We start from the raw sequence: 111,406 nt of genomic DNA, 5'->3' as shown, positions 1-111,406 counted from the left end.
GGACAGCTCGCGGAACACGTCGATGAGGGCCACCCCGAACGTCCGCAGCACGTTGACGGGGTTCGCGAAGTACGTGCGGTAGCCGGCGCCGACGGAGTCGTGGCGCGGGCCGCGGACCTTGCGCGGCACCAGGACCGGGATGGAGCTCATCGTGAGGCTCACGTGCTCGGCGTCACCGGAGAACAGGTTGCCGTGGCTGGCGCCGTCGCCCGCGAGCAGGCCCTGCCCGTTGGTGTGGCGGCGCTCGATCTCGGCCGCGTCGCTCGGGTGCGCGCACGCCATCACGTGGTCGCGGTCCTTCTCGTACCAGCGGAACCCGAGGATGTCGTGGTTGGAGCCGTGCAGAATTCCGCACACGCTGGCGCCGGTCTGCGAGCTCCAGTCGGTGTGCCAGCGCGTGAGTGAATGCGTGCCCTCGGACAGCCACGCGGCGAACGTCGGCATGTCCCCGTCCCGCACGGCGCGGCGCACGGTGTCGTAGCCCAGCCCGTCGATCTGCAGGAACACGACGCCGGGCGGCTCCTCGGCCAGGTCTTCACCGGGCGCGTGCTTGCGCCGCCGGCGGGCGGCCCGGCGGAAGAAGATCTCGTCCTCGTCCACGGCGAGCGCGCTCGAGATCAGCGCGCCGACGGCCGACATCACCACCGTGATGATCACCGCCGTCCCGAACCCGGACAGCTCGACGCCCGGCACGGCCTGCAGGATCGCCAACGTCGCCGCGCCCAGCAGCAGGTACGTGCCCACGCCGAGCGTGAAGTACGCGATCGGCCACGCGACCCGCACGACCCACGGCCACACCACGGACGTGAGCAGCCCGAGAATCAGCGCGCACACGGTGGGCTGCCACCACGACTGCATGCTGAACCCGTCGAGCCACATGTCGAGCAGCCGCAACGCGCCCGTCACCGCGGCCCACACCAGCACCACGCGGGCGACGACCCGGCCGCCGCCCAGCAGGCGCCCCTTCGACGGAGCGGGTGTCGTCACTGATGTCCTCCAGTCCGTTCGGCCGCCCTCGCGCGCAGCTTGCTGATCACCGTCAACAACACGGTCACCAGCAGCACGAGCACCGTGGCCAGCAGCGTCGCGATCAACGGCGAATCGAAGATGCCGCCGCTCACGATGCCGAGCAGAGAATAGGCAACGGCCCACAACACGCAGGCCACGAGCCCCGCCGGCAGCAGCTTGCGCCACGGGTATCCCAGCGTCCCGGCGGCCAGCAACACCGGGATGCGCCCGGCCGGCACCAGCCTCCCGATCACCACCAGCTGCCAGCCCCGGCGCGCGAACTGCTCCCGGCCCTTCGCCAGCCGCTCGGCCTGCTGGCGCTTCTCCACCCAGCGCAGCAGGGGCTCGCTCCCGAGCCGGGGCACGGCGAACGTCAACACGTCCCCGAGGTACGCCCCCGCGATCGCCAGCACGATGACCAGCGGGAGCGACAGGTGATCCGTCGTCGTCGCGACGGCCGCCGCCGCCCCCACGAGCGCTCCCGTCGGCACGATCGGGATGACCGACCCCAGCAGCACCCCGCCGAACAGCGCCGGGTAGCCGATCGCCGACGGGTCCGACCAGTTCACGCCCGTTCCTCGGGGGCGGGCAAGGTCACTTCGGCACCGGGCCGCGTGATCAGGACGTCCGTCGGCAAGCCCGCTTCCACCACGTGCTCGGCGAAGATTTCCGGCGGTTCCACGAGGAGCTTCTTCATCTGCTTCGTCAGGTGGATCCCGGGGACGGCCAACGTCCCCCAGTGGACTGGAACGACCGCCGCGGCTTTGAGTAGTCCGGCGGCGACGGCGGCCCGCTCGGGCGTGAGGTGCCCGGGGCCGAGGTTGGGGCCCCAGCCCCACACGGGGAGGAGAGCGACGTCTACGGGGCCGAGCTGCTTCATGCCTTCGAAGAGGTCGGTGTCTCCAGCCGAGTAGACCCTGGTGCCGTCAGCTTCGAGGAGGTGGCCGAGCGCCGGGCTCTGCGGTCCGTGAGTGAGCCGCGGTCCCCAGCGGTGGCCGGAGTGGACGGCCTCCGTCGCGGTGATGCGGAGGTCGCCGTCCTGGACGGCTTCTCCGGGGGCGATTTCTTCGACGTTGCGGACGCCGTGTTTCTCGAGCCACGCGCCCGCACCCCTCGGGACGACGATCCGGGCCTCGCTGAGCAACCTGAGTGAGGGGAGATGCAGGTGGTCGCCGTGCAGGTGAGAGATGAGGACGGTGTCCACTTCCGCCCAGGCCGACGAATCGGGCAGCGGAACCACTCGCGTCAACGGCCCGACACGTTTGGTGAGCACCGGGTCCGTCAGCACCACCCGTCCACCGATCTCCACTCGCGTCGTCGCGTGGCCGAGGAAGTGCAGGTTCAAGCCTCTCACGCTTCGAGTATCACCTGATGAGGGCGAAAACGCCCGGAGGAGTGGTGGGTTGCACCCTGATCGGGTTGATCTCTGCCTGGGTGGGGTCCTCGCCGCAGCTCGGCCACCACACAGCTCGCCGGGCTCACCGGCTCAACCACCTACCCAACGGCCGCCTCAACACTGTTACGCAGCTCAACCACCCACCACACGCATCGGCGAACCGGCCAATCATCTACGCAATGGTCACCTTTCCACCGTCACGCGGCTCAGCCATCTACTGGGCTCATCGGCGAACCGGCCAACCATCTACCCAATGGTCACCGATCGGCAGACACGACTCCCAACCCAACCGCCCAACAAAGCCGTCGATATCCCCGGCTAACCTTCCCCCGGCCGGCCCCCGGCGAAGCACCTTCTTCTACGGGACTTGCTTTGTGTCAAGGTACTCTTTCCAGCCTTGACACAAAGCAAGTCCCGTAGAACCATTGAGCGCAGCGGGGGCTAGCCATGCTCATGTCTTTTAATCTTTTGTCTTTCTCTTTAAAGATCAAAAGATTGGTTGCGATTAACTCCCCGAAGTTCAATTGTCACGACGGCTCGGGGTAGCTTGTCAAGGCGGGAAAGAGTACCTTGACAAGCTACCCCGAGCCGTGTTGGTTCACCTTCGTCGGGGGCCGGCCGGGGAAGGGTCGGGGGGGTTGGTTGAGAGGGTCTTGGGTTGGGTAGACCCGCTGTCTCCCGTGTGGGTGGGTTTGGGTGGCCGACAGTGGGTGGTTGAGTGGTAGGTGGTTGGTCTTGGTGGGTTATCTGGCGGCGGGGAGGATGGAAGAGATGCGCAGTGCGCCCGTGCCCAGTCCTGTCGGGCCCGTCGAGAAGGTTGGGGTGGCAGGGGCGGCTTCTGCTGGAATGCCTGGGCGGCGGCGGATTTCCTCCTCTGTGTACCTGGCGCAGCCCTCGTGCCAGTTCAAGATGCCTGCCATCCAGTCCTTCAGTTCGTCCGTGTAGGCCGTCAGTGCGGCGCGGACGTCGTCGTCGAGGGAGAAGTCCGAGAACAAGCCCGGTAATCCCACGTTGACGGCGTGTTCGAATTCCTTCATGCGGGCCGTCATCAGGTCGTTGACGATTTCGAATGCCGTCTGCTCATCCACATCGAGGAAGTTGCGGACCACCAGTACTGAGTTGTGAAGCTCGCCCTCGTACTGAATTTCCTTCTTGTACGAGAAGACATCATTAAGCAGGCAGGCATAATCCATGGCGGAGTGCTCGATGGCCTGGATCGTCCGGGTTCGGTAGATCTCCGGTGGAACCAGCCGGCCGTGAGAGATCCGGGACAGGCTCATGGTCAGGTCCGAGCCGAAGGTCTTCCGGCGCATCTCGACGTAGTCAATCGGATCGGGAATGCGGTTCTCGGCCTGGTTTGCCAGTTCCCAAAGCCAGCTTTCGCACATGTCGACCACCGACTTGCGGAACGCGCGGCGCGACTCCGGGCTCATCGGGCCCGCTGTCCGCAGCCATAGGTCGGCGAGGCCGGTCTCCAGCGGGCTCTCCGGAGTGGGCATGGGTTCGTCCGCAAGCGGCATGAAGAGTTTGAAGCGCTCCGTCGCCGCCTTTGCGCCGCCGAGGTTCCGGGGAGCGCCGAAGACCACGGGGTAGTAGTCGTCGCCATAAGTGCCCCAGGCCAGCCAGGCGCTGGTGAGGTCGAGTTGCTCGGGGGAGGCGTCCGGGTGGATGCCGGCGGAGCACAGGGGGAGGTCCATGGCGCGCATCTTGTGGTCGTCCCAGACGACGCCGTCGAGGAAGCCCATGGAGGTGCACCAGGTGGCGAGGTGGTCGCGGGCGGTGGCGAGGTGGGGGCTGAGGCGGAGCTCGAACGGCAGGTAGATCTCGGGCCGGACGTAGGGGCCGACGGTCTCGTGCGGCTGGTGGGAGAAGGAGCGCAGGCGCTGGGGAGCGGTCGCCACCAGGGAAGAGAAGATGCGGGCGGCCGAGGTGCCCAGGCCGGTGGGGCCGCCCAGCAACTCGGGGCCGCCGCGGGAGTCGAGGGCGCCTTCGTTCATGTAGCGGCTGGAGCGCAGGTGCCATTCGTGGCCGCCGGACTGCCAGTCCTGGAGGCCCTTGACGTAGGCGAAGGTCTCGGCGCGGCCGGACGGATCGACGGCGTGCTCGTCGAAGAGAGCCGGGACCTCGGTGAGGGCGGTGTGTTCGAACTGGTGCAGCCGGGAAGTCAGGAGGTCGTTGACGGCGTCGGCGGCTTCCTGGGTGGTGCAGCCGAGGAACTTCTCGAACACCAGCACGCCGTTGGAGAGCTCGCCTTCGTCTTCGACCTCGCGCTGGTACGAGAACAGGTCGTTGCGGAGGTGGACGGCGTCGGCGAAGCAGTCGCGCAGGACTTCCATGGGACGGGAGGCGGCGATGGCGTCGGGGACCTCCGCGTGCACCGAGTGCTCGATGAGGTTCGCGGACCAGGGCGCGCCGCCGACCTTGCGGCGCATTTCGATGTACTCGATGGGGTTGGAGACGCGGCCCTCGTTGATGTTGGCCAGTTCCCACAACGACTCGTCCAGCAGGTTGCGCGTGCTTTCGACGAAGCGGCGTCGCCAGCCCTCCGAGCGGTGCGGCACGGTGCGGTTCCACAGGTCCTCGAGACCGCGCTCGACGGGGTTCTCCGCGGTCGCCGTGATGGCGCCCGTGACCGGCATGAACAGGGCGATCCGGTCGAGGTAGGCGCGGGCGCTGTCGATGTCGCCGGTGCGCTTGAACAGCTCCAGGAAGTGGTCGTCGAAGTAGAAGACCCACACGTACCAGTCGGTGATGAGGTCGAGCTCCGTGGCGCCGGCGTCCGGGTGGGTGTAGGCGCAGAGCAGCGCGTAGTCGTGGGAATCGAAGTCGTGCTCGTCCCAGATCACGGTGCCGTGCTGGGGGACATCGATCATGTCCATCGTGTACGCCCACGCCTTGCTGTGCTCCCGCGCACCGTCCAGGTGCGGGTTCAGCCGGGCCGGGTAGGGCATGTAGAACTCGGGCAGAGCGAACGGCTGCACAGCGCGGTCCTGGCCTTCCCAGTGGTGGTCACCGACCCAGAGAATCAACCAAACGCGCCCGGGGCCCCGGAAGGTCCGCACGGGCGTTCCACCCGATCGCCCGCACCGTGTCGCCCGGGCGGCCCAGCCCGGATCACCTGTGGGTCGTTTCCCGCGCCGCGGCGTCATTCTTCGGTGAAGATCACGGGGACATCCGGAAGTACGGCAGGCTGTCCGGCGTTCACCTGAATGCCCGGACTTTGAGGAGCGACGAATGAGCGACGAGACCCGCGTGGTCCGCAACGACGAGAAGCACCGCTACGAGGTGTACGCGGACGGCCAGCTGGCCGGCTTCACGCAGTACCTCGTGCGCGGCGACCAGACGGTGTTCACCCACACCGAGATCGACAAGGCCTTCGGCGGCCGCGGCCTCGGCACCACGCTGGCCACGTACGCGCTCGACGACGTCGTGGCCAACGGTGGCGTGATCGTGCCGGTTTGCCCGTTCATCGCGGCGTTCCTGCGCAAGCACGCCGGCTACGAAGAGCACGTCCAGTGGCCGGAAGGCACTTCCGCCGCGAAGTGAGCCCTTTGTGGACTCAGCCGAGCCGCTCGGCGAGGACGCCCGCGCGGGCGAGTTGCACCGCGCGGGCCCGTGAAGCGGCGAAACGAAGCAGGCCCGGCGGCGCGTGCAGCCGCAGCGTGTCGGTGACGCGCGTGCCGCCGCCGTCGGGCTCGAGGTCGAACCGGTAACCCATCCGCACGCCGCCGGGCGACATGACGTCGCCGTGCACCGCCGTCGAGCCGGTGGTGCGGAGCGTGACGACGATCGGGTTGTCGTGCCGCAGGAATCCGAAGAAGCGGAACCGCTCCACCGCGGTGTACCGCGTCAGCCCCTCTTCCCTCGCGACATCGCGCACCTGGACCACCAGCGGCGACAAACCGACGTAGTTCGCCGGCTCCGCGAGGTGGGCGACGACGTCCGCGGGCGGTGCGGCCACGGTGAACGCGTGGCTCAGCTCGGTGTCGGGCACGCGCCGACCTTAACCGGAAGCCCCGCTCCGCGATTGCCTCGTGGCACCCGGCGGGTAACCCATCCCAGTGAACGGTGCGGTCGCACGGCTGTTCGGCCTAGCGCACCTGCGCCGAACGGGTGCGGACAGTCCGATTTGCCCGGATGAATTGGTTATTAACCAACCTTCGTCGGTGGTGCGTTGGTTGCCTGGCAACAAAAGTGTGGGGAGTCCCACCGTGGTCGCGCGAGCCGTTCGCGCAGGATCCGTCCAGCTCAACTGGAGGAAGATTCGATGACTTCCCGGAAAACGTTCGTCGCCGGTTTCACCGTGTTCTCGGCGGCGGCGCTCACCGCCGGCCTTTGCGTGAACGCCGCTTCGGCCAGCCCGCTCGCCTTCGCGCAGATGCAGGCCCAGGCCATCACCCAGGCGACGCAGGTCGTCGACAGCCTCGGACTGTCGGGTGGTGGCATCTACCTCGACAACGGCAAGGCCATCGTCAACGTCACCGACGCGGCCGCCCAGCAGAAGGCCGAGGCCGCCGGCTTCGCCACGAAGCTGGTGAAGCACAGCTTCGCCGCGCTGACCAACGCGAAGAACTCGCTCGACGCCGTGAAGAACGTGCCGCAGACCGCGTGGGGCATCGACACCAAGAACAATCAGGTCGTCGTGAAGATCTACGACGCCGCCTCGAAGACCACCGTCGACAAGGTCACCGCGGCCGCCGCGAAGCTGGGCGACTCCGCCCGCATCGAGCACCGCGCCGGCAAGCTGTCGACCTACATCGCCGACGGCGACTCGATCAACAACGGCCAGTTCACCTGCTCGCTGGGCTTCAACGTCACCCGGGGCGGCGAGCCGATGATGCTCACCGCGGGCCACTGCACCAACGAGGGCGGCACCTGGTCGGGCGGCGACGTCTCCGGGGCCCGCGTGGTGGAGAGCGACTGCCCCGGTGCGGACTCCGGTCTGCTGACCCGCCCGAACGGCTCGGGTGACGGCGCCATCAACACCGGCCAGACCATCAGCAGCGCCGGCACGCCGACCGTCGGCGAGCAGATCCAGAAGCAGGGCCAGACCACCGGCGGCGGCAGCGGCGAGGTCACCTCGGTCGACGAGTCCGTGAACTTCGACGTGGGCGTGCTCAACCACGAGTTCGGCACCACCGCGCACACCGACCACGGTGACTCGGGCGGCCCGGCGTACGACGGCTCGAAGGGCCTCGGCACGCTGTCCGGCGGCGACACCGTGACCAGCTACTTCTACCCGCTCACCCTCGAGCTGCAGTCCTACGGGCTCGAGCTCGCCTGACCCCTGCGCCACGGAAGGCCCCTCCACTCATCAGGTGGAGGGGCCTTCTTCGTGCGTACGCTGATCGTCATGGAGCCGAATTCGAGCCTGGCCAGGCGGTTCTGGGTCGCGCTGGAGCCGCTGCACGCCGTCGTCTACTTCGCGCCCGAGCCCGCTGCGGCGGCGAAGGAAGTGGGCCTGCGCGGCTGGTGGATGGGCTATTTCGCGGGCCGCGCGGCGCCGCTGGGCCCGATCGGACCGGGACCGGTCACGTCGATGTTCTACGGCTTCGCACCGGGGATGGTCGCGCGCGCCCTGCCCGACGCGTGGACGTTCGCGAAGCCGGAAGACGTGCTGCAGAGCCGGATTCTCGCCGTGGAAGCCGCTTTGACGCGGTTGCTGCCGCCGGACGCCGAACTCACCGAGCTGGCCGAGCTGCTCGAACGCGCCGTCGCCGGCTGCCGGTTCGACGGCCGTCCGCTCGCCGCCGCGTGGGCGTCGGCCGAACGCCCCGACCGGCCGCCGGCCCGCCTCTGGCTCGCCACCTGCGCCCTGCGGGAACACCGCGGCGACGGCCACGTGCTCGCCGGCGTCTCCGCCGGGCTGTCCGGCCTCGACGCGAGCCTCACCCACATCGCCGCCGGCGCCACGACCCGAGAGCTCGTCCAACGCGCCCGCGGCTGGACCGACGAGGAGTGGGACGACTCGACGGCGCGCCTGCTCTCCCGTGGCCTGCTCGACTCCGCGGGCCGGCTCACGGCGAGCGGCGCCGCCGTCCGCCGCGACGTCGAGGAGATGACCGACCGCCTGGCCACCGACCCGCTCGACGCCCTCGGCCCGGACGCCGTGGACCGCGTGCTGGAGCTGGCCGAACCCCTCAGCCGCGCGGTCGTCGACGCGGGCGGCCTGCCGATCCCGAACCCCATGGGCGCGGTCCGCCCGTAAGACACGGAAAACCCGCGGCTCGGTTCTCGAGTCGCGGGCCGTGCGGTGTCCGCCGGCGGTCACGTGGACCGTGCCGTCGAGGTGACGACCTGGCCATGTCGATTGTTTCCTACCTCGACGAAGCGGGTCTGCCGACCGATCTGGTCAAGCAGACGCCCGGCGCGAAAACGCCGACCACGGCAGTGCTCGTCACCCAGAGTGGTGATGGCAAGTACGTGGGCTGGATGAACGAAACGCAGGTCGGACTGTCCACAGCGGATCTGCACAGCTGCGCGAGCCGCGAGGCCCTGGCGAGCGTCGTCGCTCTGCTGGTGACCTTTGAGCCTGCCGTCGAGGTCGTGAAGTGGTCGTTGGCCACTGCGGGACCCAGCAACCGATGACATGCCCGGTTCTCGCGAAAGATTCTCGGCAGCGCTGATACACCAGCTATTGAACATGGGTCGCGACTTCACGGTCGGCGGGCGCGTTCAGCGCGTAAGTGCTCGATGGCCACCGTTACCTCGAAGCCAAAGAACGACACGGCCACGCGATCCTCACCGCTGGTAGTTTCGCCTGAGTGAAGGCTGCGTTCGTCGGGAAGCCCGGCCCGGTCGAGGAGATCCGCTTCGGCGAGCTCCCCGATCCTGTGCCGGCGCTCGGGGAGGTGCTGGTCGACGTCGTCGCGGGCAGTGTGAACCCCGTGGACACGTTCGTGCGCAACGGGATGTGGCCGGTGCCCGGGCCGTGGCCGCTCGTGCTGGGGCGCGATTTCGTCGGTCGCGTCGTGGATTCGGCGAACGGCTTCGCGGCCGGGGAAACGGTGTGGGGCAACAGCCTCGGGCACGGGGGCCGGCAGGGCGCGGTGGCCGAGCGCGTGGCCGTGGCGGCGGATCGGCTGTACCGCCTGCCCGCCGGGGTGGATCCGTTCGACGCCGTCGCCGTGGTGCACCCGGCGGCCACGGCGTACCTGGCGTTGTTCACGCACGGCGGGTTGCGCGCGGGGCAGACCGTGCTGGTCGTCGGGGGTGGTGGCAACGTCGGGACCGCGTTGATCGAGCTCGCCGCGGCGGCGGGTGCGCGCGTGGTGGCCACGGCGTCGGCCGCGGATCTGGACCACTGCGTGACCCGCGGGGCCGACGTGGCGCTGGACTACCGCAGGACCGACCTGCCCGACGGCATCGACCTCTACGTGGACACCTCCGGCACCAACGACCTCGAAACCGCGGTGGCGCACCTGGCTTTCCGCGGCCGGATCGTGCTGCTCGCGGGGCCGCGCAGCCGCCCGGTGCTGCCCGCCGGTGAGCTGTACCTGAACGACCAGTCCGTGGTCGGGTTCGTCATCTCCCGCGCGAGCGCCGCCGAGCTGGCCGACGCGGCGGCGGCTCTGAACGAGCGGTTTGCCGCCGGTGGCCTGCGGCCGCGCGCCGTGGAGCGGGTGCCGTTCGCCGAAGCCGCCGACGCGCACGGCCGGATGGAGCGTGGTGAGCTGCACGGGCGCCGGATCGTGCTCGTCGTCCGAAATGACGGAGATCCTGTCGATTCCTGAGCACCTCGTTCGACGCACGGGTGGAAGCGGAAACCCGACGAACGGAGAGCCCATGCTGCTCGAAGGCAAGAACGCAGTGGTCTACGGCGGTGGCGGAGCGATCGGCGGCGCCATCGCGCGCGCGTTCGCGGAGGAGGGCGCACGCGTCTTCCTGGCCGGCCGCACGCGCGCGAAGCTCGAGAAGGTGGCCGACGAGATCCGCGCGACGGGCGGGCGCGCCGACGTCGAGGAGCTCGACGCCCTGGACGGGCAGGCCGTCGACAAGCACGCCGACGCCGTGGTCGCCGCGGCAGGCAGCCTCGACATCTCGGTCAACGTCATCACCCACGGCGACGTGCAGGGCACCCCGTTGCTGGAGATGTCCCTGGCCGACTACGAACAGCCCGTGGTCACCGCCGTGCGCACCACGTTTCTCACCATGCGCGCGGCCGGCCGCCACATGAAGCGCCAGGGCGGCGGCGTCGTGCTCGTTTTCGGCGGCGACGGGGACCCGGTGCGCACGCACCCGGTCGGCGGTCTGCAGGTGGCGTTCGCCGCGCTCGAGGCGATGCGCCGCCAGCTCGCCGCTGAGCTGGGCGGCTACGGCGTCCGCACCGTCACTCTGAGGTCCGGCGGCGTGCCCGAATCGCTGCCCGCGGATTTCGCGCACGCCGACCTGGTCACGGACGAGATCGCGAAGACCACGATGCTCGGCCGGCCCGCGACGCTCGCGGACGTCGGCGCGGTCGCCGCGTTCGTGGCCTCCGATCGCGCCCGCACCATGACCGCCGCGACGGCCAACATCAGCTGCGGCGCGCTGGTGGACTAGCTCTTGCCGCGCGCCGAGATCTGCTGCACGGCCCAGGCGTTGCCGTCCGGGTCGGAGAAGTGGAAGAAGCCGATGTTGTCGAGGTCCTCGGGCCGGCCCGTGGCCGGGTCGGGCCCGAGGAGCTGGATCTCGCTGACGTCGACGCCGCCCGCGAGCAGCGTCTCGCGGGCGCGCGGCAGATCGGCGACCACGAGCTGCAGGCCCTTGAGCGAGCCGGGCGGCATCGGTGGCACCACACCCTCGCCGACGACGATCGAGCACCCGGAGCCCTGGGGAGTCAGCTGCACGACGCGGGCGCCGGGCCCCACCACGGTGTCGTGGTCGAGGTGGAAACCGCACTGCTCGGCGTAGAACGCCTTGGCGCGGTCCACATCGGACACGGGAACGATGACGACCTCGAGTGTCCAGTCCATCCCCGATGTCTAACCGGGCAAACCAGGCGGGTCAAGGTCGGGCGGTTCAACCACGCCGGCCAGAAAGTCAGCTGCCGAGGAACCGCGACAACGCTTCCCGCGCCTTCGCGTCCCGCGAAGCCAGCGCCTGCAGCTCCTCGGCGAGCACCGTCACCCATTCCTCGACGTCGGTGTCCCGGCGGCTGATCACGACCCCGCGCACCACCTGGCGAATCTCACCCGTGACCCCGCCCGACCGCCCGGCCGTGAGCACGAGCAGCTGGTGCGGCGTCGACACGCGCACCTCCACCGGCTGCCCGAGGCGCCCGGCCACGCGGTCAGCGAAGCTGCGCCGCCGGTCGATCTCGACCATGCCCGGGGGGAGGGCGTCGCCGAGGGTCTCGGACAGCACGCGCGTGTAGGACTCGACGTCGGCGCGATCGGCGCGCAGCGCGGCCACCAGGAGGTGGAACTCGCCGGCCGGGCCGAGCTCTAACCCGGCCATCAGTCGGTGAGGGGCAGCACGAGCTGCGGCTTGGTGATGCGGTGGTCGGGGCGCAGTGGCTTCACGGCGGTGCCGATGGCGAAGAACTCCGTCGTGTGCCCGCCCCATCGATGCGGCAGTGACAGGAGTTGCACCCCCACGATGCCTTCGGCGTGCAGCTGCTCGGCCTCGGCCTGCATGCGTGACATCGCGAGCTCACGGGCGTCGTAGAGGGCCTCGGTGTACTGCGGGATCTCCACGTTCTGCCCGATGTTGCTCATCGCCTGGCGGAACCGCTGGTGCGCGATGTGGTAGACGCAGGTGCCCATCACCATGCCCAGCGGTGCGTACCCGGCCTGCACGAGCGTCCAGAAGTCCTGGCCGGACAGGTCGGACGTGAACGGCTTGCCGGTGTTGTTGCGCCACTGGCCGGGTTCGTCGGCCTTCACCGCGGTGCCGACGGCGATGAACTCCGCCAGGTCGCTGCCGAACTCCTTGAACTCGATCTCCAGGCGCACGGCCACGATCCCGTCGGCGCCCAGCAGGTCGGCCTCGGTCTCCATGCGCGTCATCGCGAGCTCGCGCGCGTGGTACATCGCGGCCGACAGCCGATCCATCTCCTGGTTCTTGCTCCAGCGCCCCATCTGGAACCCGACGTGGTAGATGCTCGACCCGAGCACCAGGCCCAGCGGGCGGAAGCCGGCCTCGCGCACGAGCAGGAACTCGTTCACGCTCAGGTCGGACGTGAACAGGCTCGTCGCCTGGCCCGGCCGCATCTCGGCGAGCCGGCGCATCGCATCCTCGGGGATGTGCTGCGCGGCGGGGTCCGTGGTCGTCACAGGGCCTCCTTCAAACTCGGTTCAGCGGCAGGATGGTGAGCGCGGACGTAGGCGCGGCGCTGCCGCTGTGGAAACGCGCGATGGCGGTGCCGAACACGCTCGCCACCCCGGCCACGGCCACCTCGCCCAGCTGCCACGTGTCGAGCGACATCCGCGAGACGATCGCCCCGTCGGCGCCGGTGGTCTGCACGGTCTTGCGGAACTGGCTGCGCGCGTCGGCCCGCACCTCGGTGACGAGCCGGGTGTGGGCGTCGACCTCGACGTTCCCGGCCCACATCGTGGTCTGGTACTGCATGTTGTAGTCGAACGTGGTGTGCGCGGAGATGCCGATCGCGACGGCCGCGGGCACCCAGCCGGCCTGCATCAGCTTGCCGACATCCTGGCCCGGCAGCTCGGTGGTGAAGACGCGGCCCGGCCGTTGCGACGTCTCGGCGCGCACCGCGGAGCCGAGGGCCACGAACTCCTGCATGGTCTCGTCGAGCCGCGTGACGGACGTGGTGATGCCGAGGACGCCGTCCGCACCGATCGCCTCGGCCTCCAGCCGCAGCCGGTCCAGCGCGATGCGGTAGCCCTGCCGCAGCGCGTCGGCGTAGATGGCGGCCTGCTGGTTCGGCGTGATGCCGAAGCCGGAGGTCCAGCCGAGGCGCTCCACGACGCACCCCATGACCTCCCCCACGGGGGTGAATCCGGCGAACTCCGAGCCGACCGCGCCGGGGACGCTCAGCAGTGAGGTGCGCAGGCCGGACGAAGCGAACCGGTCGACGCGAGCCCGCGCGACCGGCGGCAGTCCACGGCCATCCCAGTCGGGCACTCGGACCTCCTCGCGGGCCTCGGCGCGGCCCTCAGCGTCCATCGTGGCACGCGGGGGAGGCTAAGTCGGAACGAGAAGGCGGGGTTGTCCGGAACGTCCTTCAGTGTGTGGCGAGCTCCACGCGGTTGCGGCCCGCCTGCTTCGCCCGGTAAAGGGCGGTGTCGGTGGCGACCAGCACGTCGTCGACGCCCGTGAGGTGCTCGGCCGGGTAGAGCGCGCAGCCGATCGACACGGTGAGGTCGCTGATGACCGTGTCGCGCTCGGGCAAGGGCACGACGACCTTCGGAATGCGCCGGCGGATGCGGTCGGCGAGCTGCCCGAGTTGCTCCATCGTCGGGACGTTGGGCAGCACGATCGCGAACTCCTCGCCACCCCAGCGGCCGCAGATGTCCTGGTCGCGCACCTCGCTGCGCAGCGCGATGGCGATCTCGCGCAGCACGACGTCGCCCGTCGGGTGGCCGTAGGTGTCGTTGATGGCCTTGAAGTGGTCGAGGTCGAGCAGCAGCACGCCGACGGTGCCGTTGCCCGTGCGGGCGCGCTCGAGGTACTGCTCAGCCAGCGTGCGCCACCAGCGCTTGGTGGCCAGGCCCGTGGTCACGTCGGTGCGCGCGTCGCGCTGGAACTGCGCGAGCAACAGGCCGCGGTGCAGCGCCACCAGCGCCACGACCACGCCGGTGAGCACCAGCGGGTTGGCCAGCAGGAGCAGCGCGGCGGTGACCAGGCCGAGGCCGATCGCGCCGGCCTCCAGCAGCTGGTCGCCGAAGCCGGAGAACAGGTCCGACAGCGTCCGCGGCGGGCTGGAGAGCGCGATGGCGACCATCACCAGCGCCGTGTTGATGGCCCAGCGCAGGGCGGCCGCGAAGATGACGACGACCAGGTCGGTGAGGCCGGGGAGGAACCCCGCGGCCGGCACGCCGGGGTAGTGGTGCATGCCCAGCGCGAGCACGGCGACCGCCGCCTGGGTGCCGCACAGCACCGACGCGGCGGAGAAGATCCAGCGGTGGGGGAGCACCGGCCGTTCCCGCGGCCAGACACGCCACCACGCCACCGCGTACGTGAACACGACCATCGCCGTCGCGAGCACGGCCGGCAGCGCCACCACGGCCGCGATGCTCCATACGGCCTTGGTGTCGACGTACGCGACCGTGGGCGCGCGGTTGTACTCGCGCTGGCGCTCGATGTGGCGCGTGGCCTCGATGGCGGCGGCCGCGCACACGGCCAGCACGCCGAAGCGAATCAAGTCCTGCTGGTGCACCGGCACCAGCCACGCGGTGCTCACCGACGCCAGGATCGCCAGGAAGTTGACGAGGAGCACATAAGTGCGGACGTGCGAGGGCAACCGCCAAAGGCGCCAGCCCGTGAACCATCCGGCAGACCGGTTTGCTCGTCCGCGCACTCTTCACCTCACCCGGTTGGCTTCTACCGTAAACGACGGGGCGCGCCGTGTGCCGCCCGTGGTCCGGACTATGGGACCTGGCCGGGGAATTTCGCCCGGACAGCCCAGCGCCCGGCCCGCGCAGAGGGGAGGTGACCACTGAGCGTAGTGGTGGCCCGCCGGGATTCCTTGGCGTACCTGGGAATCCGCGGTCTCCGGCCACTGAAGCCACTGACGTGCGACAACCACGATCGGTGACCGGCGAGCTCCGCGAACCCGCCGGTCGGTGCGGCCCTGGCGAGGAGGTGACGACGGTGTGCGACAACAACTGGGCGGCTTCGGCTTGAGTGGTCTGGACCGTTGAGCTCGACCTGAGGTCGAGGGTTGCAAGCGTTTCGGTGCGATCTGTGGGAGGAGGTGTCCACGGTGCAGGACAACAACTGGTGAGTGTCCGAACTGTTGGCGAACCGCGATGCGGAAAGGAGGTCCGGCGGTGCGGGACAACAACTGGTGACGGCCGAAGTCCGCTGAACAGCCGAGGCGAAAGGGGGTAGAGCCGTGCGTGACAACAACTGGTGACCGGCGAATGGGGCGAAGCACTGGCGGGGAAGGAGGTTTCGACGATGCGTGACAACAACTGGACCCGCTGAGGTCCGCGGTTCTGAGGTCAGACCAACGAACACGACGAGCGGAGAGGAGACGCCGGTGCGCGACAACAACTGGACCCGCTGAGGCAAGTGGTCAACGTCCGTGACGAGTGGAAGGGAGAAGCCCGTGCGCGACAACAACTGGACTCGCTGAACCAAGCCGGTCACCCCGACGAGCCCGAGAGGAGACGCCCGTGCGTGACAACAACTGGCCCCGCTGACCCCCCGCCCGACGACAGCAATGGCCCCGACCGACCGAGAGGAGCGCCAGGTGCGCGACAACAACTGGACCTGCTGACCCGAAGCCCGCGAACACCCGACGAGGGGGTGAAAGGCATGCGTGACAACAACTGGACGTGAGTCCTGCCCGCGAGAGAGCCCGACTGTGCACGAGAACCACGAGCACCACGAGAACCACGAGGAGGTGGGCCGGTCACCGGACGTGAGCCGTGTGGTTCAGGACGCGGCAGGTGGCGTGGCCTCGTCGAGGGGACTTCGACGAGGCCACGCCGCGCGCAGCCAGGCCGCGGCGGCGAGGGCGGCGACGGTCGCGCCGGCGACGGCCGCGACGGCCACCACGGTCGTGGGCGCGAGCACCTGGGTGAGCGCGCCGGCGGCCGCGATCGCGACGCCCTGCGACGCCCGCAGGGCCGCGATCGCGACGCCGATCACCTGGCCGCGCTGTTCGGGCGGGGCGGCGAGGCTGTACTGCACCTGAGTGATCAAGTCGTGCGCGGAGAACATCCCGGACAACGTCCACAAAACCACCAGCACGACGAGCCCGGGCGTCCAGCCCGTCGGCAGCAGCACCAGGCTGGTCGCCACGGCGAGCGGCCCGAGCAGCCGCGCCTGGCGTACGCGTGGCACCCGGCTGAGCAGCACCGCGCCGAGCAGCGAACCGACGGGGTTGGCGATGAGCAGCCACGCCAGCACCGCCGTACCGCCGAGCTGCGCGGAGATCGGCACGGCCAGGCCTTCGGGCACCACGTAGAACCCGCTGCAGCACGCGATCGCCAGCAACGACCGCAACCGCCGGTCCCGCCCGACCAGCCGGCAGCCCGCGACGAGCGAAGCCCACTGGGAAGGCGCCGGACCCCGCTCGACGACGTTCACCGGGTGCGGCCGCAGGCCCCACCGCAGCGCGAGTGCCGACACGGCGAAGGTCACCGCGTCCACGGCCAGCGCGCCCGTCACGCCGAGCCACGCGACCACCGCCGCGCCCGCGCCGAAGCCGATCACGAGCGCCGCCTGGTACGTCGAGGACAACATCGCCTGGCCGACGGGCAACCGGTCGGGGCCGAGGATGTCCGGCAGCACGGCCTGCCGCGCGGACTGGAACGGCCCGGCCGCCAGCTGCACCACCACCAGCAGCGCCGCCGCGACCGGCCACGGCAGCCCCGGGATCGCCATCACGGCCACGAGCACGGCCCGCAGCACGTCGGCCACCACGAGCACCGTGCGGCGCGGGAACCGGTCGGCCAGCCCGCCGAGCGCGCCGCCGAGGAGATCGGGCAGGTAAGTCAGCGCGTACGTGAGCGCCGCCCAGCCCGCGGATTCGGTACGGTCGAACACGAGGACCGTGAGCGCGACCCGAGCCAGTTGATCACCGGCGACCGACAGCACGTGCGCGAGCCACAGGGCCCGGAATTCGGTCACGCCGAACACGTTTCGGAATGTCGGGGCGCCGGCGCTCATATGATCAGAGTGTCCCGGTTCGGCCACGCGGAGCAACCCCCGCACCCTCCGGTGGGTCGTAGGGACACCCGGGCGAGCGCCGTGAAAAACTTGGCGATCGCCGTCCGTGAACGTCGCACTGAGGGGTTTTTCGTTGACCGAGGAGAGCCGGCAGATCGCCGGTCGCTACCAGCTCGTCGAGCTCATCGGCAGCGGCGCCATGGGCATGGTCTGGCGCGGCGAGGACAAGATCCTCGGCCGCGTCGTCGCGGTGAAAGAACTCCTCATGCCGATGAACCAGGGCGAGGAGAAAGTCGCCGAGGCGAAGAACCGCGCCATGCGCGAGGCCCGCATCGCCGCGCGCCTGCAGCACCCCAACGCCATCTCCGTGTTCAACGTGGTCGAGTACGAAGACCGCCCGTGGCTGATCATGGAGTACCTGCCTTCGCGCAGCCTCTCGGCGAAGCTGCACGACGACGGCCCGCTGACCGTCGAAGAGGTCATCCCCATCGCCGTGCAGCTGGCCGGTGTGCTGGCCGCCGCGCACCGCGCCGGCATCGTGCACCGCGACGTCAAGCCCGGCAACGTGCTCCTCGGCGAAGACGGCACCGTCAAGGTCACCGACTTCGGTATCTCCCGCGCGGTCGGCGACGTCACGCTGACGGCCACGGGCGAAATCTCCGGTACGCCCGCGTTTCTCGCGCCCGAGGTCGCCCGCGGCGAGGAAGCGATGTTCGCCTCCGACGTCTTCGCCCTCGGCGCCACGCTCTACATGGCGGTGGAGGGCGCGCCACCGTTCGGCACGGCGGACAACGCGATCGCGTTGCTGTACCGCGTGTCCAGCGGTTCGATCAACCCACCGAAGCAGGCGGGGAAGCTGGAGCCGTTGCTGCTGAAGCTGCTGGAGCTCAAGCCCGAGGACCGGCCGTCGATGGCCGAGGTGCTCACCGAGCTGCGGGAGCTCGACGGCGGGGTCACGCCCGTCGCGTCGGTGCCGATCCCGCTGACGGTGCCCGCGCCGCTCCCGGCCGCTCCGGCTCCGGCCGCCGCCCCGACGACTCCCGCCCCGGCACCTGTCGACCGAAGACAGCGCTCGATGGTCCTCGCCGGCGTCGGCGCCGTGCTCGTGGTGCTCGTCGTCGTGGCGATCGTGCTGGTGAACCGCAACAACGGCACGCCCCCGACGGCCGGTGGCGCGTCTCCGGTGGTCAACTCGTCGTCCGCGAACGCCCCGGCGCCGCCGCCGTCGACCACGAACCCGCCGACGACACCGCCGCCTCCGAGCACCCCGTCGGCGCCCAGCAGCCCGCCGTCGTCACCCACCAGCAGTTCGGTCAGCTCGCCGCAGGACATGGAAGCGGCGCTGACGCGCTACTTCTCGCTCATCCCGGGCGACCTGCAACAGGGCTTCGGCCTGCTCACGGACAACTTCAAGGCGAGCAAGCACCAGACTTTCGCCACGTACCAGAACTTCTGGGACGACTACAAGTCCGCGCGCGCGAGCAACGTGAAGTCGATCGGCACTGACATGCTCAGCGCCGACATCACCTACGTGTCCGCCGGTGGGGCCAGTCAGACCAACCACCACACGTACCACATGGTCAACGACAACGGCGTCTGGAAGATCGACTCCGAAAGCTGAGTCCTCACTCCAGCAGCAGTTCGATGGCCCCGGCAACGTCGGTGACGACGTGGTCCGGGGCCTTTTCGTCCCCGCTCCACGCGCGCCCCCGGTCGACCCACACCGTGTGCAGCCCCGCGGCCCGGCCGCCGGCGACGTCGGTCTCCTCGCCGTCGCCGACCATCCAGCCGTCGCGCAACGGCGCCTCGCAGCGTTCCGCCGCGATCTCGAACAGCCGCCGGTCCGGCTTGGCGACGCCTTCGTGCTCCGAGATCGCCCACCCGTCCACGAGCCCCGCGACCCCCGTGCACAGCAGGGTGGCGAGCTGCTGTTCGGCGTTGCCGTTGGTCACCACGCCGATCCGCCAGCCCGCCGCGCGCAACCGCGGCAGGCCGGTCAGCACGCCCGGCGCGGCGGGGATCAGCGCCGGGTGCCGCTGCTGGTACGACTCGAGCAGCTCCGCGGCGGTGTCGCGCAGGGCGAACCGGTCGCGCACGGCTTTGAAGAAGACGTCGCGCGGGGCGAGGCCGTCCTCGTCGGCGGACGCGAGCCACGTGGCGTCGCCGGGCGTCAGGCGGTGTTCCGCGCAGAACTCCCAAGCCCAGCGCCGGAACCCCTCCGCCCGGTCGACGAGGGTGTTGTCGAGGTCGAACAGCACGAGCCGCACCGAATGACCCTAAGCAGACACCGCGGGCACCCGCACGCTGATCCGGCCCGAACGACCCGAGCGGCGCAGGCCGACCGTCGGGTCAGCGCGCGAGCAGCTCCAGCGAGACCTCCCACAGCAGCGTCGCCGCTTCCGGGTCGAGCGCGTGGGCCGCGACGCCGTCGCGGGACGGCGGGACGTGGGGCTCGGCTTCGTTGTTGTCCTCGAAGTAGCGGCCGCCGACGCCGGCCAACAGGGGAGACGCGGCGAGCAGCACCGAGGTCGACGCGCCCTGCTCGGTGGTCTTCCACGGGTAGGTCTTGGCGATCTCGTTGAACTCGGCGTCGTCGGCCTGGTGGCGCTGCAGGTTGGTGCGGATGCCGCCCGGCATGAGGGCGTTGGCGGTGATGCCGTCGGCGGCCCAGCGCCGGGTGGCCTCGACGGCGAAGAGGACGTTCGCGGACTTCGATTGGCCGTAGGCCGACCACGGGTCGTACTCGCGGCGTTCGAAGTGGATGTCGTCGAAAACGACGCCCGAGCGCAGGTGGGCACTGGAGCTCACGGCCACGATGCGCGCGCCGCCGGCTCGGGCGAGGGCGTCGTGCAGGCCGAGCGCGAGGCCGAAGTGGCCGAGGTGGTTGGTGGCGAACTGGTGCTCCCAGCCTTCCGGTGTGCGGTTGAGCGGCTCGGCCATCACGCCGGCGTTGTTCACGAGGATGTGCAGCGGGCCCTGCCAGTCGCTCGCGAGCTTGGCGACGGAGTCGCGGTCGGCCAGTTCGAGGTGCTTGACGTCGACGGCGGCGTTGCCCGTGGCCGCCGTGATCGCCTCGACGGTGCGGTGGCCGGCCTCGGTGTTGCGGACGGCCAGCGTGACCTCGGCCCCGGCCTGCGCGAGCGCGCGGGCCGTCTCGACGCCGATGCCGGACGCGCCCCCGGTGACGATCGCGCGGCGGCCGGTGAGGTCGACGCCCGCGCTGACGTCGGCGGCGGTGGACTCCCTGGTGAACGGGGTGGTGATGCGCATGGCGTTCCTGTTCCGGACTCGATACGGAGGAGCCTCCGGTTGAGTCCGACATTAACCGGAGGATCCTCCGTTCGCAAGTATGCTTGAGTTGACGAGACGGAAGGGGTGAGAGGTGACGAAGCCACTGTGACCAAACCACTACGTGCGGACGCGCGGCGCAACCGCGACCTCCTGCTCGCGTCCGCGGTGCGACAGTTCTCCGAGAAGGGCCTCGACGCCACGCTCGACGCGATCGCCAAGGACGCCGGCGTCGGCATCGGCACGCTGTACCGCCACTTCCCGACGCGTGAGGCCCTGATCGAGGCCGCGTACCGCAACGAGCTGGACCAGCTGTGCGACGCCGGCCCCGCGCTGCTGCAGGAGCTGCCGCCCTTCGAGGCGCTGCGCACATGGATGGACCGCTTCGTGGACTACATGACCACGAAGATCGGCATGTCCGACGCCCTGCGCGCCGTGATCGCCTCCGGCGGCAACCCGTACGCCCACAGCCGCGACCGCCTGAACTCCACCATCGAGCAGCTGGTCGCCCCGCTGATCGCCGCCGGCACCCTCCGCGGCGACGTCCTCGTGGACGACGTCCTCATCGGCCTCAGCGGCATCGCGCTGGCGGCCGGCGAGCCGGCGCAACGCGAGCAAGCCGGGCGGCTGCTCGACCTGCTGCTGGACGGTCTGCGCTTCCGCGGCTGATCTTCTGCGCTTGACCTTGACATCGTGACAAGGTCTTCACTGGGTCGCAGGAGGTGGTTCCGATCAACACGCCACACACGACCCCACATTTGCGCGAAGCACTCGGCGCCGGAAATTCGTCGACGCGGCTGCAGGCGGCGCTGGCGGCCGGCACGGACGCCGATTCCGGGCTGCTCGAGCCGCTCGTGGCGCGGTGCGCGGTGGAGCCCGACTTCTTCGTGCGCGACATGCTCACCTGGGCGTTGACGCGGCTGCCGGCTGAGCTGACCGTGCCCCGGCTCGTCGCGGAGCTGCGGTCCGGGCGCGCCCAGGCGCGCAGCCAGGCGTTGCACACGCTGTCCAAGATCGGCGACGCGAGTGTCTGGCCCGAAATCACGCGGTCGTTGCTGCGCGACGCCGACGACGAGGTCGCGCGGAGTGCCTGGCGGGCGGCCGTCGTGCTCGTGCCCGAGGCGGAGAAGCTCGCGCTGGCCGAGGAACTGTCGGCGCAGCTCGGCCGCGGGGACCGGCACGTGAAGCTGAGCCTGAGCCGGGCGCTGGTGGCGCTCGGGGACGGGATCGAACCGCTGCTGCGAAAGGTGCTGGTGAGTGCCGAACCCGTGGTCCGTGCGCATGCCCGCGCCACGGAACGGCTGCTGCGTGACCCGGAGGCGGCCTTCGGCCCGGCCGTCGACGAGGCCAAGCGGATGGCCGCGCTCGGGCCGGAACGGGCGGCGGAGGTGGCCGGTGCTGATCGGTGAGGTGGCGCGCCGCTCGGGGGTGAGTGCCCGGATGCTCCGGCACTACGACACCCTCGGGCTGGTGCGCCCCACCGGCCGCACCGTCGGCGGCTACCGCGAGTACTCCGCCGAGGACATCCGGCGGATCTTCCACGTGGAAAGCCTGCGGTCGCTGGGGTTGTCGCTGCGCGAGATCGGCCGCGCGCTGGAGGATCCGGCGTTCGCACCGTCCACTTTGGTCGGTGAGCTGATCCGGCGGACCGAAGACCGGCTGACACGCGAGCAGGAGCTGCTGGAGCGGCTGCGCCGGGTCGACGCGTCGGCGCCGCCGGGCTGGCAGGACGTGCTGCGCCTGGTGGAGCTGCTGCACGGGCTCGACTCGCCGGACGCCGCACGCCGGCAGCAGGCCGCGCTGGCCCCGGTCGAGGAGGTGCCGGCGGAGCTGCTGGCCGAGGCGGTGCTCGCCGAACCCGACCAGAACGTCGCGGGCGCCCTCCGGTGGGCCCTCGCCCGCGCGGGCGGCGACGGCTTGGCAAGCCTGGCGGCGGGCCTGCGCTCCGCCGACGTCGACGTCCGGCGGCGCGCGGTCCGGGCCATCGCTTCGCTGCCGGGGGAGGACGCGTCGGCAGCGCTGCTCGGCGCGCTCGACGACCCGGACCCGACGGTCCGGACTCGGGCGGCTCTGGCGTCGGGCGGCCGGGGTTTTCCCGCGGCCGTGCCCACGCTCGTCGCGATGGTGGTGGACGGGCCGAACGACGTCGAAGCGGCCGAAGTCCTGGGCGCGCTGTCGCTGGACGCCTCCTGCGCCGGCCCGATCAAGGCCGCCCTGGCCGACGAGCTCGCCGCCCACACCTCGGACTCGGCCGTACGGATCCGGCTGACGCAAGCCCTCGCCGAACTGCCCGCGGCCGACGACCTCCTGCAGCAGCTGACCCAGGACGACGACCCGGCCGTCGCTCTCGTGGCCTCGGCTCTCACGCGAACGCAGCGGCCCGACGGCTGAGCACGCCGCTCAACGACTCGCCGGCAGGCATGCTCGCCGGATCCTCAACCGGTGGAAGAGGTGAGAGGCTGCCGGGCACGCCCGACACCGCCTACTGCGCCATTCGGGTGACAAGGGGGCCGGTTTTGTCGGTGATCGATGCGAACATATGTTCGTGTCGACCGAAGGCCCCATCCTCCACGCCGATCTGGACGCGTTCTACGCGTCGGTCGAGCAGCGCGATGATCCGCGCCTGCGCGGCCGGCCCGTGATCGTCGGGGGCGGGGTGGTGCTGGCGGCGAGTTACGAGGCGAAGAGGCTGGGCGTGCGGACCGCCATGGGTGGTGCGCAGGCTCTGCGGCTGTGCCCGCACGCGGTGGTGGTGCCGCCGCGGATGGCGGCGTACAGCGCGGCGAGCAAGGCCGTGTTCGAGGTCTTCCGGGACACCACGCCGGTCGTGGAGGGGCTGTCGATCGACGAGGCGTTCCTGGACGTGGGCGGGCTGCGGCGCATCGCGGGCAGCCCGTCGGAGATCGCGCGGCGGCTGCGGGCCGAGGTGCTCGCGCGCGTCGGCCTGCCGATCACGGTGGGGGTGGCGCGCACGAAGTTCCTCGCGAAGGTGGCCAGCGCGGTGGCGAAGCCGGACGGGTTGCTGGTCGTGCCGCCCGAGGGGGAGCTGGAGTTCCTGCACCCGTTGCCGGTGGAGCGGCTGTGGGGCGTGGGGAAGGTGACGTCGGAAAAGCTGCGCTCACGCGGGATCCGCACCGTGCGGCAGGTGGCGGAGCTGCCGGAGGTGGACCTGGTGTCGATTCTCGGCCGGGGAGCCGGGCACCACCTCCACGCGCTGTCGCGTGGTCTGGACCCACGTCCGGTGCAGGTCGGCCGGCGCCGCCGGTCCATGGGGTCGCAGCGCGCGCTGGGGCGTCGGCGGCGGTCGATGGCGGAGCTGGACGAGCTGCTCGTGTCCATTGTGGACCGGCTGGCCCGGCGGCTGCGGTCGGCGTCGCGGCTCACGCGAACGGTCGTGCTGCGCATGCGGTTCGCCGACTTCACGCGGGCCACGCGGTCGCGCACGCTGGTCGAGGCCACCGACCACACCGAGACGTTGCTGGCCGCGGCGCGGAAGTTGTTGGTGGAGGCCCAATCGATGGTCTACGACCGCGGGCTCACGCTGCTGGGGATCTCGTTCTCGAACCTGACGCCGCACGGGTCGGTGCAGTTGGTGCTGCCGTTCGAGATCGAGGACGGGGTGGCCGTCGACTCGGCCGTCGACGGGATCCGCGACCGGTTCGGCAGCGCGGCGATCACGCGCGGGTCGTTGCTCGGACACGACCCCGGGATGTCGGTGCCGCTGCTGCCGGACTGATCTCCACCGGGATTTGCCGGCATCAGGTGAAAAACTCACTGTGGATCAGCGGCGGGTGCGCTGAATGGCCCTGTAACGAACGAAGGGCTTCGGGCGACGGAGGGGCAGCTACGTTTTCCCGAGTCTTCCCGAAAATGCCAGAGCGGTACCCCTCGGACGAAATAGTGAGAAAGCATGGACAAGCAAAGACGCCGGCGCGGTATCACCATTCTCTCGGTGGTGGCGGCCTCCGCCGCGGTGCTGTTCGTGGCGCCCGGTGCGGCGCTCGCCGCCCCGCCCAGCAGCGCGATCGACGTGAGCCCCACGAGCCTGCAGCGCGGTGAGACCTTCACGGTCACCGAGACGCTGTACAACCCGCAGGACTTCACCGTCACCGGCGCCAAGGCCGCGCTGTACGGCAAGGAGACACCGATCACCGACGTCGCTGACGTGGTGTCCTGCGATGTCCCGTGCGGCGTGCTCGGGAGCAGCCTCCGCGCGACCGTCGGCGACCTCGCGCCGAGCCAGAGCGCCACGGTCACCTTCACCCTCAAGGTCAAGGACACCGCCCCGGCCGGCTCGGTCACCCTGCAGGACCAGTTCGTGGGCGACAACTTCGCCTTCGAAACCCTCGACGGCCCGGCCATCACCATCACCCCGGCCACCGACTCCGCCGACGTCGCCGTGTCGCTGACCGCCGCTCCCGCGGGCGTCCTCAGCTCGGAGATCACCTACACGATCACCGCGAAGAACAGCGGCCCCGCCACCGCCACGGGCGTCAAGCTCCAGGCCACGCTGCCCAGCGGCCTGCAGTACTCGAAGTCCTCCAGCTGCACGGCTTCCGGCCGCACGGTCACCTGCAACGTCGCGTCCCTCGCCTCGGGCTCCTCGGCCAAGGCGAGCTTCACGGCCCGCGCCGGCCTCCTGACCATCGGCACGCTCACCACCACGGCCCAGCGTCAGGCGAGCTCCCCGACGGACCCCAACCCCGCCAACGACAAGGCGTCGCGCTCCTGCCACGCCGTCACCAGCCTGCTCATCAGCTGCTGACCTCTCCCCGCGAAACCGGCCCGGCACCCTTCCCCCTGGGGTGCCGGGCCGCTTCACGTCGCGCGGGTTAATGCGCCGGTGGACTTTTTTCCGCACTCACCCGATCGGGTCGACAAAACATTTTCGACGCGGTCTGTCCACCCTGTCGGGATAACAATTCATCTCCGGCCCTATTTCGCTCGTCACACGTGCCCGAATGAGTTCTTTCCGCGGTTCAGGCGCGGTCGTGGAGAGTGACCTGGTAGCCGTCGGGATCGGCGAAGGTGAAGGTCCGGCCGAAGGGACCGTCGATCGGCGCGGAGACGATGGTGTGGCCGTCGGCGACGAGCGCATCGTGAATGGCCTGGACGTCAGTGGCGTGCAGCCAGATCGCGGCACCGATACCCGGCTGGGCGACGGACGCGAGATCGGTGCCGGGAACGACGTCGCGGAGCGCGAACGCGATCGGCTTCGTCTCGAAGACGACGGCGTGCGGAGGTCCGGCCGGCGAGCGGACGAGGCCGAGGTACTGCTCGTAGAACGCCTGCGACGCGTTGAGGTCGCGCGCTTGGAGTGAGATGAAGTCGGGGCCGGTGACGGGCATGACGAAGCTCCTCGATTCGTGTCAGTCTTCTGACACGGGGCAATCTATGTCAGAATGCTGACATGAGTCAAGAGGGCGTCGACCTGGACAAGTCACTGGGCTACCTGCTGAAGGAGGCGTCGAGCGCCCTGCGCGCAGCCATGGAGGAGGTGCTGCGGCCGCTCGGCATGACCGTGACGCACTACTCCTGCCTCGAACTGCTGGCCCAACGACCGGGCTTGTCGAACTCCGAGCTCGCGCGGGGCGCGTTCGTGACCCGGCAGTCGATGAACGTGCTGCTCCAGACCCTGGAACGGGAGGGGCAGGTGACCAGGCCCGCGGAGGCACCGGTCGGGAAGGTTCTTCCCACGCGGCTCACGCCGCGCGGCCGGCGGCTGCTGGAGAAGGCGACCGTGGCGGTCCGGTCCGTCGAGGTCAGAATGCTGACCGGCCTGACCGGGACCGAGCAGGAAGGCGCGTTCCGGATCCTGCGGAGCATGATCCATTCCCTGCACGAGGGCAGCTGAACCTCGAGCGGTCACGCAGAACGACGTGGTGCCGCGACGGAACCTCCGCCGCGGCACCATGCTGTCAGAAACCCATGCGCTGTCAGAAACCCATGCGTTGTCGGAAACCCGCGCGCAGTCAGAAGCCCATGCGGCAGCCCGACAGCACGATCTCCTGGCCGAGCAGCGTCACGACTCGCACGGCGTACTGCGCGAGCTGACCGTTCGGTCCGGTGACCGTCTCGTTGAGGTGCACCGTCGCCACCCCGGGGATGCCGATGGTGACCGGGCCGGTGCCGATCGGCTGGCCGTTCAGCGTGCCCACGCGGGAGGACCCGTGCAGGCCGGTCTCATCGGCGACGCAGGACGTCTGGATGTCCTTCAGCGAGATCACGCCACCGAGCAGCGAAGCGCCCGAGACGAGCGCGCCCGCGTCGGTGCGGCCGGTGGCCGCGTCGAGGGTGCAGTCGGCGTGGAGGGCCTGGACGGAGGCCAGCCCGAGCACGTTCAGCGAAGCCGTGGTGTGGTTGCTGTTCGGCGGGCAACCGGCGAGCGGCGTCTTGCTGACGTTGATCAGGCCGCTCGCGCTGAGCGACCACGCCTCGGCCCGCACGTACGACACGATCTTGACCACGGCGGTGGCCGCGTCGCCGTCGTCGTCGGTCACGGTGACCAGCACGTTGTGCGCGCCGACGCCGGTGAAGGCGTGCGAAGCGGTGCAGGTGCCCGAACCCGGCGTCTCGGCAACGGCGCCGGTGGCCACCGGCGTTCCGTCACCGAAGTCGACCGTGCAGGTGTGCGTGTCGTGCGTGCCGATGTCGGTGAACGGCGCGGTGACGCCGATGGCCGCGCCCCGCAGCACGAGCTGTCCGTCGGGCGGCGACGAGATGCTCACGTGCGGCGCGACGTTCGTCAGCGTCAGCGTGGTCGTCTTCAGCACGGCCGGGTGCAGGCTGTCGTCGGCCGAGAGCGTGAGCGTCCACACGCCGTCGTCGTCACAGGTCACCGTCGTCGACAACGCGGCGGGATCGGCGAAGGCACAGGAAGTCCCACTGTCCACACCGGACTGCGGAGTCGCGCTCCAGTGCGTGGCAAGCGAAGGACCGTCCGGATCGGACACCGAACCGGCCAGTGAAACCGCCGTGCCCTCTTGACCCGCGTACGGGCCACCGGCCACCACCACCGGCGGATCGTTCACGATGATCCGCACGATCGCCGTCGCCGCGCCACCGTCGTCGTCGGTCACGCGTACCAGCACGTTGTACGTGCCCGAAACCGTGTACGCATGCGAAGCCGTGCAGGTGCCCGAGCCCGGGGTCTCCGAGACCGAACCCGTCACGAGCGGCGAACCGTCGGCGTAGTCGACGGTGCAGGTGTGCGTGTCGTGCTTGCCGACGTCGGTGAACGGCGCGGTCACCGCCACCGCGGCCCCGTGGTTGAACACCGCGTCGGTGGCCGGCGCGGTGACGCTCACGTGCGGGGCCACGTTCGACACGGTCAGGTTCGCCGTGCGCGAGACGGGCGGGTTCACGCCGTCGTCGGCGGTCAGGGTGAGGGTCCACACGCCGTCGTCGTCACATGTCACGGTGGTGCTCAGCGCAGCCGCGTCGCCGATCGAGCACGTCGCGCCAGCGTCGACGCCCGAGCCCGGCGCGATGCTCCAGTGCCGTGTGCCGGCCGGACCGTCGGGGTCGGTGACCGTGCCGGCCAGCGAAATCGCCGCGCCTTCCTGACCCGCGTACGGGCCACCCGCCGAGACCACCGGCGGCGCGTTCACGATCACGTGCGTGCAGTCGGCCACGGTGCCCGGGCCGCCGCCGTCGGTGCCGTGCGCCGTCACGCACAGCTGGTGGCGCCCCGGCGCGAGGGGGCCGGTGGCCACGGAATACGTGACGGACGCCGGGCCTGTGCGCGGCAGCCCGGGGTTCACGTTCGTCACCGGCGTCGCGCCGCCGCCGTCGACCGACAGCGTCAGCGCGCTGAGCTGCGAGTCGATCACGCCCGGGAGCACGTTGGGCAGGTTGGCGGGGTCGGGTACGGCGGTGCAGGTGCCGCCGGTGAGGTCGGCGATGGCCTGCAGGCTCGCCGGGTACGAGGTCCCGGCGCAGCTCGCGCCGGCACCGACGGCGAACGTGTAGTACGTGACGCTCGCGGGCACCGAGCTCAGCGGCGGCCGCACGTCACCGGCCGCGATGCCGTCGGAGAGGAAGACCACGATCTTGCGGTTCTCGCTCTGCGCGTTGGTCACGGCTTTCGCGGCGTTGATCCCGGCGACGTAGTCCGTGCCGCTCGGGAAGTTCTTCGCGGTGAACTTGCCGACGCCGCCGATCACGGCCGAGTCGAGGACCTCGTTGATGTCGCGGGTGCCGTTGCCGTTGTCGTCGGCGGTCGGGGTGGTCAGCGGCTGGTCGCCGGCCGCGGGACGCACGTCGGCCGCGGCGCCGCCGGTGCCGAACACGGCCGCGCCGACGCTGCCGATCACGGTGTTGGGGGCCGCCGCGTCGTTGTTGAGCGCCTTGGCCGCCGCGATCTCGCAGCCCAGCACGGTGGTGTTCGCGCAGCCGGAGCCGGTGCTGCCGGACACGTCGAGCACGTAGGTGAGCCCGGTGTCCTTCACCGCCGCGCCGGTGCCCACCGACGCGGTGCCGGTGACGGTCGCGGGACCTTGGGGGATCACGGTGTCCTCGGCCGGCCCGGTCACGGTGACCGCGATGCTCGTCCCGCCCGGCAGGTTCCCGGTCACGGCCGCGGCCGGTATCGCACCCATGGCAAGAGCCGTCACGGCCAGCGTTGCGGCGCCGGCCCACATTCTCGGTCTCAAGGCTTCACTTCCCTTTCGTCGATCGGGATCAACGGTGGGAAAGCCGCCGCCGCACCTGCGGAGTTACTCGGCCGATGCGGTGAGTGACGCAGGGTGGCCGTCACCGGTTCCGCGCGAAACCAGTTCCCGGAGCCGGTCGAGGTCCTTTCGCGCCGACGGTTTTCCAGGCCGGTCGTGTGCCGAACGCAGATCCGCCAGGTGTGAAAGCCCGGAAACCACGACCTCCAACGGCGGGCCGCTCGCCGTGAGTTCGGAAAGCCGTTCCGGCGGCGCCGTTTTCGCGGGTTCGACGAGGAACGGCAGAACGAGCTTGTGGTGGTGGTAGGTGTACGCGGCGCCGTGGGCGCGGCACAGGGCGAGGAACAATTCCGCGTTGCGGCTCAGCTGCGGGCCGGGTGCACTCTCGGCTTCCCGCAGGAACCGCGTGAGCAGTGATTCCTCGTCGCCGATCGCCCGCAGTCGCACCTGGTCTTCGGGGGTCACGTACGGGTACTTCTCCACCACCACGTTCTGGTAGAAGGGATCCCGCGTAGTCGCCAGTCCCAGCAGGACGTCGAGCTCGTTGATCGCGGAGAAATCGCCGGCGTTCGCCCCGCGGTATTCGGCGTTGCCCACTCGGTACGTTTTGAAGTACGGCCGGACGTTGAAGAAGAACTGCTCCACGTCCAGCGTCTTCGACAGCGTCCGGTTGAACTGCAGCACGTCGTCCAAAGCCGCCCGAGCCGTTTCCAGTAAATACGCGGAAAGCGGACTCGACACCCCGATCGGAACAATCCGCCGAACGGCCTCGGCCGCGCGTTGGTACGCGAAAACGGCGAGCCCGTTGTTGGTCAGGAAAACAGCCTCGTCCTCGAGAGAAGTGAAGGTCTGGAACTGCCCGCCACTGGCCGGGTTGTACATCGCCTGGTGCGCGAAAACGAACCGCGGCGCCACACCCAGCGAGGACCCGAGCAACGATGCCAGCGACCAGGCGGACGACAGCTCCTCGGCACCCGGCGCAACCGATTCGTGCCTCCGGCAGGCAGCGAGGTGGTAGCCCACCATGCCGAGAAGCTGGTACTTCTCCCGCTCTACCACGGGTAGCGCGCCCTCGTCGAGGATGCGGCCGATCAGGTGGTGGCCTTCGGTGACGATGGCGCGCTGGAGCTCGTCCAGCTCGGGACGGCCGCCGAGCACCTCGCGCCGCTCGGCGAAGTACGCCTCTTCCAGCGCGGTGTTGTACTCGACGAACTCGTTCCTGATCCACCGGTCGAACCGGGCCACGGAAGTCGGCACCGCTCCGACGATATCCGCGCCGCTACAGCCGGTCGAGCCCGCCGAGCATGCGGTCGAGCACCTGCGTGCGGGACTCCGGGTCGTACGCGCCGACCGGCGGGTGGGCGTAGAGCAGCTCCTCGCCGACCAGTTCGTCGACGAGCTCGCGCGCGGTGCCGATCGAAAGGTTCAGATACGCCGACAGCTCGGCGACCGACACCGTGGACACGCACAGCTCGCACGCGCTGCCGTAGGGCTCCCGCAGCAGGCGGCTCAGCCGTCGGCCCAGCTCGGTGGTCGAGACCAGTGTCTCCAGCGCCAGCTCGTGGCTGACCGGCGCTGGCGTGCGGGTGCGCGCGTACGGCCGCACGAGCGGCAGGTCACCGGCACCCTCGGCGGGGTCGGACACGCGGTGGCGGCCCGGTGTCCCGTCCGGCTCGGTCATGCCGCCACCTCCTCGCGCTCTGGTGGCAGTACAGCACTGTGATCACCGCCGTGCCAACTCCGCGCGGCAAATTCTGTCCGAAGTGGACCTGACGCGGACCTGAAAACGACGGCGGCCGGGGCGCGGCGCGAACGCCCCGCCCCGGCCGGCCGGATGGGAATGATCAGGCCGCTTCGGCCTTGGCGCGCGCCTTGTGGCGCCCGCGCAGGTCGAGCTCGATCTGCTCGAGCGTGCGCCCCTTGGTCTCGGGGACCAGCCACTTGGTGAGGCCGAACAGCACGACGTTGATCCCGGCGAAGAGGAACATCGAACCGCCGAGCCCCAGCGCGCCCGGATCGGAGATGATCGGGAAGATCGCGCTGATGATGCCGGTCGCGGCCCACAGCACCACGCTGCTGATGCCCATGCCCGCCGCGCGGACCTTGAGCGGGAACACCTCGGCCATCATCACCCACACGACCGCGCCCCAGCCGAGCTCGTAGCCCACCAGGTAGAGCACCATCGCGACGAGCATCAGGATGCCCTTGGTGGTCACGTCGTCCACCTCGATCACGATGAACCCGGCCGCGACGAGCGTGATGACCATGAGCACGTTGCCGATCAGCAGCAGCGGCTTGCGGCCCCAGCGGTCGACGACGAACACCACCCACGCGGTGAACAGGAACTTCGTGACACCCAGCAGCACACCGGACAGCAGCGCCGCCTGCGTGGCGAAGCCGAGGCCGATCAGCATGGTCGGGAAGTACGCGTTGACCGCGTTCACGCCGCTGAACTGCTGGCCGACGGCGAGCAGCAGAGCCACGATCAGCATCGGGCGCACCATCGGCGCCCACAGGTCGCGGAAGCGCGTCTTGGCCGATTCCGTGTCGAGGCGGATGACCTCGCGGATGGTGCTGATCTCCTTGTCGACGTTCACCGAGTTGCCGTGCGAGCTCTTGAGCACCGAGCGCGCCTGCTCCTCGTGACCGTTGGCGACCAGCCACCGCGGCGTCTCGGGCAGGAAGATCAAGCCCACCAGCAGGATCACGGCCGGCACGACGGCACCGGCGAACATCAGCCGCCAGTTGCCGGACGGGCCGAGGCCGTAGCTCACGAGGAACGCGATCAGGATGCCGAGCACAATGAAGATCTGGTTGAGCGCGCCCATGGCACCGCGCTGGCGGGCCGGGGCCAGCTCGGACAGGTAGGTCGGCACCGTGGACGAGGAAAGCCCGATGCCGACACCGATCACGAGCCGCGAGACGATCAGCAGCGCGAAGCTCGGCGAGACGCTCGCCGCGATCGTGCCGATGATGACGATGACCGCGGCCACCATGATCGTGCGCCGCCGGCCCAGCTTCTCGTTCATCCGCGAGGAGAAGACGGCACCGATGATCGCGCCGACCGACAGGCTGGCGGTGATCACGCCCTTGTCCCACCCGGTCAGGTTCCAGGTCTTGCCGATGAACGGCAGCACACCCGAAATGACACCGAGGTCGTAACCGAACAGGATGCCGCCGAGGGCACCGAAGAAGTACAACGTGGTCCTGTTGATGGGCCGCCGCGCCGCGGCTGTCTGTGTCATAACCGAGCCGTCTCTTTCCGGTGCTGGCCGGCCGGTGCGGTTCGCCGGTGGGGACCAGCGCCGTCGGCCGAACATGGTGGGTCTCGAATAGCCGGTTTTTCCCTGGCAGGGCGCCGGACGCGTTCCGGCGAACTTCGCCGTACACCGTCACACGCAGCCCATCCGGGGGCAATACACCGGCTGATAACTATTCAGTCACGTGACTGGCATTCACATATGTGGACAAGGTAAGAGCGAAAGTGCGCAGGTCAGGCGCAGTGGTACAGACAATCCGGATTTCCGGGGTTGTCTCGGAACCGCGTGCATACGCCGTTCGTCGTACGGTGTCGTCTGGTCACCTGGGGAAGACGAGGTACGCGCATGGGTGCGGGGTTCGAAGTCGTTCCGGCGACGGTGAGCGAGGCGGCGGGGCACGCCCACCGCGCGGCCGCGGCGGTGCGTCCGGTGGATCTGGCCGGCGCGCTCGGCGGGATCGCGACCGGACTGCCGGGTGGCACGAGCGTGACCGCGGCGGCGCGGCTGAGCGAGGTCTGGCACGAGGCCGTGCCGCAGTGGGCGACCGACACCGAGGCCTACGGCGGGCAGCTCGACGACGCCGCGCGCGGCTACCGCGGCACCGAGCAGCAGGCCACGAACGACGTGAACGGGGCGGGCCGGTGATCACCTGGGGCGACGTGCGGAGCTGGAACGCCGGGGCGGTCGGCACGGTGGCCGACCTGCTGAACCAACGCTGCGAGCAGCTCCTGGCCGCCGACGGCGACGTCGAAGGCATGTCGCGCCTCGACGGCTGGACCGGAGACGCCGCAACGGCCGCGCAGGCCCGCGGCACTGCGTTGACCACTCGCCTCGAACAGCTCGTCGCCGAGGCTTCGGCCGTGCGGCGCGGCGCGCACGAGACGCAGCTGGCCGTGGAACGCATCTCCGCCGACGTCCGCGACACCGACGAGTTGGCCGCGCACAACGGGTTCGCCATCGACGACGGCGGCTGGGTCACGACCGTGCCGGGCCCGGGCGCGGCGCCCGACGAGCGCATTCGCGTCGAGCTGTCCGACCGGATCGAGCAGATCCTGCGCCAGGCCACCGACGTCGACGCCGATTTCGCCGGCATCCTCACGCGCGCGGCGAACGGCGAGATCACCGACCAGGGCGCCACCACGCTCGCGCAGGCGGCCGACGCCGGCACCGCGCAAAGCGGCTTGTCGACGATCGGCCCGCCGCAGGGTGGCACGCCCGGTGACAACCGCGCGTGGTGGGACAGCCTGTCGACCACCGCGCAGGGCACGATCCTGCGCGACAACCCGGACCTCGTGCGCAACCTCGACGGCGTCCCCGTGAAGGACCGCGACGCCGCCAACCGGCTTGTCCTGCAACGGGAAACGACCCGGCTGCGCAACGATCCGAGTGACGACGCGAAGGCGAAGCTGCGCGGGCTCACCGACATCGACAACCGGCTCAAGGGCACCGGTCCCGGCAAACCGCAGGCGTACCTGGTGCAGCTGGACACGAGCGGCGACGGCAAGGCCGTGGTCGCCGCGGGAAACCCCGACACGGCAACGGATGTCGCCACGTACGTGCCCGGCACCGGCAGTGAGCTCTCGAAGATCGGCGGTGACCTCGGGCGCTCGGACAAGATGTGGCAGTCGGCGACGATGGCGGGCTCACCCTCGCCGTCCGTGATCACCTGGGTCGGCTACGACGCGCCGGACGAGCTGTGGGACGCCGCCGGCGAAAGCTATGCCGATCACGGAAAAGCCGACCTCTCGAAGTTCGAGGAAGGCCTGCGCGCCTCGCACGACGGCGCGCCTTCGCACAACACCGTGCTCGGCCACAGCTACGGCACCACCGTGGTCGGCCACGCCGCGCGCGACGGTGGCCTCGACGCCGACGAGCTCGTGTTCGTCGCGAGCCCCGGCGTCGGCGTCGACCATGCGAACCAGCTGCACCTCGACGGCGTGCCGCAGGACCAGGTGGCGCAGCACGTGCACTCCACCGTCGCCGAGCACGACATGATCAAGATCACCAACGTCGGCGTCGCCGGCCACGACCCCCTCGGGCCAAGCCCGACCGGCTCGGACTTCGGCGGCCAGGTCTTCGACTCCGCGCCGGGCACCAAGGGCCCGTGGTACGAGGGCGGGCTTTCCGGGGCGGCGCACAGCCAGTACTGGGAGGACAACAACCCCTCGCTGCGCAGCTTCGGCCGCATCATCGCGGGGAAGCCGGGGTGAGCGCTCGCCGCGCGCTCGCCGCGCTGACCGTCCTGCTGACCTGTGTCGCCTGCTCCCCCGGAGGTGGGGCCATGGAAACCACGATGACCGAGAAACAAGCCCACGACCGGGTCGAGGACTACGTGCGCGCCGCGTTCGAGGCGCTGCCGCCCGCGGCGTCGCGCACCTTGTTCTCGCAGAACCGGTCCGAGTGCACCGACCCGACCGACGACGGCCCACCCGGGCGCTTCGAGATCTCGGTGACCTACGAGATCACCGGGGTGCAGGTGGCGGCGTTCGGCCAGTACTTCGACGCCGTGGTCACCTGGTGGCGGGCGCACGGCTTCACCGTCGTCATCGACCGGCGGCCGACGGACCAGTACGTGTTCGCGCGCAACGCTTCCGACAGCTTCGACATGTCGATCCAGGCCAATGAGCTCGGCAAGCTGTACCTCGGGGCGACCTCGCCGTGCGTGTGGCCGAACGGGGTACCGGAAGCTGCGGGGGAGCCCGCGGAAACCGCGGTGGCCGCGGCGCCGGAGCCTGAGCCGGCGCCGAAACCGCAGCCGCGTCCTCGTCGTGCGGCGGTGGACGACGAGGACTTCGGCGAGACGAACTGGTCGGACGGCGGAACGGCCTTCTGACTCAGGCCGACCGCACGGCCGAGTAGCCGCCGTCGACGCTGAGCGTGGTGCCGTGGATGTTCAGCGCGTCGTCGCTCGCCAGGAACAGCACGGCGCTCGCGATCTCCTCCGGCTGGCTCGCCCGCCGCGACGGGAGGGTCGCCAGCATCGGCCGCACGTGCTCCAGTGCTTCGGCCGAACCCGCGATGCGCTCGGTGAAGGTGGGTCCGGGCGCGACGGTGTTCACGCGCACGCCCGACGGTCCGTACTCCGCGGCCCACGACTTCGTCAGCGAGTGCACGGCGGCCTTGGTGGTGCTGTAGAGGGCGGAGCCGGCCATGCCGTCGAGGCCGTTGATGGAGCCGAGGTTCACGATCGCGCCGCTGCCGCGCGCGGCCATGCCCGGCGCGAGCAGGCCGGTGAGCAGCATCGGCGCCTTGATGTTCACGGCGAGCGCGGCGTCGATCAGCTCTTCGGCCACGTCGGCGGTGGGCGAGGGGAAGATCAGCAGGGCGGCGTTGTTGACGAGGATGTCGAGCGCGCCACCCGCTGCCTGTTCGGCGGCTTGGGCGAGCTCGCGCACGGCCGCGCCGGTGGTGAGGTCGGCACGCACGAACGTGGCGCGGCCGCCTGCCTCGGCGATCCCGGCGGTCACCTTCTCGCCGCGTTCGGCGTCGCGGCCGCTCACCAGCACGTGGGCGCCCTCGGCGGCGAACGCGCGCGCGATGGCGACGCCGATTCCGCCCGTCGAACCGGTGACGAGCGCGGTGCGGCCTTCGAAACGTGAGGTCACGGTGGAGCTTCCTTTCGTGGAATGGACTGGCGGGTTCAACCGTGCCCGCGCTAAATTGGACCGGCAAGTCCAGACTGCGAAGGGGTGGCCGTGACCCAGACGCTCACCAGCAAGGGCGCCGCGACGCGGCAGCGCATCGTCGAGGGCGCCGCTGCCGAGATCCGCGAGCGCGGGGTGTTCGACACCACGCTCGACGACGTCCGCGCGCGCACCGGCACGAGCAAAAGCCAGCTGTTCCACTACTTTCCCGACGGCAAGGAGCAGCTGCTGCTGGCCGTCGCGGAGTTCGAGGCCGAGCAGGTGCTGGGTTCGCAGCAGCCCTACCTCGGCGCGCTGCACACGTGGGACGCGTGGCAGTCGTGGCGCGACACCGTGGTGGCGCACTACACCGAGCAGGGCCGGCACTGCCCGATCAACGTCGTGATGTCGCAGCTCGGCCGCAACACCCCGGGCGCACAGGCGGTGTCGACGCAGCTCATGGAGCGCTGGCTCGCCGAGCTCGCGGCCGGCATCCGGCACCTGCAGGCGACCGGCGAGGTCGGACCGTCGGTCGATCCCGCGCGAGCGGCGTCGGCTTTGCTGGCCGGGCTTCAGGGCGGGGTGATGATGCTGCTGTCCACGGGGTCGTCCGCGCACCTGGAGAACGCGCTGGACGTGGCGATCGAGAACCTGCGGCGCAGCTAGTTCGGATCGGGATACCGCGAAATGTCCGCGGTATCCTGCAGCTGTGGAAACAGCCGCGGATCCCGAGGTCGTGCGGGCGTTGCGCGCACTGGCCAACCCCGTGCGGCTGCAGCTGCTCACGTGGCTGCGGGACCCCGCGCAGCACTTCCCGCTCGACGGCGGGGTGCTCGACGTCGGCGTGTGCGTGAGCCACATCCAGGCGAAGGCGGGTCTGGCGCAGTCGACGGTGTCGGCCTACCTCGCGGAGCTGGAGCGCGCGGGCCTGGTGCGGTCCACGCGAGTGGGGAAGTGGACCCATTACCGGCGCGACGAGGAGCGGATCGCCTCGCTGGTTTCGGTGCTGGGTCGGACGTTGTAGGTCCAGGTGTTCTCAGCCCCGGCTCCTTGGTTGCGCGTCATATCGTAATTCTGCGATACTTCGATACGTGACGCGAGCAGATGCTGTGGACGGGCTGGGCAAGTTCGGGATCTGGACGTTCGACTTCGAACACCAGCCCGCCGCTTTGATCCGGGATTCGGTGCAGGAACTGGAAGAACACGGCTGGCGCGCGATCTGGGTGCCGGAACTGCTGGGCCGCGAAGCCTTGACGCACGCGGGTTTCCTGCTCGCCGCGACCCAGCGCGTGCACGTCGTCAACGGCATCGCCCAGATCTGGTCCCGCCAAGCGCGGTGGACCCAAGGCGCCGCCCACCTGCTCGCTGACGCCTACCCCGGCCGCCACGTCCTCGGTCTCGGCTACGGCGGCGCCTCCCGGCCGGACGTCAAACCGCTGGCCGCCATGGCCGCGTACCTGGACGAGATGGACGCCGTGCAGACTCCGAACCCCGCGCCGGCTTCACCGGTCCGCCGCATCCTGGCCGCGTACGGACCGAAGATGCTGGAGCTGGCCCGCGATCGCGCTTCGGGCGCCCACGCGTACCACGTCACCGTCGACCACACGGCGCAAGCCCGCGAGATCCTCGGCCCGGACACCTTCCTGGGCGTCGAGCACGCCGTCCTCTTCGAGCGCGATCCTTCGGTGGCCCGCGCCGTCGCGCGCGAGCACCTGGCGCGCTACCTGACGTCGAAGTACAACGTCGCCAAGTTCCGCCGCCTCGGCTACTCCGAAGCCGACACGTCCCACGGTGGCTCCGACCGCCTCGTCGACGCCCTCGTCTTCTGGGGCGACGTGGACACCGTCGTGGAGAAACTCCGCGGCCACCTGGCAGCGGGCGCGGACCACGTCGGGATCCAGGTCATCGGCACTTCACCGGGAGCCTCGGCCATGCCGCACTGGCGTCGCCTGGGCGAAGCCCTCCTGCCCGAAAGCTGAACCGCGGAGCGCGGGGACCCTGCAAACGCGAACGGGCCGGCCCACTGAAGTGAGCCGGCCCTGCGCGACCCGGTTACCCGGGGTCTGGGACGAGGTTCAGGCGTTCTTGATCGCCGAGACCTCGAACTCGAGGGTGACCTTGTCGGACACCAGCACGCCGCCGGTCTCGAGCGCGGCGTTCCAGGTGATGCCGTAGTCCTTGCGGGAGATCGTGGTGGAGCCCTCGAAGCCGACGCGGTCGTTGCCGAACGGGTCCTTCGCCGAGCCCTCGAACTCGAAGGGGATGGTGATGGACTTGGCAACGCCCTTGATGGTCAGGTCGCCGGTCACGTCGAAGCTGGTGTCGCCGGTCTGGGTGATCCCGGTGGACACGAAGGTGATCTGCGGGTACTCGTCCATCGAGAGGAAGTCGTTGCTGCGGATGTGACCGTCGCGGTCGGCGTTGCGGGTGTCGATGCTGTGCGCCTGGATGGTGACCTTGGCGGTCGAGTTCGCCGGGTTCTCACCGTCGACGGTGAAGGTGCCGTCGAACTCGTTGAACGCACCGCGGACCTTCGTCACCATCGCGTGGCGGGCGACGAAGCCGATGCGGCTGTGGGCGGCGTCGATCGTGTACTCGCCGGTCAGCTGGGGGTAAGTGGTGGTCGCGCTGGTCATGGGATCTCTTCCTTCGGGTTCGCTCCCCCAACCACTTGGTTGAGGGCTCAACAAGACTCTAGCCCACATAACCTGATTGCGCGAGCAAGTATTCCGGTAGACTGCCCATATGGTGGACAGAGTGCCGTTGAGCAGGGAAGAAGAGGCCGTGTGGCGTCCGCTGACGCGGATCATCACCGTGTTGCCGCGGGTGCTGGAAGATCATTTCGTGAACGAGACCGGCATCTCGATGACCGACTACACCGTGCTCGTGTCCCTGTCCGAGGCCGAGGAGGGGTGGCTGCGGCTGTCCGACCTGGCCAAGGCCACGGCGCTCTCGCTCAGCCGCATCAGCCGCGTCGTCGACAGCCTGGTCAAGCGCGGCCTCGTGGAGAAGGCCAAGTGCGAGAGCGACGGCCGCGCGGCCAACGCGTCGCTCACCGAATCGGGTCGCGCCAAGCTCGCGGGCGCCTACCCGGGGCACCTGGCGCGCGTACGGTCGCACTTGTTCGACCACCTGACCCCCGAAGAGATCCGCGGCGCGGGCCCGATCCTCGCCCGGGTGGCCGCGGCGCTGGAGCCGGACGGCCCCCAGCCGTGCCCCGAGTGACCTGCAACCCTTCGACGAAAGTGGTGCCATGACTGCCGACAAGGGCGAGTTCAAGCGCGACCAGAACTACCTCGCCGACCGCATCACCGCCGACGGCCGCGACGGCTGGCCCGTGGAGCCCGGCCGCTACCGCCTCGTGATCGCCCGCGCGTGCCCGTGGGCCAACCGCGCGTCGATCGTGCGCCGGCTGCTGGGCCTCGAGGACGTGCTGTCCATGGGCATCTGCGGGCCGACGCACGACCAGCGCAGCTGGACGTTCGACCTCGACCCGGGCGGGCGCGACCCGGTGCTGGGCATCGAGCGCCTGCAGGAGGCCTTCTTCAAGCGCGACCCGCAGTACCCGCGCGGCATCACCGTGCCGGCGATCGTCGACGTGCCCACCGGCCAGGTCGTGACCAACGACTTCAAGCAGATGACGCTCGACCTGTCCCTGGAGTGGCGCGCGTACCACCGCGAAGGCGCGCCCGACCTGTACCCGGAACCCCTGCGTGACGAGATCGACGACGTCGCAGACAAGGTGTTCCGCGACGTGAACAACGGCGTCTACAAGGCCGGTTTCGCCGGTTCGCAGGAGGCGTACGAGAAGGCGTACGACGCGCTGTTCGCCCGTCTCGACTGGCTCTCCGAGCGCCTCGCGAACCAGCGCTACCTCGTGGGCGACACCATCACCGAGGCCGACGTGCGGCTGTTCACCACGCTCGTCCGCTTCGACGCGGTGTACCACGGCCACTTCAAGTGCAACCGCGAGAAGCTCACCGAGATGCCGGTGCTGTGGGCCTACACGCGTGACCTGTTCCAGACCCCCGGATTCGGCGACACGATCGACTTCGACCAGGTCAAGGAGCACTACTACGTGGTGCACCGCTCCATCAACCCGACCGGCATCATCCCCGCCGGGCCCGACCTGTCGGGCTGGCTGACGCCGCACGGCCGCGAGGAGCTGGGCGGCCGTCCGTTCGGCGACGGCACCCCGCCCGGTCCGCCGATCGAAGGCGAGCAGGTGCCTCCGCTGGCGGCGTGACGCGTTTCGCCACAGCTGGGCCCACGAGGGCAGGACCCTTACCCGAGGTCTCCCGGACCCGCGCCGACGCCGCCGGTCCGGGAGACGCTCGCGGGTAGCGTCGCGCTCATGACGAGGGTGGTGTTCCTGCTCGCACCTCAGGCGTACCTGCTGGACATCGCGGGCGCGGCCGACGTGTTCCTCGCCGCGCGCTCGCTGGGCCTGCCCTACGAGCTGGCCTACTTCGCCGAGGAACCCGACGTGCCCACCGCCGAGGGCCTGCCGGTGCGCGCCTCGACCCGCGTCCCCGTGCTCGGCCGTGACGACATCCTCGTGGTCCCCGGCGGCGCCGGGTTCACGCCGGGCGTCGCCCCGGCCATGCCACGCGGGCTCGACCTGCTGCGTGTCCACCACTCCGCGGGCGGCCTCGTCGCGAGCGTCTGCGCGGGCACCGTCGCGCTCGCCGAGGCGGGCCTGCTCGACGGCCGGCGCTGCACCACCCACCACGACCTCCAGGACGACCTCGCCCTGCGCTACCCGGCCACCACCGTCGTCCGCGACGTGCTCTACGTCGTCGACGGCCGCGTCGCCTCCTCCGCCGGCATGGCCAGCGGCATCGACCTGGCGCTGCACCTCGTCGCCAGCGCCCACGGTCCGGGCGTCGCGGGCCGCATCGCGCGTTCGCTCGTCTTCTACGCGCGCCGCAACGGCCAGCAGCCCGTCACCGGCCTGCTCCGCCACCGCAACCACCTGTCCGACCTGGTGCACCGCGTGCAGGACCTGATCGAGACGCGCTACGCGGAACCGCTGCGGCTTTCGTCGCTGGCGCGGGAGCTGGGCTGCAGCGAGCGGACGGTCACGCGCCACTTCGTCGACGCCGTCGGCATGACTCCGTTGCGCTATCAGCAAACGCTGCGGCTGGAGCACGCCGAGCACCTGCTGGCCGACGGGTCGACGCTCGAGGCGGCGGCCCGCAGCGCGGGTTTCGCGGACTCACGATCATTGCGGTCGCTGCGGAAGTCGCAGGAACTGCAGCACCAGTAGCCCGGCGTGAACCCGCGCCGGCTCAGCCACTCGAAATCCCTTACACCGCAACCCGTCCGCCGTCCACCGGCAGCACCGCGCCGTGGATGAAGCTCGCGCCACCCGTCACCAGGAAGACGATCGCCGCCGCGATCTCCTCCGGGCCGGCCGGGCGCCCGGCCGGCGCGAGGGACGCCAGCTGGTCCAGGCTCTCACCCATCGCGGCCGTGCCGTCGGTGCGCGTCGGCCCGGGGCTCACCGCGTTCACCCGCACGCCGCGCGGCCCGAACTCCGCGGACCACGACTTGGTGAGCAGTTCGAGCGCGGCCTTGCTGGATCCGTACAAGCCCATCCCCGCAGCACCGAACTCGGCGACCATGGTGGACACGTTCACGATGGATCCCGCGCCCCGCTCGGCCATCGCCGGCGCCAGCGCCGCGACGAGGAAGTACGGCGCCTTCACGTTCAACGCGTACACCGAGTCGAAGTCCGGCTCGGTGGTGTCCTCGGTGGGGCCGAAGGGAAAGATGCCGGCGCTGTTCACCAGCACGTCGACCTGACCGGTCACCGCGAGCGCCCGGACCGCGAGGTCCCGCGCCGACGCGGCGTCGGCGAGGTCGGAGCCCAGGAACGCGGCCTGCCCGCCGGCGGCGACGATCTCCTTCACCACCTGCTCGCCCCGGCCGGCGTCGCGACCGCTCACCAGCACGTGCGCACCGAGCTTGCCCAGCGCGACCGCCGTGGCGCGCCCGATGCCGCTCGTGGCGCCGGTGACCAGAGCGGTGGTTCCCGACAGTTCTGCCGTCATTTCGTTCACTTCTCCCGAGTCCGCCGCGCTTTCGTGCGCGGTCGCCTCGTTCAAGCGAAACGGCCCGGTCAGCCTTCCGACCCGGCGATACGGCTCGCTTATGGCGCCTATAAGACGTCCAAGGCCGCCACGAGATGTCCGAGGTCGCGGCGGTGCGAGGAGGCCGGCCACACCGCCCACGTGCGGCGCACGAGCGGGGATCCGACCAGCGGGCACCACGCCAGGTGCTCGGGGATGGGCTGCGTCCAGTTCGGCGGCGCGAGCGTGAACGCGCCGCCCGCGCTCACGGCGGCGAACTTGAGCTCGGAGATCAGCGAGTGCCCGGCCGTCGGGTCGGGGCCGATTTCGAGACCGTGCGAACGGAAGATCGCGGTCACCTCGTCGTACCACGCCGGGCTGCCCTCGCGCGGAAACCCGATCCACTCCAGCCCGGCCAGTGCGTCGAGGCGCACACCGTCGGGGCCGGCGAGCTGGTCGGCTTGGGCTTTCGACAGCAGGACGCCGAGGTTCTCCGCCAGCACCGGCATCGCGTCGAGTTCGGGGCCGACGGGGTGTTCACGGACCAGGCCGAGCTCGAGCTCGCCCTTGCGCAGCAACGCGAACTGTCCGGTCGTCGAGGCGTGCACCACCTGCACCCGGGTGTCCGGGAACGCGCCGGCCAGGTCGGCGAGGGCGCGGGCCATGAGATCCGGCGGCAGTTCCAGCGGCATCCCCACTCGCAGCGGGCTGCCCGACGCGTGCCGCGTCACCGTCGCCACGGCTTGATCGTGCCGCGCGAGCACGGCGCGTGCCTCGCCGGCCAAGGTCATCCCGGCTTCGGTGGGCTGCACGCCCGCGTTGCTGCGGACCAGCAGCTGCACCCCCAGCTGCCGCTCCAGCGCCTGCACCGTCTGCGACACCGCCGGCTGGCTCACGTGCAGCCGCCGCGCCGCCGCCGACAGCCCACCTTCGTCGACCACGGCGACGAAGGCCCGCATCTCCCGGATCTCCATGCCGTCCATCGCACCACGAACCCCGGGACGCGGCTCAGCCCGCGTCGAGCACGATGCGCAGGAGCTCGTCGGGGGCGTCGCGCATGAGGTCGTGCTTGCCGTCGACGGCATGAACGTTCCACAGTGGATCGTCGAGGAGCCGCTCGTACGTCGGCTGGAACGGCGAGCCGCCGTCCCGCTCCTTCGCGTACCCGGTTTCGGCCACGCTCAGGTACCACTCGCGCTGCCGGTCGTCGGTGAGCTGCCAGCAGGATTCACCGTCGCGCGGCACGAACGCGTCCACGTACACCAGCGCGTCGACCAGGTCCGGCACGCGATCGGCGGCGCCGGTGATCACCATGCCGCCGTAGCTGTGGCCCACGAGCACGGCGTTCTCCACCCGCTCGGCCTCCAGCGCGCCGACGAGGTCGCGCAGCTGCCCGGTGAGCCGGTCGAAGCACCAGGCGCCGGGCACGAGCACGTAGGTCGTCACGGCGACCACGCTAAAGGCGGTCCCCGGAGAGGTCCACGGCGTTGAGCTCCGTCGAAAAGCGCTGGTCGGAGGCCAGGTCAGCGCCGCGTCAGCACCTCGACGACGTGTTCAGCCGCAACATCGTTCGCTGACAGGTTCGGTGCCGGGCCTGGGTCCTCAGCCCAGGACGGACTCCATGACGGCCTTCAGTTCGGTTTCGTCGAACGCTTCCGCGGCCTCGATGTCGACGATCTCCAGCAACCGCACCAGGTCCGGCAGCGACCAGTCGGGCCCGCCGCGCAGTGTCTCGGCTGTCTTCAGCAACCGCGCGGCGTCCTCGGTCCGCCCGATCCGCGTGGCGTGATCGGCGATGCTCACCATGGCCTGCGCCAGGTACATCGCGTCGCCCGAGGTCATCCGCACGGCGTCGCGTCGTCGTTGCGCGGCCGTGGCCAGGTCACCGGCCTCGGCGTCGAGATAAGCCCGCGACAGCAGCACCGTCGCCTGGAAGGACGGGTGCACCGACAAGTGGCGCAACATCCCTTCGGCCCGGTCGAACTCGGCCCGTGCCCCGTCGGCGTCGCCACGCCACCGGGCGATGTCGGCTTTGGCCTGCGCCAGCCCGGCGAGCGCGTCCGGGTACACGACCACCGCGGCGTCGCGGTCGGCCTGGGCCAGGGCCGCGTCCACGGCCTCGACGTCGCCCAGCAGCCAGTGCAGCTGAGCCTGCCGCGCGCGCAACCACAGCACGTCTTCGAGGGTGCCGATCTCGGACACGACCGTGGCGGCCTCGCCGTAGTACTCGATCGCGAGCCGCAGCTCACCGCGGCGGGCCACGAGGTCGGCGAGGTTGCCGAGCGCCAGCGACGTGCCCCAGCGTTCGCCGATGAGCCGGAACAGCCGCACGGACTCGGCGGCGTCCGCCTCGGCGGCCTCCTGCCCGCCACCGCCGGCCAGCAGCAGCTGGGCCCGGTTCATCCGCGCCTGCGCCCGAAGCCAGAGGTCTTCGTCCGTGAGGAGATCGTCCAAAGTGTCCAGTCGTGGCGCGACCCCGGTTTCCAGTCCGGACAACAGTTCCTGCAGCGAAACCATGAACCGCAGCACGGGGTGGCGCGTGGTCCGGTCGCTCAGCTCCATCGCGTTGCGGAGGTAGTCGTCGGCCGAGCCGAAGTCCGCGAGGCCGGCGGTGACGAACACGGCGGCGAGCGCGTTGGCCGCGGCCCGGTCCTCGGCGTCGACCTCACCCGGCGCGGCCAGCGCCGCCGTGATCAGCTCCTGGCCCTCGCCCTTGTGCCCCGCCAGCAGCCAGAACCACGCGGCGGCGATCACGAGCCGCACGGCCATCGCCGCGTCGCCGGCGGCGATGCTGCCGCGCACCGCCGAGGCCAGGTTGCCGTGGTCGGCGGCGAGCCGGGCGAGCCAGCCGAGCTGTTCGGCGCCGCGCAGGTGCGGGTCGGCCGTCTCGGTGAACCGCGCGAACCACTCGGCGTGGGCGCGCCGGACGGACTCGCGCTCGCCGGCCTCGTCGAGCCGTTCGGCGGCGTAGGCCTTGATCGTCTCCAGCATCCCGTACCGCGGCTCGCTCGCCTGCGACACGACGAGAAGCGATTTGTCGACCAGGGCGGCCAGCAGGTCTGCGGTGTCGTCGGTCTTCGCGACGGCGGCGGCCGCGTCGGCCGTGGCGCCGCCGGAGAACACGGCGAGCCGGCGCAGCAGGGTGCGTTCGGCTTCCGAGAGCAGCTCCCAGCTCCAGTCGACGACCGCGCGCAGCGTGCGGTGCTGCGGCATCGCTGTGCGGCTGCCGGCGTTGAGCAGGCGGAACCGGTCGTCGAGGCGCGCGGCCAGCTGCGCGATGGTGAGTGAACGCAGGCGTGCCGCCGCCAGCTCCACGGCCAGCGGCATCCCGTCGAGCGCGCGGCAGATGCGCGTAACGGCCTCGACCGTGGCTTCCGCGACCTCGAACCCGGGCCGCACCGCCGCGGCGCGGTCGGCCAGCAACCGCACCGACGCGCACGACATCGCTTCCGTCACGCTCGCGCCCTCCGGCGGCAACGCCAACGGCGCCACGGGCCACAGGGCCTCACCCGTCATGGCCAGCGGCTCACGGCTCGTCGCCAGGATCCGCAGGCGCGGGCACTCGCCGAGGAGCCGGTCGGCCAGCTCCGCGGCGGCGTCGACCACGTGCTCGCAGTTGTCCAGCACCAGCAGGACCTCGCGGTCACGCAGCACGCTCACGGCCCGGTCGGCGGCCGTCCCGCCGGCGACGAGCCCGAGCTGCCCCTGTTCACGCAGGCCGAGGGCGCTGAGCACGGCCTGCGCGACGTCGGCGTCGGCGACCGGCGCCAGCGCGACGAACCAGACGTCACCCGGCGTGCGGTCGAGCAGCGTGCGCGCGGTCTCGGTGGCCAGGCGCGTTTTCCCCGCGCCGCCCGGCCCCGTGAGTGTGGTGAGCCGGTACTCGGCGACGAGCTTGACGACTTGGGCGACATCGGCGTCACGACCGACGAAACTCGTGAGCCCGGCACGCAAGTTGGTGCGCGCCTCGGACTGGGTGTCCACAGAGGACTCACGCAGGATCTCGGTGTGCAAGGCGGAAAGCCGAGCCGACGGGTCGGTGCCCAGCTCTTCGGCGAGCGCTTTGCGGAGGCGCTCGTAGACGGTCAACGCGTCAGCCGGCCTCCCCGTGGCACACAACGCGCGCATGAGCGCGGCGGCGAGGCGTTCGCGCAACGGGTGTTCCGCCAGGAGGGCGGTGAGCTCCGCCGTCAGCTCCTCGCCGCCGCCGCGCCGCAGCTCCGCCTCGGCGTGCTCCTCCACCGCGGCCAGGCGCAGCTCCGTGAGCCGCGCGATCGTGCCCTGGAAGTAGGCGTTGTCCGCCACGTCGGCCAACGCCGGCCCCCGCCACAGCCCGAGCGCCTCGGCCAGCGCGCTGGTGTCGCGCCGCCGGACGAGCTCCTCGAACCGCACCACGTCGACGTCGGCCACCACCCGATACCCGACCGCCGCGGCCTCCACGACCACCCCGGCCCTCCGCAATCGCGACACGAGCGCCTGCAACGCATTCCCCGTCGACGGCGGCTGTTCTCCCCACACCGCGTCCACCAGCCGCCCCGCCGGCACCACCCGCCCGCCATCCGCGGCCAACGCACTCAGCAACGCCCGCAGCCGCGCACCCGCGACCTCGACAGACGCGCCGTCGTCCGTCCGGACCTCCAGGGGGCCGAGCAAGCTGATCCGCACCGCTCGATTCTGCCCGGTCTCGGGGCTGGGCGCGTCGGGGATATCCCGGATTCTGTCGGGCTCTGTCGGCCTCGGGCCGGTCTGGGGTTGGATGCCCGTAAATCTGCTCGGAGCCGCCCCGGCAGCGCTCGGGCTTTGTCGGGGGTGGCCGATGGACTGGACAAGGGCACGCCCCCTAGAGAGGGCGGGGGCCTGTCCGGCGGGGGATGGGGCCGGGGCGCAATGTTCGGCGGCTTGGTGCGGGACGAGCCTCCGTCGAGAATTACGCGTGCGGCATGGGTAAGTTACGTTCGGTGAGCACGCGAGGACGACCGTGACTTACCCACCGCAGCAGGGCGGGCAGTATCCGCAGCAGCCCTACCCCCAACAGCCGTACGCGCAGCAACCACCGCCCTACCCGGCCCAACAACCGCCGAACCCGCAACAACCGCCGTACCCGCCCCAGCAGCAGCCGTGCCCACAACAACAGTGGGTCCAACCCGGCTACCCGCCGCAGCCCAAGAAGCGCAGGCTCCTCTGGCTCTGGATCTCCCTGGGCGTAGTCGTCGTCCTGGCCGGCGGCGTCGGCATCACAGGCTTCGTCGCGCCCGGGTTTTTCCTCAACAAGAACCACCCGGTCGGCGCCGCTCGCACTCTGGCTGAGCCGCAGTTCATGAACGAGCTGCTCGGCAAGCTCAACGTCCACGACCTCGCCGGGGCCGCCGCGTATGTGTGCGCGTCGGCGGACGAGAGCCCGGCGTCGCTGGTGCACGGGCATTTCGCGGACCCGAACGTGGGGCACTATCGCGTCCGGGAGGTCGAGCCGCTGCACGAGATCACGCAGTTCGTGCACGTCGACTCGGACTATCCCGGAAACCCGATGCCCTACAGCGCCACGTTCATGCTGCGGCAGGGTCCCGACGGCGGTTTCTGCCTCTTCGGGGTCATCTGACCGGCGGCGACACCCCACCGCAAGCCGCGTCGTTCCCGTAGGTTGGCGCGGTTCGTACCTACAGTGGCCGGGTGACTACGCCAGCGCAGCACAAGCGCGAGCAGGCGACGGCGCGCGTCGCCCGGGTACAGGAGGCCATGCGGGCGGGGCTGGGCGCCCTGCCGGAGGCCGGGGACGAGCGGACGCGCGTCCTCGACAGCCTGGTCGACGCGGCCGAGGACCTGCTGCGCACGGAGCGTGAGGTCGAGATCGCGACCGAGCAGGTGCGCGCGGCGAAGCTGGAGGCGCGGCGGGCCGGCGCGCAGCGGCTGTCGCTGTACCTGGCGGCGGCGCCGGTCGCGGTGGGGATGGTCGTGGGGGCGCTGATGCTGTTCGGCGGGATCGGCGCGGTGTGGGTGCTGTTCGCGCTGCCGCTGCTCGGCGCCGGGCTGCGGATCGCGCTCGGGGCGCTCGGGCCGACGCCGCTGATGGTCGACCGGCGGCTGCGCGCCGCGTACGTGGGGGCGGCCGCCGCGGGGCTCACGGGCGCGTCGCTGCTGGTCCCGGGCGCCGTCCAGGCGATCCTGGTCGTGCTGGCCGCGCTCGCGACCGTGGCCACCGTCGTGTTCCTGGTGCAGGAGGTCCGATGACCTACTCCGAGTACTACCCCGACACCGAGTACTACGAGGAAACCGAGGAGCCCGACAGCGAGTTCGACGCGCTGTCCGAAACCGTCGACGGCATGCAGGAAACCGTCGTCGACCTCGAGTCGCGCACCGGGCGCGAGCTGACGGAGCTGCGCGAGACGTTCGAGTCCTTCTCCGAAGCCCAGGTCCGCCACGAATCCCGCCTCGACGTGGCCACGCGCCAGCTCGAACGTCTGCGCCAGCGCCTGCAGCTGCTCGAACGCGCCGTGCGCGTGTCGGAGAAGGTGCCGGTGGTGGACCTCGACGACGTCGGGCCTGCCTTGCGCAAGCTCGCCGCTGACGCCGAACGTCGCCACGCGCTGGCCGCGCAGCTCATGACGGCCAACCAGCGCCGTCCGTACGAAGAGGACATCGCGCGGCTGCCGCAGGCGCGCGAAGCGTTGGCAGAGAGCGAAAACGCGCTCATCAACGTGCTCGCCATCCTCGCGTCCACCCAGCACGGCGACGAAAACCGCGGCAGCGCGCAGGCCCGACTGTCCGAAGTGGTCGCCCGCCGCCGCGGTGTCCTCGACCGGCAGCTGCCCGCCGCGATCAAGGACGCCGAGGCCGCGCAGCAGATGCTGACCGCCGACGACGTCACGCGCACCCGCGTGCTGCCCCAGATCGAGAAGTCCGAACGCGACTGGGAAGAGCTGCACTCCAAGCTGCGCGAACGCATCACGGACGCGATCGGCTCCAGCGCGCTGCTGCCCGTGTGGTTCACGCACGCGTTCGGCGTCGCCCCGCCGTCCGGTGCGGCGGGGGACCGGTGGATCCGCGCGGCGACGTCGGCGCTGGCCTACCGCGTCACCCACGGCGTGACCGACCAGGCGCTGCCGCTGGGCGAGCCCCCGGCCGACGACACCGACTGGACCCAGCCGCAGTGGTCCTGGCGCGCCCGGCTCGAACAGGACATCGAGGACCTCGACATCAGCGGGGACTGGCTGTCCTGATTGGTGCGAATCCGGCCACAGCCACGACGGAAACTCGTGTTTGAAGGGTCGCGCGCACAGGTGTCCGCCTGCTTTTGGGCGGAGTGGCAACTAGGCCTGCGCGATCCGCACCAGGTTCCCCGCCGGGTCGCGCACGGCGGCGTCGCGCACGCCCCAGAACTGGTCGGTCGGCTCCTGCAGCACCTCGGCCCCGGGCGCGGCGGCGACCTTGGCGAACGTCTCGTCGAGGTTGTCGGTGCGCAGGTTGATCGTGCCGAGCTCACCCTTCGCGAGCAGCTCGGCCACGGTGTCGCCGTCGGCCTTCGAGCGGCCGGCGTGCGGCTGCGACAGCACGATCTCGATGTCGGGCTGGGTCTCGGTGGTGAGGGTGACCCAGCGGAAGCCGTCGTTGGCGACCTCGTTGCGCACCTTGAAACCCAGCGTGTCCCTGTAGAACGCGACGGCCGCGTCGGGATCGTCGACGGTCACGTGCACGGCGGCGATGGAAACAGTCATACCGTGAGGTTATGCGGGCGCGCCGACGGACGCTTCTCCAAAACTGCTCTGCCGCGGCGCGCCGCCGGTCTTGCGCGGGCGCGACGCCACCATCGTCTGGCACGGCGGCACCGCGGCGACGTCCTCGTGGTTGCGTGCCCGGTACGCCGAGGGCGTGTCGCCGACGAGCTCGGTGAACCGTGCCGAAAACGAACCGAGGCTCGTACACCCGACGGCGAAGCAGGCTTCGGTGACGGTGAGACCGTTGCGCAGCAGTGTCTTGGCGCGTTCGATGCGGCGGGTCATGAGGTAGGAGTACGGCGTCTCGGAGTACGCCTCGCGGAACCGGCGGCTGAAGTGCGCCGTCGACATCAGCGCCGTGCGGGCGAGCGCGGGCACGTCGAGGGGTTCGGCGTACTCGCGGTCCATCCGGTCACGGGCCCGGCGCAGTCTGCGCAGCTCGTCGAGGTCGGCGCTCATGGGCTCCATTCTGCACTGCTCAGCGTGGTTCCTCCGGCGTTTCGTTCGAATCGGGCACGAGCGAGCGCTGCGCCCACGCCACGTCCCGCCACGCTCCGTGTTTCCACCCGATGCGCCGGTACGTGCCGACGGGCTCGAACCCCAACGCCCGGTGCAGGCCTTCGCTGGGCTCGTTCGGCAGCGTCATCCCGGCGACGGCCGTCCGGAACCCGCGCTCGGCGAGACGGGCGAAGAGCGCTTCGTACAGCGCGCGGCCGCCACCCGTGCGTCGCCGCCCCAGCTCCAGGTACACGCTCACCTCGCACGACCAGCGGTACGCGGCGCGCTCCTTGAAGGGCCCGCCGTACGCGTACCCGGCCACGCGGCCGTCGATCTCCAGCACCAGCCACGCGTGCGTCTTCGCGGCGCGCTTGATGCGCTCCGCCATCTCCGCGCCGGTCGGCGGCTCCGTCTCGAACGTGATCGTCGTGTCGCGCACGTACGGCGCGTAGATCTCGGCGCACGCTTCGGCGTCGCGCTCGTCGGCGTCTCGGATCAGCATGGCTCACTATAGTAGCGGATATTGACTGTTATAGTGTCACCCTGTGACGGACCCCCTGTCGGCCTCGCTGGCCGCGACCTTGCGCGACGCCCGCCTGGCCCACGACCTCTCCGCCGGCACCCTGGCCGAACGCTCGGGCGTCTCACGCGCCATGATCGGCAAAATCGAACGCGGCGAGGCCCAGCCCACGGCGGTGTTGCTGAGCCGGCTCGCGTCCGCCCTGGGCCTGACGCTGTCGGAGCTCATAGCCCGCGCCGAGGCCGGCTCCGACCGTCGCCTCTCGCGCTTTTCGGCTCAACCGACGTGGACCGACCCGGTCACGGGGTACGTGCGCCGCGCTGTCTCACCGCCCGGCCCCACGGAACTCGTCGAGGTCTCCCTGCCGGCCGGCGCTTCGGTCGGCTTCCCCGCGGATTCGTACGCGTTCGCGGACCACCAGATCTGGGTCCTGTCGGGCCACCTCCGCTTCGTCGAGGGCCCCACCGTCCACGAACTCGACGCGGGCGACTGCCTGCACCTCGGCCGCCCGGCGCCGTGCACCTACGTGAACCCGACCGCGGACGCTTGCCGATATCTGGTGGTGCTGACGAAACGCTGACCCCTCCGCGCCTTCGCCCGGTAAGGTCAGCGTTCTTTGGGGGGACACATGACCGACACTCTGACCCGCCGCCCCCTCGGCGCGGGCGAAGCCTTGTCCGCCGCCGGCGGCCTGCTTTCGGGCGCCTTCGCGGCCTTCGCCTACTACAACGACACCCTTCGCATCCTCGCCCACGCCTTCGTCCTGTGGATCGCCCTGGTCGTCGCCGTCTCCGCCGGCCGCGGCCCGCGCCGCGCGTACGTCCGCACCGTCGCGGCCCTCCTGCCGGCCGTGGTGGCGTTCTACGTCGGAAAGAAAGTCATGTACGGCCTCAAATACCCGGGCATGCCGTATTCCATCGACACCCAGACGGTGCTGCTGTGGTGCCTTCTGGCCGTCCTCGCGGGCACCCTCGGCCTGGCCTTCCGCTTCATCGGCGCCCCCACCCGCGCCGGCACCCTCGCCACGGCCGCCGCGGTGGGCCTCCTCCTCGCCGATGCCGTGCGCGAATGGTCCCACTTCGGCCCACCCACGCTCGGTGTGGCGACTCTGCTCGCCGTGGGTTTGGTGCTGGGTCTGGGCGTGCGTTCACTGCGACAGCTCGGGTTTGTCGCTTTGTGGGTGGTGCCGTTTGCGTTGGCTGCCACGGTGTTGGTGGCAGCACCCGACCTTCTCGAGTCGCTGGTCTGATACAAAAAAACCGGCCGGCACCCCCAACAGGCACCGGCCGGCAAACCACATAAACCCTCAGACCAACTCAGGAATCACCTTCGACGCAAAAAGCTCAATCCCCGACCGGTCATACGCCGCCTCCACGAAGTAGGAGATCGCGTAGGTCATGCCGAGGCCTTCCATTTCCTTCAGCCGCTCCACGATCTGCTCCGGCGTGCCCACCAGCGGCCCCTTCGCGAAGCTCTCGTGAGTGGACTCGAGCACGTCCGCCGGCAGATAAGGCTCGTAGTGGGAACGGATCCACGCCAGCCGGTCCTGCACGTCCTTCTCGGTTTCGCCGATGACGACGTTGTAGTTGGCCGAGCGGACGATCGAGCCGAAGTCCGTGCCGAGGTCCTTGCAGTGGCCCTCCAGCACGGACGACTTGTGCTTGAAGCCCTCGACGTCGCCGACGAAGTTGGTGTACTGGGCGTACTTCGCGGCCGTGCGCAGGGTCTTCTTCTCGCCGCCGCCGGCGATCCACAGGGGGATTCCGCCGTCCTGCAAGGGAAGCGGGCGGGAGATGGCGCCGTCGACCTGGTAGTGCTTGCCGTCGAGGGTGGCTTTGCCCTCGGTCCACAGCTGGCGCATGATCTCGACGCCCTCGTCGAGCATGCCGAGGCGCTCGCCGGCGCTGGGGAAGCCGTAGCCGTACGCGCGCCACTCGTGCTCGTACCAGCCGCCGCCGATGCCCATCTCCACGCGGCCGCCGGAGATCACGTCGATGGTGGCCGCGACCTTCGCGAGGTACGCGGGGTTGCGGTACGCCATGCAGGTGCACATCTGCCCCAGCCGCACGCGCGAAGTCGCGGCGCCGTAGGCGGCCATCAGGCTCCACGCCTCGTGGGTGGCTTCGTCGCTCGGCACGGGCACGGTGTGGAAGTGGTCGTAGACCCAGATCGACTCGAACGGTCCCGCGTCGGCGAAGCGGGCGAGGTCGAGCATGGTGGTCCAGTGGTCGGCCGGGTCGATACCGACGAGGTCGTGACGCCAGCCCTGGGGAACGAACATTCCGAATCGCATGGCCCCGACCCTAGGCCTGGAGTGCGCTCCAGGTGCGGCCGAACCGGTGATAATTCACAGTTTCGGCAGCTCCTGCTCCACCCCCAGCAACGCCGCGAACGGATCACCGACGGTCTCGACTCGTTCGAGGACTGTCCGAATCGTCCAGTGGTCGGGGGTGAGGTCCGGGTCGTCGAGCTCGTCCCACTGCAACGGCACGGAAACCGGCGCCCCCGGCCGCGGGCGGACGCTGTAGGGCGCGACGAGTGTTTTGTTCAGCACGTTCTGCGTGTAGTCCAGCCGCGCCTTGCCCCCGCGGCGGTCCTTGTGCCACGCCCAGCTCACCAGATCGGGCAGCGTCCGCCCGATCGTCTTCGACACGGTCTCGGCCCACTTGCGCGTTTCCGCATACGTGTAGCGCGGTTCCACCGGCACCCACACCTGGATCCCGCGCTGTCCCGTGACTTTCGGCAGCCCGATGAGCCCGAGGTGCTCCAACGCCGTGCGGTGGAGGCGGGCCAGCGCGAGCACGTCGTCGAACGACGTCTCCGGGCCGGGGTCGATGTCGAACAACGTCCAAGTGGGGTGCTCGACGTCTTCGATCCGCGACGTCCACGCGTGCAGCTCGAGCGCGCCGAAGTTCGCCAGCCATGCCAGGTCCGCGACGCCCTCGGGCACGAGGTACTGCTGCACGTCATCGGCGTCCGCCTTGTCGTAGTGCCAGCGGTGCAGCCACTTCGGCGCGTGGTCGGGCACTTCTTTGTGCCAGAAGCCGGGTTTCTCGATGCCGCCGGGGAACCGGTTGGTGTTGAGCGCGCGGTTGGCGAGGTACGGCAGCATCGTCGGGCCGATGCGCGTGTAGTACCGGATGAGGTCGCGTTTGGTGATCGGGTCTTCACCCTCGCGGCCGGGGACGAGCACCTTGTCGAGGTTGGTCAGCGCCAGCTTCCGGCCCGCGACGGCCCAGCTGCCGCGCCCGTCCAGCTCGTCGAGGGCGTTCAGCTCCGCGGGAGACGCGGGGGTGAACTCCGGCGTGAGCCGCACCTCCGCCTCGGCCGCGGGCAGGTCGGCGCGCCAAAGGGCCGGGGGAGCGGCTTTGATCTCGTCGTTGGTCAGCCCGCTCTTCACCGACTTCGGGTGGTCCTCGGCGTCCCAACCGGCGGACGCGTGGTCGTCCGGCTTGTGCAGCAGCAGCCACTGCTTCCCGTCGCCGTCGCGGCTGGGGTGGATGAGCACGAAGCGACCGGCGAGCTTCTCGCCGAACAGGTCGAAGTGCAGGTTGCCGTCGGCGAGCGCCTGCTCGGGGTCGTCGGTGTCGACGGCCTCCCACGTGCCGCGGTCCCACACGATCACGTCGCCGCCGCCGTACTCGCCGTGCGGGATCACGCCCTCGAAGTCGGCGTATTCGAGCGGGTGGTCCTCGACGTGCACGGCCATGCGCCGCACCTTCGGGTCGAGCGTCGGGCCCTTCGGCACGGCCCAGCTGATGAGGACGCCGCCCAGCTCCAGGCGCAGGTCGTAGTGCCGGCGGCGGGCGCGGTGACGTTGCACGACGAAGCGGTTTCCCGGCGTGGTGGCCGCGTCGCCGCCCGCGGGCTCGGCGGTGCGCTGGAAGTCGCGCATCTCGCGATACTTCTTGAGCCGCTCCGCCGCAGAGTCCATGGTCCGCCCTCCTCAAGGCAGCGTAGGACACTTTCGATCAGCGAGCTTGGTCTTCGGGCGGGGTCAGCGCGTCGGACGCAGCCTGGCTCGGCGTCGCGCGGTGGCGGCCGGTGCGGCGCACGTGGCCCTCCTCGCGCAGGCGTTCCACCATGTGCGGGTAGTGCAGCTCGAACGCGGGCCGTTCGGAGCGGATGCGCGGCAGCTCGAGGAAGTTGTGCCGCGGCGGCGGGCACGTCGTCGCCCATTCCAGCGAGTTGCCGTAGCCCCACGGGTCGTCGGTCTCCACGTGGGCGCCGAAGCGGTAGCTCTTCACCACGTTCCAGATGAACGGCAGCACCGAGGCACCCAGGATGAACGCCCCGATCGTGGAGATGGTCTGCATGAGGGTGAACCCGTCGGTGGGCAGGTAGTCGGCGTAGCGGCGCGGCATACCGGCGTCGCCGAGCCAGTGCTGGATCAGGAACGTGGTGTGGAAGCCGATGAACGTCGTCCAGAAGTGCCACTTGGCCAGCGGTTCGTCGAGCATGCGGCCGGTGATCTTGGGGAACCAGAAGTAGATGCCGGCGAACGTGGCGAACACGATGGTGCCGAACAGCACGTAGTGGAAGTGGGCGACGACGAAGTAGCTGTCGTGCACGTGGAAGTCGAGCGCGGGCGCGGCCAGGATCACGCCGGTGAGCCCGCCGAGCAGGAACGTGACGAGGAAACCGATCGACCACAGCATCGGCGATTCGAAACTCAGCTGTCCCTTCCACATCGTGCCGATCCAGTTGAAGAACTTGATCCCCGTGGGCACGGCGATGAGGAACGTCATGAACGAGAAGAACGGCAGCAGCACGGCGCCGGTCGCGAACATGTGGTGCGCCCAGACGGTGGCGCTCAGACCGGTGATGGCGATCGTCGCGAACACCATGGTCCGGTAGCCGAACAGCGGTTTCCGGCTGAACACCGGGATGATCTCCGTGACGATGCCGAAGTACGGCAGCGCGACGATGTAGACCTCCGGGTGCCCGAAGAACCAGAACAGGTGCTGCCACAGGATCGCGCCGCCGTTGGCCGGGTCGAACACGTGCGCGCCGATGTGTCTGTCGGCGAGCAGCCCGAACAGCGCGGCCGTGAGGATCGGGAACGCGAGCAGGATCAGCACGCCGGTGAGCAGGATGTTCCAGGTGAAGATGGGCATCCGCCACATCGTCATGCCGGGGCAGCGCAACGTGACGATCGTCGTCACCATGTTGACCGCGCCCAGGATCGTGCCGAGGCCAGAGATGATCAACCCGGTGATCCACAGGTCGCCGCCGATGCCCGGCGAGTGGATGGCGTTGGACAGCGGCGTGTACGCGGTCCAGCCGAAGTCGGGCGGGCCTCCGGGCGTGAGGTAGCTGCTGATCACGATCAGCCCGCCGAACAGGTACAGCCAGTAGGAGAACGCGTTCAGGCGTGGGAACGCCACGTCGGGCGACCCGATCTGCAGCGGCACGACGAAGTTGGCGAAGCCGAAGAGGTTCGGGGTCGCGTACAGCAGCAGCATGATCGTGCCGTGCATGGTGAACAGCTGGTTGTACTGCTCGGGTGACAGGAACTGCATGCCGGGCTGGGCGAGCTCCGTGCGCATCAGCAGTGCGGTGAGGCCGCCGATGAGGAAGAACGCGAACGACGTCGAGAGGTAGAGGACGCCGATCGTCTTGTGGTCCGTCGTGCGGGCGATCTTCAGGATCTGCCCGCCCTTCGGTCCCCGCCACGCCGGGCGCAGCGGAACCGGAACGGGCCTGGTCACGGTGTCGGCCATCGGTCCTCCCATCAGGGCGTACCCATTGTGGGCGCGATCACGAGGAGGGGGTGGGGCCGTTTTTTCAACGCACTTCGGTGCGCCGGCTACCTCTGCACGTCGTCCGCGACGCAGGCCTGCACGTGGGTGCGCCCGGAGTCGTCGGCGGCGGCGCAGGCCTCGACGTCCGTGGTGGCGGTGGCCTGCTGGAGGAGGCTGTAGAGCTGTTCGCGCTGCTCGACGCTCAGCGCGCAGAGCACCTCGTCCTCGACGGCGGCCATGGCGAACTCGGCCTTGGCCAGCTTCTTCGCGCCGACGTCGGTGAGCTCCACCACGTGCCGACGCCGGTCCTCGGGGGAGCGGCGGCGCTCGATGAGGTTGTCGGCCTCGAGGTCGTTGAGCAGGCCGACGAGGTTCGTGCTGTCGATGCCGAGCGTGGCGGCCAGCGCCTGCTGGGTGCTGCTGCCGTGGTCGCGCAGCACGGTGAGCGTGAGCAGGTGGCGGGGGCGCAGGTTCATGGGCGTCAGCACCGATTCCGCCCGCGTGCGCACGCGGCGCGAGAGGTGGTCGAGCAGGGCGCCGCACCGGTGGGGCGGCTGGTTGACGACCGGGAGCGAGGCCATGCGTCCAGTATACGAGAACTCGCTAGTGGTCCATGTGCTATAAATGGTTTGCCCTACACAAATGATCTATGGATGGCGAACGAGATGCCTCACCTTCTCCACATCGACTCCAGCATCAGCGGCGACCGCTCGGTCAGCCGAGCGCTCACCGCCCGCGCCGCCGCCGCGTGGCGAGCCGCCCATCCCGACGGCACCGTCACCTACCGCGACCTGGGCGCGAACCCGGTCCCGCACTTCGACGCCGCGTCCGGCCTCGCCCGCGTCGTGCCTGCCGAGCAGCGCACGGCGGAGCAGAACGAGTCGTGGAAGCTCACCGAGGAGCTCGTCGGCGAGGTCCGCGACGCCTCGACCGTGCTGCTCGGCCTGCCCCTGTACAACTACGGCGCCCCGAGCGTCGTGAAGGCCTGGGTCGACCACCTGATCGCGCCCGGCCTCGCCTTCGACCCCGCCACGGGCACCGGCCTGCTCGACGGCCGCGAGTTCCTCGTCCTGGCCTCCCGCGGCGGCGGCTACGGCGAGGGCACCCCGCGCTTCGGCTGGGACCACGCCGAGTCCTGGCTTCCGCACGGCCTCGCCATGACCGGCATCGAGCCGCGGTTCATCTCCGCGGAACTGACCCTCGCGGACACCAACCCGGCGATGGCCGACCTGCGCGGCCTGGCGGCCGAGAGCCTGGCCGCGGCGGAGCGGGAGATCGACGCGCTCTGGACCCCGGTCAACGCGTAGTCGCTCCAGGGACGAACGCCTCGCCACGGTCCTCGAGGGGGAGGCCGTGGCGAGTTCTTTTTCTCCGGCGGTGGAGTCCATAGTGGACCCCGACGTGAAGTCGATCACCTGTGCTTGCCGTGATCCGCGACGGGCGTAGCTTGGCGTTATGTCGGACGCCGGGTCGTCACCACTGGACGCCGCTTTCGCCCAGTTGCTCGTGGACAGCTACCGCCGCGTGGTCGGCACACCACTGATCGACGCCACGGTGGACACCGCCCACCACCTCTACGCGGACGCCCCCTTCGGCCTCCTCGCCCACGACACCTCCGACGACCCCCGCTTCACCTACGTCAACCTCGTCGCCCAGCACGCGTTCGAACTCGACTGGACCGAATTCCGCGGCATGCCCTCCCGCCTCTCCGCCGAACCGGACCGCCAGGAAGACCGCGACGCCCTCGTCGAAGCCGTCACCACCCACGGCTTCGTCACCGGCTACCGCGGCCGCCGCATCGCCAAGTCGGGCCGCCGCTTCTGGATCGAAGACGTGACTATGTGGAACCTCATCGACGACACCGGTGTGAAACGGGGGCAGGCGGCGGTTTTCGGTCGCTATACGGCTGCCTGAGGCTGCTTCTGGGTGCGCGCTGTTGGCCGGGTGTGGACGGTTTTCCTTGCTGTTCGCGCGGAATTCACCAGCGAGGGTGCGGGTGAGTGCACCCCGTCGGTTGGCACGGGAACACGGCCTTGCTGTCGGTTGGGATCGCCGCCGCGCTCTCGGACGGGCATGCGGCCGCGCTGCCGGACGGGCGCGCTGCCGCGCTCTCGGACGGGAACGCTGCCGCGCTGTTGGCCTAGCGCGCGGGATCGCCGCCGCGCTGTCGGACGGGCGCGCTGCCGCGCTGTTGGCCTAGCGCGCGGGATCGCCGCCGCGCTGTCGGACGGGCGCGCTGCCGCGCCGTTGGCCTAGCGCGCGGGATCGCCGCCGCGCGGTTGGGCTTGGCCCGGGAACGTCGCCGCGCTGTAAGACGAGCGCGAGGTCGCGTCGTCGCGCCGCTGGGCTGGCGCGAAGGAGCGCTGCCGGCTCATGATTCGGCGCGGGAGCGGCGCCGCATTGTCGAACGGGCTGGCTGCCGTGCTCTTGGTCTAGCGCGCGCCGCCGTCCCTTGGCCGTGACGCGGGAGCCCTCTCGCGCTGTCAGATCGGCACGCCGTTGCGCCGCTGGACTGGCGCGCAGAAGCTCGGCCGCCTCTTGGCACGGCACGGGAGCGTCTCCACCCTGGAGTTCGGGTGCGCCGCTGCGCTGGCGGGTTGGCGGGTGGGACTGCCGCCGTCGCTTGGCTCGGCGCGGTAGCGCCTCTGCGCTGTCGGGTGGGCGCGCAGCCGCGCGGGTAGGCCGGCACGCGGGAACGCTGCCGCCCTTCGGCTTCGGTGCCGGGCGTACGAGCGCGTCGCCATCGTGTCGGGGTGCGCCGCGGCGCCGTTGGTTGGGGCGCGGGAGCACGCCCGCCCCTGCGGCTTTGTGCGCGGGATCGCCGCCACGCTGTCGGACGGGCGCTGCCGCGCCGTTGAGCAGGCGCACGGGAGCGCTGCCTCCCCTCGGAGTGGGCGCACGAGCGCGTTGCCGCTTTGTCAGCTGGGCGTGCCGCGCTGTTGCGCTGGCCTGAGAGTGCTGCTGCCCTTTCGGCGTGGGCGCACGAGCGCGTTGCCGCTTTGTCAGCTGGGCGTGCCGCGCTGTTGCGCTGGCCTGAGAGTGCTGCTGCCCTTTCGGCGTGGGCGTACGAGCGCGTTGCCGCTTTGTCGGCTGGGCGTGCCGCGCTGTTGCGCTGGCCTGAGAGTGCTGCTGCCCCCTCGGAGTGGGCGTACGAGCGCGTTGCCGCTTTGTCGGCTGGGCGTGCCGCGCTGTTGCGCTGGCCTGAGAGCGCTGCTGCCCCCTCGGAGTGGGCGTACGAGCGCGTTGCCGCTTTGTCGGATAGGCGCGCCGCGCCGTTTGCGCTGACTCGAGCGCCGCCGCCCTTCGGCGCGGGTGTGGGTGCACCGGCGCGTTGACACTCTTTCGGGTGGGCGGGCTGCCGCGCCGCTGGGCTGGCGCGGGATCGCTGCCGTTCCTTCGGTGTGGGTGCGGGCGCACCGGTGCGTAGCCACTCTGCCGTGCGCGCCCGCGCCGCGCCGTTAGATGATGTCGCTGTGGCGGATGCGGTACACCTGCAGCCGCAGGTCGTAGTACTTCGTGGTTTCGCCGACCCACTGCATGCCGAGGCGTTTGGCGGTTGCGATGGCGCGTGTGTTGGAGGGGCGCGCCACGGCGAAGAGTTCCTCGGTGTCCTGGGTGAACGCCCACTCGATCAGCGCGCGCGCCGACTCCGTCGCGTAGCCCTGGCCCCAGGCGTCCGGGTGCAGCTGCCAGCTCAGCTCCAGGTCCTCTTGGAACGGCGGCAACAGCCGGATCCCGAGGCCGCCCACGACGGCGCCGTCCGACGTGCGCTCCACGGCCCAGCGGCCGCGCGGCGGGGCCAGGTTCGGCTGGGCTTCCTGCCACGCTTGCAGCACCGAGCGCATCGCGGCGACGTCGGTGACGCGGTCCATCGCGGGCGTCAGCCAGTGGGTGACCTCGTCCGTGCCGTAGATGCGGAACGCGGCTTCGGCGTCGTCGATCGACCAATCCCGGATCACGAGGCGGTCGGTGGCCAGAGGCATGTCCATGGCTGAACGGTACGCCGAAACACCCCTCCACCGGCGGGTGATCCGTGGCACCCGCCGCGACCCGTGGGGCGCTGACCCTCGCGGCTTCGTCCTAGTGGCCTCCTGACTCCATCGTCATAGCTTCCTCACAACCTCCTGCCACGCTCACGACGTGCGTTCATCCATCTCCTTCTTCGTCGCCGGCGCCGCGTTCGTCCTGCTCAGCGCCTGCTCCGGCCCGCCCGCCGCCCCGCAGGTCGCCACGCTCGACACAGGCAGCGCCTCCGCGGGTGCCCCCGCCTCGTCGCCGGCCACCACGGCCGACTCCGACGCCGGTCGCCCGCAGCTGCGCCTCGACAGCTCGCCCGAGGAGAAACAGTCCTACTGGGACGCCTACGACTCCTGCCTCCGCACCAACGGCCACGCCGTCCTCGACGGACGGCACGCCGGCCCGGTCGGCGACCCGAACAGCCCGCCGGCCCTCGACATGAACGACGACAGCCCCCAGTCGAAGAAGGCCGAGGCGGCCTGCAAGAGCAAGCTGCCGCTGCAGCCGCCAGAGCTTTCCCCGCGGACCAACCCGAAGTTCAACGACGAGTTCCACGCCATGGTCAAGTGCATGACCGCCAAGGGCGCCCACGTGCACGTGGCCCCGGACACCAGCGTCGACCCGGACGGCCTCACGTGGCAGATCGACGACGGCTCGTCCGACACCTACGACAACCTCGACAAGCTCGCCGACCAGTGCCAGCAGCAGGCGTTCGCGAAGTAGGTCGCGTACGGTGACCCTCGTGGAAATCTGGGTCAACCCGCGTTGCTCGAAGTGCCGCTCCGCCGTGTCGCTGCTCGACGAGGCCGGCGCCACCTACACCGTGCGCCGGTACCTCGAGGACCCGCCGACCACGGCCGAGCTCGAGGCCGTGCTGGACCGGCTCGGGCTCGACCCGTGGGACATCACGCGCACCGGCGAGAAGGTCGCGACCGAGCTCGGCCTGAAGTCGTGGCCGCGCACGCCCGCCGACCGTGCCCGCTGGATCGAGGCGCTGGCGACGAACCCGGCGCTCATCCAGCGCCCGATCATCACGGCCGACGACGGCACCACAGTCGTCGCCCGCGACGAGGAGACGGTCCGGTCCGTCCTGGGCTGACGCCTCGCTCCGCGTGGGTGGTCTGCTTCGTTCATTCGCCTCCTGATGCGGTTCTCTCCGCGCTATGACTTCAGTGCTCGTGTCTCGGAGCTGTCGTGCCGGTGCCGTCGTGTGCCGTGCTGCCTTGTACTCGTTGACGTGTTCATTGAGTTTCGCTGCGTCGCTGATGTCTCAAAAGTATCATAAAGCGTCTCAATAAAGCTAGTCCTTGAGATGGCGGTACACCGTCGCCCGGGAAACGCCCAGCTCATCGGCGATCTTGGCGGCCGAGAACCCCTGGTCGTGCAGCTTGCGGCACATCACGAGCAGGTTGCCGGTCATCACGGTCGGCCTGCCGCGCCCGGTGTGGGGGCTGGGTTCGTCGAACAGGCGGTGGACGCCGTCGAGCACGGCGGCGCGCAGTTGCTCGGCCGGGCGGTCGGCATACAGGACCACCGGGTCGCTCAGCATGGCGATGGCTTGCGAGGCGCGGATGTCCAGGTTGAGGTCGGAGTCCGGGCCGGCCACGATCTTGTTCGCGCGCAGCATGCTGTCGCGGAAGCGGTCGAACACCGACTGGGACGCGGTCAGCCCCAGGTCGCGCAGGTTGAGCCGCAGCAGATCGCGGTGCCGTAGCCAGACGTCGAGCAGACCTTCGAAGATCGCCTCGCGGGCCGCTTGCCGGTTCGCGTCCAGCGCCTCCGCCGCGCCGACGGTGGCTTCCAGGTCGACCAGCATCGGCTCGGCCATCGCGGCCATGATCTCGGCCTTGCCCGGGAAGTGGTACAGGACCGCGGTTTTGGTGACGCCGACCCGTTCGGCGATCTCCCGCACGGAGGTCGCGTGGTAGCCGTTCGAGGCGAACAGGTCCATCGCGACCTGCAGGATGCGCGCGCGGGTGTCGGGCGGCACGACTTCGTTCATGGTGTCGAATCTACCTCCTTGCCTGACCGGTGGACAGGCGTGTACCGTCGATCCTGACCGTCGGTCAGGAGGACCGCGGCGAGAGGGGATGACGGATCATGACCACGAAGACGGCGCTGATCTCCGGCGCGGGAGTCGCCGGACCCACGCTTGCCTACTGGCTGGCGCGTGCGGGGTACCGGCCGACCGTGGTGGAGCGCGCGGCGGGGCTGCGTTCGAGCGGGAGCCCGGTGGACGTCCGCGGGCCGGCCGCCGAGGTCGCGCGGAAGATGGGGCTCACCGAGCAGCTGCGGGAGGCGGCCACCTCGGTGCGTGGCATGAGGTTCGTGAACGATCGGGGGAAGACTGTCGGGCGCGTGGCGATGGGCGACGGTGGTGGCACCGACGTCGAACTGGCGCGCACGGACCTCGCGCGCATCCTGTACGAGGCAAGCATCGGTGACGCGGAATACGTGTTCCACGACTCCGTGACCGGACTCGAGCAGGACGAGGGCGGGGTGGACGTTACCTTCGAACACGGCGCGCCGCGGCGGTTCGACCTCGTGGTGGGCACGGACGGGCTGCACTCCGGCGTGCGCCGGCTGGCCTTCGGCCCCGAGTCGGAGTTCGTGGAGCACATGGGGGTGTACGTCGCGACCATGCCGCTCGACGAGCCGGTGCCCCACCGGAGCGAGATCGTCATGTACAACTCGCCGGGCCGTGCGGTGGCGGTGCACCCGTCGCGGGAGCGCGGGATCGTGGCGTTCATGTTCCGCCACGCGGCGGTGCCGGGCTTCGACTACCGCGACACGGAGCAGCACAAGCGGTTGCTGGAGACCGCGTACGCCGAAGCGGGGTGGCGGGTGCCGGAGCTGCTCGACCAGGTGCACGCTGCCGGCGACCTGTACCTCGATTCGGTTTCGCGCGTGCGGTTGCCGAGCTGGTCCTCGGGCCGAGTGGTGCTGGCGGGTGATGCGGCGTCGTGTGTCTCGCTGTTCGGTGACGGGTCGACGCTGGCGATGGCCGGCGCGCACACGCTGGCCACCGAGCTGGCGGCGAGTCCGGACGATCCGGTGGCGGCGTTCCGGCGTTATGAGGCGACGCACCGGAAGTTGGTGAATCCGAGGCAGCGCAACGTTCCTGTCGCGGCCGCGATGCTTATTCCCGCCACGCGGGCGGGGATGGCGGTGCGGAACTTCGGGACGCGGTTGGTGCCGTTGGTCAATGCCGCGCAGAAGCTGGCCCTGGCGAAGAGCGCGTGACGGAGTGATTCCTGGTGGAGAGGGGGTGATCGGAATTCGGTGGACAGCGGGTGGGCCGGTGGTTTGGATCTGAGCCATCGACCCGGGGAGGCCTGTTGACCGCAGGGGACATGTCGTCCGATGAAGTGACGATCACGGTGGAAGTGGTGCGGCGGCTGGTCGCCGGGCAATTTCCGCAGTGGGCGGAGCTTCCGGTCGTGCCGGTGCCGTCGCCGGGAGTGGACAACGCCACCTACCGGCTGGGCGACACGATGTCCGTGCGGCTGCCGCGGTTCGCGCGGTGGGAGGGACAGGTGGAGCGTGAGCAGCGGTGGCTGCCGCGACTCGGGCCGCGCCTGCCGTTGACGGTTCCGGTGCCGTTGGCGCAGGGGGAGGCGACTGCGGAGTATCCGTTCCCGTGGTCGGTCTACCGGTGGCTCGACGGGCGGCGTCCCGACCCGGGGCAGCTCGCGGACCTCGGTACGGCGGCTGCGGACCTCGCGGAGTTCTTCCTTGCGTTGCAGGCGATCGACACCGCCGGCGGTCCGCCGCCGGAGTGGAGCAACGGCTTCCGCGGGGTCGGCATGGGCGACGAGCGCGACTCGGCCGTGGTGGAGTCGCGGGTGCGCCCGTGGCTCGCCGCGCTGGAGGGCCGTATCGACACGGTGGCCGCGACGGCACTGTTCGACGCGGCGCTCGCGGTGCCCGCCTGGGACCGTCCGACGGTGTGGGTGCACGGCGACCCCGCGCCCGCCAACCTCCTCGCCCGCGACGGCCGCCTCACCGCGGTCATCGACTTCGGCACCCTCGCCATCGGCGACCCGGCCGCCGACCTCATCGCGGCGTGGACCCTGCTCGACGGCCCGTCCCGCACGGTCTTCCGGACCAAGCTCGCCGTGGACGACGCGACGTGGGCCCGCGGCCGCGCCTGGGCCCTGACGGCGTTGCTGCCCGACCCGAACCGCCCCGCCGGCGCCACGGACACCGCGCGGCTGGAGGAGCTGCTCGCGGACGTGGAGTAGCGGCGCCACACCGCGCTCCGGTAGCGGGATTGGTTCGGTGGTGGATCGCGTGGTGGCCAGGCAGCCTTGGCTGGACGAGCTGCTTGCCGAAAGGGGAGTAGCGGCACCGGCCCACCGCGACCGCAGGCCTCGTTCGGCGGTGGCGTTGCTGCGCGGTCGGGCGGACTTGACCAACGACCTGTTCGCCGAGGTGGAGTAGCGGCGTTGCCCCGCTGCGGGCACGGGCGTGTTTCGGCGGCGGAACCGCTTGGCCGCCGGGCAAAAGTGGCTGGACGGCCCGCGGGCAGACCCGCGATCGCATGCGGTGCGGTGGGTCGGTCTGGTGCCGCGTCGCATGAGGCGCTGCTTGGTCGCAAGCGGATGCGCAGGTCCGGCTGCCGTGCCGGCGCCGCTCGGTGGGTGGCCAGGCGGCGCCGGCGTGAGGTGGGAGATCCGTGATCGGTACGCGGAGAGTGGGCCGGCAGAGGGGCGCTCCGGTGGTGGAGGGGTCAGCCGACCTTTTCGCGTGTGTAGGGGTCGGGCGGCCAGTCCGGGGGCCACTCGGGTGGCCAGTCCGGTTCGGTGTCGGACGTGGGGGATGGGCTGGGGGTGGTTGGAGGTAGTGACGGGAGGGTTCGGCTGGAGCCGTTGGTGTGGGAGGGAATTGTGGGGCTGGAGCCGTTCGTGTGGGAGGGGAGTGTCGGACTGGAGCCGTTGTGGGTAGGGATGCCGCGGGGGAACGGCGATGGGAGAAGGCGAGTGCTGCCACTCGAACCATGGCTGGTGCCCGCAGACGGACCGGGGTTTGCGGCCGAGCCGGTACCCGTGCCCTGGCCTGGCCCCGCGGCCAAACTCGTGCCCGCTGGCATGCCGGCACTGACAGCAGCCAAGCCTGAACCCGCACCAGCGCCGGAACCGACACCAGCGCCGGAACCAATACCAGAGCTGGCGCCGATTGTCGCCAGGTCTGGAGTGGCGGGGATGTCCGTGCTGCGGCGGGTGGGGCTTTGCCAGCGGCCGGAGCCGTCGCGCCAGGCTTGGGGGAGGGTCCAGAGGGCGACGCAGGCGTCGAGGCAGCGGAGGGGGAGGTAGAGGGGCGCCATGAGGAGGTAGCGGGCGCGACGTTCGGTGAGCACGACGGCGAGGGTGAGGAGGAGGTCAGGGACGAGGATGCCGAAGGCGATGGTCGGGAGGTTGACGTAGTGGCCGATCGCCAGGGTGACGTCGCCGGCGATGGGGACGGACAGGAAGCCGGGGATGAGGGCCAGGAGCAGGAGGACGACCGCCAGTGGCAGCAAGGCCATGAAGAGGCTGGCGAGCACCAGTTCCAGCACGTATAGCCCCAGCATGAAGCTGAACAGGTCGGCGTGCGGGCGGAAGCGGCGGACGCTTTGCCAGAACCCGAGGGCCCAGCGGCGCGTCTGGCGGACGTAGTCGCGGAAGGCGTCCGGGTCCTGGGTGACGGCGATGGCCTTCAGTGAGAAGCCGACCTTGCCGAGGCGTTTGCGGTAGACCTCGAACGTCATGTTGAAGTCCTCGATCACCAGGCCCGGGGGGTTGATGTCGATGTGCGGCAACGCTTCCGCGCGGTACAGGCTGGCGAAGCCGGGGACGATGAGGGTCGCGTTGGTGCGGTGCCAGGTCTGGCCGAACTTGAGGAGGCGTTGCAGCAGCGCGTAGATGCGGGCGCGGTGGGCGGTGAACAGGAACGCCAGAAAACCGCGGCGAGAAGCGGACCAGTCGGTGGCGGCGCAGCCGGCGACGGCGACCACGTCGGGGTCGTCGAACTGCGGGAGGGCGGCGTCGAAGTAGTCCGGGTCGAGGCGGGTGTCGGCGTCGAGGAGGAGGACGGCGTCGTAGCGGGTGGCGAGGGAGAAGTGGCGTACGCCTTCCTCCAGGGCGCCGGCTTTGCCGACGTTGGTGGGCGTCTCGGTGACGTTCACGCCGCACGCGAGGGCGAGCTCAACAGTGCGGTCGGTGGAGCCGTCGGACACGACGTGGACGTTCGACGCCGGCACGAGGCGGGTGATGGCGGCCAGTGACTCGCCGATCACCACCTCCTCGTTGTGCGCGGCCATGAGCACGGCGACGCGCGAGCGGTGCACGCGGGCGGGCCGCGAGCGCGGCATCGGCGACGGCCGGGGCGGCTGTGGTGGCCGCACGCGGTCTTCGAGCGCGCGCGCCAGACCGGCGGTGCCCCACAGGGTGAAGTTCACCCCGAAGACGAAAATTGCCAGCAGCCACAGGGGGATCATCGTGCCTCCGCCGGAGTCCAGTAGGTGTCGAGTTTCGACCAGACGAGGTCGTCCTCCGTGCCGAAGAGCCAGAGGTACACCCCGCCGATCCCGAATTGCCGGGCCTGCGTGAACTTGATCGACGCGCTGTACGCGTTCTCGAACCACACTTCGTGGCGCTGCCCAGTCGCGTCGGTGTAGGAGAAGTGAGGCGATTCGCTGAACCCGTCCCACTCGACGGGCACGCCGAACTCCCTCGACCGCCCGTAGGCCTGCACCCACGTGACCGGCACGGCGTTGTGGCCCACCCAGTCGTAGCCGTACATCGGCACGCCCAGCACGATCTTCGAGCGCGGGATCTGCGACGCCGCATACGTCAGCACGTCACGGACCCAGCCCTCGGGCGCGATCGGGCCCGGCGCGGACGTCTGCCAGTGGTAGTCGTACGCCATCAACCGCACCTGGTCGGCCGCGCGGCCCAGCGCGGCGTAGTCCTGCGCCCGATTGCGTTCGTCGTAGCCGGCGTCGGTCGTCTTCGCGAACACGTCCACCGACAGGCGTTTCCCGTTGGCGTGCAACGCATCTGCCAGCCGCGCGACGAACGCTGTGAACGCGGCGCGGTCGGTCGCGCGCAGCTCCTCGTAGTCGATGTCCACGCCCGAGAAATCACCCTGCACGACCAGCCCCACGATGTCCGAGATGTGCCGCGCGGTCGCCGCGGGATCGTGGATGATCGCCTGCACGATCTGCGGGTGCCAGCGCCCCTCGGTGACGTTCGCGATCGTCGGCGTGATCTCCACGCCCGTGGCCCGCAGCCGCGCGAGATCCTCCGTGCGCCGCGACTGCTCGACGAGCCGGCCCTGGGCGTCGAGGCCGTAGAGCCACGGCGACGCCTCGGAGACCTGCGACTCGTGCGCCTGCACCGTCGAGGTCCCCCCGGCCAGGTTCCAGTAGGGGACCGACGCGATCGTGAGCGGCTGCACGGCCGCGCGCGCTCCTCCGTCCCGCAGCAACGTCAGCACCAGCAGCTCACAGACGAGAAGCACGGCGATCCGGACGCGGTGCCGCGACCGGCCGGGTCGGTGCCTCATCAACCGGCGACGGCGGTCCGCAGCTGCGTCCGCCGGTCCTCGATGACGGCGTCGATGGTCTCCCGCAGGCTGTGCACGGCGCGGAACCCGACCTGCTGCGCCGCCCGCGCGCAGTTCGGCACCCGCCGCTGCATGTCCTCGTACCCCTCGCCGTACGCCTCCTGGTACGGAACCCGCACGATCGAGCTGTCGGACCCGGTCGCCGCGATCACCAGCTCCGCCAGCTCCTCGATGCTCACCTGCTCGGGGCTGCCGAGGTTGTAGACGGTGCCGTGCGCCGACTCGTCGTCGAGCAGCGCCACGAGCGCGGGCACCACGTCGAGCACGTGGCAGAAGCACCGCGTCTGCCGGCCCGTGCCGAACACCGTCAACGGCTGCCCGGTCAGCGCCTGGTCCACGAACCGCGGCACCACCATGCCGTAGCGGCCGCGCTGCCGGGGGCCGACGGTGTTGAACAGCCGCACCAGCACCGTCCGCACGCCGAGCTCGCTGCCGTACAGGGAGGTGAACGTCTCGTCGAGCGCCTTCGCCTCGGCGTAGGACCACCGGTTCTTCAACGGCGACCCCACCACGCGGTCGTCGTCCTCCTTGAGCCCGATCGAGGTGTTCTTGCCGTACACCTCACTGGTCGACGTGACGAGGATGCGCGCGTCGTGGCGCAGCGCCGCGTCCAGCACGACCTCGGTGCCCAGCAGGTTGGTGCGCAGGCTGTCGAGGGTCTTCTGCATGATCGTGAACACGCCGACGGCCGCGGCCAGGTGGTAGATCTGCGCGACCCCCTCCATGCACGACTCGACGGCGGCCGGATCACACACGGACCCCCGGACGATCCGCAGCCTCGGGTCGCCGGCGACGGCCGCGAGGTTCTGCTCGGTGCCGGTGCTGAAGTCGTCCAGCACCACCACCTCGCGGTTCTCGCCGAGCAGCCGCTCGGTCAGGTGGGAACCGATGAAACCGGCCCCGCCGGTCACCAAGCACCGCATGGGATACGCCCTTTCGGTAGACAAGAGATTCAGACCAGTTCGCGGTGGGTGGCCGCGTCGAACGTGTACGTGGCGTCGAGTACCAAGGGGCAGTGTTCGATCCAGTCGTAGGACTGTCCGGGGTGGACGGTGTGGATCAGCACGAGGTCGAAGTCCGTGCCGTGCGGGTCGGGGTTGCTCTGGAACGAGCGCCCGCCCAGCTTCAGCTCCGGCACGAGCGGATCGTGGTACTCGACCTTCGCCCCGCCGGCCGCGAGCCGCTCGATGATCTCCAGCGCCGACGACTCGCGCAGGTCGCGCACACCCGGCTTGTACGTCACGCCCACCACCACGATCCGAGCGCCCGCGACGCCGCGTCCGGCGGCCGACAACGTGGCCGTGACGCGGTCGGCGACCTGGCCGGGCCGGTGCGCGATCGACGTCATGGCCTGGCTGATCAACGGCGCGGACCCGTGGGCCTCGCGCAGCTGCCACAGCAGGTAGTGCGGGTCGCAGGGGATGCAGTGCCCGCCGACGCCGGGGCCGGGGTAGAAGCTCATGAACCCGTACGGTTTCGTGGCGGCCGCGCGCGTCACCTCGATCGGGTCGAGCTCCAGCGTCGAGCAGATGCCGGCGAACTCGTTGGCCAGTGCGATGTTCACCGCGCGGAACGAGTTCTCGTAGAGCTTCGTCAGCTCCGCCGCTTCGGCCGAGGAGACTTCGTGCAGGAGCGGAGTGAGCTTTTCCAGCACGCGCCGGGCGTGGTCGGTGCACGCCGGCGTGCAGCCCCCGACGACGCGCGGCGTGCTCTGCTGCGTGTGCTCGGCGACACCGGGGTCGATGCGCTCGGGGCTGAACGCCACGAACACGTCCTCGCCGATCACGAGACCCCGGTTCCGCAACGGTTCCGCGAGCATCTCGCGGGTGGTCCCGACGTAGCTGGTGGAGGTGAGGATGAGCGTCTGGCCCGGGCGCGCGTGCTCGACCACCGACCGGCACGCCGACCGCAGCGGGCCCAGATCCGGTGTCAGGTAACGGTCCAGCGGCGTCGGGACGCAGATGATCACCGCGTCGGCCTCGGCGAGCCGCGCGGGGTCGCCGGTGAGGTCGAGTCGGTTGTCGCGCCGGGCCAGGTCGAGGCGCGCGAGGTCGGCCTCGACCAGGTCGGGCTCACCGGCCAGGATCGACTCGCGCCGCTCGGCGCTCGTGTCGAGACCCAGCACCCGCGCGCCGTCGGCGTGCAGGCCCAGCGCGGTCGGCAGACCCACGTAGCCCATGCCGACGATGGCGACGGAGATGAGGCCTTCGGTCTCGCTGAGGGGTGATTCGGCCATGAGTGTCAAGGGGTTTCCCCTTTCCATAACGGCGCCTCGCCGTGGGGCTCGATGCCGGCAGCTCGGGCGATCTTGACGACTTCCAGTCCGCTGTGGACTTTCAGTTTGCGGAACAGGTTGCGGGTGTGGGTGCGCACGGTGTTGCGGGAAAGCTGGAGCCGAGCCGCGATCTGGTCGCTGCGGTCGCCGTCGACCATCGCCACCAGCACTTCGCGTTCACGCTCGCTCAGCACGTCGAGAGGGCTCGAAGCCGGCCGGTGCGGAGTGGCGCCGTCGCGGCGCAGCCGGTCGAACAGCACGGCCAGCAGCTCCGGCGGGTACCACGCGTGCCCGGCGCGAGCGCCGCGGACGCGGTCCAGCAGGTCGTCGAGCGAGCTTTCCTTGGGGATCCAGGTGTCGATCCCCGCGTGGGCAGCGCACACCGCGAGATCTCGGTCCCGGCTCGCGGTGAGGGCGACGAAGCGGGCCCTCGGCGCCGCGTCGTGCCAGGTTCGGATCCGCTCACGTACGTCGGTGAGTGACTCCAGCTCCACGGTCACCACGTCCGGCTGCTGTGCGGTGAGCGCGGAGCGCAGCGTCGGATCGGAGGTGGCGCGCGTGCCGACCACCCTGATCCAGGGCACCGCGGCGAGGCTCGACGTCAGCACGTCGGCCACCATGCGGTGGTCCTCGATCAGGAACAGGCGGGTGATGTCCACGCCGCAAAGCAAACAGGCACCGAAACCGGTTGTCCTCAGTCAGCTGTGCGAAAGACGGCTCATACAGATGACGGAGATCCGGCATCTGCGGTAGGCCGCCTCGTCCCTTATGGGGATCCGGGTGCCGGGGGTTGACAATACGGTCAGCGGAGGTATCCCCGATCATTTTGGTGGCCACCCATGGAAAGAAGAACGCGGAAACACCGCAAGGCCCGCAAGGGATTCGATTTCCGGCGGGCACGCGCGCGGCTCGCGGTCTGCGCGGCCGCGCTGCTGTGCGTGCTGCCCGCGTTGGTGGTGGGCGGTTCCACAGCGGGTGCGTCGTTGGCGCGGCCGCTCGGCGTCGTCCTCACCTTCGACGACGGCAACGCGGATCAGATGAGCGCGCTGCCGATCCTGCAGAAGTACAACATGAAGGGCACGTTCTACATCATCAGCGGTTCGGTCGGCGCGCCCAACTACCTGACGCAGGCGAACCTGCAGACGATCAAGAACGCCGGCCACGAGATCGGTGGTCACACGGTGACGCACCCCGACCTCACCACGGTGCCCGCTGACGAGGCGAAGCGCCAGATCTGCAACGGCCGGGCTTCACTGGCCGCGATGGGCTTCGCCGTCACGAGCTTCGCGTACCCGTACGCCGCGTTGAACACCTCCGTCAAGAACAACGTGAAGGCGTGCGGCTTCAACAGCGCCCGCGGTCTCGGTGACCTGGCTTCGGCACACGGGTGCGCCGGCTGTCCGGCGGCCGAGACGACCAAGCCCGCCGACGCGTACGAGATCAAGGCGCTCGACGAGGACGACAACACCTGGACCCTGGCCCAGATGCAGAGCGCGGTGACCGCGGCCGAGCGCAACGGCGGTCTGCTCACCTTCACCTTCCACCACGTCTGTGACGGCACCGGGTGCGACGAGCTGTCAATCTCCACTTCGCGGCTCGACCAGTTCCTCTCGTGGCTGAACGGGCGCAAGAGCGCGGGCACGACGGTGAAGACGATGCAGCAGGCCATCGGCGGCGCGACGAAGGCGGTCGTGACAGCGCCGGCGTCGGCGAACACCGGCCTGGTGAACACGTCGCTCGAAACCTCGACCAGCGGCACCGGGTTCCCCGACTGCTACATGCCGGGCGGCTACGGCGGCAACACGCCGACGTGGACGAGAACCACGGACAAGCACACGGGCACGTACGCGCAGAAGCTCGACGTCGCCAGTTACACCGACGGTGACGCGAAGCTCCTGCCGACGTTCGACCTCGGGGCCTGTACCCCGACGATCGCCGCGGGCAAGACCTACACGATCGGCGTCTGGTACAAGTCGACAGCGATCACGCAGTTCTCGCTGTACTACCGCAACACGCAGGGCTTCTGGGCGTACTGGACGTCCGGCCCGTGGCTCGCGGCGGCGCCGAACTGGACCCAGGCCACGTTCACGACTCCGGCAGCACCCGCGGGCGCGACCGGACTGAGCTTCGGCCTCGGGCTCATCGCCAACGGCTCGGTGACGACGGACGACTACTCGTTCGCCGCGGGTGCCGGTGCTGCCGCGGCGGCTGCCATCAAGGCGTCCACCACGGGTCCGCAGCGGTTCAGCGTGACGAGCCGCAACTCCTCCAAGGCCGGCTCGTTCGGCCGCAACGCGAAGCCGCTCATCCCGGCAACGCGTCCTGGGCAGGTCATCGCTCCCGTGGAGCCCGGTGACTGACGCCCGTTCCCCGTCGCTGCCCGGCGCTCGCCGCCGGGCAGCGACCCGGGTCAGATACGCGGTGTGGGGTCTGGCGGCCGTACTGACCACCGCGTCCTGCACCGGCGCGCCCGTCCACTCCCCTGGGGCGGGCGCGCCGGCGGACCCGCCCTCGGCCGCGCCCGTCGTCCCGCCGTCGGCACCCTCGTCCTACCCCTGGCACACCAACATCGTGGCGACGACGTTCTGGGTCGGCGAGATCTTCGACCCGAACGCCGCGGACGGCAGCCAGGTCGAGTCCGCGTACGACGACCGGTGGCTCGACCACTACGGCGGCTGCGACGGCGTGGTCACCGCCGGGAACTGCGACACCGAACCACGAACGGCGGCGAACGGATTCTTTCCCACGCGCATGACGCCGCGGGAAAACCCGTTCTACCTCGATGTTCCTTATGACGATGTGGGAGACGAGGTGGCAAATCGCCAACGCGCGGCCGTGGTTCCGTGGGCATCTGACGAACGCTATTCCGCGCAGGTTTCCGACCGCAGCTTCAGCCTCTTGAAAAATCGCTGGGTACGCATCCGCCGCGACGGCAAGATCTGCTACGGCCAGATCCAGGACGCTGGTCCGGGCCAGTACGACGACGCCGAGTACGTGTTCGGTACGGCCGACGCCAGGCCGGCGAATGATCGTTTCAACGGCGCCGGGATGGACGTCTCACCTGCGTTGAACGGATGCCTCGGATTCGCGGAGCTCAACGGGGACAACGATCGGATCGACTGGCAGTTCGTCGACGACTCGGCTGTGCCGCCGGGTCCCTGGAAGATCATCGTCACCACGAGCGGTGTCACGCACGACAGCTGATTCCCGCCTATTCGCCGACGCCCGGGTTATGCGTGAGTAACGTCCCCAAGATCGCGGACGACTCCCTTCGGTCGGGGAAAGGTAAAGGCGAGGGAAAAAGCCATGGAAACCGTGCCGGAACGCCGGGCGGCCACCGGGCGCCGCAGCGAGGATCGCACCGTTCAGGCTCTGTGGGGAGTGTTGCACGATCTCGGCCACGAGATCACGACGTTGGCCTTCCTGGTCGAGTCGGAGCTGAAGGACGTGGCCGGCGTGGAGCTGATCGGTGAGCAGGTTTCGCGGTTGCGCACGCTGGTCTCCCACGCGCTGGCAGCCGAGACGCACGAGGAGATCGTGCCGCTGCGGCCGATGCTGGCGCAGCTGGTGAAGCTGGCCGATCGGGTCAGCGAACCTTCGGTGGTGCTCGTGGACGGAGCGGCCGCTGCCGTCCACGCGGACGGCACGGTGCTGTGGCGGATCCTCGCCAACGTGCTGGGCAACGCGGTGCGTGCCGCGGGGCCCGACGGTCACGTACGCGTGGAGCTCACGGCGAACTCGCCGGTCACCGTGTCGATCACGGACGACGGGCCCGGGTTCGGGCGCATTCCGCCGGGAACGGCGTCGCTCGGCCTGGTCACGGTCGCGCACCTCGCCGAGGCGACGGGTGCGCAGGCCCTGGTCGGACCGGGTGAACCGGAGGGCACTTGCGTGCGGATCGTCTTCCCCAGCCGCCTGAGTGAAGGGGAGCACGAATGACGAGCATCGTCCTGGGTGACGACCACAAGGTTTTTCTCGAAGCGCTGGCCGGGTTGCTGGAGCGGCACGGATTGCGGGTGGTGGGCACCGCCCGCACGCTCGCGGAAGTGGTGGCGACCGTGCGCGAGACGCGCCCGGACGTCTGCCTGCTCGACCGCAATTTCGGCGCCGGCCCCGTGGAAGACGGCGTCGCGGCGACGCTCGCGGCGAGCCCGGGCACCAGGGTCATCATGCTCACGGCCAGCCCCGGCAACGGCGCGGTCGCCGACGCCCTGCGCTCCGGTGCGGCCGGCTACGTGCACAAGACGTGCGGCGTGGAGCACCTCATCAACGCCATCGACCGCGTGATCGCCGGCGAAACCCTCGTCGACGTCCCCGTGCGCACCTCGGCGCCCGCCGCGGACCGCTCCCGCGAGATCGACCTGCGCGAACGCTTCCTCACCAGCCGCGAACGCCAGTGCCTCGCGATGCTCATCGACGGCGACACGACCGAGACCATGGCCCGCCGCCTCGGCGTGTCCACGGCGACGGTGCGCAGCCACGTGCAGGGCGTGTTGGTGAAGCTCGGCGTGCACTCGCGCCTGGAGGCCGCCGCGCTGGCCGTGCGCCACGCGCTGGTGCCGTCGGTGTCGGCGGCCTCGGGGTTCGAGGCCCGGCTCGGCTGAGTCCTTTGTGGACCTAGCCGGGCAACTGGCTCCGGAGCCGGTCAAGCCACCGGTCGACGGTGAGCTCGTACCGCCCGGGGTCGTTCGCCGGCGCGGCCTCGGCGACCGCCGCGTTCACGTGGTCGCGCACCGTGCCCGCCCACTCGGGCAGCACCCACACGGTCTGGAAGTAGTCGGCCCGCATCCGCACGACGGCGACTTCCTGGTATCCGGCAGTGACCTCGCGGTTGCGCACCCCGTAGCGGGACTCGGCGATCTGCGGTGAGCCCGACGTGATGATCAAGACGGTCGGGTGCGCCTTCAGGATGACCTCGGTCGGATCGGCGCCGCGGGAGATCTGCGCGTCGTTGAGGCCGAGGTAGTCGATGGCCTGCCAGCCGCTGTAGTAGGGGATGGCGCCGGCGTCGGCCACGGCCAGCGTGCGCGCCTCGGCCGGCACGTCGGCCGCACCGAGGCCCTTGCCGATCGCGACGTGTGCGCGCTGCAGGTCAGGCCCGTAGTTCGCGATCATGCCCAGGTCGGGCGCGGTCGCGCCGGCCACGGCCGACCAGCCGACCGCGACGACCCCGGTCAGCGCCGTCAGCCACCGCCCGCCGAGCGCGGCCGCGCCGAGGCCTGCGCCGAGGCAGAGCACGGGCACGCCGTGGTCGGCGAAGCGGTCGAGGTAGTCCATCGTCGGCCCGGACACGGCGTAGGTCACGTAGGTCAGCACCACGGTGGCCACCAGCAGTCCGCCGGCTGCGCGGGTGTCGCGGCGTAGCAGCAGTGACAGCGTCAGCACGAGCAGGGGCAGCAGGAGCCAGAACGTGTGCTCCGTCCACAGCCGGCCGGACGAGAGGTCGCCGAACTTGACGTAGAACGTGTTGGGCAGCAGCTGCCCGTAGTACTGCCAGCGCCACACGAAATACCCGGCGCCGGCCACGGCCGCGCCCGCCGTCCACCACCACGTCGCCCGGCTGCGCCGCGTCGTCCACAGCCAGACGGCCACGGTCGGCAGGACGGCGAGCACACCGTCCGGCCGCAGTGTCCCGAGCACCAGCAACAGCAACGGCGGTTCCCACGGGTGCACCCGCTCGCCGTCGAGGACCCGCAGTCCCAGCACCACCGCGCGCAGGAGTACAGCTGCGAACACGGCGGTCTCAAGGCCGCTCGTGATGTGGAAGTAGGTCGGCAGGAAGACCACGTACGCGCCGCCTGCCACCAGAGCGCCGGCGAGGCCGCCCCGGCGGTGGCCGGTCGTCACCAGCATCAGCAGTGTGAGCACGCCGAAGACCAGCGACGTCACCTTCGCGAACAGCGGCAGCGCGAGCCCCAGCCACGAGCCGAGCCCCGACCACAGCACCCAGGAGAAGTCGGTGAAGCCCTCGACGCGCGGGCCGGTCACGTTCCACACCGGCCCGTGGCCGGCGGCGAGGTTGGCGGCGTAGCGGAAGCTGATGAACGCGTCGTCGATGGTGAAGAACCACGCCGACCAGGCGCCGGCGAGGAACAGCACGAGCAGGCCGAGTCCGGTGAGGACCAGAGCACGGCGGCGTGGTCTGGCGGCTTCGACGCGTCCGGCTGCTGCGGACGTGGACGTGGTGGTCATGACGCACCCCGTGGTTGGACGAGCCTGTGACCTCGACGGAGCGGCAACTTTAGTCGAAGTGTCCCGATGCTCCCACGATCAGACCACGTGTCGGGCTCGTCTCGCCCGTCCAGATCTGTGGGCGGAGCCCGTCGTCGGCCTGGGGCTTCGGTATTCCAGATCTTACGATGATCTTTCACGCACTATGCACAACTTGATTGCACACAATTTAGTTGTACTGTTCATTTCAAGCGAAGCCCGAACTTCACGAGGAGCAAGAGATGCGCACACGTACTCGCCTGGCCCGGATCGCCGCCGCGACCGCCGCGTTGGCTGCGGCCGCCGTGTTCGTCGCGGTGCCGTCTTCGGCGGCGCCGCAGCAGGCCGACCACCACGCGCCGGCGAAGGCGAAGCCGACCATCGTGCTGGTGCACGGGGCGTTCGCGGACACGTCGAGCTGGAACGGCGAGGTCACACGGCTCGAGCAGCGCGGCTACAAGGTGATCGCCGCCGCCAACCCGCTGCGCGGGGTCGCGTCCGACGGTGCCTACATCAAGGCCCTGGTCGACAGCGTCGACGGACCGGTCGTGCTGGTCGGCCACTCCTACGGCGGCTCGGTGATCACCAGCGCCGCGCTGAACGACCCCAAGGTGCAGGCGCTCGTCTACATCGCGGGCTTCATCCCGGACCAGGGCGAGTCCGCGCTCGACCTGACCAACAAGTTCCCGGGCAGCACGCTCGGCGACACCCTGCAGCAGGTCACCCTCCCCGGCGGTGAGACCGACCTCTACGTGAAGCAGGACCTCTTCCCGAAGCAGTTCGCGGCCGACGTCCCGCTGTCGCAGGCCCGCCAGATGGCCGCCGGTCAGCGCCCGGTCGCCGCGTCCGCGCTGAGCGAGCCGTCGGGTGCGCCCTCGTGGAAGAACATCCCGGTGTGGGACCTGATCCCGACCGGTGACAAGAACATCCCGCCGGCCGCGCAGAAGTGGATGGCCGAGCGCGCCCACGCCCACACCGTCGTCGTGCCGGGTGCTTCGCACGCCGTGCTGGTTTCGCGGCCCGACAAGGTCACCGACATCATCCTGAGCGCCGCCGAAGCGACCACGAAGTAACTCCACGACTCGAACAGCCCCGGCCGAACTTCGGCCGGGGCTTTTTCACTGTCCGATCAGCCGCTCCACCAGCGCGGTGTACTGCGCCACGATCGCGTCGCGCGTCAGGCGGCCGGACGGGACGAACCACTCGCGCACGCCGTTGAGCATGTCGAGCACGGCCATCGTGGTCACGGTGACGTCGGCGATCCGGAACTCGCCGGCCGCGACGCCTTCGGCGAGGACATCGCGGAACGCGTCGTGGTACGCGGTTTGCAGCTTGATCCCCTCGGCCTGCTGGGCGGGGTCGAGCGCGTACCGGATGGGGTTGCCGACCAGCAGCTCCGGGCGCCGGTCGTCGCTCAGCTCGAGGTGCAGGCGCACGACCCGCCGAACGCGTTCGCCGGGCGAAAGGGACTCGTCGCGCAGCACGGGCACAGTCGCGTCGACGAAGTCGGTCATGAACCGCGAGACGATCGCGTGCAGCACTTCCTGCTTGTTCGTGAAGTGGTGGTACATCGTCGAGGACGAGATGCCCACCGCGTCGGCCAGGTCGCGGATCGACGTGGCGCTGTAGCCGCGCTCGTGAAACAGCTCACTCGCGCGTTCGAGGATCAGGACCCGGAGATCGGGCCCCTCGTCAAGCGACTTCTTCCTGGCCACGGCCCTCCTTCCGGCGACGAGGCGGGGTGTGAACGTGGGCTGATCGTACGATCGGCACGTTGACGAGGCGAACCTAGCCTGGTAGATCTGGGTGTCGATCAATCGATCGACACGGGACAAGGATCTCATGACCGAACACGACTGGTCGCCGCTGCCGCGCCCGGGCAGCCGGGTGGTGGTCACAGGCGCCGGCGGTGGGCTTGGCCGGGCGCTCGTCGCCGCGTTGACGCAGGTCGACGCCCGGGTGGTCGGGATCGACCGCGTTGCCGCAGACCCAGCCGGACCTGAACACCTCGTCGCCGACCTCACCGACGAAGCGGCCGCCGCGCGAGCCGTCACCGAAGCCGTCGAACGGCTCGGCGGGCTCGACGCCGTGATCGGCGCCGCCGGGATCGTCGACACCGTCCACCGCGCGAGCACATTCCCGCTCGACGCGTTCCGGTCCGATGTGGACGCCAACCTCGTCGCGCAGTTCGTGCTCGCCCGTGCGGCTTACCCGGCGTTGAAGGAATCCGGCGGTTCGATCGTGTTCCTCTCCTCCGTCGCGGCGGAGGACGGCCTGCCCGGCCAGGCGGCGTACGCGGCGGCGAAGGCCGGCGTGCTCGGCCTGACGCGCTCGCTCGCCGCGGAGTGGGGCGGCGACGGTGTGCGCGTGAACGCGGTCGAGCCCGGACTCTTCGCGACGCCGAAGGTGCTCGCGATGCCCGATTCGGCCCGCGAGCGGCTACTCGCCGGCGTGCCGATGGGCCGCGTCGCGACGCTCGGCGAGGTCGTCGGCTCGGTCCTCTACCTGCTGTCCCCGGCCGCGGGGTACACCACGGGCCAGGCGCTGCGCCTCGACGGCGGCTCCGGGCTCACCCGCGGCGGCTTCTACCGCTGAGCACCCGTTCACCGCCGAGCACCCGTTCACTGCTGAGCACCCTGTACCGCTGAGCACCCAGGAGATCCGCGTGTCCCCGAGAACCCTGCCCGCCATGCTGCTCGACGTCGCCGAAAGACACGGCCCTGGCGAAGCCCTCGTCGACGGCGAGACCCGCATCTCCCACGCCGACATGGTGCGCCGCTCCGCCGTGGTGGCCACGCGGCTGCGCGAGCTCGGCGTGGAGCCGGGGCACCGCGTCGCGATCTTGCTGCCCAACGGCTGGCAGTACGCCGTGAGCTACTTCGGTGTGCAGCTCGCCGGCGCCATCGGCGTGCTCGTGAACACGCGGTTCGCCCGGCCCGAGATCGACCACGTCCTCGCCGATTCCGGCGCGAAGCTCGTGATCACCGACCGCGACCTGGCCGGTGCCGTCGACGCCGCCGCGCTCACGGCCGACGCCGGGGAAACCGCCGACCCCGGCTCACTGCCGGGTCAGCGAGTCGAGCCGGGTGACGTCGCGCATCTGCTCTACACCTCCGGCACCACCGGCCGCCCGAAAGGCGCGATGCAGACGCACGCCAACCTGATGTTCAACGCCGGCACCGTCCGCGAACGCCTCGGCGCCGGCCCCGGCGAACGCACGCTCGTGGCCGCGCCGATGTTCCACGCCACCGCGATCGTGTCGCAGTTCATCGGCTTCCTCGCCAACGGCGCGTGCTGCGTGTTCACGCCCGCGTTCAAGGCGGAGACCACGGTGGCGCTCATGGCGGCCGAGCGCATCACGTTCTTCGCCGGCGTCGCGGCGATGCTGCGGCTGATCCTGCTGAAGGCGGAAGACGCGGGCGCGGACCTGTCGTCGCTGCGGTTGTTCGTGATGGGCGGCTCGCCGGTGCCGGAGCCGTTCCCCGCGCAGGTGAAGGAGCAGCTGCCGGATCTGGTGCTGGGCAACGTCTGGGGCCTCACCGAAGGCACGTCGATCGTCACCTTCACCGCCGGCGCGGAGTACCTGAGCCACCCGTGGAGCGTCGGCCCGGTCGTCGACGGCGTCGAGGTCGCGATCGCCCTGCCCGGCGAGCCGCCGCGCGACCTGCGCGACACCGTCGGCGAGCTGTGCGTGCGCGGACCCGTGGTGGCCGCGGGCTACTGGGGCAACCCGGAGGCCACCGCATCGACCTTTGTGGACGGTTGGCTGCACACGGGTGACGTCGGTTCGATCGACGGCGACGGGTTCGTCCGCGTGCTCGACCGGCTCAAGGACATGATCATCCGCGGCGGTGAGAACATCTACAGCCTCGAGGTGGAGAGCGCGCTCGCGCAGCACCCCGACGTGGCCGAGGTCGCCGTGGTGGGCGTGCCCGATCCGATCTTCGACGAGCGCGTGCGCGCGGTGATCGTGCCGCGGCCCGGCCGGACGCCGAGCGAGGAAAGCCTGCGCGAGCACGCAGTGAAGCTGCTCGCCGACTTCAAGGTGCCCGTGGAGTGGCGGTTCGTGACGGAGCTGCCGCGCAACCCCTCGGGCAAGGTCCTCAAACGGGAGCTCTCGAATGCCGGCTGAGCACGTCGACGTCGTCGTGATCGGCGCGGGCTTCAGCGGCCTGGGCATCGCGGCGCGGCTGGACAAGGCCGGATTCCGGTCGTTCCGTGTCCTCGAAGCGGCCGACGACCTCGGTGGCACCTGGCGCGACAACACCTATCCCGGCTGCGGCTGCGACATCCCTTCGCCGCTGTACTCGTATTCCTTCGCGCAGAAGCCTGACTGGAGCCGGCTGTTCGCCGGTCAGCCGGAGATCCTGGAGTACCTGCACGACGTCGCGCGCCGGCGCGGGCTGCTCGACCGGCTGCGCTTCGGGCAACGCGTCACGCGCGCTGCGTGGGACGAGAATGCCGGGCGCTGGGACGTGACCACGGCGACGGGGGAGACCTACCGCGCGCGGTTCGTCGTGTCGGCCGTCGGTCCGCTGCACCACCCGGCGTACCCGGAACTGCCCGGCGTGGAGTCGTTCCGCGGCGAGGTGTTCCACTCCGCGCAGTGGCGCCATGACGTGGACCTGACCGGCAAACGCGTGGCCGTGATCGGCACGGGGGCGAGCGCGATCCAGTTCGTGCCGGCGATCGTCGACCAGGTCGCCGCGCTGACGGTGTTCCAGCGGACGCCGCCGTGGATCGTGCCGAAGGCCGACCGCGCGTTCGACGCCCGGCACCGGTTCTGGGCGCGCTGGTTCCCGCCGTTCCGCTGGTACGTGCGCGATCGGCTGTACTGGATCCACGAACGCCGCGCGGTCGGCTTCGTCGCCGATCCGGCCGCGATGGAGCAGACCGCCGGCCTCGCAAAGCGGTTGCTGCGCAAGCAGGTCCCTGACGAGGATCTGCGCGCGCGGCTCACGCCTGACTACACCGTCGGCTGCAAACGCCTGCTCATCTCCAGCACGTGGTACCCGGCGCTGACGAAGCCGCACGTCGACGTGCGCTCGGGCGGGGTCGCGTCCGTGACGCCGGACGCGGTGGTCGGCGCCGACGGCGTTGAGGTGCCCGCCGACGTGATCATCTACGGCACCGGCTTCGACACGCAGCAGACCATCCGGTTCGAGGTCGAAGGCCGCGGCGGCCGCACGCTCGCCGACGCGTGGAGCAAGGGCAACGAGGCCTACCTCGGCACGACCGTCGCCGGGTTCCCCAACCTGTTCCTCATGGTCGGCCCGAACACGGGGCTGGGTCACAACTCCCAGGTGTTCATGATCGAGGCGCAAGCGTCCTATGTGGTCGCCGCGCTGCGCCGCCTGCGCCGCGCCAAGGCGTTCGAGGTGCGCGCCGAGGTGCAGGACGCGTTCAACGACTGGCTCGACTCGCGGATGGCCGCCACCGTCTGGCAGACGGGCGGGTGCCGCAGCTGGTACCAGGACCCGAAGTCCGGCCGCAACACCGTGCTGTGGCCGGCGGGCACCGTGGAGTTCTGGCGGCGGACCCGGCGCTTCCGCGCGTCGGACTACTCGGTGACCTGATCGCTGGGCCGAACGGAGCAATTCGAACCGGCGGTGGAACCTCCGCCGGGCCCTTCACGTAGGTAGCGGGTGATCCGTTCCCTACTGGAGGTGTGTGTGCGTAAACCTTTGACCTTGCTGGGGGTCGTGGCGCTCGTCGCGACAGGGGCAGGGGTCGCAGCAGCAGCGCCGCAAGTGACACAACCGCAAGCAGGACAACCACACGACAGAACGGCGTTGCTCATCACGGGCGACGTCGTCACGGTCCACGACCTCGGCGGCGGCCGGGAAAGCGACGACGTGGTCCCGACCGCCGCCAAGGGCCCCGCGAGGTCGTTGGTGCACCTCGGCCTCGGCGGACGGAACTACGAGATCCCCGCGACCGCGGTGCCCTATCTGGGGAAGGGCCTGGACCTCGGCCTGTTCGACGTCGACAAAGCCACGACCGACCACGTGACCACGCCGACGCGCACGTTCGACCGCGCGGCCGCGCGGAACTTCGGTGCGCAGCTGGCGAAGCAGTACACGGAGGATCGCGCCCGTGGCGCCTTCGGCGGCCGCGGCCTGTTCGCGAACGGTGTGACGTACGGGGCGCCGGCGAAGGCGCAGCCCCGCAGCGTGCTGAACACGCTCACCCTCGCCGGGAACGAAGCCGACGGCACCCCGTCCGACACCGGCATCTCGCTGCTCACCGACCTCGACGACTCGACCCTGCTCGACGAGAACGAGGCCGTGAACTTCTTCTACGACGGCACGGCGAAGTACAGCGTGCCCGCCGGGAACTACAGCGCCGTCAGCGTTTTCTTCACCACCGCGGCCGACGGCAGCGTCAGCGGGGTGCGGGAGGTCGTGAACCCCGAGTTCACGGTGAAGGCCGACGCGACCGTGCGGATGGATGCCGCGAAGGCGACCAGCAAGGTCACCTGGGTCACCCCGCGTCCGGCGCTCCTGGACGACAACGGGTTCTTCGTCCGCCGCGCCGCGAAAACCGGGCCGGCGGTCACCTTCGACTACGACGCCGGCCCCGGTGTGCCGATGTGGATCTCGCCGGTCGCGAAGGCCGTGCGGATCGGTGAGCTGCAGACCTACCCGTACGCGCACCTCGTCTCGGCGCCCGGCACCGGCACGCCGTACGAGTACTGGCTGCAGAAGGCCAGCAGTGGCACCATTCCGAAGCAGCGCTACCCGGTGACCGACGCCGACGTGGCCACAGTGGACGCGAGCTACTACTCCGAGGTTTCCTCGCTCGGACGCCACCAGCGCAGCGGGATGTTCACGTTCGAGACCGTGAGCAGCCGCCCGTCCGTGCCGATCGCGCTGCCCCGGCACCAGATCGAGTACGTGCAGGCGGCACCCGACCTGATGTGGTTCGGCGGCACGGCCAAGTACTTCCGCACCGAAGGCGGGTTGGAGGCTTGGTACGGCGCCCAGCGCGCGACCACCGAGGTCTACACCGGCGGGCAGCGCAAAACCGAGGGCTACAACGAATTCCCGTTGCACCCGGCCGGGGCGACCGTGGCAGGCACGCCCGTTCCGCAGAGCTCGATGCTCGTCCCCGGCGCCGTGCGCGACGGCGACGACGTGTCGTTCGACCTCGTGCCCTTCACCGACAACGAACCCGGCCACACGGGCACCGGCCTCTACGGGGAGCCCGGCGACACCTTCTCCGGCCACTACCGGTTCACCCAGGACGGCGCGGTCGTCGCGGAAGGCGCACCGGGCGAGCAAGTGCAGTTCACGCAGACCGTGGGCGCCACACCGAGCACGCTCGGGTTGACCGTGGACGCGACGCACAGCGGACCGTTCTTCGCGCTTTCGACCGCGACACACACGGAATGGTCGTGGCGTTCGCAGCACGTCGACGGCCCGGTGCTGCCGGCGCCGTTCATCTGCCGCGTCAGCAAGGGCGAGGCGCCCGACACCGCGTGTGGCTTGGAACCGCTGCTCATGCCGACGTACGCGGTCGGCGGCCTCGGCGTCGACGGCTCCACCCCGCACGGCGCGCAGGCGCTCGACATCACCTTCGCCCGCATGCAAGGCGCGGCGAGCAGTGCCGTCTCGACGGCGATCGTGCAGTTCTCCACCGACGGCGGCACGACCTGGCAGGACGCCACCGTCACGCCCGGCCCGGGAGGAACCTTCCACGCGGCCTACTCGGTGGCGCCGGAGGGTGCTGACGGGACGGACGTCGCGCTCCGAGTGTCGGCTGCCGACGCGGGTGGCAGCACCGTCGCCGAGACGCTCACCGCCGCCTACCACGTGAACTTCTGAGGGGAGTGTCCACCGTGCTCGATCGGTTCAGCAGAATCCTCGCCGTCACGGCGATCCTGGGGGCGGCGCTCGCCTCCACCACAGCCACCACCGCTTCGGCGGACGCCGTCACCGGACCCCGCACGGCCTGCGGCGCCGTCGGCCCGACCTTGGCACGGTGTCTGAGCAGCTACGTCCCACCCACCTCCGCCGCGGCGGCCGACGTTCCGGACGGCTGGGGCGCCACGGACCTCGCGGCCGCGTACCGGCTTCCCGCCGAGGCCGGTCCGGGCGACCTCGTGGCGATCTCCATCGCCTACGACTCGCCGACGCTGGAGCAGGACCTCAACACCTACCGCGCGCAGTACGGGCTGCCACCGTGCACTTCGGACACCGGCTGCTTCCGCAAGGTGAACCAACGTGGTGAGGCCGCGCCGTTGCCCGGGACGGAGTTCGGCTGGAACCTGGAGTCCACACTGGACGTATCGATGGTGTCGGCGGCGTGTCCGTCGTGCCGGATCCTGGTGGTGGAGGGCGACAGCCCGCAGTTCCCGGACCTGGCCGCCACGGAGGACACGGCCGTGCGGCTCGGCGCGAAGATCGTGAGCAACAGCTACGGCGGACGCGAGAGCGGTGTTTCGCTCGCCTACGCGGCCAGCTACCAGCACCCGGGCGTCACCACCGTCGTCTCCTCGGGTGACGCGGGGTACACCGCCGCGAGCTATCCGGCGGTGCTGCCGAACGTGGTGGCTGTCGGCGGCACGGTGCTCGCGCACGACTCGTCGCCGCGTGGCTTCTCGGAAACGGCGTGGGTCTCGGGCGGCAGCGGCTGCTCCGCCTACGTCGCGAAACCCGCGTGGCAGAAGGACACGCACTGCCGCAACCGCACGGTCGCGGACGTTTCCGCCGTCGCCGAGCAGTTGTCGCTCTACTTCGGGCCGGCCGGCGGTTGGTTCACCGCGGACGGCACGAGCGCGTCGGCGCCGTTCGTCGCCGGCCTGATCGCCCGGGCCGGCCACGCGGGCACCACGTCCGCGGCCACGGTCTACGCCGCGGCGGCGCACTTCTTCGACGTCACCGAGGGCTCCAACGACCGGCTCTCCGGCGGGCACAAGTGCGGTGGCGACTACCTGTGCGTCGCCGCCGCCGGTTACGACGCCCCGACGGGTGTCGGCACTCCGGACGGGTTGGCGGGCTTCTAGGCGCCTCGGCGCGCGGTGATGAGCCACGCGCGGGAGCCGAGCCACACGCCGTCGGCGGTGTGGTGTTCGGCCATGACTTCGCGAAGCCGGTCGAGCGCTCGCGAAGTCTCGCTTTCGTCGAGCGGGTCGAGCGCGGTGCTGACCAGTTGCAACGGCCGCACGACGTCGGCGGCGGTCGCGGGATCCGGGCCGTAGTAAAGGGGTTCGGACAAGCCGGTGAGCTGCACGTCGGAGAACCCCGCTGTGGTCAGCACTTCGCGGACCACAGTGGGGTCGCCGAGGGTGAACGGGCTGGTGTGCGGCACCGGCGGGTTGCCGACCGCCCGGCTGATCTCCGACACCCACTCCTGCCGGTCGCGCGCCTGCCACACGAGCTGCACCAGCCGCCCGCCCGGCCTCAGCGCGCGGGCGACGTTGGCGAACGCGGTGACCGGGTTCGCGAAGAACATGGTGCCGAGCCGGCTGAAGGCAAGACTGAAGTGCGCGTCGGGGAACGGATGCGTCTGCGCGTCGGCCAGCTCGAACCGCACGTTGGTGACGTTTTCGGCCACCGCGAGCCGGCGCGCGGCCTCCACGCGGGGCGCGGAGACGTCCACACCGAGCGCGGAGCCCCGCACGGCGAGGCGGGCGGCTTCGCGGGTGGTCGCCCCGCTGCCGCAGCCGAGGTCGAGCACGGTGTCGCCGGGTCCCACGGCGGCGGCCTCGCGCAGCAGCGGTTGGTAGCGCTGGAGCTCGGCGTCGAAGTCGAAGGTCGGTGCGGCCATGGCGCCCATCATGCCCGCCATCGAGATGCGGCGGCGGAAAGTCGCAGGTAGATTGCGGTTCGTGATCTTGCGGGAAGTCGCTCATGCGTGAGGACGAGGTCCTCGCCCAGCTCACCACGCCCCTGGCCGCGCCGGCTTTCCCGCGCGGGCCCTACCGCTTCACCGACCGCGAATACGTGAACATCACCTACCGGACGGATCCGGCGGCGCTGCGGGCGCTCGTGCCGGAACCGCTGGTCGTCGACGAGCCGCTGGTGCGGTTCGAGGTGATGCGCATGCCCGACGTGACCGGCCTCGGCGACTACACCGAGTCGGGCCAGGTCGCGATGGTGCGCCACGGCGACGAAGCCGGTGAGTTCACCCTCGGCATGTACGTGGACAGCCTGCCCGCCATCGCGAGCGGCCGCGAGGTCGCCGCGTACCCGAAGAAGCTCGGCAAACCCAGGCTGTACACCGATTCCGACACCCTCGTCGGCTCGCTCGACTACGGCTCGATCCAGGTCGCGCTCGCCACGATGGGGTACAAGCACCGCACGCTCGACGAAGCCCAGGCGCGTGCGGAGCTGACCGCGCCGACGTTCATGCTCAAGATCGTGCCCGGCTACGACGGGCGCCCGCGCATCTGCGAGCTCGCGCGCAGCCAGATCACCGACGTGACGATCAAGGGCGCCTGGACCGGCCCGCGCGGCTGCACCTCGTGGCCCACGCGCTGGCGCCGCTGGCCGACCTGCCGGTGCTGGAGATCGTGTCGGCCGGCCACCTCCTGACCGACCTCACGCTCGGCCGGCTCGCGGTCGTGCACGACTACCTGGCTTGAGGGGAAACCATGAAGGCGACCATCGTCGGTGGCGGGGTCATCGGCGTGTCCTGGGCGGGGCTGATGGCCTCGCGCGGCCTGGACGTGACGGTCAGCGACCCGGCGCCCGGCGTCGAGGACACCGTGCGCGCCGGGCTGGAGGAGCTGAAGCCGGCGTTGCGGGAACTCGGCTTGCCGGCAGACGACTTGGCGGTGCGCTTCGAACCGGACCTCGCGACGGCGGTCGCGCAGGCCGACGTCGTGCAGGAGAACGGGCCCGAACGGCTCGATCTGAAGCACCAGATCTTCAGCACGATCGAAGCGCACGCTCCGGCGCACGCCCTGCTGTTGACGTCCACGTCGGGCATCCCCGCCACGGACATCGCCACGGCGCTGAAGCAGCCGGAACGGCTCGTGGTGGGGCACCCGTTCAACCCGCCGCACCTGATTCCGCTGGTGGAGGTCGTGCCGGGGGAGAAGACGTCGGCGGAGAACGTGGCGCGGGCCGTCGAGTTCTACGAAAGCCTGGGCAAGAAGCCGATCGTGCTGGCGAAGGAGGTGCCCGGGTTCGTCGCGAACCGCCTGCAGGCCGCGATCTTCCGCGAGTGCGTGCACCTGGTCGCCGAGGGGGTGGTCACCGAGCAGCAGCTCGACGAGGTGGTCACGTCCTCGCTCGGGCAGCGGTGGGCGGTGAGCGGGCCGTTCCTGAGCTTCCACCTGGGCGGCGGGGCCGGCGGGCTGCCGCACTTCCTCGAGCACCTGGGCCCTGGCCTGCAGAAACGCTGGGGCCAGCTGGGCACGCCGGACCTGGACGAACCGACCGTCGCGCTGCTGAGCGCCCAGTCGGAGGACTTCGGCGGCACGATCGACGAGCTGGCGAAGGCCCGGGACGAGAAGCAGATCGCCGTGATGAGGGCGTTGGGGACCACACCGGGACAGGAGCAGCGATGACCGTCACCGACCGCATCCGCGAAGCGCTCGCCAACCCCATCCGTTCCGAGGCCGACGACCGGTTCGACATCCACGCCGCGCTGGCCGAAGTGCTGGCCGACGCCGGACTGTCCGAAAAGGACTGTGGTGGCAGCGTCGAGTTCCTCGGCGCGGACCCGATCGTGCCGAGCGCGGTACGGCTGGGCGCGGCGCCGGCGATCGGGCTCGTCGCGAAGTCCGTGGCATTGGCCGCGTTGTGGCGCCACCGCGGTGGGCCGGGCCAGGACATCAGCATGGACGTTCGCACGGCGCCGCACCGGCTGTGCCCGTTCTACGACAAGAAGTGGGAGCTGATCAACGGCCTGCCGCCCACCAACACGGCCGACCCGGGCAGCCCGTTCACGCTCAAGTTCTACCGTGCCGGCGACGGCCGCTGGGTGATGCCGCTCGACATCTACCCCAAGCTCAAGTCCGCCACGCTCAAGCTCCTGCGCACCTACGACGACGAACCCGCCGTGGCCAACGCCGTCGCCCGCTGGAACGCCCTCGACCTGGAGGAGGCCGGCGCCGACGCGGGGCTCGTGATGCCGATGGTGCGCAGCACGGAGGAGTTCCTCCAGACGCGCCAATACCGCGACGTGCTCGCGGACCTGCCGTTGATCGAGATCGAGAAGATCGGCGACTCCGACCCCGAACCGCTGTCGGAGGGCGCTCGTCAGCCGCTCGACGGCGTGCGCGCGCTGGGTATGGGACACGTGATCGCCGGCGCCGCCATCGGGCGCGCGCTGGCGCAGCACGGTGCCGACGCGCTGAACCTGTGGCGTCCCACCGAGTGGGAGAACCCGGTGACGTACTCGACGGCGAACGTCGGCGTCCGATCGGCCACAGTGGACTATCTGCGGGACAAGACGGCGCTGGCGAAGGTGCACGAGCTGGTGCGGGGCGCGGATGTCTTCTACGCCAACCGCCGGCCGGGCCTCGTCGCTGGGCTCGGGTTGTCCGCCCAGCGCGCGGCGGAGCTCCGGCCGGGGATCATCCACACGACCGTGTCGCTGCACGGCGAGCGCGGGCCGTGGGCGCAGCGCGTGGGCTTCGACCAGACGGCGGGGTGCGTCGCCGGGATGATGACGCTGGAGGGCTCGCCGGACCAGCCCGTGCTGCCGCACATCGGCGTGGTCAACGACTACCTCGTGCCGTGGCTGGCCACCACCGGGATTTGCGCCGCGTTGATGCGCCGGGCGACCGAAGGCGGCAGCTACCGCATCCACATCTCGCTGACGCGCATCGCGTTGTGGATCATCAGCCTGGGTGTGTTCGACAAGGAGTACTCGCGCACGGTCGCCGGCACCGGTGAGCTGCACGCGTATGTCGACCCGGAGACGTTCACGGCCGAGACGCCGCTGGGGCTCTACCAGGGCGTGACCGACCAGGTGCGGATGTCGGAGACGCCGGGTGAGTTGTCGACGATCCTCGTGCCACGCGGGTCCGGGCGCGCCGAGTGGCTGCCGCGGTCGCCCCGCCGCAACTGTGGTCGGATTGGCAACTGACAACACAGTAGGGTCGTGATCATGATCCCGGACGTGGTTTCCCGCCTGCGCAAGTCGTTCGCCTCCGGCCGCACCAAGCCGCTGTCGTGGCGGCGCGAGCAGCTCGGCGCGTTGAAGCGCATGCTGCTGGAGCAGGAGGACGACTTCCTCGCCGCCTTGCAAGCCGACCTCGCGAAGAACGCCACCGAGGCCCGGCGCACCGAGCTGATGTTCATCGTCAACGAGGTCGACGACACCCTGGAACACCTCGACGAGTGGCTCGCGCCGCAACCCGCCGGGCTGCCGGAGCGGTTGCTGCCCGCCGAAGGGCGCGTGGTGCGGGAGCCGCTGGGCGTGGCGTTGATCATCGGGCCGTGGAACTACCCGCTGCACCTCGCGCTGGCGCCGCTGGTGGGGGTGCTCGCCGCGGGCAACGCCGCCGTCGTGAAGCCGAGCGAGCTTTCACCGACGGTGTCGGCCGCCATCGCGCGCCACGTGCCGGCGTACCTCGACCCCGAGGCCGTGGCCGTGGTGGAGGGCGCGATCCCGGAGACGACGGAGCTGCTGGAGCAGCACTTCGACCACATCTTCTACACGGGCAACGGCGTCGTCGGGCGGATCGTGATGACCGCCGCCGCGAAGCACCTCACGCCGGTGGCGCTGGAGCTGGGCGGCAAGAGCCCGGTGATCGTGGACACCGACGTCGACCTCAAGGTGGTCGCGCAGCGGATCGTGGACACGAAGTTCATGAACGCCGGCCAGACCTGCGTCGCGCCCGACTACGTGCTGGCCATCGGCGACACGGCGGCGCGCCTCGAACCACTGCTGACGGAGGCGCTGCGGGCGAAGTTCGGCGACGACCCGGCGGCGAGCCCCGACTACGGGCGCATCGTGAACACCCGGCACTTCGACCGGCTGTCGCAGCTCCTGGCCAGCGGCCGCGTGGTCACCGGCGGTCAGACGGACCGCGACGCCAAGTTCATCGCACCGACCGTGCTCGCCGAGGTGGCGCCCGACGCACCCGTGATGGGCGAGGAGATCTTCGGGCCGATCCTGCCCGTGCTGGCCGTGTCGTCTTTGGACGACGCCATCACGTTCATCACGGGCCGCGACAAACCGTTGGCGCTGTACGCCTTCACGGGGTCCGAAGAGGTCAAACAGCGCATCCTCACCGAAACCTCCTCCGGTGCGGTGACGTTCGGCATGCCGGTGCTGCACCTCGTCGCGCCGGAACTCCCGTTCGGCGGCGTCGGCGAAAGCGGCATGGGCCGCTACCACGGCAGGTACTCCATCGACACGTTCAGCAACCTCAAAGCGGTGCTCGACAAGCCATTGTCCTGACGACTCGGTGGAATCCCCCGGGGGCGGCTACGATCCTGGATCATGAGCCACCCAGGGGGTCAGCAACCGCAGGGTTATCCGCAAGGTCAGCAGGGGGGCCCGGCGGGGTATCCGGCGCCGGGACAGCCGGGTCAGCCGCCGCAGTGGCATCCCGAGACCGGCCAGGCGCAGCAGGGGTTCGGCCAGGCCGCCGGGTCGCAGCCGGGTTACGCGCAGCCGCAAGGGGAACCGGGCCAGCCGGGTTACCCGCAGCCGAACCAGGCCGGGTACCCGCAGCCCGGTTACCAGCAACCCCTGCCCCAGCACGGTCAGCCGCAGCAGTGGGGCACCCCGCCGCAAGGGCAGCCCGCTCAGCCGGGCTACCCGCAGGCGGGCCCGGCCGGGTACCCGCAGCAGGCCGGCGACCTACCGCCGGGCTACCAGCAACCCCTCCCGCAGCACGGGCAGCCGCAGCAGTGGGGCGCTCCGCAGCAGCCGTTCTCGCAGCCGCCACAGGGCTTTCCCCAGCAGCCGGGCCAGGCGGCCGGTCCACTGACCCAGCCCGGCCTCGGCGCGATCCCGGCCGTGCTCGGCGTGGTGCTGGAGCTGGTCGCGCTGTTCGGCGTCTCGTGGATCACCTTCACCAACGGCACTCAGTCGGTGACGATGACCTTCCTCGACCTCGTGAAGGCCGCCAGCGACAACGCGGCCGCCTCCGGCTTCGCGGCGACGTACGTGCAGTTCCTCGCCTTCCTGATCACCGCCGCGACCGCCGCGTCGGTGCTGCCGTGGACGCTCGGCGCGCTCCGGGCCAAACGCTCGGCGTTCCTGCTGAGCGGCATCCGCAGCCGCGAACTCACGCGGGCGAGCTTCTGGTGGTACCGCACGGTCTTCAGCGGCCGCGCGGCCGTCATGCTGATCCTCCACGTCGCCGGCATCGCCACCCTCTACTGGGGCAACTTCCCCTCCCTGGGCCTCGGCCCGATCCTCCTCCTGGTGGGCGCCGTCCTGGTCATCGCCGGCGCGGCCATGGGCCCCCGCCAGGCCCCGGCCATGCCCTGATCTTCCACAAGGGAACGTCAAGAAGACCAGCGCACACGGATCTCCACAAAGGACCCTAGGCGGCCGCTTCGAAGAACAACGCGACCGCCAGCGCCCCCGGATCGGTGACGCCGCGGGCGTTTCGCCGACGTAGCTCGCCCGGCCGCGTTTGGCCAGCAGCTGGGCGGTCGAGGCGGCGCCCGCGTCCGCGGCGTCAGCGGCGGAGCGCCGCGCGGTGGGCAGGGGGTCGGCGCGGGTGGCCTCTTCGGACAGGGCCGTGGCGGCCGGGCCATCGCGTCGACCATGGTCTTGTGGCCGACCTGGGCCTTGCCGAGGCGTTGGACGACGGCGAGGCCGGCCGAAGCCGAAGTCGCCAACGAAGGCGTGGTCAAGGCCGAGGAGCGAGCTCACCGACCTCGACCGCCGCGCCGGCGACGGCGACTTCGCCACCAACCTGCGCTCCGCCTGAAACCGCGCGCACGATCTCCCCCGAGCTCGGCGCGGGCCGCAGGCCCGGCCGGCTGACCTGTCAGGCCGGCGCCAGCACCAACGTGGTGTGCTGCCCGTTCAGCCCCTCGTTCATCACGAGCGCGCACGCCACCACGGTGCCCAGCCAGACGGCCGACACCGCGAGGTCCGGTCGGGGGACTACCGGGTAGAGCACCGGGGTGAACGTGTTCCCGCCATTGCCGCCCGTGGCCGCGTGGACGTGGTTCAGGTAGCGGATCCCGGTGGTCCGGTCGAACAGCACCGGGTGCCGGAAGGCCTCGCTCATGTCGAACCCGCGGCGCTTCTTCTCGGGGCGCGTGTCCGCGAACTCCGTCACCTCGACGACGTGGCCGACCGGGATCGGCGCGGGGTAGTTCACCGCGATTGTGCGATTCACACCGGCACCCTAGCAACCGCCGGCCGTTCCGCTGACGGGAAAAATGACACTCCACAGTGGACGCATCCTACGTCCGGTTTCACCGCTTCGTCCGGAAATCGAGTTACGCACGTCACTGCGCCATGGCGAGTTCGGCCGAAGTTCAGCCACTGCTCATCCACTCCTGGGCGAACGGCTTACCGCGGCGGACGAGTGTTCCTCGTGGCTCCCACCCCGAAAGGACCTCGATGACCGAGAACACCGACCAGGGCAACGGTTTCACGCGCAGACGCCTCCTGGGTTCCGCGGCCGCCGCGGGCGGTCTCGCCGCCGCCGCGATGGCGCTGCCAGCCAACGTTCGCAAGGCGATCGCTTCCCCCGCCCCGAAGAACGGCCGGATCTCCGACATCAAGCACGTCGTGATGCTGATGCAGGAGAACCGCAGCTTCGACCACTACTACGGCACGCTGTCCGGCGTCCGCGGCTTCGGCGACCCCCACGTCGCACGCCAGGCGGACGGCAGTTCGGTCTTCTACCAGAAGGACACGAAGAACCCCAAGGGTTACCTGCTGCCCTACCACCTGGACACGAAGTCGACCGCCGCGCAGGCGATCCCGTCGACGAGCCACGAGTGGGCCGTGCAGCACCAGGCCTGGAACGGCGGCAAGAACGACCAGTGGCTGCCCGCCCACCGCGCCGCCGACGGCGAGACCAACGGCCAGTACACCATGGGTTACTTCACCCGTGAGGACATCCCGTTCCAGTACGCGCTGGCCGACGCGTTCACGATCCTCGACTCCTACCACTGCTCGGTGCTCGGCCCCACGGGCCCGAACCGGCACATGTGGATGGCCGGGACGATCGACGCCGCGGGCGACTTCGGTGGCCCGTCGCTCACCACGAGCGCGCCCAACGGCCAGTACTCGTTCAAGACCTACCCCGAGCGCCTCACCGAGGCCGGCGTGAGCTGGAAGGTCTACCACCAGCCGGGTTCGGTCACCGGGCTCGCCGCGATCCAGCACATCGCCCAGTACTTCAACGCGAAGCCGGGCGACGACCTGTTCGAGAAGTGCATGAACCCGCAGCCGCTCGGCCAGTTCGAGTACGACGCGGCCCACGACCAGCTGCCCACCGTGAGCTGGATCCTGCCGCCGGCGGGCTTCGACGAGCACCCGGCCGGCCTGCCCGCCGCCGGTGCGACCTTCGTCGCCGGCAAGATCGACGCCATCGCGGCCAACCCCGACGTGTGGGCCAAGACGGCGTTCATCCTGTCCTACGACGAGAACGACGGCCTGTTCGACCACGTCGTGCCGCCCACGCCGAAGCCCGGCACCCCGGGTGAGTTCGTGTTCAAGACGTCGGTGACCGGTGTCGACGGCGCCGGGCTGCCCACCGGCCTCGGCTTCCGCGTGCCGTGCATCATCGTGTCGCCGTGGACCGTCGGCGGCTGGGTGTGCTCGGAGCTGTCCGACCACACCTCGCAGCTGCGGCTGCTGGAGCACGTGACCGGCGTGCGCGAAACCAACATCACCGACTGGCGCCGCCGCACCGTGGGCGACCTCACCTCGGCGTTCCGGTTCCACGACGCGACCAAGCACGCGCCGACGCTGCCCGACACCACGGGCCAGTACAACCTCGCCCAGTACGAGGTCAGCCAGTTCAAGCTGCCGCCCATCCCGACCACGCAGCAGAGCTTCCCGCACCAGGAGCCCGGCCACCGGCCGAAGACCTCCTGACCTCGGCGTTCGTCACCCGTCCGTCCATTCGCGACGGACGGGTGACGGCGCGCGCGGCTCTCGGCTGATACGATCGCGGGGAACTTGCAGGACGAGTTTCCAGGGAGTTGACCACCGCGATGGTGGCTGAGGACGACATCTCCGGGTGAATCCGGCGACGACAGCGGTGCGCACGGTCGGTTTTCGACCGCCGCGACACCGCACTTTTTCGTCTCCTCCTTCAAACCCTGCCCTGTCGTTCTCCGGGCGGCTCACGCACGCCCGCATCGCAGCTTGAGAGTCCTGTCATGTCCAAGATCTCCGTCGTCGCCACCGGCCTGTCCTTTTCCTGGACCGACGGCACCCCCGTCTTCGAAGACCTGTCCTTCACGCTCGGGCCGGGTCGCACCGGTCTCGTCGCGCCCAACGGCGCCGGCAAGAGCACCCTGCTCAAGCTCATCGCCGGCGAGCTCCACCCGCTCGCCGGTTCGGTAACCGCCGACGGCGTGCTCGGCTACCTGCCGCAGACGCTGCCGCTGGCCGGCGAGCCGACCGTGGCCGAGGTGCTGGAGATCGCGCCGATCGTGCGCGCGCTCGCGGCCATCGAAGGCGGTGACGCGAGCGAAGAGCACTTCGCGAAAGTCGGCAGCGACTGGGACATCGAGGAGCGCGCCCGCGCGGAGCTCGACCGGCTCGGGCTCGGCGACGTCGGGCTCGACCGCCGGCTCGACACCCTCAGCGGCGGCCAGATCGTGTCGCTCGGCCTGGCCGCGCAGCTGCTGAAACAGCCCGACGTGCTGCTGCTCGACGAGCCCACCAACAACCTCGACCGCGGCTCCCGGCGCCGCCTGCACGCCGTGCTCGGCGACTGGAAGGGCACGTTGCTGCTGGTCAGCCACGACCGAGACCTGCTCGACCGCATGGACCGGATCGCCGAGCTCGGCCACGGTTCGCTGCGGCTGTTCGGAGGCAGCTTCACCGAGTACGAGGGCGCGAAGAAGGCCGCGCGCGAGGTCGCGGAGAAGAACGTGCGCTCGGCCGAGCAGGAGGTCAAGCGCGAGAAACGCGAGCTGCAGCAGGCCCGCGAGCGCGCGGCGCGGCGGGCGTCCACCGGCGCCCGCACCGGCTCCGACATCCCGCGCATCGCGCTCGGCAACATCAAGCGGCGCGCGGAGTCGTCGGCCGGCAAGGCCAACGACATGCACTCCCAGCGGCTCGGCGCCGCCAAGGCCCGGCTCGACGAAGCCGACCGCGCCGCGCGCGAGGACGACACGATCGTGCTGGAGCTGCCCGACACCGCGGTGCCCGCCGGGCGCACGGTGTTCCACGGCGAGCGCCTGCGCGTGCGGGAGCTGTTCGCCGGTGAAGGCGCGACGCTGGCGATCCGCGGGCCGGAGCGGATCGCGTTGATCGGCGCCAACGGAGTCGGCAAGTCGACATTGCTGCGGCTCATCGCGGGCCTGCTCGAACCCGACAGCGGGCTGCTGACCTGGGCCGACGGCCGCGTCGCGTACCTCTCGCAGCGCCTCGACCTGCTGGACGACGACCGCACCGTGGCGGAGAACCTGCGCGCGGCCGCGCCGCAGCTGCCCGAGGCCGACCTGATGAACCTGCTCGCCCGCTTCCTGTTCCGCGGACCGCGGGCGCACCTGCCGGTCGGCGTGCTCTCGGGTGGCGAGCGGCTGCGGGCGACGCTGGTGTGCGTGCTGTGCGCGGAGCCGGCGCCGCAGCTGCTCCTGCTCGACGAGCCCACGAACAACCTCGACCTCGCCAGCGTGGAGCAGCTCACCGGCGCGCTCAACGCGTACCAGGGCGCGTTCGTGGTCGTGAGCCACGACGACCGCTTCCTCGCCGACCTGGGCCTCGGCCGCTGGCTCACGCTCGCCGACGGCAAGCTGACGGAAACGGGGCCGCCGTCGGATTCCTGACAAATGTCATGGGCGCTTCACGCGCCGGCTCACTGCTGCGAGCCGGCGCGTGCGCCCAGGATGAGTGGAGCACAAGGGGAGCACTCCACACCGTCCGGAAAGGACAGTCATGAACGCCGGATCCGCCGCCGTGTCCCACGAAAACCTCAACCACCCGCGCAGCCTCTCGGCCTTCCGCACCACGAGACTGCTCGTCATCGCCTACCTCACGCTCAGCGTGCTCACCGTCGGAGCGGTGGTCCTGCTGCGGAACAACTCCGCGATGGTCACCGACGCCGTGTGGGTGCGGACGGTGATCGTCGTGGCCAGTGCCCTGCTCACGTTGTCCTTCACCCTCCGGACGAGCAAGGGCTCGCGCCGCGCCTACCTGCGGCTGCGGTTGGTCACCGCGATCATGCTGGTGGCGCTGGTCGTCATCGCGGCACTGCCCGGCGCGTTCCCGGTGTGGCTGCGAGCCGAGCAGGGCGCGTGCGCGCTGCTCCTGCTGGGTGTGGTGCTGATCGTCAACGGGCGGCACGTCCGCTCGTTGTTCGCGCGGTCCTGACCACGATCCCGGTAGCGTGCCCGACGTGGACGACAACGTCGATCGCTGGGTGCTCGGGCGGCGCAGGTTCGTCCTCGACGCCGGCATGCTCGTGTACCCGGCGGTGACCGTGGCCGGCCTGGTGCCGCGCGGCGGCACCACCGCGGTGGTGGGCTGCGTGCTCGTGGGGTTGTTCAGCTGCTGTTACGTGGTGGCCGCGATCGCCGCGGACCGCGTGGCCCCGCGGGTGTTCTGGTGGTCGCTGTGCGCGCAGGCGGTGCTGTTCCTCGCCGCGTTGCCCTTCGCGCAGGCCGACGCGTTTTTCCTGGCCGCGGTCGTCGTGGCGTTTCTGATGCGGTTGCTGCGTGGCCGGGCGGCGGTGGCGGTGCTCCTGGGGGCCGGACTGGCGGCGATCGTGGTGCCGCCGGCCGTGCGGCCGTGGCACTCCGGGCCGGCGTGGTCGCAGGCCATCGCGCTCGTGTTCACCGCACTGATGGTCTACGCCTTCTCCGAGGCGGTCCGGGCGAACCGGGCGCTGGTCGAGGCGCGCGCGGAGGTACAGCGGCTCGCGGCCGAGGCCGAGCGGGCCCGGATCTCGCGCGACCTGCACGACCTGCTCGGCCACTCGCTCACCGCGATCACCGTGAAGAGCAATCTCGCCCGCCGGCTCGGGAAGACGGACGCGGAACGCGCGTTCGAGGAGATCGGCGAGGTGGAACGCCTTTCGCGCCAAGCGCTCGCCGACGTGCGCGCGGCCGTGTCGGGCAGTCCCGACGTGACCCTGGCCGGTGAGCTGGCGCGCGGCCGCGAGCTCCTGCGCGCGTCGGGCGTCACGGCCGACCTGCCCACGGCGACGGACGTGGTCGACGGCGCGCACCAGGAGCTGTTCGGCTGGGTCGTGCGGGAGGGGCTGACCAACGTCGCGCGCCACGCCCGCGCGACGAGCTGCACCGTCAGGATTTCGGCTTCGGAGGTGGAAGTGCGCGACGACGGAGTGGGCGCGGTGGCTGCTGCCGGCAACGGTCTGGACGGGTTGCGCTCACGCGTCGCCGAGGCCGGCGGGCGGATGGAGGCCGGGCCGGTGCAGCCGCGGGGGTGGCGGCTGTGCGTGTCGATGCCCGCGCCGCGTTCGATGAACGGAGCGCCGGCATGACGATCCGCCTGCTGCTCGCCGACGACCAGGCCCTGGTGCGCCAGGCGTTGTGCGCCCTGCTGGAGCTGGAGGACGACTTCGCGGTCGTCGCGTCGGTCGGCCGCGGTGACCAGGTGGTGGACGCGGCGTTGGCGGAGCAGCCGGACGTCGCGCTGCTGGACATCGAGATGCCGGGCCTCGACGGGCTGGCCGCGGCGGCCGTGCTCGCCAAGAAAGCGCCGGGCTGTCGCGTGGTCATGCTGACCACGTTCGGGCGGGCGGGCTACCTGCGGCGCGCGATGGAGGCGGGCGCCGTCGGGTTCGTGGTGAAGGACGCCCCGGCCGAGACGCTGGCCGACGCGATCCGCCGCGTGGTCGCCGGTGAGCGCGTGGTGGATCCGGCGCTGGCCGTCGCGACGCTGGCGGCGGGGGAGTCGCCGCTCACCGCGCGCGAGCGCGACGTGCTGATTGCCGCCCGGTCGGGGGTCTCGGTGGCCGAGATCGCGGCCACGCTGTACCTGTCGGAGGGCACGGTGCGCAACTACCTGTCGGCGGCGATCGCCAAGACGGGGACGCGCAACCGGATGGAAGCGCTGCGGGTCGCCGACGAGCGCGGCTGGCTGTGACAGCCCGTGCCGTCCCCCGCCGTGGGTACCCACGGTGTGGCGAGGTGCCGCACGGAAAAGAGGGACAACCTGGAACTCGTTCGGCGAACATCCGACGAGAGAGGCAGGAAACCCGATGACCGACAAGAAGATCATTGCCGTGGTGGGAGCGACCGGTTCGCAGGGCGGTGGTCTGGCCCGTGCGATCCTCGACGACCCGCAGGGACCGTTCAGCCTTCGTGCGCTGACCCGCGACGTCGAGTCCCCTGCGGCGAAGGAGCTGGCGGCGCGCGGTGCGGAGGTCGTGGTGGCCGATCTCGACGACGAGGCCAGCGTGCTGCGCGCATTCGAAGGCGCGTATGGCGCCTACGTGGTCACGAACTTCTGGGTCCAGCGCACGCCCGAGGAGGAAGCGGCGCGCACGCGGGCGCAGATGGAGCTCGACCAGGCGGAGACCTCCGCCCGCGCGGCGAAGAAGGCCGGTCTGAAGCACGTGGTCTGGTCCACGCTGGAGGACACGCGTCCCCACTTCGCGCACCAGGGCACGCAGCTGCCGACGCTGCTCGAGAAGTACACGGTGCCGCACTTCGACGCCAAGGGTGAGGCCAACCGGTTCTTCACCGAGCACGGCGTGCCGACCACGTTCCTGGAGACCACCTTCTACTACGAGGCGTTCCTGCAGGGCCAGGGCGTGCACCGCGGCGCCGACGGCAAGCTCGAGCTGACCAACCCGATGGGCGACGCCGTGATGGCGCTCGTCGCGTCGGAGGACATCGGCCGCACCGCCTACGGCATCTTCCTCGCGGGCCCCACCTACATCGGCCGCACGGTCGGCCTGGCGGGCGCTCACTACACCGGTGTCCAGCTGGCCGAGCTGTTCGCGAAGGTGCTCGGCGAAGACGTCGTCTACCGGCCGCAGACCCACGACGAGGCGCGCGCCGCCGGTTACCCGGGCGCCGTCGAGGTCGGCAACATGTACCAGTTCTACGCCGACGCCGCCGACTCGTTCGTCGAGTCCCGCGACCTCGAGCGTGCGCGCCGCATCAACCCGCGGCTGAAGCCGCTGGAGGAGTGGCTGCGGGAGCACAAGTCGGAGCTCGTCACCGACTGATCCGGGTTCCGGACCGCCGTGAGACGTCGTCGGGGGACGGCCCGCGGCGGTCCGGGTCGCGTGCGGCGGCGGTGAGGCGCCGCCGCACGGGGGGGAACGCTCGCCGGCGGGGCTGGTCGCACTGCGCCGCCGGCGGGCACTTCCTGGTCGGCCGGGCGAACGCGTCAGTCCCAGGTGGCGGTTTCCGGGTCGACGCCGTGGGCCGCGGCGTTCGCGTTGATCACCTCGCGCAGCCACGGCGCCAGGTTCGGCGAGAACCCGCTGTAGTAGCCCGCGAACCCCTCGTCCTCCGCCAGCAGCCGGCCGAGGCAGACGTGGCGGGCGTGGGGGCAGTCGAAGTACGTGGTCATGGCCGCGCGGTGGCGTTCGGCCAAGGCGTTGGCTTCGGCGGAGCCCGGGATGACGCCGGTCCGGTGCGCGGTCGCCAGGTCGGCGTTCAGCTTTTCCACGCGAGCCGTGACTTCCCGCCAGTCGGCAGGGCTCAGCGCGGCGGCGCGTTCGGTGTACTGGGTCCATTGAGGACTGTCGCCCCAGCGGGTTTCGGCTTCGCCGACCCATTCCGGGCGCCAGTCGGAGCCGAAGATCTCCACCTGCTGTTCCGGGGTGAGCTGGATGCCGGTCTTCGCGGCGGCCAGCATGCGGTCGACGGCCGACACCATCGTCTCCAGGCGGGAAATCCGGTCGACGAGCTCGGTGCGCTGGCGCCGGAGGTGCTCGCGGGCGTCGACGGCCGGGTCGTCGAGGAGCCGGCCGATCTCGGCGAGCGGGAACCCCAGCTCGCGGTACACGAGGACCCGGTGCACCCGGGCGATGTCGTCGCCCGAGTACACCCGGTACCCCGCGTGAGTGCGCTCGCTCGGACGCACGAGACCGATGGCGTCCCAGTGGTGCAGCGTCTTCACGCTGACCCCCACGAGCGCCGCCGTCCGGCCGACGGTGAGGCCTTCGCTCATCAGGCCAGTGTGGCTCATCCCCGAGGAACGTCGATTCCGACGGCGCGCAGCTCGGCGGCCTGGACGCTGTCCGGGTCGATCGGCCGGGCGGCGGTCATCACGATCCGCACCCGTTCGGGTGTCTGCACCGTCAGCTCGACGGAGTTCCACGGCTTCTCCTCCGGACCGCTCGTGCAGCCCGGCCGCAGCTGTTCGCACCGCGTGGCGACCTCGTCGATCTGGGAGAGGACGCACGAGAAGCTGATGGCCAACGCGGAGGCGGGCCCGACTTCACCCGGCACGAGCAGCACGTCCTGGAACGCCCACCGCCGCAGGTGGGTGATCCGGCCGGGAATGGAGAACAGGTCGATGAACCCGAGGCCGCGCAACCAGAAGTCCTTCGACTCCTCGAGGTCGGCCGTCGGGATCATCGGGAACATGGGCATGCCGTAGATGCCGCGGTAGGGCTCCGGCGCGATCGCGTCGAGGGCCGGCATCGGGACGGGACTGGTGTATTCGGTCACGCCCTCGATGCTGGACCCTCCTGCGACGTCAGGGTCAAGGCCGAAGCAGGATCCGGATCGGGTCGCCTTCGTGCTCGCGCAGGCGCCGCACGCCCTCGGCGGCTTCCTCCAGCGGCAGGATCGCGCTCACGGAGCCCGACACGTCCAGCCGCCCGCGGGCGACCAGTTCCACGAGATCGGCCAGGTGCTTCATGCGGTAACCGAGGTGCCCGACGACGGTGTGGCGCCGCCGCACGAAGTTCAGCTCGGCGCCCAGGTCCAGCTGATCGGGGGACATGCCCACGAGCACCAGCCGGCCGCGGTGGCCGAGGGCGCGGTCGGCCTGCGTGAGGCTGGCGCCGCGGCCGACGCAGTCGAACGCGACGTCGAGGCCGTGGCCGGCGGTGATCTCCGCGAGCTTGTCCGGCGTGGCCTCGTCGAGCGGGTCGAGCGCGAAGTCGGCGCCGAGGCCGAGCGCGCGTTCGCGGGCCGCCGGCAGCGGGTCGAGCGCGACGATCGGCGACGCGCCGCAGATGCGCGCGAGCTGCACCAGGTGCGTGCCCAGTCCGCCGAGCCCCCAGATGCCCACGGCTTCCGCGGGGCGCAGCCCGGCCGTGTCGACGGCGCCGTACGGGGTCGACACCGCGTCGGCCAGCACCGCGGCCTGCTCCAGCGGCACGTGGTCCGGCACGCCGACCAGCGTCGTCGCGGGCGTGAGCAGGTACTCGGCCCAGGCGCCGTCGTAGTCGAAGGCCATGATCTGGAGCTTCTCGCACGAGTCGATCCCGCCGCCGTGGCGGCATTCGCGGCACGTGCCGCACGGCCGGCCCGCGGCCACGACCACGCGGTCACCCGGCGACCAGAAGCTCACCCCTTCGCCGACGGCCGCGACCGTGCCGGCCGTTTCGTGCCCGGGCGTGATCACCGGCTGCCGCGGGGTGAAGGCCCCGTCGAGCTGGGAGAGGTCCGAGTGGCAGATCCCGCACGCCGCGACCTTGACCACGACCTCACCGCGTCCCGGGGCCGGCACGGGCACCGTCTCCACGCTCAGCTTCTTCGACGCCGCGTCGAACCGCGCCGCTCGCATCGTGGCCGGCAGGCCGCTCATGGGGACTCCTCTTCGGGTCGGCTTATGCGCCGACCCTAATGATCAAGGGTCGCCGGGAGCAACGACTGCTGACCGTCCGTACCGGCATCCGTGCACCGGACCGTCCTGAGTGGACTATTCGAGCGCGGCGGTGAGCTCCAGGTGGATGCCGTCGGGGTCGTCGACCGACAGGATCGCGATGCCGAACGCCGGCAGGTCGCGGATCGTGCCGTGCACGACCTCCGTGGCGTCGAGGCGCTCCTGCGCTTCCCGCAGCCGGGCCATGGAGCCGAGCTGGAAGCTCAGGTGGTCGAGCCCGACGCGTTCGGACTCGAACCGGTCGGCCTTGTCGGCCACGGGACGCAGGCCGAGGACGAGGTTCTCGTTGGCGAGCACGACTCCGCCGTAGAGCGCCTCGCGGTCGGCCCGGATGGCCGGGTCGTCCGGGCTGCCCGGCGACTCGGCCGCCACGCCGAAGCCGAGCACCTCGGTGTAGAAGGCGCGCGAGCGGTCGAGGTCGGTCACGGTGAGCCGCAGGTGGTGGACGCCGCCCAGGGCGCTGAGGATCGGCATGGTGGCCGCCTTCCGGATCGGCCCGCCGCCCCCTCGGCGACGGTACCTGCTTCGCACGCTAGGTCCACCTCGGTCGTGCCGGAAGTGTCCGTTCCGACGCGTTCGGTACCGTTCCCGGCCTGGAGGCCGCGTCGTTCGTCGTCTGTTTCAGCCTCGCCGCCGGCCCTGGAAGTGCCGCGGACGCGCCGCTGACCTGCTGCATCCGCCGCGTTCGCTGCGTGTCCGCCGACGATGCGGTCCGCTCGGTCCTGGGCTGCCCGATCCCGGCGGAACCCGTGAAAACCGTCTGGGCCGCGTGGGCCAGGTCGCGCCCGAGCGCCCGGTTGAGCACGAGCTGCGCGGGGCGGCCGCAGCCGTACGCCACGACCATGACAGAGCCTCCCCTCGTGAGCGATCTGTCGTATACGAACTGTCTACTGTGGACGTTTCCGGCACGTGAATTCCGGATTGCCTTGTCGTAGCGGCACAACCACGAGGTGTCACGCGCAAAAAAGCGCGGTGTGATGTGGGCAGGATGTCGGAATAGGCGAGCCCCGTTCGTCGTAGGAGTGAGGTGGCTACCGACTGAGGGAGATGCTGTGACGAACAGGCTGGAAGCCGCACCCGGCGCGCGAGTGTCCGCTGGGGGCGGACAGCTCAAGCTGGTGCTGATCCTGGGTGTCCTCGTGGCACTCGGCCCGCTGTCCATCGACATGTACCTGCCTGCGCTGCCCACCATCGCGCAGGACCTGCTCACGTCCGAGTCCACCATCCAGCTGACGCTGACCGGCACCGTCCTCGGGCTGGCGCTCGGGCAGCTGCTGGTCGGGCCGCTGTCCGACGCGTTCGGCCGGCGGATCCCGCTCATCACCGGCAGTCTGATCCACGTCGCCGCCTCGCTGCTGTGCCTGGTGGCGCCGAACGTCGAGCTGCTGACCGGCGCGCGCATCCTGCAGGGCCTCGGCGCCTCCGCGGGCGCGGTGCTGGCGCTGGCCGTGGTGCGCGACCTCTACACCGACCGCAACGCCGCGAAGCTGCTGTCGCGCCTGATCCTCGTGATGGGCGTGTCCCCGGTGCTCGCCCCGACGCTCGGCAGCGCCCTGCTGAGCTGGACCGAGTGGCGCGGCGTGTTCGTGGTGCTCGCCGTGATCGGGCTCGCGAGCGCGATCGCCGCGGCGCTGGCCCTGCCGGAGACGCTGCCGAAGGCGCGCCGCCAGCCGTGGGAGTTCAAGGCGACGGTCCGCTCCTACCGCGGGCTGCTCACCGACCGCTCGTTCATCGGCCTGGTGATCGTGGCCGGCCTCGCGATGGCCGGGCTGTTCGCGTTCATCAGCGGCGGCTCGTTCGTGTTCCAGCAGGAGTTCGGTCTCAACCAGCAGCAGTTCGGCCTGCTCTTCGGCGCCAGCGCGATCTGGCTGATCGCGGCGACGCAGGTCAACGCGCGGCTGATGAACCGCTACGAGCCGGCCCAGGTGCTGCTCGTCGCGAGCGTGGCGGCCGTCGTGGCCGCGGCGGTCCTGCTGCTCACGGCGCTCACCGGCTTCGGCGGGATGTTCGGCGTCGCGGTGCCGGTGTGGGCGGTGCTGTTCTTCGCCGGCCTGATCCTGCCCAACGCGCCCGCGGTCGCCCTCAACTCCCACGGTGACAACGCCGGCACCGCGGCTTCGCTCCTGGGTGCCGTGCAGTTCGGCATCGGCGCGGCCGTGTCGCCGGTCGTGGGCCTGATCGGCAACAACGCGGCCGCCATGGCGATCGTGATGTTCAGCGGCATCCTGCTGGCGGGCGTGGTGCTGTGGGTTGTCGCCCGCCCGTGGCAGCTCGCGGTGCCGGGCGAGCCGGCCGGCGACGAGCCGGTGGCCGAGCCGGAGCCCGCGCCCAAGGCGGTGGCCTGCGCCGACGCGGTCTGACCGGCCGCCGCGGCACAGGTTCAGCGTCACAGGTTCAGCTGGGCGAGCCGTTCCGGGTCGGCGAGGATGTTGATCTCGACGATCCGGCCGGCGCGCACCGTCGGGCAGAACACCGACATCGGCTTGCCGTCCAGGAGGGCCACGATGCCGGCCGCGCCGTTGACGAGCACGGGCCGGCTTTCGGCGCCGAGCTGTTCGAACAGCACGGCCTGGCCGGCCACCGCGGCGGCGCCGCGAACGAGCCGCGAACCACCGGCCACGCCGGCGTCGGCGCGGAGCACGACGTCCGGGTCGAGCACCGCCAGCAGGGCGTCGAAGTCGCCTGAGCGCGAGGCGGCGAGGAATGCGTCGATCACCTCGCGCTGGGCGGCGACGTCGGCGTCCGGCAGTGCCGCACCGCGGACGCGGCGGCGCGCGCGGCTCGCCAGCTGGGCCGCGGTGGCGGGAGTGCGGCCGACGATCGGCGCGATCTCCGCGAAGGGCACGCCGAACAGGTCGTGCAGCACGAACGCCAGCCGCTCGGCCGGCGACAGTGTCTCCAGCACCACGAGCAGCGCGAGCCCGACGGAATCGGCGAGCACGGCCTGTTCCGCGGGATCCGGGTCCGCCGCCGCGACGATCGTGTCCGGCACGTGCGTCTCCAGCGGCTCCTCGCGGCGGGACTTGCGCGAGCGCAGCACGTCGAGGCACACGCGGCTGACGACCGTGGTCAGCCACCCGCCGAGGTTCACCACGCCGTCCGGGTCGGCGCGCGAAAGGCGCAGCCAGGCCTCCTGCACGGCGTCCTCGGCCTCGGTCACCGAGCCGAGCATCCGGTAGGCGACCCCGCGCAGGTGGTCGCGGTGCGCTTCGAACTGGTCCACCAGAATCGCGTCCACTGTCAGGTTCCTCCGTCGTGGTCCGTCAGAACGTTGACGGACCACGGACGAAGGATGTGACAGGAGAACCATGACCGACTTCCAGGCCATCGCCGACCGCGTCGAGCTCGGCGCGCTGTGCGCGGAGTTCACCGACGCCGGGATGACGCACGACTACGACCGCCTCGCCTCGCTGTTCACCGAAGACGGCGTGCTGCGCATCCCCGAAGGCGGCATCGAGCTGGCGAGCCGCGCCGAGATCCGCCGGGGCATCGAACGGGCCCGGGACCTGTGGGAGTACTTCCTGCAGACCGTGCACCCGGGCTCGATCCGCCTCGACGGCGACACCGCCACCGGACGCGCCTACATCGTGGAGTTCGGGCGGCTGCGCGACGGCAGCTCGCACCTCAACCAGTCCGTGTACCACGACCGCTACCGGCGCACGGCCGACGGCTGGAAGTTCACCGAGCGCGTGTACGAGATGCACTACGTCGACAGCACCCCGCTCACGGGCAAGGCCTCACCCGCGCTGGGTGAGGTCTTGTCCGTCAAGCTCTCAGAGTGAACTTTCGGTCTGCACGGAGTGGGCGATCACGGCCCAGATCACCAGCACGTCGAGCGTGATCACGATCAGCCCCCACGCCGGGGCGGCCGAGATGAACGCGAGCATCGCCAGCGCGTTGAACCCGGCCAGGATCACCACGACGACCTTGGCCCAGCCGGCGCCGCTGAACAGCGCGGCGCCGGCGGCGGCCGCGAGCACGCCGACGATGAGGTGCAGCCAGCCCCAGCCGGTGAGGTTCAGCACGAGGTAGCCACCGGGCGCGGTGACGTAGTAATTGTTCTTGAACAGCGCCACGAGCCCGATGATGATGTTGAAGAAACCGGCGAGCATCGCGATCGTCGCCGCGAACACGGTCCAGCCGTTCGCCGCAGTCGGTTCGGCGAAGCCCGGCCTCGTCGAGTCCATCGCCCGCGGGTCCGCTCCCTGCATCCGGATGTAGTCAGACATAGCCGTGCCTCTCGTCGGTTTCCCGTCGCCCCACGGTGGACCGGGCGCGTGCGGGAGTCCTCGCCCGTGCGGGATGAGGTGGGCGTCACGTTGGTGAGTTTCGACCAATGTTTCGGGTGAAACCGTATTGAATGATACGGTCTTGTGAGCCGGAAGAGCGAGGGGAGCGGGTCATGTCCGAAGGGTGCTGCCGGATCGCCGTCGTCTACTACTCCGCGACCGGAACCGTGTTCACGCTGGCCGAGGCCGTGCGCGAAGGCGCGGTGGCGGCCGGGGCCCAGGTGCGGCTGCGGCGCGTCGCGGAGATCGCGCCGGCGAGCGCGATCGCCCGCAACCGGGGCTGGCGCGAGCACCTGGCCGCGACCGGCCACGTTCCCGTTGCCACGCACGAAGATCTGCTCTGGGCCGACGGGATCGTGTTCGGCACGCCCGCGCGGTTCGGCAACATCGCGAGCCAGCTCAAGCAGTTCTTCGACACGCTGACCGGGCTGTGGGCGCGCGACCTGCTCGTGGACAAGGTCTACAGCGGGTTCACCTCGAGCGCCTCCGCGCACGGCGGGCAGGAGACGACGCTGCTTGCGCTGTACAACTCCGTTTACCACTTCGGCGGCGTGCTGGTGCCGCCCGGCTTCAAGGGCCACGTCGACGACTCGGGTGGAAACCCTTACGGCGCAAGCCACATCACGGGTGAGGACGGCTCGATCGCCGTCGACGAGCCGGCGCTGGCCGCGGCCCGCGCGCAGGGCCACCGCGTGGCGACCATGGCCGCGGCCCTGAAAACCGGCCTCGCGCAGCCCCGGCTCGCGGCCGGGGCTGCGCGATGAATCAGTCCATCGTCGAGTTCTTCGTCTCCGGCGCCCACAGCAGGGAGACGACCAGGCCGCCGACCAGCACCAGCGTGAGGATCAGCATCGTGGGGGAGAAGCCGATGCCGTCGAGGGCCAGGGGCAGCAGGAAGGTGCCGATGGCCGAGCCCACACGGCTGAGGCCGTTGAGCAGGCCGACGCCTGAGCTGCGCAGGTCGGTGGGGAACAGCTCCGGCGGGTAGACCTGGTCGAGGTTCACGGCGGCCGACATGGTGAACGTGAACACCAGGAACAGCGGGAAGAGCAACGCGGTCGGCGCGTCGGGCCAGATCGCCATCGGTGCCATGGTGGCGATGAGGACCACGAACGACCAGATCGTGAGGCCGCGCCGCGACATCTTCGCCACCAGCCAGAGGCCGCCGAGACTGCCGGCGAGCAGGAACAGGTTCAGCAGGCCGTCGCTGGTCGTGTCCTCCTCGCCGACGCCCATCTTCAGCAGCACCAGCGGCAGGAACGTGTAGATGGCGAAGTACGGCACCACCTGGGCGTTGTAGAAGATCGTGCCGAACGCCGTGTTGCGCCAGTACTTCTTGCCGAACAGCTCGCGGTAGCGCACGCGCCGCGCCGAGACGTGGTTGCGCACGAGGTCCTCGAACGCCTCGACGTCGCCGCGCAGGCGCCGCACGACCGTCCGGGCCTGGTCGACGCGGCCCTGCGACAGCAGCCACCGTGGCGACTCCGGAACGCCGATGCGCAGCAGCACCACGGCGATCGCGGGGATGGAGCTCGACGCGAGCAGCCAGCGCCACGACTCGCCGCCGAGGCTCACGACGTAGTTGCCGAGGAAGAACGCGGCGACGTAACCGACGGTCCACAGCACGGTGAGCGAAGCCAGCAGCCCACCGCGGTACTTGCGGGGCACGAACTCCGCCACGAGGGTCGGCCCGAGCGCGTAGTCGGCGCCGATCCCGATGCCGATCAGCAGTCTCAGGACGAACAGCTGCGTCGGGCTGGTCACGAAGAACTCGGCGGCCGACGCGACGGCGATCAGCAGGAAGTCCACTGTGTACAGACGCTGGCGGCCGATCTTGTCCGCCGCCCAGCCGACGACGATGCTGCCGAGGAAGATCCCGATCAGCGCCGACGCGCCGAGCAGCCCCTCCCACACCGTGCCGAACCCGAGCTGCGACGCGATCAACGGCAGGGCGATGCTGATGATGCCGAGCTCGTAGCCGTCGGAGTAGTTGGCGCAGAAGGTCAGCGCGGTGATGCGGAGGTGGAAGCGGTTGAGCGGGACGTCGTCGAACGCCGTTGCCCCTGCCTCACTCGGGGAGGAAGAGGTCTTGCTCTGCGGCATAGTCTTCGAAACCTTCCAGTCGTTGCCGGGCCAGGGCGCCGGCCGCGTCGGCCATCGCCTCGACCAGCGCCACGGTCAGGGAGGCGACCGCGGCGTGGGAGTCGAACACGAACTCGGAGGCGACGCCCGCGTGCAGCACGTCGTCGGCGAGCGGGGTGAGCGCCGAGACGGGCCGGTCGGTGATCAAGAGGGTGCGCAGGCCGAGTGCACGAGCCTGATCGAGGGCCGCGGCGCTCTCCCGGGGGTAGCGGGGGAGCGCGACGAGGACGAGCGTCCGGGCGCCGGACCGGTGGGCGTGGCGCAGGGCGTCGCCGAAGACGCTGCCGGGGTCCGTGAGCAGGCGGACGTCCGGGTGGATCTTGGTGGCGAGGTAGGCGAACGACGCGGCTTGCGCGGCCGAGACGCGGTAGCCGGCGACGACGAGCGGGACGGAGTCCATGAGCTCTGCGGCGATCGTTCTGAGGCGGGTGTCGTCGGCCAGCTGCGCGCGCAGGGCGGTGAGGTTGCGCAGGTCGGCGTCGATGGCGGCCTGGAACTTGTTGCCACCGCACTCCGGCTCGGGTTCGGCCGCCGCTTCACGCAGGTAGCGGCGGAACCCGGCGTAGCCGTCGAACCCGAGCAGCGCGACGAACCGCGTGACCGACGGCTGGCTGACCTGCGCGTACTCGGCGAGCTCGCCGCTGGTCAGCGCCGCCGCCTCGGCCGCGTGGTCGGTGAGGTAGCTGGCGATGCGCCGCTGCGCCGGGGTCAGCCGGTGGGCGGTGAGCAGCTCGTGCAGCGACCGGGACAACCCGGGCCTCCCGTCCTTGCGTTGTTCGAGAATGAATAGTTTCATGTCACCCTAGGAATGAATGAAAACTTGTCAAGAGGGGTGGCGATGACCGACTCCAGCCGCATCGAGATCAGCGGATCCGGCCTCCGCTGTGCCGACGTGGTCCGTGTGGCTCGTCGCAGCGCGTGGACGGAGCTGGCGCCCGACGCCGTGACCGGCGCCGCGGCGAGCTACGAGCTGGCGGTGGAGCTGGGGGCCAAACGCGCGGTGTACGGCCGCACGACCGGCGTCGGCGCGAACCGGCACACGGTCGTCGACCCGGAGTCCGCCGACCACCACGGGTTGCGCCTGCTGCGCAGCCACGCCGGCGGCACCGGCGAGCCGCTGGCGGACGAGGTCGTGCGCGCCGTGATGGCGATCCGGCTCAACCAGCTGGCGGCCGGCGGCAGCGGCGTGCACCCGCGGCTGCTGCGGGCGCTGGAGACCACGCTACGGGTCGGGGCGCTGCCGTTGGTGCACTCGCGCGGCGCCATCGGCACCGGCGACCTGACCGCGTTGGCCGAGGTCGCGTTGACAATGGCCGGCGAACTGCCCTGGGCCGCCGGCGACCTCGACCCGCTGCCGATCAGCCCCGGCGACGCGCTCGCGTTCATCTCCAGCAACGCCGCCACCCTCGCCGAAGCCGTCCTGGCCTGGCACGACCTGCGCCGGCTGCTGTCCGCGTCCCACGTGGTGACGGCGTTGACCTTCTGCGCGCTCGGCGGTTCCGCCGAGGCCTACTCGGCGCGCGTCCACGCCGCCCGCCCCCACCCCGGCGCCGTGTTCTGCGCCGCCGAACTCCGCCGGCTGCTCCTCGAAGGCGACGAGGTCGTGGAGGGCCGCCGCCTGCAGGACCCGTTCGGCCTGCGCGCCTTCCCCCAGGTCCAGGGCCCCGCCCTCGACGCGGCGGCCTCGGTGGAACGGGTCCTGGACATCGACATCAACGCCGCGGCCGAGAACCCGCTGATCGACGTGGAGACCCAGCAGGCCTACCACCACGGCCAGTTCTCGACGGCCCACGTCGCCCTGGCCTTCGACCACCTGCGCGCCGCGCTGCACCACGTCGCCGAACTCTCCACGGCCCGCCTCGGCGACCTGGTGGAGCCCGATCTGAGCGGCCTGCCCCCTTTTCTCGCCCAGGGCCCCGCCGGCAGCTCCGGAATCATGATCCTGGAATACGTCGCCCACGACGCCCTGGGCACCCTGCGCCACGCCTCGTCCCCCGTGACGCTCGGCACCGCGGTCATCTCCCGCGGCCTGGAGGACCACGCGAGCTTCTCCACGCACGCCGTCCGCAGCACGGTCGCCGCGACCGCCGCCTACCGCACCGTGCTGGCCTGCGAACTCCTCGCCGCCGTGCGCGCCCTGCGCCTCTCCGGGGTCGCCCTGCCGGACACCCCGCTGCGCGAAGCCTTCCGCCTCGCGGAGGGCACCCTGCCGTACCTCGCGGAGGACCACCCGCTGAGCGCGGAGATCAGCTTGGCGGAACGGTTGCTGGATCGGCTCGCGGTGCTGTGACGACTTTCGACGTACGGCTGGCGGCGCTCGCGGGGGGGGGGGGGGGGGGGGGGGGGGGGCGCCCCCCCGCCCGGCCCCCCCCCCCCCCCCCGGGGGCGGGAGGGGGGGGGGGGGT

Annotated in this window: 107 protein-coding genes and 1 pseudogene (1 of these 108 cut by a window edge); 58 read left to right on the top strand and 50 right to left on the bottom strand. The window is 70.6% G+C overall.

Features of this window, described 5'->3' with window-relative positions:
- From ACFY1H_RS22710 to ACFY1H_RS22695, 4 genes are all read right to left on the bottom strand, one after another.
- On the bottom strand, nucleotides 1-987 hold the beginning of the coding sequence (locus ACFY1H_RS22710; RefSeq protein WP_386949160.1) for a phage holin family protein. Its footprint begins 1,134 nt before the window's first position; the window shows 987 of its 2,121 coding nt (coding positions 1-987); the start codon lies at nucleotides 985-987; its stop codon lies beyond the left edge, outside the window.
- Complete coding sequence (locus ACFY1H_RS22705; protein ID WP_366584372.1) at nucleotides 984-1,577, bottom strand: VTT domain-containing protein; 594 nt, start codon at nucleotides 1,575-1,577, stop codon at nucleotides 984-986. The genes ACFY1H_RS22710 and ACFY1H_RS22705 overlap by 4 nt, the downstream gene beginning before the upstream one ends.
- Complete coding sequence (locus ACFY1H_RS22700) at nucleotides 1,574-2,362, bottom strand: MBL fold metallo-hydrolase (RefSeq protein WP_386949156.1); 789 nt, start codon at nucleotides 2,360-2,362, stop codon at nucleotides 1,574-1,576. Before ACFY1H_RS22700 ends, ACFY1H_RS22705 begins: the two co-directional genes overlap by 4 nt.
- Before the next feature lie 785 nt (nucleotides 2,363-3,147).
- A complete protein-coding gene (locus tag ACFY1H_RS22695) occupies nucleotides 3,148-5,385 on the bottom strand; it encodes a germacradienol/geosmin synthase (protein WP_386949153.1) in 2,238 nt (745 codons plus the stop codon).
- Between the two features lie 253 nt (nucleotides 5,386-5,638).
- On the opposite strand from ACFY1H_RS22695, the gene ACFY1H_RS22690 reads away from it, so the two are divergent.
- On the top strand, nucleotides 5,639-5,950 hold the full coding sequence (locus tag ACFY1H_RS22690) for a GNAT family N-acetyltransferase (protein WP_386949150.1): 312 nt from the start codon (nucleotides 5,639-5,641) through the stop codon (nucleotides 5,948-5,950).
- A 13-nt stretch (nucleotides 5,951-5,963) separates the two neighbouring features.
- On the opposite strand, the gene ACFY1H_RS22685 is transcribed toward ACFY1H_RS22690, so the two are convergent.
- Complete coding sequence (locus ACFY1H_RS22685; RefSeq protein ID WP_386949147.1) at nucleotides 5,964-6,398, bottom strand: SRPBCC family protein; 435 nt, start codon at nucleotides 6,396-6,398, stop codon at nucleotides 5,964-5,966.
- A 273-nt stretch (nucleotides 6,399-6,671) separates the two neighbouring features.
- Between ACFY1H_RS22685 and ACFY1H_RS22680 the strand changes: the two genes are divergently transcribed.
- The 5 genes from ACFY1H_RS22680 to ACFY1H_RS22660 all read left to right on the top strand — a co-directional run bounded on the left by ACFY1H_RS22680 (nucleotide 6,672) and on the right by ACFY1H_RS22660 (nucleotide 10,945).
- Nucleotides 6,672-7,688: a S1 family peptidase gene (locus tag ACFY1H_RS22680; RefSeq protein ID WP_386949144.1), complete on the top strand. Its 1,017-nt coding sequence runs from the start codon at nucleotides 6,672-6,674 to the stop codon at nucleotides 7,686-7,688.
- A 69-nt stretch (nucleotides 7,689-7,757) separates the two neighbouring features.
- Nucleotides 7,758-8,612 (top strand): hypothetical protein, encoded by an 855-nt coding sequence (locus ACFY1H_RS22675; RefSeq protein ID WP_366584362.1) that lies wholly within the window; start codon nucleotides 7,758-7,760, stop codon nucleotides 8,610-8,612.
- A 95-nt stretch (nucleotides 8,613-8,707) separates the two neighbouring features.
- Entirely contained in the window at nucleotides 8,708-8,992 is a 285-nt protein-coding gene (locus ACFY1H_RS22670; RefSeq protein ID WP_386949141.1) for a hypothetical protein, read from the top strand.
- 176 nt (nucleotides 8,993-9,168) lie between these two features.
- The gene (locus tag ACFY1H_RS22665) at nucleotides 9,169-10,137 is read left to right on the top strand and encodes a zinc-binding dehydrogenase (protein WP_366584358.1); all 969 of its coding nucleotides are present in this window, start codon (nucleotides 9,169-9,171) and stop codon (nucleotides 10,135-10,137) included.
- A gap of 52 nt (nucleotides 10,138-10,189) precedes the next feature.
- Nucleotides 10,190-10,945 (top strand): SDR family oxidoreductase, encoded by a 756-nt coding sequence (locus ACFY1H_RS22660; protein WP_366584357.1) that lies wholly within the window; start codon nucleotides 10,190-10,192, stop codon nucleotides 10,943-10,945.
- Here ACFY1H_RS22660 and ACFY1H_RS22655 read toward each other — a convergent pair.
- The 6 genes from ACFY1H_RS22655 to ACFY1H_RS22630 all read right to left on the bottom strand — a co-directional run bounded on the left by ACFY1H_RS22655 (nucleotide 10,942) and on the right by ACFY1H_RS22630 (nucleotide 17,188).
- Nucleotides 10,942-11,358: a VOC family protein gene (locus ACFY1H_RS22655; RefSeq protein ID WP_386949137.1), complete on the bottom strand. Its 417-nt coding sequence runs from the start codon at nucleotides 11,356-11,358 to the stop codon at nucleotides 10,942-10,944. The two genes, ACFY1H_RS22660 and ACFY1H_RS22655, sit on opposite strands and share 4 nt — an antisense overlap.
- 67 nt (nucleotides 11,359-11,425) lie before the next feature.
- Complete coding sequence (locus ACFY1H_RS22650) at nucleotides 11,426-11,842, bottom strand: hypothetical protein (RefSeq protein WP_386949134.1); 417 nt, start codon at nucleotides 11,840-11,842, stop codon at nucleotides 11,426-11,428.
- Nucleotides 11,842-12,660, bottom strand: coding sequence for a heavy metal-binding domain-containing protein (locus tag ACFY1H_RS22645; RefSeq protein WP_366578735.1), 819 nt, complete (start codon nucleotides 12,658-12,660; stop codon nucleotides 11,842-11,844). Before ACFY1H_RS22645 ends, ACFY1H_RS22650 begins: the two co-directional genes overlap by 1 nt.
- Nucleotides 12,661-12,670: 10 nt before the next feature.
- Nucleotides 12,671-13,471, bottom strand: coding sequence for a heavy metal-binding domain-containing protein (locus ACFY1H_RS22640; RefSeq protein WP_386949131.1), 801 nt, complete (start codon nucleotides 13,469-13,471; stop codon nucleotides 12,671-12,673).
- A gap of 100 nt (nucleotides 13,472-13,571) precedes the next feature.
- The gene (locus ACFY1H_RS22635) at nucleotides 13,572-14,810 is read right to left on the bottom strand and encodes a GGDEF domain-containing protein (protein WP_366578739.1); all 1,239 of its coding nucleotides are present in this window, start codon (nucleotides 14,808-14,810) and stop codon (nucleotides 13,572-13,574) included.
- Nucleotides 14,811-15,949: 1,139 nt separating this feature from the next.
- Nucleotides 15,950-17,188, bottom strand: a complete 1,239-nt coding sequence (locus ACFY1H_RS22630; RefSeq protein ID WP_386949128.1) for an MFS transporter — start codon at nucleotides 17,186-17,188, stop codon at nucleotides 15,950-15,952.
- A gap of 133 nt (nucleotides 17,189-17,321) precedes the next feature.
- On the opposite strand from ACFY1H_RS22630, the gene ACFY1H_RS22625 reads away from it, so the two are divergent.
- The gene (locus ACFY1H_RS22625; protein WP_386949125.1) at nucleotides 17,322-18,809 is read left to right on the top strand and encodes a serine/threonine-protein kinase; all 1,488 of its coding nucleotides are present in this window, start codon (nucleotides 17,322-17,324) and stop codon (nucleotides 18,807-18,809) included.
- 4 nt (nucleotides 18,810-18,813) lie between these two features.
- Here ACFY1H_RS22625 and ACFY1H_RS22620 read toward each other — a convergent pair whose 3' ends face one another.
- Both ACFY1H_RS22620 and ACFY1H_RS22615 read right to left on the bottom strand, forming a co-directional pair.
- Nucleotides 18,814-19,455 carry an HAD family hydrolase gene (locus tag ACFY1H_RS22620; RefSeq protein ID WP_386949122.1) on the bottom strand — a complete coding sequence of 214 codons (642 nt, stop codon included), beginning with the start codon at nucleotides 19,453-19,455 and terminating at the stop codon, nucleotides 18,814-18,816.
- 82 nt (nucleotides 19,456-19,537) lie between these two features.
- Complete coding sequence (locus ACFY1H_RS22615) at nucleotides 19,538-20,458, bottom strand: SDR family NAD(P)-dependent oxidoreductase (RefSeq protein ID WP_386949119.1); 921 nt, start codon at nucleotides 20,456-20,458, stop codon at nucleotides 19,538-19,540.
- Nucleotides 20,459-20,584: 126 nt separating this feature from the next.
- Here ACFY1H_RS22615 and ACFY1H_RS22610 point away from each other — a divergent pair, with 126 nt between their 5' ends.
- The 5 genes from ACFY1H_RS22610 (at nucleotide 20,585) to ACFY1H_RS22590 (ending at nucleotide 25,241) form a co-directional block, all read left to right on the top strand.
- On the top strand, nucleotides 20,585-21,145 hold the full coding sequence (locus tag ACFY1H_RS22610) for a TetR/AcrR family transcriptional regulator (RefSeq protein ID WP_386949116.1): 561 nt from the start codon (nucleotides 20,585-20,587) through the stop codon (nucleotides 21,143-21,145).
- A 53-nt stretch (nucleotides 21,146-21,198) separates the two neighbouring features.
- Nucleotides 21,199-21,885: a HEAT repeat domain-containing protein gene (locus tag ACFY1H_RS22605; protein ID WP_386949113.1), complete on the top strand. Its 687-nt coding sequence runs from the start codon at nucleotides 21,199-21,201 to the stop codon at nucleotides 21,883-21,885.
- On the top strand, nucleotides 21,872-22,867 hold the full coding sequence (locus ACFY1H_RS22600; protein WP_386949110.1) for a MerR family transcriptional regulator: 996 nt from the start codon (nucleotides 21,872-21,874) through the stop codon (nucleotides 22,865-22,867). Before ACFY1H_RS22605 ends, ACFY1H_RS22600 begins: the two co-directional genes overlap by 14 nt.
- Nucleotides 22,868-23,015: 148 nt before the next feature.
- Entirely contained in the window at nucleotides 23,016-24,212 is a 1,197-nt protein-coding gene (gene dinB / locus ACFY1H_RS22595) for a DNA polymerase IV (RefSeq protein ID WP_386949107.1), read from the top strand.
- 174 nt (nucleotides 24,213-24,386) lie between these two features.
- The gene (locus ACFY1H_RS22590; protein WP_386949104.1) at nucleotides 24,387-25,241 is read left to right on the top strand and encodes a hypothetical protein; all 855 of its coding nucleotides are present in this window, start codon (nucleotides 24,387-24,389) and stop codon (nucleotides 25,239-25,241) included.
- 214 nt (nucleotides 25,242-25,455) lie between these two features.
- On the opposite strand, the gene ACFY1H_RS22585 is transcribed toward ACFY1H_RS22590, so the two are convergent.
- Nucleotides 25,456-25,824 carry a VOC family protein gene (locus ACFY1H_RS22585; RefSeq protein WP_366578760.1) on the bottom strand — a complete coding sequence of 123 codons (369 nt, stop codon included), beginning with the start codon at nucleotides 25,822-25,824 and terminating at the stop codon, nucleotides 25,456-25,458.
- A gap of 62 nt (nucleotides 25,825-25,886) precedes the next feature.
- Between ACFY1H_RS22585 and ACFY1H_RS22580 the strand changes: the two genes are divergently transcribed.
- Entirely contained in the window at nucleotides 25,887-26,330 is a 444-nt protein-coding gene (locus ACFY1H_RS22580; protein WP_366578761.1) for a MarR family transcriptional regulator, read from the top strand.
- Between the two features lie 118 nt (nucleotides 26,331-26,448).
- Here ACFY1H_RS22580 and ACFY1H_RS22575 read toward each other — a convergent pair whose 3' ends face one another.
- The 4 genes from ACFY1H_RS22575 to ACFY1H_RS22560 form a co-directional block, all read right to left on the bottom strand.
- Nucleotides 26,449-29,076: a PKD domain-containing protein gene (locus ACFY1H_RS22575; protein ID WP_366578763.1), complete on the bottom strand. Its 2,628-nt coding sequence runs from the start codon at nucleotides 29,074-29,076 to the stop codon at nucleotides 26,449-26,451.
- A gap of 117 nt (nucleotides 29,077-29,193) precedes the next feature.
- Entirely contained in the window at nucleotides 29,194-30,405 is a 1,212-nt protein-coding gene (locus tag ACFY1H_RS22570) for a monodechloroaminopyrrolnitrin synthase PrnB family protein (RefSeq protein WP_386949099.1), read from the bottom strand.
- A 22-nt stretch (nucleotides 30,406-30,427) separates the two neighbouring features.
- Nucleotides 30,428-30,829, bottom strand: coding sequence for a DUF742 domain-containing protein (locus ACFY1H_RS22565; protein ID WP_366578767.1), 402 nt, complete (start codon nucleotides 30,827-30,829; stop codon nucleotides 30,428-30,430).
- A 163-nt stretch (nucleotides 30,830-30,992) separates the two neighbouring features.
- A complete protein-coding gene (locus ACFY1H_RS22560) occupies nucleotides 30,993-32,393 on the bottom strand; it encodes a sugar porter family MFS transporter (protein WP_366578769.1) in 1,401 nt (466 codons plus the stop codon).
- A 360-nt stretch (nucleotides 32,394-32,753) separates the two neighbouring features.
- Here ACFY1H_RS22560 and ACFY1H_RS22555 point away from each other — a divergent pair, with 360 nt between their 5' ends.
- The 3 genes from ACFY1H_RS22555 to ACFY1H_RS22545 are packed head-to-tail and all read left to right on the top strand — an operon-like array spanning nucleotide 32,754 to nucleotide 35,241.
- Complete coding sequence (locus ACFY1H_RS22555; protein ID WP_366578771.1) at nucleotides 32,754-33,053, top strand: hypothetical protein; 300 nt, start codon at nucleotides 32,754-32,756, stop codon at nucleotides 33,051-33,053.
- Nucleotides 33,050-34,618, top strand: coding sequence for an alpha/beta hydrolase (locus ACFY1H_RS22550; RefSeq protein WP_386949094.1), 1,569 nt, complete (start codon nucleotides 33,050-33,052; stop codon nucleotides 34,616-34,618). Before ACFY1H_RS22555 ends, ACFY1H_RS22550 begins: the two co-directional genes overlap by 4 nt.
- A complete protein-coding gene (locus tag ACFY1H_RS22545) occupies nucleotides 34,615-35,241 on the top strand; it encodes a hypothetical protein (protein ID WP_386949092.1) in 627 nt (208 codons plus the stop codon). Before ACFY1H_RS22550 ends, ACFY1H_RS22545 begins: the two co-directional genes overlap by 4 nt.
- A 1-nt stretch (nucleotide 35,242) precedes the next feature.
- Here the strand turns inward: ACFY1H_RS22545 and ACFY1H_RS22540 are convergent, their stop codons facing one another.
- The gene (locus tag ACFY1H_RS22540; RefSeq protein ID WP_386949089.1) at nucleotides 35,243-36,013 is read right to left on the bottom strand and encodes an SDR family NAD(P)-dependent oxidoreductase; all 771 of its coding nucleotides are present in this window, start codon (nucleotides 36,011-36,013) and stop codon (nucleotides 35,243-35,245) included.
- A 90-nt stretch (nucleotides 36,014-36,103) separates the two neighbouring features.
- Here ACFY1H_RS22540 and ACFY1H_RS22535 point away from each other — a divergent pair, with 90 nt between their 5' ends.
- The 3 genes from ACFY1H_RS22535 (at nucleotide 36,104) to ACFY1H_RS22525 (ending at nucleotide 38,010) form a co-directional block, all read left to right on the top strand.
- Nucleotides 36,104-36,697 (top strand): TetR/AcrR family transcriptional regulator, encoded by a 594-nt coding sequence (locus ACFY1H_RS22535; RefSeq protein WP_366578779.1) that lies wholly within the window; start codon nucleotides 36,104-36,106, stop codon nucleotides 36,695-36,697.
- Between the two features lie 43 nt (nucleotides 36,698-36,740).
- Nucleotides 36,741-37,055: an ArsR/SmtB family transcription factor gene (locus tag ACFY1H_RS22530; protein WP_386949084.1), complete on the top strand. Its 315-nt coding sequence runs from the start codon at nucleotides 36,741-36,743 to the stop codon at nucleotides 37,053-37,055.
- Nucleotides 37,056-37,122: 67 nt separating this feature from the next.
- Entirely contained in the window at nucleotides 37,123-38,010 is an 888-nt protein-coding gene (locus ACFY1H_RS22525) for a TIGR03620 family F420-dependent LLM class oxidoreductase (protein WP_386949082.1), read from the top strand.
- A gap of 96 nt (nucleotides 38,011-38,106) precedes the next feature.
- Here ACFY1H_RS22525 and ACFY1H_RS22520 read toward each other — a convergent pair whose 3' ends face one another.
- Nucleotides 38,107-38,667 carry a YceI family protein gene (locus ACFY1H_RS22520; RefSeq protein WP_366578785.1) on the bottom strand — a complete coding sequence of 187 codons (561 nt, stop codon included), beginning with the start codon at nucleotides 38,665-38,667 and terminating at the stop codon, nucleotides 38,107-38,109.
- Between the two features lie 109 nt (nucleotides 38,668-38,776).
- Here ACFY1H_RS22520 and ACFY1H_RS22515 point away from each other — a divergent pair, with 109 nt between their 5' ends.
- From ACFY1H_RS22515 to ACFY1H_RS22505, 3 genes are all read left to right on the top strand, one after another.
- Complete coding sequence (locus tag ACFY1H_RS22515) at nucleotides 38,777-39,256, top strand: MarR family transcriptional regulator (RefSeq protein ID WP_366578787.1); 480 nt, start codon at nucleotides 38,777-38,779, stop codon at nucleotides 39,254-39,256.
- Nucleotides 39,257-39,284: 28 nt separating this feature from the next.
- Entirely contained in the window at nucleotides 39,285-40,277 is a 993-nt protein-coding gene (locus tag ACFY1H_RS22510; protein ID WP_386949078.1) for a glutathione S-transferase family protein, read from the top strand.
- 108 nt (nucleotides 40,278-40,385) lie between these two features.
- Nucleotides 40,386-41,300: a GlxA family transcriptional regulator gene (locus ACFY1H_RS22505; protein ID WP_386949075.1), complete on the top strand. Its 915-nt coding sequence runs from the start codon at nucleotides 40,386-40,388 to the stop codon at nucleotides 41,298-41,300.
- 40 nt (nucleotides 41,301-41,340) lie between these two features.
- On the opposite strand, the gene ACFY1H_RS22500 is transcribed toward ACFY1H_RS22505, so the two are convergent.
- From ACFY1H_RS22500 to ACFY1H_RS22485, 4 genes are all read right to left on the bottom strand, one after another.
- The gene (locus ACFY1H_RS22500) at nucleotides 41,341-42,087 is read right to left on the bottom strand and encodes an SDR family oxidoreductase (protein WP_366578793.1); all 747 of its coding nucleotides are present in this window, start codon (nucleotides 42,085-42,087) and stop codon (nucleotides 41,341-41,343) included.
- Between the two features lie 107 nt (nucleotides 42,088-42,194).
- Nucleotides 42,195-43,088, bottom strand: a complete 894-nt coding sequence (locus ACFY1H_RS22495; RefSeq protein WP_386949070.1) for a LysR family transcriptional regulator — start codon at nucleotides 43,086-43,088, stop codon at nucleotides 42,195-42,197.
- A 25-nt stretch (nucleotides 43,089-43,113) separates the two neighbouring features.
- Nucleotides 43,114-43,632 carry an alpha/beta fold hydrolase gene (locus ACFY1H_RS22490; protein ID WP_386949403.1) on the bottom strand — a complete coding sequence of 173 codons (519 nt, stop codon included), beginning with the start codon at nucleotides 43,630-43,632 and terminating at the stop codon, nucleotides 43,114-43,116.
- Nucleotides 43,633-43,707: 75 nt separating this feature from the next.
- Entirely contained in the window at nucleotides 43,708-46,770 is a 3,063-nt protein-coding gene (locus tag ACFY1H_RS22485) for a BTAD domain-containing putative transcriptional regulator (RefSeq protein ID WP_386949067.1), read from the bottom strand.
- A gap of 313 nt (nucleotides 46,771-47,083) precedes the next feature.
- On the opposite strand from ACFY1H_RS22485, the gene ACFY1H_RS22480 reads away from it, so the two are divergent.
- The 3 genes from ACFY1H_RS22480 to ACFY1H_RS22470 all read left to right on the top strand — a co-directional run bounded on the left by ACFY1H_RS22480 (nucleotide 47,084) and on the right by ACFY1H_RS22470 (nucleotide 49,319).
- The gene (locus tag ACFY1H_RS22480) at nucleotides 47,084-47,701 is read left to right on the top strand and encodes a hypothetical protein (RefSeq protein WP_386949065.1); all 618 of its coding nucleotides are present in this window, start codon (nucleotides 47,084-47,086) and stop codon (nucleotides 47,699-47,701) included.
- A gap of 71 nt (nucleotides 47,702-47,772) precedes the next feature.
- Nucleotides 47,773-48,330 carry a hypothetical protein gene (locus tag ACFY1H_RS22475; RefSeq protein WP_386949062.1) on the top strand — a complete coding sequence of 186 codons (558 nt, stop codon included), beginning with the start codon at nucleotides 47,773-47,775 and terminating at the stop codon, nucleotides 48,328-48,330.
- A complete protein-coding gene (locus ACFY1H_RS22470; protein WP_386949059.1) occupies nucleotides 48,327-49,319 on the top strand; it encodes a hypothetical protein in 993 nt (330 codons plus the stop codon). Before ACFY1H_RS22475 ends, ACFY1H_RS22470 begins: the two co-directional genes overlap by 4 nt.
- 90 nt (nucleotides 49,320-49,409) lie before the next feature.
- Here ACFY1H_RS22470 and ACFY1H_RS22465 read toward each other — a convergent pair whose 3' ends face one another.
- The 3 genes from ACFY1H_RS22465 to ACFY1H_RS22455 are packed head-to-tail and all read right to left on the bottom strand — an operon-like array spanning nucleotide 49,410 to nucleotide 50,814.
- Nucleotides 49,410-49,814: a VOC family protein gene (locus ACFY1H_RS22465; protein WP_364057973.1), complete on the bottom strand. Its 405-nt coding sequence runs from the start codon at nucleotides 49,812-49,814 to the stop codon at nucleotides 49,410-49,412.
- A 9-nt stretch (nucleotides 49,815-49,823) separates the two neighbouring features.
- A complete protein-coding gene (locus ACFY1H_RS22460) occupies nucleotides 49,824-50,273 on the bottom strand; it encodes a helix-turn-helix transcriptional regulator (RefSeq protein WP_366578806.1) in 450 nt (149 codons plus the stop codon).
- 19 nt (nucleotides 50,274-50,292) lie between these two features.
- A complete protein-coding gene (locus ACFY1H_RS22455; protein ID WP_366578808.1) occupies nucleotides 50,293-50,814 on the bottom strand; it encodes an N-acetyltransferase family protein in 522 nt (173 codons plus the stop codon).
- A 43-nt stretch (nucleotides 50,815-50,857) separates the two neighbouring features.
- Here ACFY1H_RS22455 and ACFY1H_RS22450 point away from each other — a divergent pair, with 43 nt between their 5' ends.
- A complete protein-coding gene (locus tag ACFY1H_RS22450; RefSeq protein ID WP_366578810.1) occupies nucleotides 50,858-51,412 on the top strand; it encodes an XRE family transcriptional regulator in 555 nt (184 codons plus the stop codon).
- Between the two features lie 48 nt (nucleotides 51,413-51,460).
- Nucleotides 51,461-52,081, top strand: coding sequence for a hypothetical protein (locus ACFY1H_RS22445; protein WP_366578812.1), 621 nt, complete (start codon nucleotides 51,461-51,463; stop codon nucleotides 52,079-52,081).
- Between the two features lie 57 nt (nucleotides 52,082-52,138).
- Here the strand turns inward: ACFY1H_RS22445 and ACFY1H_RS22440 are convergent, their stop codons facing one another.
- The 4 genes from ACFY1H_RS22440 to ACFY1H_RS22425 form a co-directional block, all read right to left on the bottom strand.
- Nucleotides 52,139-53,125 carry an LLM class F420-dependent oxidoreductase gene (locus ACFY1H_RS22440; protein ID WP_366578813.1) on the bottom strand — a complete coding sequence of 329 codons (987 nt, stop codon included), beginning with the start codon at nucleotides 53,123-53,125 and terminating at the stop codon, nucleotides 52,139-52,141.
- 54 nt (nucleotides 53,126-53,179) lie between these two features.
- Nucleotides 53,180-54,766: a non-homologous end-joining DNA ligase gene (gene ligD, locus ACFY1H_RS22435; protein ID WP_386949053.1), complete on the bottom strand. Its 1,587-nt coding sequence runs from the start codon at nucleotides 54,764-54,766 to the stop codon at nucleotides 53,180-53,182.
- Nucleotides 54,767-54,803: 37 nt separating this feature from the next.
- Nucleotides 54,804-56,555: a cytochrome c oxidase subunit I gene (ctaD, locus tag ACFY1H_RS22430; RefSeq protein ID WP_386949051.1), complete on the bottom strand. Its 1,752-nt coding sequence runs from the start codon at nucleotides 56,553-56,555 to the stop codon at nucleotides 54,804-54,806.
- Nucleotides 56,556-56,641: 86 nt separating this feature from the next.
- Nucleotides 56,642-57,157, bottom strand: a complete 516-nt coding sequence (locus ACFY1H_RS22425) for a MarR family winged helix-turn-helix transcriptional regulator (RefSeq protein WP_386949048.1) — start codon at nucleotides 57,155-57,157, stop codon at nucleotides 56,642-56,644.
- Nucleotides 57,158-57,241: 84 nt separating this feature from the next.
- Here ACFY1H_RS22425 and ACFY1H_RS22420 point away from each other — a divergent pair, with 84 nt between their 5' ends.
- Entirely contained in the window at nucleotides 57,242-57,883 is a 642-nt protein-coding gene (locus ACFY1H_RS22420) for an FMN-dependent NADH-azoreductase (protein ID WP_386949045.1), read from the top strand.
- Between the two features lie 148 nt (nucleotides 57,884-58,031).
- Entirely contained in the window at nucleotides 58,032-58,490 is a 459-nt protein-coding gene (locus tag ACFY1H_RS22415; RefSeq protein WP_386949042.1) for an MEKHLA domain-containing protein, read from the top strand.
- A gap of 1,544 nt (nucleotides 58,491-60,034) precedes the next feature.
- On the opposite strand, the gene ACFY1H_RS22410 is transcribed toward ACFY1H_RS22415, so the two are convergent.
- Complete coding sequence (locus ACFY1H_RS22410) at nucleotides 60,035-60,565, bottom strand: GNAT family N-acetyltransferase (protein ID WP_366578823.1); 531 nt, start codon at nucleotides 60,563-60,565, stop codon at nucleotides 60,035-60,037.
- Nucleotides 60,566-60,716: 151 nt separating this feature from the next.
- On the opposite strand from ACFY1H_RS22410, the gene ACFY1H_RS22405 reads away from it, so the two are divergent.
- The gene (locus tag ACFY1H_RS22405; RefSeq protein ID WP_366578825.1) at nucleotides 60,717-61,316 is read left to right on the top strand and encodes a hypothetical protein; all 600 of its coding nucleotides are present in this window, start codon (nucleotides 60,717-60,719) and stop codon (nucleotides 61,314-61,316) included.
- Nucleotides 61,317-61,335: 19 nt separating this feature from the next.
- Entirely contained in the window at nucleotides 61,336-61,692 is a 357-nt protein-coding gene (locus tag ACFY1H_RS22400; protein ID WP_366579348.1) for an arsenate reductase family protein, read from the top strand.
- A gap of 201 nt (nucleotides 61,693-61,893) precedes the next feature.
- On the opposite strand, the gene ACFY1H_RS22395 is transcribed toward ACFY1H_RS22400, so the two are convergent.
- Nucleotides 61,894-62,595 (bottom strand): TetR family transcriptional regulator, encoded by a 702-nt coding sequence (locus tag ACFY1H_RS22395; RefSeq protein WP_366578826.1) that lies wholly within the window; start codon nucleotides 62,593-62,595, stop codon nucleotides 61,894-61,896.
- Between the two features lie 98 nt (nucleotides 62,596-62,693).
- Here ACFY1H_RS22395 and ACFY1H_RS22390 point away from each other — a divergent pair, with 98 nt between their 5' ends.
- Together ACFY1H_RS22390 and ACFY1H_RS22385 are read left to right on the top strand one after the other, a co-directional pair.
- Complete coding sequence (locus ACFY1H_RS22390; RefSeq protein WP_366578827.1) at nucleotides 62,694-63,836, top strand: FAD-dependent monooxygenase; 1,143 nt, start codon at nucleotides 62,694-62,696, stop codon at nucleotides 63,834-63,836.
- Between the two features lie 95 nt (nucleotides 63,837-63,931).
- The gene (locus ACFY1H_RS22385; RefSeq protein ID WP_366578829.1) at nucleotides 63,932-64,837 is read left to right on the top strand and encodes an aminoglycoside phosphotransferase family protein; all 906 of its coding nucleotides are present in this window, start codon (nucleotides 63,932-63,934) and stop codon (nucleotides 64,835-64,837) included.
- Nucleotides 64,838-65,325: 488 nt separating this feature from the next.
- Here ACFY1H_RS22385 and ACFY1H_RS22380 read toward each other — a convergent pair whose 3' ends face one another.
- Genes ACFY1H_RS22380 through ACFY1H_RS22360 form a run of 5 tightly spaced genes read right to left on the bottom strand, consistent with a single transcriptional unit; the run spans nucleotide 65,326 to nucleotide 71,135 of the window.
- Nucleotides 65,326-67,071 carry a glycosyltransferase family 2 protein gene (locus ACFY1H_RS22380; protein WP_366578831.1) on the bottom strand — a complete coding sequence of 582 codons (1,746 nt, stop codon included), beginning with the start codon at nucleotides 67,069-67,071 and terminating at the stop codon, nucleotides 65,326-65,328.
- Entirely contained in the window at nucleotides 67,068-68,096 is a 1,029-nt protein-coding gene (locus ACFY1H_RS22375; RefSeq protein WP_366578833.1) for a glycosyl hydrolase family 18 protein, read from the bottom strand. The genes ACFY1H_RS22380 and ACFY1H_RS22375 overlap by 4 nt, the downstream gene beginning before the upstream one ends.
- A gap of 44 nt (nucleotides 68,097-68,140) precedes the next feature.
- Complete coding sequence (locus ACFY1H_RS22370) at nucleotides 68,141-69,124, bottom strand: NAD-dependent epimerase/dehydratase family protein (protein ID WP_366578835.1); 984 nt, start codon at nucleotides 69,122-69,124, stop codon at nucleotides 68,141-68,143.
- A gap of 29 nt (nucleotides 69,125-69,153) precedes the next feature.
- Nucleotides 69,154-70,437: a nucleotide sugar dehydrogenase gene (locus tag ACFY1H_RS22365; protein ID WP_366578836.1), complete on the bottom strand. Its 1,284-nt coding sequence runs from the start codon at nucleotides 70,435-70,437 to the stop codon at nucleotides 69,154-69,156.
- Nucleotides 70,438-70,442: 5 nt separating this feature from the next.
- The gene (locus tag ACFY1H_RS22360) at nucleotides 70,443-71,135 is read right to left on the bottom strand and encodes a response regulator transcription factor (RefSeq protein ID WP_366578838.1); all 693 of its coding nucleotides are present in this window, start codon (nucleotides 71,133-71,135) and stop codon (nucleotides 70,443-70,445) included.
- 180 nt (nucleotides 71,136-71,315) lie between these two features.
- Here ACFY1H_RS22360 and ACFY1H_RS22355 point away from each other — a divergent pair, with 180 nt between their 5' ends.
- The 4 genes from ACFY1H_RS22355 (at nucleotide 71,316) to ACFY1H_RS22340 (ending at nucleotide 75,080) form a co-directional block, all read left to right on the top strand.
- Entirely contained in the window at nucleotides 71,316-72,836 is a 1,521-nt protein-coding gene (locus ACFY1H_RS22355) for a polysaccharide deacetylase family protein (RefSeq protein ID WP_386949033.1), read from the top strand.
- Nucleotides 72,837-73,047: 211 nt separating this feature from the next.
- Nucleotides 73,048-73,680, top strand: a complete 633-nt coding sequence (locus ACFY1H_RS22350) for a hypothetical protein (RefSeq protein WP_366578842.1) — start codon at nucleotides 73,048-73,050, stop codon at nucleotides 73,678-73,680.
- A gap of 102 nt (nucleotides 73,681-73,782) precedes the next feature.
- Nucleotides 73,783-74,415 carry a HAMP domain-containing sensor histidine kinase gene (locus tag ACFY1H_RS22345; RefSeq protein WP_366578844.1) on the top strand — a complete coding sequence of 211 codons (633 nt, stop codon included), beginning with the start codon at nucleotides 73,783-73,785 and terminating at the stop codon, nucleotides 74,413-74,415.
- Nucleotides 74,412-75,080 (top strand): response regulator transcription factor, encoded by a 669-nt coding sequence (locus tag ACFY1H_RS22340; RefSeq protein ID WP_366578846.1) that lies wholly within the window; start codon nucleotides 74,412-74,414, stop codon nucleotides 75,078-75,080. Before ACFY1H_RS22345 ends, ACFY1H_RS22340 begins: the two co-directional genes overlap by 4 nt.
- 13 nt (nucleotides 75,081-75,093) lie before the next feature.
- Here the strand turns inward: ACFY1H_RS22340 and ACFY1H_RS22335 are convergent, their stop codons facing one another.
- Nucleotides 75,094-76,668 (bottom strand): hypothetical protein, encoded by a 1,575-nt coding sequence (locus tag ACFY1H_RS22335; RefSeq protein ID WP_366578848.1) that lies wholly within the window; start codon nucleotides 76,666-76,668, stop codon nucleotides 75,094-75,096.
- A gap of 260 nt (nucleotides 76,669-76,928) precedes the next feature.
- On the opposite strand from ACFY1H_RS22335, the gene ACFY1H_RS22330 reads away from it, so the two are divergent.
- Nucleotides 76,929-77,759: an alpha/beta hydrolase gene (locus ACFY1H_RS22330; RefSeq protein ID WP_366578850.1), complete on the top strand. Its 831-nt coding sequence runs from the start codon at nucleotides 76,929-76,931 to the stop codon at nucleotides 77,757-77,759.
- 45 nt (nucleotides 77,760-77,804) lie between these two features.
- On the opposite strand, the gene ACFY1H_RS22325 is transcribed toward ACFY1H_RS22330, so the two are convergent.
- Nucleotides 77,805-78,401: a TetR/AcrR family transcriptional regulator gene (locus ACFY1H_RS22325; protein WP_366578852.1), complete on the bottom strand. Its 597-nt coding sequence runs from the start codon at nucleotides 78,399-78,401 to the stop codon at nucleotides 77,805-77,807.
- Nucleotides 78,402-78,528: 127 nt separating this feature from the next.
- On the opposite strand from ACFY1H_RS22325, the gene ACFY1H_RS22320 reads away from it, so the two are divergent.
- The 5 genes from ACFY1H_RS22320 to ACFY1H_RS22300 all read left to right on the top strand — a co-directional run bounded on the left by ACFY1H_RS22320 (nucleotide 78,529) and on the right by ACFY1H_RS22300 (nucleotide 85,693).
- Complete coding sequence (locus tag ACFY1H_RS22320; RefSeq protein ID WP_366578853.1) at nucleotides 78,529-79,281, top strand: SDR family oxidoreductase; 753 nt, start codon at nucleotides 78,529-78,531, stop codon at nucleotides 79,279-79,281.
- Nucleotides 79,282-79,351: 70 nt separating this feature from the next.
- Entirely contained in the window at nucleotides 79,352-80,818 is a 1,467-nt protein-coding gene (locus ACFY1H_RS22315) for an AMP-binding protein (RefSeq protein WP_366578855.1), read from the top strand.
- Nucleotides 80,808-82,262 carry a flavin-containing monooxygenase gene (locus ACFY1H_RS22310; protein WP_386949027.1) on the top strand — a complete coding sequence of 485 codons (1,455 nt, stop codon included), beginning with the start codon at nucleotides 80,808-80,810 and terminating at the stop codon, nucleotides 82,260-82,262. Before ACFY1H_RS22315 ends, ACFY1H_RS22310 begins: the two co-directional genes overlap by 11 nt.
- A gap of 216 nt (nucleotides 82,263-82,478) precedes the next feature.
- Entirely contained in the window at nucleotides 82,479-84,512 is a 2,034-nt protein-coding gene (locus tag ACFY1H_RS22305; RefSeq protein WP_386949024.1) for a hypothetical protein, read from the top strand.
- A gap of 14 nt (nucleotides 84,513-84,526) precedes the next feature.
- Nucleotides 84,527-85,693 (top strand): S8 family serine peptidase, encoded by a 1,167-nt coding sequence (locus ACFY1H_RS22300; protein ID WP_386949021.1) that lies wholly within the window; start codon nucleotides 84,527-84,529, stop codon nucleotides 85,691-85,693.
- Here the strand turns inward: ACFY1H_RS22300 and ACFY1H_RS22295 are convergent.
- The gene (locus ACFY1H_RS22295; RefSeq protein WP_386949018.1) at nucleotides 85,690-86,457 is read right to left on the bottom strand and encodes a class I SAM-dependent methyltransferase; all 768 of its coding nucleotides are present in this window, start codon (nucleotides 86,455-86,457) and stop codon (nucleotides 85,690-85,692) included. The two genes, ACFY1H_RS22300 and ACFY1H_RS22295, sit on opposite strands and share 4 nt — an antisense overlap.
- An 83-nt stretch (nucleotides 86,458-86,540) precedes the next feature.
- Here ACFY1H_RS22295 and ACFY1H_RS22290 point away from each other — a divergent pair.
- The 5 genes and pseudogenes from ACFY1H_RS22290 to ACFY1H_RS22270 all read left to right on the top strand — a co-directional run bounded on the left by ACFY1H_RS22290 (nucleotide 86,541) and on the right by ACFY1H_RS22270 (nucleotide 92,091).
- Nucleotides 86,541-87,274: pseudogene (locus ACFY1H_RS22290) on the top strand (acetoacetate decarboxylase).
- Between the two features lie 9 nt (nucleotides 87,275-87,283).
- Nucleotides 87,284-88,204 (top strand): 3-hydroxyacyl-CoA dehydrogenase NAD-binding domain-containing protein, encoded by a 921-nt coding sequence (locus ACFY1H_RS22285; RefSeq protein WP_386949015.1) that lies wholly within the window; start codon nucleotides 87,284-87,286, stop codon nucleotides 88,202-88,204.
- Complete coding sequence (locus ACFY1H_RS22280; RefSeq protein WP_366578868.1) at nucleotides 88,201-89,730, top strand: CoA transferase; 1,530 nt, start codon at nucleotides 88,201-88,203, stop codon at nucleotides 89,728-89,730. The genes ACFY1H_RS22285 and ACFY1H_RS22280 overlap by 4 nt, the downstream gene beginning before the upstream one ends.
- 21 nt (nucleotides 89,731-89,751) lie before the next feature.
- On the top strand, nucleotides 89,752-91,050 hold the full coding sequence (locus ACFY1H_RS22275) for an aldehyde dehydrogenase family protein (protein ID WP_366578870.1): 1,299 nt from the start codon (nucleotides 89,752-89,754) through the stop codon (nucleotides 91,048-91,050).
- A 42-nt stretch (nucleotides 91,051-91,092) separates the two neighbouring features.
- Nucleotides 91,093-92,091: a hypothetical protein gene (locus ACFY1H_RS22270; RefSeq protein WP_366578872.1), complete on the top strand. Its 999-nt coding sequence runs from the start codon at nucleotides 91,093-91,095 to the stop codon at nucleotides 92,089-92,091.
- 508 nt (nucleotides 92,092-92,599) lie between these two features.
- Here the strand turns inward: ACFY1H_RS22270 and ACFY1H_RS22265 are convergent.
- Nucleotides 92,600-92,956, bottom strand: coding sequence for a hypothetical protein (locus ACFY1H_RS22265; protein WP_366578875.1), 357 nt, complete (start codon nucleotides 92,954-92,956; stop codon nucleotides 92,600-92,602).
- A 227-nt stretch (nucleotides 92,957-93,183) separates the two neighbouring features.
- Between ACFY1H_RS22265 and ACFY1H_RS22260 the strand changes: the two genes are divergently transcribed.
- From ACFY1H_RS22260 to ACFY1H_RS22235, 6 genes are all read left to right on the top strand, one after another.
- Entirely contained in the window at nucleotides 93,184-94,671 is a 1,488-nt protein-coding gene (locus ACFY1H_RS22260; RefSeq protein WP_366578877.1) for an alkaline phosphatase family protein, read from the top strand.
- A 287-nt stretch (nucleotides 94,672-94,958) separates the two neighbouring features.
- Nucleotides 94,959-96,578 carry an ABC-F family ATP-binding cassette domain-containing protein gene (locus tag ACFY1H_RS22255; protein WP_386949010.1) on the top strand — a complete coding sequence of 540 codons (1,620 nt, stop codon included), beginning with the start codon at nucleotides 94,959-94,961 and terminating at the stop codon, nucleotides 96,576-96,578.
- 109 nt (nucleotides 96,579-96,687) lie between these two features.
- Nucleotides 96,688-97,122, top strand: coding sequence for a hypothetical protein (locus ACFY1H_RS22250; protein WP_386949008.1), 435 nt, complete (start codon nucleotides 96,688-96,690; stop codon nucleotides 97,120-97,122).
- A 25-nt stretch (nucleotides 97,123-97,147) separates the two neighbouring features.
- Entirely contained in the window at nucleotides 97,148-98,254 is a 1,107-nt protein-coding gene (locus ACFY1H_RS22245; protein ID WP_386949005.1) for a sensor histidine kinase, read from the top strand.
- On the top strand, nucleotides 98,251-98,859 hold the full coding sequence (locus tag ACFY1H_RS22240; protein ID WP_354881654.1) for a response regulator transcription factor: 609 nt from the start codon (nucleotides 98,251-98,253) through the stop codon (nucleotides 98,857-98,859). Before ACFY1H_RS22245 ends, ACFY1H_RS22240 begins: the two co-directional genes overlap by 4 nt.
- A gap of 115 nt (nucleotides 98,860-98,974) precedes the next feature.
- Complete coding sequence (locus ACFY1H_RS22235) at nucleotides 98,975-99,949, top strand: NmrA/HSCARG family protein (RefSeq protein ID WP_386949001.1); 975 nt, start codon at nucleotides 98,975-98,977, stop codon at nucleotides 99,947-99,949.
- A 164-nt stretch (nucleotides 99,950-100,113) separates the two neighbouring features.
- On the opposite strand, the gene ACFY1H_RS22230 is transcribed toward ACFY1H_RS22235, so the two are convergent.
- From ACFY1H_RS22230 to ACFY1H_RS22215, 4 genes are all read right to left on the bottom strand, one after another.
- On the bottom strand, nucleotides 100,114-100,902 hold the full coding sequence (locus tag ACFY1H_RS22230; RefSeq protein WP_386948998.1) for a MerR family transcriptional regulator: 789 nt from the start codon (nucleotides 100,900-100,902) through the stop codon (nucleotides 100,114-100,116).
- 14 nt (nucleotides 100,903-100,916) lie between these two features.
- On the bottom strand, nucleotides 100,917-101,405 hold the full coding sequence (locus ACFY1H_RS22225; RefSeq protein ID WP_366578888.1) for a VOC family protein: 489 nt from the start codon (nucleotides 101,403-101,405) through the stop codon (nucleotides 100,917-100,919).
- A gap of 34 nt (nucleotides 101,406-101,439) precedes the next feature.
- Nucleotides 101,440-102,492: a zinc-binding dehydrogenase gene (locus tag ACFY1H_RS22220; protein WP_366578890.1), complete on the bottom strand. Its 1,053-nt coding sequence runs from the start codon at nucleotides 102,490-102,492 to the stop codon at nucleotides 101,440-101,442.
- 114 nt (nucleotides 102,493-102,606) lie between these two features.
- On the bottom strand, nucleotides 102,607-103,044 hold the full coding sequence (locus tag ACFY1H_RS22215) for a VOC family protein (protein ID WP_366578892.1): 438 nt from the start codon (nucleotides 103,042-103,044) through the stop codon (nucleotides 102,607-102,609).
- Between the two features lie 578 nt (nucleotides 103,045-103,622).
- On the opposite strand from ACFY1H_RS22215, the gene ACFY1H_RS22210 reads away from it, so the two are divergent.
- Nucleotides 103,623-104,930: a Bcr/CflA family multidrug efflux MFS transporter gene (locus tag ACFY1H_RS22210; protein WP_366578893.1), complete on the top strand. Its 1,308-nt coding sequence runs from the start codon at nucleotides 103,623-103,625 to the stop codon at nucleotides 104,928-104,930.
- Between the two features lie 26 nt (nucleotides 104,931-104,956).
- On the opposite strand, the gene ACFY1H_RS22205 is transcribed toward ACFY1H_RS22210, so the two are convergent.
- Nucleotides 104,957-105,814, bottom strand: coding sequence for a sigma-70 family RNA polymerase sigma factor (locus tag ACFY1H_RS22205; protein WP_366579350.1), 858 nt, complete (start codon nucleotides 105,812-105,814; stop codon nucleotides 104,957-104,959).
- A gap of 64 nt (nucleotides 105,815-105,878) precedes the next feature.
- Here ACFY1H_RS22205 and ACFY1H_RS22200 point away from each other — a divergent pair, with 64 nt between their 5' ends.
- Entirely contained in the window at nucleotides 105,879-106,352 is a 474-nt protein-coding gene (locus ACFY1H_RS22200; protein ID WP_366578895.1) for a nuclear transport factor 2 family protein, read from the top strand.
- Here the strand turns inward: ACFY1H_RS22200 and ACFY1H_RS22195 are convergent.
- On the bottom strand, nucleotides 106,344-106,799 hold the full coding sequence (locus ACFY1H_RS22195; RefSeq protein ID WP_366578896.1) for a hypothetical protein: 456 nt from the start codon (nucleotides 106,797-106,799) through the stop codon (nucleotides 106,344-106,346). The two genes, ACFY1H_RS22200 and ACFY1H_RS22195, sit on opposite strands and share 9 nt — an antisense overlap.
- 173 nt (nucleotides 106,800-106,972) lie before the next feature.
- On the opposite strand from ACFY1H_RS22195, the gene wrbA reads away from it, so the two are divergent.
- Nucleotides 106,973-107,623, top strand: a complete 651-nt coding sequence (gene wrbA, locus ACFY1H_RS22190; RefSeq protein ID WP_386948992.1) for an NAD(P)H:quinone oxidoreductase — start codon at nucleotides 106,973-106,975, stop codon at nucleotides 107,621-107,623.
- Nucleotide 107,624: 1 nt separating this feature from the next.
- On the opposite strand, the gene ACFY1H_RS22185 is transcribed toward wrbA, so the two are convergent.
- Together ACFY1H_RS22185 and ACFY1H_RS22180 are read right to left on the bottom strand one after the other, a co-directional pair.
- A complete protein-coding gene (locus tag ACFY1H_RS22185) occupies nucleotides 107,625-108,962 on the bottom strand; it encodes an MFS transporter (RefSeq protein WP_386948990.1) in 1,338 nt (445 codons plus the stop codon).
- Nucleotides 108,928-109,797, bottom strand: a complete 870-nt coding sequence (locus ACFY1H_RS22180; RefSeq protein WP_366578902.1) for a MurR/RpiR family transcriptional regulator — start codon at nucleotides 109,795-109,797, stop codon at nucleotides 108,928-108,930. The genes ACFY1H_RS22185 and ACFY1H_RS22180 overlap by 35 nt, the downstream gene beginning before the upstream one ends.
- Before the next feature lie 42 nt (nucleotides 109,798-109,839).
- On the opposite strand from ACFY1H_RS22180, the gene ACFY1H_RS22175 reads away from it, so the two are divergent.
- Complete coding sequence (locus ACFY1H_RS22175; RefSeq protein ID WP_386948987.1) at nucleotides 109,840-111,291, top strand: aromatic amino acid ammonia-lyase; 1,452 nt, start codon at nucleotides 109,840-109,842, stop codon at nucleotides 111,289-111,291.
- Nucleotides 111,292-111,406: the final 115 nt, after the last annotated feature.

The organism is Amycolatopsis sp. NPDC001319 (genome assembly GCF_042896185.1).
Lineage (GTDB): Bacteria > Actinomycetota > Actinomycetes > Mycobacteriales > Pseudonocardiaceae > Amycolatopsis.
The sequence above is the reverse complement of the archived record's forward strand: the minus strand, read 5'-3'. Positions and strand labels throughout refer to the sequence as shown.

Bases quoted from the DNA above. Each gene is read 5' to 3' on its own strand.
- ACFY1H_RS22690 (WP_386949150.1), top strand. From the start codon at position 5,639: ATGAGCGACGAGACCCGCGTGGTCCGCAACGACGAGAAGCACCGCTAC.
- ACFY1H_RS22680 (WP_386949144.1), top strand. From the start codon at position 6,672: ATGACTTCCCGGAAAACGTTCGTCGCCGGTTTCACCGTGTTCTCGGCG.
- ACFY1H_RS22675 (WP_366584362.1), top strand. From the start codon at position 7,758: ATGGAGCCGAATTCGAGCCTGGCCAGGCGGTTCTGGGTCGCGCTGGAG.
- ACFY1H_RS22670 (WP_386949141.1), top strand. From the start codon at position 8,708: ATGTCGATTGTTTCCTACCTCGACGAAGCGGGTCTGCCGACCGATCTG.
- ACFY1H_RS22660 (WP_366584357.1), top strand. From the start codon at position 10,190: ATGCTGCTCGAAGGCAAGAACGCAGTGGTCTACGGCGGTGGCGGAGCG.
- ACFY1H_RS22655 (WP_386949137.1), bottom strand. From the start codon at position 11,358: ATGGACTGGACACTCGAGGTCGTCATCGTTCCCGTGTCCGATGTGGAC.
- ACFY1H_RS22650 (WP_386949134.1), bottom strand. From the start codon at position 11,842: ATGGCCGGGTTAGAGCTCGGCCCGGCCGGCGAGTTCCACCTCCTGGTG.
- ACFY1H_RS22630 (WP_386949128.1), bottom strand. From the start codon at position 17,188: ATGAGCGCCGGCGCCCCGACATTCCGAAACGTGTTCGGCGTGACCGAA.
- ACFY1H_RS22615 (WP_386949119.1), bottom strand. From the start codon at position 20,458: ATGCGCATCACCACCCCGTTCACCAGGGAGTCCACCGCCGCCGACGTC.
- dinB (WP_386949107.1), top strand. From the start codon at position 23,016: ATGTTCGTGTCGACCGAAGGCCCCATCCTCCACGCCGATCTGGACGCG.
- ACFY1H_RS22590 (WP_386949104.1), top strand. From the start codon at position 24,387: ATGGACAAGCAAAGACGCCGGCGCGGTATCACCATTCTCTCGGTGGTG.
- ACFY1H_RS22585 (WP_366578760.1), bottom strand. From the start codon at position 25,824: ATGCCCGTCACCGGCCCCGACTTCATCTCACTCCAAGCGCGCGACCTC.
- ACFY1H_RS22580 (WP_366578761.1), top strand. From the start codon at position 25,887: ATGAGTCAAGAGGGCGTCGACCTGGACAAGTCACTGGGCTACCTGCTG.
- ACFY1H_RS22575 (WP_366578763.1), bottom strand. From the start codon at position 29,076: ATGGGTGCGATACCGGCCGCGGCCGTGACCGGGAACCTGCCGGGCGGG.
- ACFY1H_RS22565 (WP_366578767.1), bottom strand. From the start codon at position 30,829: ATGACCGAGCCGGACGGGACACCGGGCCGCCACCGCGTGTCCGACCCC.
- ACFY1H_RS22560 (WP_366578769.1), bottom strand. From the start codon at position 32,393: ATGACACAGACAGCCGCGGCGCGGCGGCCCATCAACAGGACCACGTTG.
- ACFY1H_RS22555 (WP_366578771.1), top strand. From the start codon at position 32,754: ATGGGTGCGGGGTTCGAAGTCGTTCCGGCGACGGTGAGCGAGGCGGCG.
- ACFY1H_RS22520 (WP_366578785.1), bottom strand. From the start codon at position 38,667: ATGACCAGCGCGACCACCACTTACCCCCAGCTGACCGGCGAGTACACG.
- ACFY1H_RS22515 (WP_366578787.1), top strand. From the start codon at position 38,777: ATGGTGGACAGAGTGCCGTTGAGCAGGGAAGAAGAGGCCGTGTGGCGT.
- ACFY1H_RS22510 (WP_386949078.1), top strand. From the start codon at position 39,285: ATGACTGCCGACAAGGGCGAGTTCAAGCGCGACCAGAACTACCTCGCC.
- ACFY1H_RS22505 (WP_386949075.1), top strand. From the start codon at position 40,386: ATGACGAGGGTGGTGTTCCTGCTCGCACCTCAGGCGTACCTGCTGGAC.
- ACFY1H_RS22500 (WP_366578793.1), bottom strand. From the start codon at position 42,087: ATGACGGCAGAACTGTCGGGAACCACCGCTCTGGTCACCGGCGCCACG.
- ACFY1H_RS22495 (WP_386949070.1), bottom strand. From the start codon at position 43,088: ATGGACGGCATGGAGATCCGGGAGATGCGGGCCTTCGTCGCCGTGGTC.
- ACFY1H_RS22470 (WP_386949059.1), top strand. From the start codon at position 48,327: ATGACCTACTCCGAGTACTACCCCGACACCGAGTACTACGAGGAAACC.
- ACFY1H_RS22465 (WP_364057973.1), bottom strand. From the start codon at position 49,814: ATGACTGTTTCCATCGCCGCCGTGCACGTGACCGTCGACGATCCCGAC.
- ACFY1H_RS22460 (WP_366578806.1), bottom strand. From the start codon at position 50,273: ATGAGCGCCGACCTCGACGAGCTGCGCAGACTGCGCCGGGCCCGTGAC.
- ACFY1H_RS22455 (WP_366578808.1), bottom strand. From the start codon at position 50,814: ATGCTGATCCGAGACGCCGACGAGCGCGACGCCGAAGCGTGCGCCGAG.
- ACFY1H_RS22445 (WP_366578812.1), top strand. From the start codon at position 51,461: ATGACCGACACTCTGACCCGCCGCCCCCTCGGCGCGGGCGAAGCCTTG.
- ACFY1H_RS22440 (WP_366578813.1), bottom strand. From the start codon at position 53,125: ATGCGATTCGGAATGTTCGTTCCCCAGGGCTGGCGTCACGACCTCGTC.
- ligD (WP_386949053.1), bottom strand. From the start codon at position 54,766: ATGGACTCTGCGGCGGAGCGGCTCAAGAAGTATCGCGAGATGCGCGAC.
- ctaD (WP_386949051.1), bottom strand. From the start codon at position 56,555: ATGGCCGACACCGTGACCAGGCCCGTTCCGGTTCCGCTGCGCCCGGCG.
- ACFY1H_RS22425 (WP_386949048.1), bottom strand. From the start codon at position 57,157: ATGGCCTCGCTCCCGGTCGTCAACCAGCCGCCCCACCGGTGCGGCGCC.
- ACFY1H_RS22420 (WP_386949045.1), top strand. From the start codon at position 57,242: ATGCCTCACCTTCTCCACATCGACTCCAGCATCAGCGGCGACCGCTCG.
- ACFY1H_RS22415 (WP_386949042.1), top strand. From the start codon at position 58,032: ATGTCGGACGCCGGGTCGTCACCACTGGACGCCGCTTTCGCCCAGTTG.
- ACFY1H_RS22410 (WP_366578823.1), bottom strand. From the start codon at position 60,565: ATGGACATGCCTCTGGCCACCGACCGCCTCGTGATCCGGGATTGGTCG.
- ACFY1H_RS22395 (WP_366578826.1), bottom strand. From the start codon at position 62,595: ATGAACGAAGTCGTGCCGCCCGACACCCGCGCGCGCATCCTGCAGGTC.
- ACFY1H_RS22390 (WP_366578827.1), top strand. From the start codon at position 62,694: ATGACCACGAAGACGGCGCTGATCTCCGGCGCGGGAGTCGCCGGACCC.
- ACFY1H_RS22380 (WP_366578831.1), bottom strand. From the start codon at position 67,071: ATGATCCCCCTGTGGCTGCTGGCAATTTTCGTCTTCGGGGTGAACTTC.
- ACFY1H_RS22370 (WP_366578835.1), bottom strand. From the start codon at position 69,124: ATGCGGTGCTTGGTGACCGGCGGGGCCGGTTTCATCGGTTCCCACCTG.
- ACFY1H_RS22365 (WP_366578836.1), bottom strand. From the start codon at position 70,437: ATGGCCGAATCACCCCTCAGCGAGACCGAAGGCCTCATCTCCGTCGCC.
- ACFY1H_RS22355 (WP_386949033.1), top strand. From the start codon at position 71,316: ATGGAAAGAAGAACGCGGAAACACCGCAAGGCCCGCAAGGGATTCGAT.
- ACFY1H_RS22345 (WP_366578844.1), top strand. From the start codon at position 73,783: ATGGAAACCGTGCCGGAACGCCGGGCGGCCACCGGGCGCCGCAGCGAG.
- ACFY1H_RS22340 (WP_366578846.1), top strand. From the start codon at position 74,412: ATGACGAGCATCGTCCTGGGTGACGACCACAAGGTTTTTCTCGAAGCG.
- ACFY1H_RS22335 (WP_366578848.1), bottom strand. From the start codon at position 76,668: ATGACCACCACGTCCACGTCCGCAGCAGCCGGACGCGTCGAAGCCGCC.
- ACFY1H_RS22330 (WP_366578850.1), top strand. From the start codon at position 76,929: ATGCGCACACGTACTCGCCTGGCCCGGATCGCCGCCGCGACCGCCGCG.
- ACFY1H_RS22320 (WP_366578853.1), top strand. From the start codon at position 78,529: ATGACCGAACACGACTGGTCGCCGCTGCCGCGCCCGGGCAGCCGGGTG.
- ACFY1H_RS22310 (WP_386949027.1), top strand. From the start codon at position 80,808: ATGCCGGCTGAGCACGTCGACGTCGTCGTGATCGGCGCGGGCTTCAGC.
- ACFY1H_RS22295 (WP_386949018.1), bottom strand. From the start codon at position 86,457: ATGGCCGCACCGACCTTCGACTTCGACGCCGAGCTCCAGCGCTACCAA.
- ACFY1H_RS22285 (WP_386949015.1), top strand. From the start codon at position 87,284: ATGAAGGCGACCATCGTCGGTGGCGGGGTCATCGGCGTGTCCTGGGCG.
- ACFY1H_RS22280 (WP_366578868.1), top strand. From the start codon at position 88,201: ATGACCGTCACCGACCGCATCCGCGAAGCGCTCGCCAACCCCATCCGT.
- ACFY1H_RS22275 (WP_366578870.1), top strand. From the start codon at position 89,752: ATGATCCCGGACGTGGTTTCCCGCCTGCGCAAGTCGTTCGCCTCCGGC.
- ACFY1H_RS22270 (WP_366578872.1), top strand. From the start codon at position 91,093: ATGAGCCACCCAGGGGGTCAGCAACCGCAGGGTTATCCGCAAGGTCAG.
- ACFY1H_RS22260 (WP_366578877.1), top strand. From the start codon at position 93,184: ATGACCGAGAACACCGACCAGGGCAACGGTTTCACGCGCAGACGCCTC.
- ACFY1H_RS22255 (WP_386949010.1), top strand. From the start codon at position 94,959: ATGTCCAAGATCTCCGTCGTCGCCACCGGCCTGTCCTTTTCCTGGACC.
- ACFY1H_RS22250 (WP_386949008.1), top strand. From the start codon at position 96,688: ATGAACGCCGGATCCGCCGCCGTGTCCCACGAAAACCTCAACCACCCG.
- ACFY1H_RS22240 (WP_354881654.1), top strand. From the start codon at position 98,251: ATGACGATCCGCCTGCTGCTCGCCGACGACCAGGCCCTGGTGCGCCAG.
- ACFY1H_RS22235 (WP_386949001.1), top strand. From the start codon at position 98,975: ATGACCGACAAGAAGATCATTGCCGTGGTGGGAGCGACCGGTTCGCAG.
- ACFY1H_RS22230 (WP_386948998.1), bottom strand. From the start codon at position 100,902: ATGAGCGAAGGCCTCACCGTCGGCCGGACGGCGGCGCTCGTGGGGGTC.
- ACFY1H_RS22220 (WP_366578890.1), bottom strand. From the start codon at position 102,492: ATGAGCGGCCTGCCGGCCACGATGCGAGCGGCGCGGTTCGACGCGGCG.
- ACFY1H_RS22215 (WP_366578892.1), bottom strand. From the start codon at position 103,044: ATGCCGATCCTCAGCGCCCTGGGCGGCGTCCACCACCTGCGGCTCACC.
- ACFY1H_RS22200 (WP_366578895.1), top strand. From the start codon at position 105,879: ATGACCGACTTCCAGGCCATCGCCGACCGCGTCGAGCTCGGCGCGCTG.
- ACFY1H_RS22195 (WP_366578896.1), bottom strand. From the start codon at position 106,799: ATGTCTGACTACATCCGGATGCAGGGAGCGGACCCGCGGGCGATGGAC.
- wrbA (WP_386948992.1), top strand. From the start codon at position 106,973: ATGTCCGAAGGGTGCTGCCGGATCGCCGTCGTCTACTACTCCGCGACC.
- ACFY1H_RS22185 (WP_386948990.1), bottom strand. From the start codon at position 108,962: ATGCCGCAGAGCAAGACCTCTTCCTCCCCGAGTGAGGCAGGGGCAACG.
- ACFY1H_RS22180 (WP_366578902.1), bottom strand. From the start codon at position 109,797: ATGAAACTATTCATTCTCGAACAACGCAAGGACGGGAGGCCCGGGTTG.
- ACFY1H_RS22175 (WP_386948987.1), top strand. From the start codon at position 109,840: ATGACCGACTCCAGCCGCATCGAGATCAGCGGATCCGGCCTCCGCTGT.